General features: G+C 54.6%; 109 protein-coding genes, 1 tRNA gene and 1 pseudogene (1 of these 111 running past the window's edge). 39 read left to right on the top strand and 72 right to left on the bottom strand.

Going from position 1 to position 113,081, the window contains the following annotated elements; translation table 11 throughout:
- From ABLU67_RS19905 to pepA, 3 genes are all read right to left on the bottom strand, one after another.
- Positions 1-133 carry the 5' end (the start) of a valine--tRNA ligase gene (locus ABLU67_RS19905; RefSeq protein WP_049083845.1) on the bottom strand. The gene continues 2,723 nt to the left of window position 1, outside the view, so 133 of the gene's 2,856 nt are visible here — the first part of the coding sequence; the start codon lies at positions 131-133; the stop codon falls past the left edge of the window.
- Positions 133-576 (bottom strand): DNA polymerase III subunit chi, encoded by a 444-nt coding sequence (gene holC, locus ABLU67_RS19900; protein WP_004098129.1) that lies wholly within the window; start codon positions 574-576, stop codon positions 133-135. Before holC ends, ABLU67_RS19905 begins: the two co-directional genes overlap by 1 nt.
- A 122-nt stretch (positions 577-698) precedes the next feature.
- The gene (gene pepA / locus ABLU67_RS19895; protein WP_004098131.1) at positions 699-2,210 is read right to left on the bottom strand and encodes a leucyl aminopeptidase; all 1,512 of its coding nucleotides are present in this window, start codon (positions 2,208-2,210) and stop codon (positions 699-701) included.
- A gap of 393 nt (positions 2,211-2,603) precedes the next feature.
- On the opposite strand from pepA, the gene lptF reads away from it, so the two are divergent.
- Positions 2,604-3,701, top strand: a complete 1,098-nt coding sequence (lptF, locus tag ABLU67_RS19890; protein ID WP_004098132.1) for an LPS export ABC transporter permease LptF — start codon at positions 2,604-2,606, stop codon at positions 3,699-3,701.
- Positions 3,701-4,783 (top strand): LPS export ABC transporter permease LptG, encoded by a 1,083-nt coding sequence (gene lptG, locus ABLU67_RS19885; protein WP_014227676.1) that lies wholly within the window; start codon positions 3,701-3,703, stop codon positions 4,781-4,783. Before lptF ends, lptG begins: the two co-directional genes overlap by 1 nt.
- 41 nt (positions 4,784-4,824) lie before the next feature.
- On the opposite strand, the gene ABLU67_RS19880 is transcribed toward lptG, so the two are convergent.
- Together ABLU67_RS19880 and ABLU67_RS19875 are read right to left on the bottom strand one after the other, a co-directional pair.
- A complete protein-coding gene (locus ABLU67_RS19880) occupies positions 4,825-6,327 on the bottom strand; it encodes a helicase HerA-like C-terminal domain-containing protein (protein ID WP_014227677.1) in 1,503 nt (500 codons plus the stop codon).
- Positions 6,328-6,413: 86 nt separating this feature from the next.
- The gene (locus tag ABLU67_RS19875; RefSeq protein ID WP_032747679.1) at positions 6,414-7,235 is read right to left on the bottom strand and encodes a TIM barrel protein; all 822 of its coding nucleotides are present in this window, start codon (positions 7,233-7,235) and stop codon (positions 6,414-6,416) included.
- 361 nt (positions 7,236-7,596) lie between these two features.
- On the opposite strand from ABLU67_RS19875, the gene ABLU67_RS19870 reads away from it, so the two are divergent.
- Together ABLU67_RS19870 and iolB are read left to right on the top strand one after the other, a co-directional pair.
- On the top strand, positions 7,597-9,102 hold the full coding sequence (locus ABLU67_RS19870; protein WP_128696645.1) for a CoA-acylating methylmalonate-semialdehyde dehydrogenase: 1,506 nt from the start codon (positions 7,597-7,599) through the stop codon (positions 9,100-9,102).
- 18 nt (positions 9,103-9,120) lie between these two features.
- Positions 9,121-9,930 carry a 5-deoxy-glucuronate isomerase gene (iolB, locus tag ABLU67_RS19865; protein ID WP_047724750.1) on the top strand — a complete coding sequence of 270 codons (810 nt, stop codon included), beginning with the start codon at positions 9,121-9,123 and terminating at the stop codon, positions 9,928-9,930.
- 664 nt (positions 9,931-10,594) lie between these two features.
- On the opposite strand, the gene ABLU67_RS19860 is transcribed toward iolB, so the two are convergent.
- Together ABLU67_RS19860 and iolC are read right to left on the bottom strand one after the other, a co-directional pair.
- On the bottom strand, positions 10,595-11,452 hold the full coding sequence (locus ABLU67_RS19860) for a MurR/RpiR family transcriptional regulator (RefSeq protein WP_004098142.1): 858 nt from the start codon (positions 11,450-11,452) through the stop codon (positions 10,595-10,597).
- A gap of 151 nt (positions 11,453-11,603) precedes the next feature.
- Positions 11,604-13,517, bottom strand: a complete 1,914-nt coding sequence (gene iolC, locus ABLU67_RS19855; protein ID WP_014227681.1) for a 5-dehydro-2-deoxygluconokinase — start codon at positions 13,515-13,517, stop codon at positions 11,604-11,606.
- Between the two features lie 525 nt (positions 13,518-14,042).
- Between iolC and iolD the strand changes: the two genes are divergently transcribed.
- The 5 genes from iolD (at position 14,043) to ABLU67_RS19830 (ending at position 20,564) form a co-directional block, all read left to right on the top strand.
- Positions 14,043-15,983, top strand: a complete 1,941-nt coding sequence (iolD, locus tag ABLU67_RS19850) for a 3D-(3,5/4)-trihydroxycyclohexane-1,2-dione acylhydrolase (decyclizing) (protein WP_014227682.1) — start codon at positions 14,043-14,045, stop codon at positions 15,981-15,983.
- A gap of 48 nt (positions 15,984-16,031) precedes the next feature.
- Complete coding sequence (locus tag ABLU67_RS19845) at positions 16,032-17,045, top strand: Gfo/Idh/MocA family oxidoreductase (RefSeq protein WP_004098145.1); 1,014 nt, start codon at positions 16,032-16,034, stop codon at positions 17,043-17,045.
- A gap of 41 nt (positions 17,046-17,086) precedes the next feature.
- Complete coding sequence (locus ABLU67_RS19840) at positions 17,087-17,971, top strand: sugar phosphate isomerase/epimerase (RefSeq protein WP_348852507.1); 885 nt, start codon at positions 17,087-17,089, stop codon at positions 17,969-17,971.
- 25 nt (positions 17,972-17,996) lie between these two features.
- A complete protein-coding gene (iolE, locus tag ABLU67_RS19835) occupies positions 17,997-18,896 on the top strand; it encodes a myo-inosose-2 dehydratase (RefSeq protein ID WP_004098147.1) in 900 nt (299 codons plus the stop codon).
- A gap of 168 nt (positions 18,897-19,064) precedes the next feature.
- Entirely contained in the window at positions 19,065-20,564 is a 1,500-nt protein-coding gene (locus ABLU67_RS19830) for a sugar porter family MFS transporter (protein WP_014837228.1), read from the top strand.
- Between the two features lie 176 nt (positions 20,565-20,740).
- Here ABLU67_RS19830 and ABLU67_RS19825 read toward each other — a convergent pair whose 3' ends face one another.
- From ABLU67_RS19825 to ABLU67_RS19790, 8 genes are all read right to left on the bottom strand, one after another.
- Positions 20,741-22,051, bottom strand: a complete 1,311-nt coding sequence (locus tag ABLU67_RS19825; RefSeq protein WP_049082546.1) for an ABC transporter substrate-binding protein — start codon at positions 22,049-22,051, stop codon at positions 20,741-20,743.
- On the bottom strand, positions 22,044-23,117 hold the full coding sequence (locus tag ABLU67_RS19820) for an ABC transporter ATP-binding protein (RefSeq protein WP_032747687.1): 1,074 nt from the start codon (positions 23,115-23,117) through the stop codon (positions 22,044-22,046). The genes ABLU67_RS19825 and ABLU67_RS19820 overlap by 8 nt, the downstream gene beginning before the upstream one ends.
- Before the next feature lie 5 nt (positions 23,118-23,122).
- Positions 23,123-23,947, bottom strand: coding sequence for a phosphodiesterase (locus ABLU67_RS19815; RefSeq protein WP_004117574.1), 825 nt, complete (start codon positions 23,945-23,947; stop codon positions 23,123-23,125).
- A gap of 10 nt (positions 23,948-23,957) precedes the next feature.
- Complete coding sequence (locus ABLU67_RS19810; protein WP_023320236.1) at positions 23,958-24,845, bottom strand: carbohydrate ABC transporter permease; 888 nt, start codon at positions 24,843-24,845, stop codon at positions 23,958-23,960.
- The gene (locus tag ABLU67_RS19805; protein WP_348852506.1) at positions 24,835-25,707 is read right to left on the bottom strand and encodes a sugar ABC transporter permease; all 873 of its coding nucleotides are present in this window, start codon (positions 25,705-25,707) and stop codon (positions 24,835-24,837) included. Before ABLU67_RS19805 ends, ABLU67_RS19810 begins: the two co-directional genes overlap by 11 nt.
- A gap of 190 nt (positions 25,708-25,897) precedes the next feature.
- Positions 25,898-26,917, bottom strand: coding sequence for an NAD(P)-dependent alcohol dehydrogenase (locus ABLU67_RS19800; RefSeq protein WP_348852505.1), 1,020 nt, complete (start codon positions 26,915-26,917; stop codon positions 25,898-25,900).
- Between the two features lie 129 nt (positions 26,918-27,046).
- Positions 27,047-27,625 carry a class I SAM-dependent methyltransferase gene (locus tag ABLU67_RS19795; RefSeq protein ID WP_148850087.1) on the bottom strand — a complete coding sequence of 193 codons (579 nt, stop codon included), beginning with the start codon at positions 27,623-27,625 and terminating at the stop codon, positions 27,047-27,049.
- Entirely contained in the window at positions 27,625-28,638 is a 1,014-nt protein-coding gene (locus ABLU67_RS19790; RefSeq protein WP_025107471.1) for an HNH endonuclease domain-containing protein, read from the bottom strand. Before ABLU67_RS19790 ends, ABLU67_RS19795 begins: the two co-directional genes overlap by 1 nt.
- Before the next feature lie 307 nt (positions 28,639-28,945).
- On the opposite strand from ABLU67_RS19790, the gene ABLU67_RS19785 reads away from it, so the two are divergent.
- From ABLU67_RS19785 to ABLU67_RS19765, 5 genes and pseudogenes are all read left to right on the top strand, one after another.
- Positions 28,946-29,030, top strand: a tRNA-Leu gene (locus ABLU67_RS19785).
- A gap of 220 nt (positions 29,031-29,250) precedes the next feature.
- Positions 29,251-29,499: pseudogene (locus tag ABLU67_RS19780) on the top strand (Arm DNA-binding domain-containing protein); the annotation flags it as partial.
- A gap of 99 nt (positions 29,500-29,598) precedes the next feature.
- A complete protein-coding gene (locus tag ABLU67_RS19775; RefSeq protein WP_348852510.1) occupies positions 29,599-30,927 on the top strand; it encodes a site-specific integrase in 1,329 nt (442 codons plus the stop codon).
- Positions 30,928-31,463: 536 nt separating this feature from the next.
- Complete coding sequence (locus ABLU67_RS19770; RefSeq protein WP_057058083.1) at positions 31,464-31,964, top strand: hypothetical protein; 501 nt, start codon at positions 31,464-31,466, stop codon at positions 31,962-31,964.
- A complete protein-coding gene (locus ABLU67_RS19765) occupies positions 31,961-32,326 on the top strand; it encodes a hypothetical protein (protein ID WP_057058084.1) in 366 nt (121 codons plus the stop codon). The genes ABLU67_RS19770 and ABLU67_RS19765 overlap by 4 nt, the downstream gene beginning before the upstream one ends.
- Before the next feature lie 268 nt (positions 32,327-32,594).
- Here ABLU67_RS19765 and ABLU67_RS19760 read toward each other — a convergent pair whose 3' ends face one another.
- Positions 32,595-33,671, bottom strand: coding sequence for a Fic family protein (locus ABLU67_RS19760; RefSeq protein WP_348852504.1), 1,077 nt, complete (start codon positions 33,669-33,671; stop codon positions 32,595-32,597).
- Positions 33,672-34,007: 336 nt separating this feature from the next.
- On the opposite strand from ABLU67_RS19760, the gene ABLU67_RS19755 reads away from it, so the two are divergent.
- Positions 34,008-34,274 carry a hypothetical protein gene (locus ABLU67_RS19755; protein WP_032734444.1) on the top strand — a complete coding sequence of 89 codons (267 nt, stop codon included), beginning with the start codon at positions 34,008-34,010 and terminating at the stop codon, positions 34,272-34,274.
- Positions 34,275-34,385: 111 nt separating this feature from the next.
- Positions 34,386-35,039 (top strand): HNH endonuclease, encoded by a 654-nt coding sequence (locus ABLU67_RS19750; protein ID WP_348852503.1) that lies wholly within the window; start codon positions 34,386-34,388, stop codon positions 35,037-35,039.
- A gap of 55 nt (positions 35,040-35,094) precedes the next feature.
- Here the strand turns inward: ABLU67_RS19750 and mobH are convergent, their stop codons facing one another.
- From mobH to ABLU67_RS19730, 4 genes are all read right to left on the bottom strand, one after another.
- On the bottom strand, positions 35,095-36,684 hold the full coding sequence (mobH, locus tag ABLU67_RS19745; RefSeq protein WP_348852502.1) for a MobH family relaxase: 1,590 nt from the start codon (positions 36,682-36,684) through the stop codon (positions 35,095-35,097).
- Between the two features lie 172 nt (positions 36,685-36,856).
- Complete coding sequence (locus ABLU67_RS19740) at positions 36,857-37,228, bottom strand: hypothetical protein (protein WP_348852501.1); 372 nt, start codon at positions 37,226-37,228, stop codon at positions 36,857-36,859.
- Positions 37,229-37,293: 65 nt separating this feature from the next.
- Positions 37,294-38,199, bottom strand: a complete 906-nt coding sequence (locus ABLU67_RS19735) for a zincin-like metallopeptidase domain-containing protein (protein ID WP_348852500.1) — start codon at positions 38,197-38,199, stop codon at positions 37,294-37,296.
- 64 nt (positions 38,200-38,263) lie between these two features.
- Positions 38,264-38,554, bottom strand: a complete 291-nt coding sequence (locus ABLU67_RS19730; protein ID WP_014908067.1) for a hypothetical protein — start codon at positions 38,552-38,554, stop codon at positions 38,264-38,266.
- Positions 38,555-38,887: 333 nt separating this feature from the next.
- On the opposite strand from ABLU67_RS19730, the gene glgS reads away from it, so the two are divergent.
- Entirely contained in the window at positions 38,888-39,088 is a 201-nt protein-coding gene (gene glgS, locus ABLU67_RS19725) for a cell surface composition regulator GlgS (protein WP_020845974.1), read from the top strand.
- 38 nt (positions 39,089-39,126) lie between these two features.
- Here glgS and ABLU67_RS19720 read toward each other — a convergent pair whose 3' ends face one another.
- Positions 39,127-39,999, bottom strand: coding sequence for a phosphorothioated DNA-binding restriction endonuclease (locus ABLU67_RS19720; RefSeq protein WP_348852499.1), 873 nt, complete (start codon positions 39,997-39,999; stop codon positions 39,127-39,129).
- A gap of 211 nt (positions 40,000-40,210) precedes the next feature.
- Here ABLU67_RS19720 and ABLU67_RS19715 point away from each other — a divergent pair, with 211 nt between their 5' ends.
- From ABLU67_RS19715 to ABLU67_RS19695, 5 genes are all read left to right on the top strand, one after another.
- A complete protein-coding gene (locus tag ABLU67_RS19715) occupies positions 40,211-41,131 on the top strand; it encodes an HrgA protein (RefSeq protein ID WP_348852498.1) in 921 nt (306 codons plus the stop codon).
- Positions 41,132-41,218: 87 nt separating this feature from the next.
- Complete coding sequence (locus ABLU67_RS19710; protein ID WP_348852497.1) at positions 41,219-43,759, top strand: N-6 DNA methylase; 2,541 nt, start codon at positions 41,219-41,221, stop codon at positions 43,757-43,759.
- Positions 43,752-45,059 carry a restriction endonuclease subunit S gene (locus ABLU67_RS19705; RefSeq protein WP_200535450.1) on the top strand — a complete coding sequence of 436 codons (1,308 nt, stop codon included), beginning with the start codon at positions 43,752-43,754 and terminating at the stop codon, positions 45,057-45,059. Before ABLU67_RS19710 ends, ABLU67_RS19705 begins: the two co-directional genes overlap by 8 nt.
- The gene (locus ABLU67_RS19700) at positions 45,052-48,318 is read left to right on the top strand and encodes an HsdR family type I site-specific deoxyribonuclease (protein ID WP_348852496.1); all 3,267 of its coding nucleotides are present in this window, start codon (positions 45,052-45,054) and stop codon (positions 48,316-48,318) included. Before ABLU67_RS19705 ends, ABLU67_RS19700 begins: the two co-directional genes overlap by 8 nt.
- Positions 48,315-49,022, top strand: a complete 708-nt coding sequence (locus tag ABLU67_RS19695) for a SprT family zinc-dependent metalloprotease (RefSeq protein ID WP_079775619.1) — start codon at positions 48,315-48,317, stop codon at positions 49,020-49,022. Before ABLU67_RS19700 ends, ABLU67_RS19695 begins: the two co-directional genes overlap by 4 nt.
- Here ABLU67_RS19695 and ABLU67_RS19690 read toward each other — a convergent pair.
- Genes ABLU67_RS19690 through ABLU67_RS19680 form a run of 3 tightly spaced genes read right to left on the bottom strand, consistent with a single transcriptional unit; the run spans position 49,006 to position 52,810 of the window.
- Positions 49,006-50,508, bottom strand: a complete 1,503-nt coding sequence (locus tag ABLU67_RS19690) for a conjugal transfer protein TraG N-terminal domain-containing protein (protein WP_348852495.1) — start codon at positions 50,506-50,508, stop codon at positions 49,006-49,008. The genes ABLU67_RS19695 and ABLU67_RS19690 overlap by 17 nt on opposite strands.
- Positions 50,505-51,866, bottom strand: a complete 1,362-nt coding sequence (locus ABLU67_RS19685) for an integrating conjugative element protein (RefSeq protein ID WP_348852494.1) — start codon at positions 51,864-51,866, stop codon at positions 50,505-50,507. Before ABLU67_RS19685 ends, ABLU67_RS19690 begins: the two co-directional genes overlap by 4 nt.
- 11 nt (positions 51,867-51,877) lie before the next feature.
- Positions 51,878-52,810, bottom strand: a complete 933-nt coding sequence (locus ABLU67_RS19680) for a TIGR03756 family integrating conjugative element protein (protein WP_348852493.1) — start codon at positions 52,808-52,810, stop codon at positions 51,878-51,880.
- Positions 52,811-53,023: 213 nt separating this feature from the next.
- On the opposite strand from ABLU67_RS19680, the gene ABLU67_RS19675 reads away from it, so the two are divergent.
- The 7 genes from ABLU67_RS19675 to ABLU67_RS19645 all read left to right on the top strand — a co-directional run bounded on the left by ABLU67_RS19675 (position 53,024) and on the right by ABLU67_RS19645 (position 60,888).
- On the top strand, positions 53,024-53,614 hold the full coding sequence (locus tag ABLU67_RS19675; protein WP_032718898.1) for a tyrosine-type DNA invertase: 591 nt from the start codon (positions 53,024-53,026) through the stop codon (positions 53,612-53,614).
- 366 nt (positions 53,615-53,980) lie between these two features.
- Positions 53,981-54,493, top strand: a complete 513-nt coding sequence (locus tag ABLU67_RS19670; RefSeq protein ID WP_032734432.1) for a fimbrial protein — start codon at positions 53,981-53,983, stop codon at positions 54,491-54,493.
- A 107-nt stretch (positions 54,494-54,600) separates the two neighbouring features.
- Positions 54,601-55,281 carry a molecular chaperone gene (locus ABLU67_RS19665; protein WP_049094644.1) on the top strand — a complete coding sequence of 227 codons (681 nt, stop codon included), beginning with the start codon at positions 54,601-54,603 and terminating at the stop codon, positions 55,279-55,281.
- A 10-nt stretch (positions 55,282-55,291) separates the two neighbouring features.
- Positions 55,292-57,811, top strand: a complete 2,520-nt coding sequence (locus ABLU67_RS19660) for a fimbria/pilus outer membrane usher protein (RefSeq protein WP_348852492.1) — start codon at positions 55,292-55,294, stop codon at positions 57,809-57,811.
- Positions 57,808-58,812 carry a fimbrial protein gene (locus tag ABLU67_RS19655; RefSeq protein WP_348852491.1) on the top strand — a complete coding sequence of 335 codons (1,005 nt, stop codon included), beginning with the start codon at positions 57,808-57,810 and terminating at the stop codon, positions 58,810-58,812. The genes ABLU67_RS19660 and ABLU67_RS19655 overlap by 4 nt, the downstream gene beginning before the upstream one ends.
- Positions 58,813-58,829: 17 nt before the next feature.
- Positions 58,830-59,789, top strand: coding sequence for a fimbrial protein (locus ABLU67_RS19650; protein WP_348852490.1), 960 nt, complete (start codon positions 58,830-58,832; stop codon positions 59,787-59,789).
- A 58-nt stretch (positions 59,790-59,847) separates the two neighbouring features.
- The gene (locus tag ABLU67_RS19645) at positions 59,848-60,888 is read left to right on the top strand and encodes a hypothetical protein (protein ID WP_348852489.1); all 1,041 of its coding nucleotides are present in this window, start codon (positions 59,848-59,850) and stop codon (positions 60,886-60,888) included.
- Positions 60,889-60,967: 79 nt separating this feature from the next.
- Here the strand turns inward: ABLU67_RS19645 and ABLU67_RS19640 are convergent, their stop codons facing one another.
- The 5 genes from ABLU67_RS19640 to ABLU67_RS19620 form a co-directional block, all read right to left on the bottom strand.
- Positions 60,968-61,984, bottom strand: coding sequence for a Gfo/Idh/MocA family oxidoreductase (locus ABLU67_RS19640; RefSeq protein WP_348852488.1), 1,017 nt, complete (start codon positions 61,982-61,984; stop codon positions 60,968-60,970).
- 10 nt (positions 61,985-61,994) lie between these two features.
- Entirely contained in the window at positions 61,995-62,975 is a 981-nt protein-coding gene (locus ABLU67_RS19635) for a PTS glucitol/sorbitol transporter subunit IIB (RefSeq protein ID WP_348852487.1), read from the bottom strand.
- On the bottom strand, positions 62,972-63,346 hold the full coding sequence (locus ABLU67_RS19630) for a PTS glucitol/sorbitol transporter subunit IIA (RefSeq protein WP_268012880.1): 375 nt from the start codon (positions 63,344-63,346) through the stop codon (positions 62,972-62,974). The genes ABLU67_RS19635 and ABLU67_RS19630 overlap by 4 nt, the downstream gene beginning before the upstream one ends.
- On the bottom strand, positions 63,343-63,864 hold the full coding sequence (locus tag ABLU67_RS19625) for a PTS glucitol/sorbitol transporter subunit IIC (protein ID WP_286595531.1): 522 nt from the start codon (positions 63,862-63,864) through the stop codon (positions 63,343-63,345). Before ABLU67_RS19625 ends, ABLU67_RS19630 begins: the two co-directional genes overlap by 4 nt.
- Before the next feature lie 112 nt (positions 63,865-63,976).
- On the bottom strand, positions 63,977-64,252 hold the full coding sequence (locus ABLU67_RS19620) for a transcriptional regulator (protein WP_348852486.1): 276 nt from the start codon (positions 64,250-64,252) through the stop codon (positions 63,977-63,979).
- Positions 64,253-64,381: 129 nt separating this feature from the next.
- On the opposite strand from ABLU67_RS19620, the gene ABLU67_RS19615 reads away from it, so the two are divergent.
- From ABLU67_RS19615 to ABLU67_RS19605, 3 genes are all read left to right on the top strand, one after another.
- On the top strand, positions 64,382-64,660 hold the full coding sequence (locus ABLU67_RS19615; protein WP_209744040.1) for a helix-turn-helix transcriptional regulator: 279 nt from the start codon (positions 64,382-64,384) through the stop codon (positions 64,658-64,660).
- A gap of 115 nt (positions 64,661-64,775) precedes the next feature.
- Entirely contained in the window at positions 64,776-65,036 is a 261-nt protein-coding gene (locus tag ABLU67_RS19610; RefSeq protein ID WP_142478758.1) for a helix-turn-helix transcriptional regulator, read from the top strand.
- Between the two features lie 40 nt (positions 65,037-65,076).
- A complete protein-coding gene (locus ABLU67_RS19605) occupies positions 65,077-67,497 on the top strand; it encodes an N-6 DNA methylase (protein WP_348852485.1) in 2,421 nt (806 codons plus the stop codon).
- A gap of 43 nt (positions 67,498-67,540) precedes the next feature.
- Here ABLU67_RS19605 and ABLU67_RS19600 read toward each other — a convergent pair whose 3' ends face one another.
- From ABLU67_RS19600 to ABLU67_RS19555, 10 genes are all read right to left on the bottom strand, one after another.
- The gene (locus tag ABLU67_RS19600; protein WP_348852484.1) at positions 67,541-70,192 is read right to left on the bottom strand and encodes a conjugative transfer ATPase; all 2,652 of its coding nucleotides are present in this window, start codon (positions 70,190-70,192) and stop codon (positions 67,541-67,543) included.
- Positions 70,189-70,548: a TIGR03751 family conjugal transfer lipoprotein gene (locus tag ABLU67_RS19595; protein ID WP_348852483.1), complete on the bottom strand. Its 360-nt coding sequence runs from the start codon at positions 70,546-70,548 to the stop codon at positions 70,189-70,191. The genes ABLU67_RS19600 and ABLU67_RS19595 overlap by 4 nt, the downstream gene beginning before the upstream one ends.
- On the bottom strand, positions 70,545-71,840 hold the full coding sequence (locus tag ABLU67_RS19590) for a TIGR03752 family integrating conjugative element protein (protein WP_348852482.1): 1,296 nt from the start codon (positions 71,838-71,840) through the stop codon (positions 70,545-70,547). The genes ABLU67_RS19595 and ABLU67_RS19590 overlap by 4 nt, the downstream gene beginning before the upstream one ends.
- Entirely contained in the window at positions 71,837-72,604 is a 768-nt protein-coding gene (locus ABLU67_RS19585; protein ID WP_348852481.1) for a TIGR03749 family integrating conjugative element protein, read from the bottom strand. Before ABLU67_RS19585 ends, ABLU67_RS19590 begins: the two co-directional genes overlap by 4 nt.
- Complete coding sequence (locus tag ABLU67_RS19580) at positions 72,601-73,260, bottom strand: PFL_4703 family integrating conjugative element protein (RefSeq protein WP_348852480.1); 660 nt, start codon at positions 73,258-73,260, stop codon at positions 72,601-72,603. Before ABLU67_RS19580 ends, ABLU67_RS19585 begins: the two co-directional genes overlap by 4 nt.
- Positions 73,257-73,610, bottom strand: coding sequence for a TIGR03750 family conjugal transfer protein (locus ABLU67_RS19575; RefSeq protein ID WP_348852509.1), 354 nt, complete (start codon positions 73,608-73,610; stop codon positions 73,257-73,259). Before ABLU67_RS19575 ends, ABLU67_RS19580 begins: the two co-directional genes overlap by 4 nt.
- A 1-nt stretch (position 73,611) precedes the next feature.
- Positions 73,612-73,929, bottom strand: coding sequence for a TIGR03745 family integrating conjugative element membrane protein (locus ABLU67_RS19570; protein WP_348852479.1), 318 nt, complete (start codon positions 73,927-73,929; stop codon positions 73,612-73,614).
- Positions 73,930-73,938: 9 nt separating this feature from the next.
- Positions 73,939-74,172, bottom strand: a complete 234-nt coding sequence (locus ABLU67_RS19565) for a TIGR03758 family integrating conjugative element protein (protein WP_032670664.1) — start codon at positions 74,170-74,172, stop codon at positions 73,939-73,941.
- A complete protein-coding gene (locus ABLU67_RS19560; protein WP_117125667.1) occupies positions 74,165-74,473 on the bottom strand; it encodes an RAQPRD family integrative conjugative element protein in 309 nt (102 codons plus the stop codon). Before ABLU67_RS19560 ends, ABLU67_RS19565 begins: the two co-directional genes overlap by 8 nt.
- Before the next feature lie 578 nt (positions 74,474-75,051).
- Entirely contained in the window at positions 75,052-75,426 is a 375-nt protein-coding gene (locus tag ABLU67_RS19555; protein ID WP_228463683.1) for an ASCH domain-containing protein, read from the bottom strand.
- A 73-nt stretch (positions 75,427-75,499) separates the two neighbouring features.
- On the opposite strand from ABLU67_RS19555, the gene ABLU67_RS19550 reads away from it, so the two are divergent.
- A complete protein-coding gene (locus ABLU67_RS19550; RefSeq protein WP_348852478.1) occupies positions 75,500-76,015 on the top strand; it encodes an ATP-binding protein in 516 nt (171 codons plus the stop codon).
- A 33-nt stretch (positions 76,016-76,048) separates the two neighbouring features.
- Here ABLU67_RS19550 and ABLU67_RS19545 read toward each other — a convergent pair whose 3' ends face one another.
- From ABLU67_RS19545 to ABLU67_RS19500, 10 genes are all read right to left on the bottom strand, one after another.
- Positions 76,049-76,420, bottom strand: a complete 372-nt coding sequence (locus ABLU67_RS19545) for an ASCH domain-containing protein (protein WP_045330626.1) — start codon at positions 76,418-76,420, stop codon at positions 76,049-76,051.
- The gene (locus ABLU67_RS19540) at positions 76,398-76,979 is read right to left on the bottom strand and encodes a hypothetical protein (protein WP_181938734.1); all 582 of its coding nucleotides are present in this window, start codon (positions 76,977-76,979) and stop codon (positions 76,398-76,400) included. The genes ABLU67_RS19545 and ABLU67_RS19540 overlap by 23 nt, the downstream gene beginning before the upstream one ends.
- A 2-nt stretch (positions 76,980-76,981) precedes the next feature.
- On the bottom strand, positions 76,982-77,452 hold the full coding sequence (locus ABLU67_RS19535) for a hypothetical protein (RefSeq protein WP_045330624.1): 471 nt from the start codon (positions 77,450-77,452) through the stop codon (positions 76,982-76,984).
- A gap of 236 nt (positions 77,453-77,688) precedes the next feature.
- A complete protein-coding gene (locus tag ABLU67_RS19530) occupies positions 77,689-78,321 on the bottom strand; it encodes a DUF4400 domain-containing protein (protein WP_348852477.1) in 633 nt (210 codons plus the stop codon).
- Positions 78,318-80,336: a type IV conjugative transfer system coupling protein TraD gene (traD, locus tag ABLU67_RS19525; protein ID WP_348852476.1), complete on the bottom strand. Its 2,019-nt coding sequence runs from the start codon at positions 80,334-80,336 to the stop codon at positions 78,318-78,320. Before traD ends, ABLU67_RS19530 begins: the two co-directional genes overlap by 4 nt.
- A complete protein-coding gene (locus ABLU67_RS19520) occupies positions 80,333-80,851 on the bottom strand; it encodes a transglycosylase SLT domain-containing protein (protein WP_064151391.1) in 519 nt (172 codons plus the stop codon). Before ABLU67_RS19520 ends, traD begins: the two co-directional genes overlap by 4 nt.
- Entirely contained in the window at positions 80,830-81,504 is a 675-nt protein-coding gene (locus ABLU67_RS19515) for a TIGR03759 family integrating conjugative element protein (protein ID WP_348852475.1), read from the bottom strand. Before ABLU67_RS19515 ends, ABLU67_RS19520 begins: the two co-directional genes overlap by 22 nt.
- A 3-nt stretch (positions 81,505-81,507) precedes the next feature.
- Positions 81,508-82,167 carry a pilus assembly protein PilL gene (locus tag ABLU67_RS19510; RefSeq protein WP_348852474.1) on the bottom strand — a complete coding sequence of 220 codons (660 nt, stop codon included), beginning with the start codon at positions 82,165-82,167 and terminating at the stop codon, positions 81,508-81,510.
- 111 nt (positions 82,168-82,278) lie between these two features.
- Positions 82,279-82,662 (bottom strand): hypothetical protein, encoded by a 384-nt coding sequence (locus ABLU67_RS19505; protein ID WP_009654405.1) that lies wholly within the window; start codon positions 82,660-82,662, stop codon positions 82,279-82,281.
- A 70-nt stretch (positions 82,663-82,732) separates the two neighbouring features.
- Complete coding sequence (locus ABLU67_RS19500) at positions 82,733-83,176, bottom strand: STY4534 family ICE replication protein (protein ID WP_348852473.1); 444 nt, start codon at positions 83,174-83,176, stop codon at positions 82,733-82,735.
- A gap of 386 nt (positions 83,177-83,562) precedes the next feature.
- On the opposite strand from ABLU67_RS19500, the gene ABLU67_RS19495 reads away from it, so the two are divergent.
- Positions 83,563-84,033: an Hsp20 family protein gene (locus tag ABLU67_RS19495; protein ID WP_023182588.1), complete on the top strand. Its 471-nt coding sequence runs from the start codon at positions 83,563-83,565 to the stop codon at positions 84,031-84,033.
- Between the two features lie 47 nt (positions 84,034-84,080).
- Here the strand turns inward: ABLU67_RS19495 and ABLU67_RS19490 are convergent, their stop codons facing one another.
- From ABLU67_RS19490 to ABLU67_RS19455, 8 genes are all read right to left on the bottom strand, one after another.
- Positions 84,081-85,907: a DNA topoisomerase III gene (locus ABLU67_RS19490; protein ID WP_348852472.1), complete on the bottom strand. Its 1,827-nt coding sequence runs from the start codon at positions 85,905-85,907 to the stop codon at positions 84,081-84,083.
- Between the two features lie 191 nt (positions 85,908-86,098).
- A complete protein-coding gene (locus tag ABLU67_RS19485) occupies positions 86,099-86,524 on the bottom strand; it encodes a DUF3158 family protein (protein ID WP_348852508.1) in 426 nt (141 codons plus the stop codon).
- Positions 86,514-87,125, bottom strand: coding sequence for a PFL_4669 family integrating conjugative element protein (locus tag ABLU67_RS19480; protein WP_348852471.1), 612 nt, complete (start codon positions 87,123-87,125; stop codon positions 86,514-86,516). The genes ABLU67_RS19485 and ABLU67_RS19480 overlap by 11 nt, the downstream gene beginning before the upstream one ends.
- Positions 87,126-87,284: 159 nt before the next feature.
- Entirely contained in the window at positions 87,285-88,157 is an 873-nt protein-coding gene (locus tag ABLU67_RS19475) for an STY4528 family pathogenicity island replication protein (protein WP_348852470.1), read from the bottom strand.
- On the bottom strand, positions 88,147-88,704 hold the full coding sequence (locus ABLU67_RS19470) for a DUF2857 domain-containing protein (protein WP_348852469.1): 558 nt from the start codon (positions 88,702-88,704) through the stop codon (positions 88,147-88,149). Before ABLU67_RS19470 ends, ABLU67_RS19475 begins: the two co-directional genes overlap by 11 nt.
- A complete protein-coding gene (locus ABLU67_RS19465; RefSeq protein ID WP_348852468.1) occupies positions 88,688-89,962 on the bottom strand; it encodes a ParB family protein in 1,275 nt (424 codons plus the stop codon). The genes ABLU67_RS19470 and ABLU67_RS19465 overlap by 17 nt, the downstream gene beginning before the upstream one ends.
- A 16-nt stretch (positions 89,963-89,978) precedes the next feature.
- Positions 89,979-90,173, bottom strand: a complete 195-nt coding sequence (locus ABLU67_RS19460; protein ID WP_001561320.1) for an AlpA family transcriptional regulator — start codon at positions 90,171-90,173, stop codon at positions 89,979-89,981.
- A gap of 138 nt (positions 90,174-90,311) precedes the next feature.
- Entirely contained in the window at positions 90,312-91,202 is an 891-nt protein-coding gene (locus tag ABLU67_RS19455) for a hypothetical protein (protein ID WP_121529947.1), read from the bottom strand.
- Between the two features lie 160 nt (positions 91,203-91,362).
- Between ABLU67_RS19455 and ABLU67_RS19450 the strand changes: the two genes are divergently transcribed.
- The gene (locus ABLU67_RS19450; RefSeq protein ID WP_348852467.1) at positions 91,363-92,142 is read left to right on the top strand and encodes an HNH endonuclease; all 780 of its coding nucleotides are present in this window, start codon (positions 91,363-91,365) and stop codon (positions 92,140-92,142) included.
- A 281-nt stretch (positions 92,143-92,423) separates the two neighbouring features.
- On the opposite strand, the gene ABLU67_RS19445 is transcribed toward ABLU67_RS19450, so the two are convergent.
- From ABLU67_RS19445 to ABLU67_RS19420, 6 genes are all read right to left on the bottom strand, one after another.
- Complete coding sequence (locus ABLU67_RS19445) at positions 92,424-93,152, bottom strand: Fic family protein (RefSeq protein WP_095124260.1); 729 nt, start codon at positions 93,150-93,152, stop codon at positions 92,424-92,426.
- Positions 93,149-93,412, bottom strand: a complete 264-nt coding sequence (locus ABLU67_RS19440; protein ID WP_348852466.1) for a hypothetical protein — start codon at positions 93,410-93,412, stop codon at positions 93,149-93,151. Before ABLU67_RS19440 ends, ABLU67_RS19445 begins: the two co-directional genes overlap by 4 nt.
- 321 nt (positions 93,413-93,733) lie before the next feature.
- Positions 93,734-94,477, bottom strand: a complete 744-nt coding sequence (locus tag ABLU67_RS19435; protein WP_148850071.1) for a hypothetical protein — start codon at positions 94,475-94,477, stop codon at positions 93,734-93,736.
- A gap of 165 nt (positions 94,478-94,642) precedes the next feature.
- The gene (locus tag ABLU67_RS19430; protein ID WP_004098173.1) at positions 94,643-95,077 is read right to left on the bottom strand and encodes a VOC family protein; all 435 of its coding nucleotides are present in this window, start codon (positions 95,075-95,077) and stop codon (positions 94,643-94,645) included.
- A gap of 146 nt (positions 95,078-95,223) precedes the next feature.
- The gene (symE, locus tag ABLU67_RS19425; protein WP_064351971.1) at positions 95,224-95,547 is read right to left on the bottom strand and encodes an endoribonuclease SymE; all 324 of its coding nucleotides are present in this window, start codon (positions 95,545-95,547) and stop codon (positions 95,224-95,226) included.
- A gap of 289 nt (positions 95,548-95,836) precedes the next feature.
- Complete coding sequence (locus ABLU67_RS19420; RefSeq protein WP_049082213.1) at positions 95,837-96,631, bottom strand: DNA/RNA non-specific endonuclease; 795 nt, start codon at positions 96,629-96,631, stop codon at positions 95,837-95,839.
- A gap of 384 nt (positions 96,632-97,015) precedes the next feature.
- Between ABLU67_RS19420 and ABLU67_RS19415 the strand changes: the two genes are divergently transcribed.
- Complete coding sequence (locus tag ABLU67_RS19415; RefSeq protein WP_148851427.1) at positions 97,016-98,047, top strand: DUF1176 domain-containing protein; 1,032 nt, start codon at positions 97,016-97,018, stop codon at positions 98,045-98,047.
- A gap of 210 nt (positions 98,048-98,257) precedes the next feature.
- A complete protein-coding gene (locus ABLU67_RS19410) occupies positions 98,258-99,271 on the top strand; it encodes a LacI family DNA-binding transcriptional regulator (protein ID WP_004117622.1) in 1,014 nt (337 codons plus the stop codon).
- A 136-nt stretch (positions 99,272-99,407) separates the two neighbouring features.
- Here ABLU67_RS19410 and ABLU67_RS19405 read toward each other — a convergent pair whose 3' ends face one another.
- The 6 genes from ABLU67_RS19405 to ABLU67_RS19380 all read right to left on the bottom strand — a co-directional run bounded on the left by ABLU67_RS19405 (position 99,408) and on the right by ABLU67_RS19380 (position 105,983).
- Entirely contained in the window at positions 99,408-99,839 is a 432-nt protein-coding gene (locus tag ABLU67_RS19405) for a heme-binding protein (protein ID WP_148851426.1), read from the bottom strand.
- Complete coding sequence (locus ABLU67_RS19400) at positions 99,826-100,737, bottom strand: dihydrodipicolinate synthase family protein (RefSeq protein ID WP_049078888.1); 912 nt, start codon at positions 100,735-100,737, stop codon at positions 99,826-99,828. The genes ABLU67_RS19405 and ABLU67_RS19400 overlap by 14 nt, the downstream gene beginning before the upstream one ends.
- Positions 100,731-101,558: an SDR family oxidoreductase gene (locus ABLU67_RS19395; protein ID WP_224384954.1), complete on the bottom strand. Its 828-nt coding sequence runs from the start codon at positions 101,556-101,558 to the stop codon at positions 100,731-100,733. The genes ABLU67_RS19400 and ABLU67_RS19395 overlap by 7 nt, the downstream gene beginning before the upstream one ends.
- A 23-nt stretch (positions 101,559-101,581) precedes the next feature.
- The gene (locus ABLU67_RS19390) at positions 101,582-102,685 is read right to left on the bottom strand and encodes a mandelate racemase/muconate lactonizing enzyme family protein (RefSeq protein ID WP_004108723.1); all 1,104 of its coding nucleotides are present in this window, start codon (positions 102,683-102,685) and stop codon (positions 101,582-101,584) included.
- A gap of 52 nt (positions 102,686-102,737) precedes the next feature.
- Entirely contained in the window at positions 102,738-104,189 is a 1,452-nt protein-coding gene (locus ABLU67_RS19385) for an MFS transporter (protein ID WP_014227730.1), read from the bottom strand.
- A 144-nt stretch (positions 104,190-104,333) separates the two neighbouring features.
- Positions 104,334-105,983, bottom strand: a complete 1,650-nt coding sequence (locus ABLU67_RS19380; RefSeq protein WP_232553567.1) for a signal transduction protein — start codon at positions 105,981-105,983, stop codon at positions 104,334-104,336.
- Between the two features lie 565 nt (positions 105,984-106,548).
- On the opposite strand from ABLU67_RS19380, the gene ABLU67_RS19375 reads away from it, so the two are divergent.
- Positions 106,549-107,913, top strand: coding sequence for an MFS transporter (locus tag ABLU67_RS19375; RefSeq protein ID WP_042944202.1), 1,365 nt, complete (start codon positions 106,549-106,551; stop codon positions 107,911-107,913).
- A 41-nt stretch (positions 107,914-107,954) separates the two neighbouring features.
- On the opposite strand, the gene ABLU67_RS19370 is transcribed toward ABLU67_RS19375, so the two are convergent.
- Complete coding sequence (locus ABLU67_RS19370) at positions 107,955-109,298, bottom strand: OprD family outer membrane porin (protein WP_048261908.1); 1,344 nt, start codon at positions 109,296-109,298, stop codon at positions 107,955-107,957.
- An 84-nt stretch (positions 109,299-109,382) separates the two neighbouring features.
- Complete coding sequence (locus ABLU67_RS19365) at positions 109,383-110,162, bottom strand: histidine phosphatase family protein (RefSeq protein WP_038422856.1); 780 nt, start codon at positions 110,160-110,162, stop codon at positions 109,383-109,385.
- A 495-nt stretch (positions 110,163-110,657) separates the two neighbouring features.
- Between ABLU67_RS19365 and surE the strand changes: the two genes are divergently transcribed.
- Complete coding sequence (gene surE / locus ABLU67_RS19360; protein ID WP_064358188.1) at positions 110,658-111,533, top strand: 5'/3'-nucleotidase SurE; 876 nt, start codon at positions 110,658-110,660, stop codon at positions 111,531-111,533.
- Positions 111,534-111,601: 68 nt separating this feature from the next.
- Here surE and ABLU67_RS19355 read toward each other — a convergent pair whose 3' ends face one another.
- A complete protein-coding gene (locus ABLU67_RS19355; RefSeq protein WP_116281059.1) occupies positions 111,602-112,726 on the bottom strand; it encodes a cupin domain-containing protein in 1,125 nt (374 codons plus the stop codon).
- Positions 112,727-113,081 lie beyond the last annotated feature (355 nt).

Raw genomic sequence — 113,081 nt, 5'->3', positions numbered from 1 at the left:
TGACGTTCGGCGGCGGGATCATGATGCAGAAACTTTCCTGGCTTTCGTCGCCATTGGGTTTGAAATAGCCCTGCTTTTCCCAGTGCTCGTAAAGCGGCTGTTCGATATCTTGGGGGTTGTATGTCTTTTCCATTATTTCCAGGTTGCCGTGTTCAGGTTGAAACCAGCCATGCGGTACGCTTTATAGCGTTCGCGCGCCAGTTGTTTCAAAGAATCTTCATAAGGGACGAAGTCTATCACTTCTGTGAAAGCGGTGGCAAAATCTGCAAAGTTTAGCCGCAGGCTAATCAGAATATCCCGCGGGCTGCTGTTGCGCTTTTGCGGCCAGGCAATCTCCACCGGCGCGCCGCCGCGCGGACCTTCTCCCGCCAGATTATGCGGAACGAAACTTTCCGCGGGTCGAGCCCAGAGCGCTTCGTCCAGACGAATGGCCTGCTGCTCATCTTCACAGGCGATGAGTACCCGCTTGCCGCTGCGCCAACGTTCTGCGGCAATGTCACACACCAGTTGTTCAACGGCGCTCAGGCCGTCTTGTTGCGTATCATTGTCCAGAAGATAGAACGTTGCGTTTTTCATATATGGGGCTTCTTGTGGTGACTTTAAATGCTTAAGCCGGGCGGCGCTACGCTGACCCGGCCTATAAACGGCATCTTTTCGTTGGCCCGGCAAGCGTAACGCCGCCGGGCATCAGACGGCAATTACTCTTCGCCGGTAAATCCGGCGCGATTAAGCAGGAACTGCGACAGCATCGCTACCGGACGACCGGTCGCGCCTTTGGCTTTCCCGGAACGCCACGCGGTACCGGCGATATCCAGGTGCGCCCAGTTGTACTTGCGGGTAAAGCGCGCCAGGAAGCAGCCCGCGGTAATCGCCCCGCCGGGACGGCCGCCGATATTGGCCATATCCGCAAAGTTAGACTCCAGCTGCTCCTGGAACTCGTCGCCAAGCGGCAGACGCCATGCGCGATCGCCCGCCAGTTCGGACGCGCCGATCAGCTCGTGGGCCAGCGGGTTGTGGTTCGACATCAGACCGGTGATGTGGTGGCCCAGCGCAATCACGCAGGCGCCGGTCAGCGTGGCCACGTCGATAACGGTTTCCGGCTCGAAGCGCTCAACGTAGGTCAGCACATCGCACAGCACCAGACGCCCTTCGGCATCGGTGTTCAGCACTTCCACCGTTTGCCCGGACATCGTGGTCAACACGTCGCCTGGACGATAGGCGCGGCCGCCCGGCATGTTTTCACATCCGGCCAGCACGCCGACAACGTTCAGCGGTAGCTGAAGTTCGGCAACCATACGCATCACGCCGTACACCGCCGCCGCGCCGCACATGTCGTATTTCATCTCGTCCATGCCTTCGGAAGGCTTGATGGAGATGCCGCCGGAGTCAAAGGTCAGACCTTTACCCACCAGCACGATAGGGCGCGCGTCTTCCGCCGGGTTGCCTTTATATTCAATAACCGACATCAGCGATTCATTTTGCGAACCGTTGCCGACCGCCAGATAGGAGTTCATTCCCAGCTCTTTCATCTGCTGTTCGCCGATAACGCGGGTAATGACGTTCTTACTGTAGGTATCGGCCAGCTGGCGCGCCTGAGAGGCCAGATAGGCGGCGTTACAGATGTTTGGCGGCATATTGCCGAGATCTTTCGCCGCTTTGATGCCGGCAGCAATCGCCAGACCGTGCTGAATGGCGCGTTCGCCGCTGGTCAGCTCGCGACGGGTTGGGACGTTGAAGACCATTTTACGCAGCGGGCGACGCGGCTCGCTTTTGTTGGTTTTCAGCTGGTCAAAACTGTACAGCGTCTCTTTGGCGGTCTCGACCGCCTGACGCACTTTCCAGTAGTTATTGCGGCCTTTGACATGCAGCTCGGTCAGGAAGCAGACGGCTTCCATTGAGCCGGTATCATTCAGCGTATTGATTGTTTTCTGAATGACCTGCTTGTACTGACGTTCATCCAGCTCGCGCTCTTTGCCGCAACCAATAAGCAGAATGCGCTCTGACAGAATGTTCGGCACATGGTGCAGCAATAAAGTCTGGCCAGGCTTGCCTTCCAGCTCGCCGCGACGCAGCAGGGCGCTAATATAACCGTCGCTAATTTTATCAAGCTGTTCGGCGATGGGGGAGAGGCGACGTGGTTCAAAGACGCCGACCACGATACAGGCGCTCCGCTGCTTCTCCGGGCTACCGCTTTTTACACTGAACTCCATGCACTATGCTCCTGAATCTTAAAGACAACAGTGGTGGCTACAGATATACTCGTCGTCTTTCAAGTTGCAGATGCGTTGGCTGCGCCTGCTCACCCCTGTCACTTACCTGATGTAAGCTCCGGGGCTTCACAGTCTTGCCGCCTGCCTGCAACTCGAAATCCATAGAGTATAGAAATTGAAAGCTTTCGTAACTCATGTCCGCTGTTGTGGTGACTTCGTGTTAATCTTAACGTTATTACGGCCTTGGTTCGTCAGAAAAGATCCTGATACGCAGAACCAGCGAGTCATTTAATCTTAGCGATGTTTTCGACGACCAAAGAGAATAAATGACGTTTAAGCCATGAAACAAGCAATTTTCCTGCAATAAAACGGGTTTTTACGGGCGTATTTATAGTGATAATCATAAGATATCTGGTTCGTGAGACGCTGAAAAGCCAGTTGGCGATCCTATTCATCCTGCTGCTCATTTTCTTTTGTCAGAAACTGGTCAGGATCCTCGGCGCCGCTGTTGATGGCGATATCCCGACAAATCTGGTTCTCTCGCTGTTAGGGCTGGGCGTACCTGAAATGGCGCAGCTTATTCTGCCCCTGAGCTTATTCCTCGGGCTGCTGATGACGCTGGGCAAACTGTATACCGAAAGCGAAATTACGGTGATGCACGCCTGCGGCCTGAGTAAAGCCGTGCTGGTGAAAGCCGCCATGATCCTGGCGCTCTTTACGGGCGTCGTCGCGGCGGTCAACGTGATGTGGGCCGGCCCCTGGTCTTCTCGTCACCAGGATGAAGTGCTGGCGGAAGCGAAAGCGAACCCCGGCATGGCGGCGCTGGCTCAGGGCCAGTTCCAGCAGGCCAGCGACGGCAGCGCGGTGTTGTTTATTGAGAACGTCAACGGCAACCGCTTCAGCGACGTTTTCCTTGCTCAGCTGCGGCCGCGAGGCAACGCGCGCCCGTCGGTGGTGGTCGCGGATACCGGCGAGCTCTCGCTGCGTAAAGACGGCTCGCAGGTGGTGACCATGAATCAGGGCACCCGCTTTGAAGGCACCGCGATGCTGCGCGACTTCCGCATTACCGACTTCAAAAACTATCAGGCGATAGTCGGCCATCAGGCGGTGGCCTCCGACCCGAACGATACCGAGCAGATGGATATGCGCACCCTGTGGCATACCGATACCGATCGCGCCCGGGCGGAGCTGCACTGGCGCTTCACGCTGGTGGCAACGGTGTTCATCATGGCCCTGATGGTGGTGCCGCTCAGCGTGGTGAACCCGCGCCAGGGCCGCGTGCTGTCGATGCTGCCGGCGATGCTGCTCTATCTGGTGTTCTTCCTGCTGCAAACGTCGATTAAATCGAGCGGCGGTAAAGGCAAAATGGATCCGATGGTCTGGATGTGGGCGGTAAACCTGCTCTATTTCGCGTTGGCCGTGCTGTTGAACCTGTGGGATACGGTGCCGATGCGCCGCTTCCGTGCCCGTTTTAACAAAGGAGCGGCGTGATGCAGGCGTTTGGGGTACTTGACCGTTATATCGGTAAGACGATTTTCAATACCATCATGATGACCCTGTTCATGCTGGTTTCCCTCTCGGGCATCATCAAGTTTGTCGACCAGCTGAAAAAGGCCGGGCAGGGCAACTATGATGCGCTGGGGGCCGGAATCTACACGATTCTCAGCGTGCCGAAAGATATCCAAATCTTCTTCCCGATGGCGGCGCTGCTCGGCGCGCTGCTGGGGCTGGGGATGCTGGCGCAGCGCAGCGAACTGGTGGTGATGCAGGCTTCCGGCTTTACCCGTCTGCAGGTGGCGCTGTCGGTGATGAAAACCGCGATTCCGCTGGTGCTGCTGACCATGGCGATGGGCGAGTGGGTTGCCCCGCAGGGCGAGCAGATGGCGCGTAACTATCGTGCTCAGCAGATGTACGGCGGTTCGCTGCTTTCCACTCAGCAGGGGCTATGGGCGAAAGACGGCCATAACTTTGTGTATATCGAGCGGGTAAAAGGCAACGATGAGCTGGGCGGGGTGAGCATTTACGCCTTTAACGACCAGCGCCGCTTACAGTCCGTTCGCTATGCCGCTTCGGCAAAGTTCGACACCGAGAATAAGCTCTGGCGACTGTCGCAGGTGGATGAATCCAACCTGACTGACCCGAAACAGGTCACCGGAACGCAGACGGTCAGCGGGACCTGGAAGACCAACCTGACGCCGGACAAGCTCGGCGTGGTGGCGCTGGACCCGGACGCGCTGTCCATCAGCGGCCTGCACAACTATGTTACCTATCTGAAGTCCAGCGGTCAGGATCCGGGCCGCTATCAGCTCAATATGTGGAGCAAAATCTTCCAGCCGCTGTCGGTGGCGGTGATGATGCTGATGGCGCTGTCGTTTATCTTCGGCCCGCTGCGTAGCGTACCGATGGGCGTCAGAGTGGTGACCGGGATCAGCTTCGGCTTTATCTTCTACGTGCTGGACCAGATTTTCGGCCCGCTCACCCTGGTGTACGGCATTCCGCCGATTATCGGCGCGCTGTTGCCGAGCGCCAGCTTCTTCTTGCTGAGCCTCTGGCTGATGATGCGTAAAACCTGACGTCACGCGCCCCCTTCCTGAATTCAGAAAGGGGGCTTTTTTTAGCGTTTCCGCCCGCCAAGTAAGCTTCCCAGCATTCCCCTGACTATCTGGTTGGTGACCTGACGCACCGCGCTCCTGGCCGCCGTTTGCACAATGCCGTCGCGTTTGCCGCCGCGCGGCCCGGTGGTGCCGAACAGAATGTCTTTGAGCCCGCCGAGCAGACCGTCGTCATCGCCGTTTTGCTGGCCTTTTGCGGGCGGTGATTGCTGCTGCTCCGTTGTGCTCTGAACGCCCTGTTGCAGCATTTCAAAGGCCGATTCACGGTCGATCTCTTCTTCATATTTTCCGTACAGCGCCGAGTGGTTAAGCAGCCCGTTACGTTCGTCATCGGTGACCGGCCCCATACGAGAGCAGGGGGCGATAACCATCGCGCGTTCCACTATCGAAGGGCTGCCTTTCTCATCAAGAAAGGAGATCAGCGCCTCGCCGGTGCCCAGCTCCTGGATCGCCTGTTCGGTACTGAACGCGGGATTCGCGCGCATGGTCTGCGCGGCGGTTTTTACCGCTTTTTGGTCTTTCGGCGTGAAGGCGCGTAGGGCGTGCTGCACGCGATTACCCAACTGACCGAGAACCGCATCGGGAATGTCCGCCGGGTTTTGTGAAACAAAATAGACCCCGACGGCTTTAGAACGAATCAGGCGGATGACCTGCTCGATTTTATCCAGCAGCACCTGCGGCGCATCGTTAAACAGCAGATGCGCTTCATCAAAGAAAAAGACCAGCTTTGGCTTCTCCTGGTCACCGGCCTCCGGCAGGCGTTCGTAAAGCTCGGAGAGCATCCACAGCAGGCTGGCGGCGTACAGCTTCGGCATCTGGTAAAGCTTTTCGGCGCTCAGGATATTAATCACCCCTTTACCCTCAGCGTCGACGCGCATCCAGTCCTGGATATCGAGCATAGGTTCGCCGAAAAAGTGCTCCGCGCCCTGCTGCTCCAGGGTTAATAATCCGCGCTGAATCGCCCCAACGGAGGCGCTGCTGATGTTGCCGTACTGGTTCTGAAACGCTTTGGCGTTGTCGCCAATGTATTGGGTTATGGCGCGCAGGTCTTTAAAGTCGAGCAGCAGCAGCCCGCGATCGTCGGCGATACGGAAGATGATATTCAGCACCCCGGACTGAACCTCATTGAGGTTAAGCAGGCGAGCCAGCAGCAGCGGCCCGAGATCGGAAACCGTGGCGCGAACCGGGTGGCCTTTTTCGCCAAAAATATCCCATAACACCACCGGATTGGCGTGCGGCTGCCAGTCCGTTGCGCCGATTTTTTCCAGACGCGCCTGCAGCTTTTCCGAACTTTGGCCCGACTCGGCGATACCGGTGAGGTCGCCTTTCACATCGGCCATAAATACCGGAACGCCGATTTCCGAGAAAGACTCCGCCAGCTTTTGCAGAGTGACGGTTTTACCGGTCCCCGTGGCGCCGGTAATCAAGCCGTGGCGGTTGGCCATAGCGGGCAGTAAATGCAGCTGTTTATCCAGCGTGCGTGCAATCAGCAGAGGTGAGCTCATGAACGATTTCTCCATTTATCCTGCTGCGAGTATAGGCAACCTGATAGCAAAAGGAGGGAAATCACGCGCACCTTCGCTTATTCACGTCAGGCGCAGTGGCGCTGAATTAACGCGATGCTCTGTTCGATTTCGCGGCGGATATCGTCTTCGCTCCAGTTTGCCAATTCCGGCGCGAAGGGTTCGAACGCATACACGCCCTGATAGCCGCGCGCCTCCAGGTTTTTGACCTGCTCGCAGCTTTGCAGCTGGTCTTTTGCGGTCAGCATGATGCGCTCATTGTCGGTAAGGGCTTCGCGCGGGCGGGTATCCTCTACGCCGGAAAGATGGACCAGACCGATTTCGCCGATATCCACCTGGTTAAACTCCTGCTCCGCCTGCGGATAAAGATGATGATGGAAGGTATCTATCAGCAGCTTAAACGGCACCCGCGCGTCGTGGATCAGCGTTTGCGCCTGCGCCGAGGAGCGGAGCGAGCTCTGCGGGAAACCGAGCGGCTCCACCAGCCCCTGAATACCGTAGAAGGCGAATAGCGGCGCCAGGTCACGCAGGGCGTTAAGGGTTTCGCTCGCCGGAACCTCGGTACCATCGTTCAGCGGGCACAGCACCAGCGATTTGGCACCAACGGCTTTGGCTTCTTTCAGCAATGACTCCGTCAGGCTACGAACCTCTGCGGTGCGGCAGTTGAAGGGGTAGACCGCATTGATAGTGAGGATCTCAATATGGTAGCGGTCAGCCAGCTCCCGCACCTGCTGGTGGCTCAGGTCGTCGGTTACTTTTCCGCTGGGGAGGTCGTTACGTAGCTCGACTTTGTTCAACCCCAGGCTGTTCACCAGCCGGAAAAAGGCCTCAATGCTGAGTGACGGGGCGATCTTGCGGTTGATGCAGAAACGTTGCGATGCAATAGCCATTTTGACTCTCCAGAAACGTAGGGATCGGATTCGTTCGAATGCCTCATAGTCAAAACATTTATTCCAAAATTAGCAATGTATGAAATGGTGATTTTTTGAGCCGACTCGCAAAATATTTTTCTGCTGCATTTAAAAGAGCACGGGTTGCAGGTGGCGCTAAATCTCAACTCTTTTTATCGTGCTTTAGTCCGCAAGCCGGCAATTTCTTACACGAAATTGCGACCATCATCACCAAAATAGAATTTCACTAGTCATCAATATTGAAATATTAATTTCATTTTACTACGGTTACAGCACAGCAGATCCAGTAATGGGCCGTACTGCGTTGGCCCCCGATACCCCATACAGATGAGGCGAGAGCATGACTATCACAGGAAACTTTATTGGCGGGAAAACCGTTACCAGCGTCAGCAGCAAAACAATGCCGGTTTTCGACCCCGCGACGGGCAAAGTGGTCCGCGAAGTCACGTTATCGACCGCGCAGGAAGTCTCTGACGCCATTCAGGTGGCGTGTGATGCTTTTGAAAGCTGGTCGCGCACCACGCCGCTGCGCCGCGCCCGCGTGATGTTCAATTTTAAAATGTTACTGGAACAGCACGCTGAAGAGCTGGCGGGGATTATCGTCAGCGAACACGGTAAAGTGTTTTCCGACGCGATGGGGGAGCTGACGCGCGGCATGGAAGTCGTTGAGTTTGCCTGCGGTATTCCGCACCTGATCAAAGGGGAGTTCTCATCGGATGTCGGCACCGGCGTTGATAGCTATTCTCTGATGCAGCCGCTGGGCGTGGTAGCGGGCATTACGCCGTTCAACTTCCCGGCGATGGTACCGATGTGGATGTTCCCGCTGGCGCTGGCCTGCGGCAACAGCTTTGTCCTGAAGCCGCCAGCGCTGGCGCCTACTGCCGCGGTGCGTCTGGCGGAATTGCTGAAAGAAGCGGGTCTGCCGGATGGCGTCTTTAACGTCGTGCACTGCAGCAACGAAGATGCCGAGCAGCTATACCGGGACCCGCGGATCGCGGCGGTAAGCTTTGTCGGATCTTCCGGCGTGGCGGAGCATATTTATAAAACCGCCAGCGCTTATGGCAAGCGGGTACAGGCGTTTGGCGCGGCGAAAAACCACGCGATTGTGATGCCGGATGCCGATCTGGATGCCACCGTGAATGCCATTATGGGCGGCGCGTTCGGCTCGGCGGGCGAGCGCTGCATGGCGCTGCCGGTGGTGGTTGCCGTGGGTGATGAAACGGCGGATAAACTGATTGCGCGCCTGAAGCCGCTGGTGGAATCCCTGAAGGTTGGGCCGGGCTGTATGCGCGGAAAAGAAGAGAACGAAATGGGGCCGGTCGTCTCCGATACCCATCAGAAAAAAGTGCTGGGATATATTGATAAAGGGGTCAGCGAGGGGGCGACGCTGGTGGTTGACGGACGCAAGCCGCAGGTGCCCGGGTTTGAAGAGGGATACTACGTCGGCGGAACGCTGTTCGACAACGTCACGCCGGAGATGACTATCTGGCGCGAAGAGATTTTTGGCCCGGTGCTGGGGATTGTCCGCGTGGCGGATTACCACAGCGCGCTGGAGCTGGTGAACAGCCATGAGTTCGGCAACGGTAGCGCCGTCTTTACCAGCAACGGCCACACCGCGCGTGAATTTGTCCATGATGTCCAGGCCGGAATGGTTGGGGTCAACGTACCGGTACCCGTTCCAATGGCCTTCCATAGCTTTGGCGGCTGGAAACGCTCCGTATTCGGCGCACTGAACGTCCATGGCCCGGACGGCGTGCGCTTCTATACGCGTATGAAAACCGCCACCGTCCGCTGGCCGCAGGGTCAGCAAACCGTATCTGAATTCAGTATGCCGACGTTAGGCTAATCGGCGAAGGAGAGCGCCATGTCTTTACTGGCTAAAGCAAAAAAAGAAGGGCAGATTCAGCACATCACCCCGCAGAGCGCGGGGTGGAAGTACATTGGTTTTGATGTCTGGATGTTAAAGAAAGGGCAAACCGTCACCCTGGAAAGCGGCGATCGCGAACTGTGCCTGGTGCTGGTTGCCGGTCTGGGTTCGGTAAAAACCACGCGGGCGGATTTCCCGAACCTCGGCCAGCGTATGTCGCCGTTTGAGCGGACGCCGCCCTGGTCAGTCTACGTGCCGCCGCAGGATAAAGTCGAAGTGACGGCAGATTCTGACCTCGAGCTGGCCGTATGCAGCGCCCCGGGTAAAGGAACCTTCCCTGCACGGGTTATCTCCCCGCAGGACGTGGGCGTAGAGCATCGCGGTAAGGGACGCAACCAGCGGCTGGTGCACAATATTTTGCCGGATAGCGCGCAGGCGGACTGCCTGCTGGTGGTGGAGGTTTACACCGAGGAAGGGGCGACCAGCTCATGGCCGTCGCACAAGCACGATACGGCGCTGCCGGGACAGGAAACCCAGCTGGAAGAGACCTACTATCACCGTTTCGATCCGCCGCAGGGGTTTGCCTTCCAGCGCGTCTACACCGATGACCGCAGCCTTGATGCCTGCATGGCCCCCTACAACCACGATGTGGTCATGGTGCCGCGCGGCTACCATCCGGTGGCGGCGATTGCCGGATATGACAGCTACTATCTGAACGTGATGGCCGGCCCGGATCGCAAATGGATGTTTACCTGGGAAGAGGATCACGCGTGGATCAATAGCCCAGATTATCCTCGCCACGATTAGCATCGGTTGAGGATAAAAAGGCCGGTTAGCGATGCTAGCCGGCCTTTTTGATCCTGTTACCCGAATAAGATCGTCGTCGCAATTCTGCCATATCCCCGGCTCGCGCTGCGCTTAGCCGGGCTACGGGTTTACCGTCGTCTGCGGACAAGTAGCCCGGATAAGACGTTTACGTCGCCATCCGGGAGTCATGAAAAATTTAAGCCAGCTGCACCCCGGCTCGCGCTGCGCTCAGCCGGGCTACGGGTTTACCGTCATCTGCGGACAAGTAGTCCGGATAAGACGTTTACGTCGCCATCCGGGAATCATGAAAAACTTAAGCCAGCTGCACCCCGGCTCGCGCTGCGCTCAGCCGGGCTACAGGTTTACCGTCGTTTGTGGACAAGTAGTCCGGATAAGACGTTTACGTCGCCATCCGGGAATAATGAAAAGCTTAAGCCAGCTGCACCCCCGGCTCGCGCTGCGCTCAGCCGGGCTACGGGTTTACCGTCGTTTGTGGACAAGTAGCCCGGATAAGACGTTTACGTCGCCATCCGGGAGTCATGAAAAATTTAAGCCAGCTGCACCCCGGCTCGCGCTGCGCTTAGCCGTGCTACGGGTTTACCGTCATCTGCGGACAAGTAGCCCGGATAAGACGTTTACGTCGCATCCGGGAATAATGAAAAGCTTAAGCCAGCTGCTTCGTCTCTGCATCTTTGCTGCTGTTCAGCGCCAGCGAGACCGCCAGCGTCTGGGCCAGGCACAGCGAGGCCACCTGAGAGCGGAAACCATCAACCTGCGCCTCGCGCACCACAAAGCAGACGTCGCTGAAGGCCGCCAGCGGGCTGACCTGGCTATCGGTAATCGCTATCTGTCGTGCTTTACGCTGCGCGCCGAGCTCCACCAGTTCAACCACTTCCCGCGCATACGGAGAGAAGCTCACCGCCACCACGACATCTTTCGGCCCGACCAGGCTCAGCTGCTCGGTAAACATGCCGCCCAGACCGTCAATCAGGAACGCTTTACGGTCCAGATGGCGCAGGGCGTAGGTCAGATAGGAGGCGACGCTAAAGGAGCGGCGCAGGCCAATAACGTAGATATTCTCAGCTTCCGCCAGCAGCGCGACCGCGCGCTGCAGATCGTCGCCGGAGGTCTGCATCGCCAGCTGCTGCAGCGCCTGGGTATTGACCATGGTGAACATATTCAGGATTTCGGTCGGCGTTTCCGGCGGGGTTGCGTCATCCGTGGTGGTCTGGCGGAACAGACGCGCGCGCTCGGTATAGTTAGCCGTCTCTTCCATCAGGTGCTGCTTGAACATCTGCTTCATTTCGTTGAAGCCGCTAAAACCAAAGGCGTTAGCGAAGCGGATCAGCGTGGAAGGGGGGACGTCAGCTTGTTGCGCGATAGAGGCCACGGTGTCGAAAGCCACGCTATTGCTGTTATCGAGAATATAGCGGGCTACCTGTTTCAGGCGTTTGCTTAACGTGTCGTAGCGACGCCTGATTTCATCCTGCAAGATGGTAAGTTGGGTCGGATTATTGGCCATAGATTGCGCTCTGAGAAAATGAAAGGAATATAATTTCCAGTGTATCAAATGAAGCGAATTTTTCATTTACTACGATGAAATACGCGATTCATTTCACGAAGATCCAGAAAAAAGCCCGCATCTTCTGAAGAGGATGCGGGCCTGGGCGGAATCAGCCGCGGGCTTCTCGCCAGTAGCCGATGAGCGTGAGGTAGTTGCGTTTCACTTCGTTAATCAGCGCCTCGTCGCTGAGCTCTCCCTGCATCCAGCGCCGTGAAGGCTGGCCAAAAATGGTGCGTCCTACGGCAAAACCTTTGATCATCGGATGCTTCGCCGCTTCGGCAAAACCGGCGCGCAGACGGTCCGAAGGAGCGTCCAGGCCGAGGATTAAGATCCCGCGGCACCAGCTATCTTCGCGCGCGATCAGTTTGCCAATCCTTTCCCATTCCGCGCTCGACAGCGGCGGCAGCTTCCACCAGTCCGGCTGGATGCCCAGCTGATAGAAGTGCTCCAGCATGTCGTGGTAGTGGCGTTCATCTTTATCCGGGCCGTTTTCCGGCAGGATGATTTCCAGCAGCAGCTCATGCCCGGACTTGTTGCACGCCTGCCAGACCTCCAGCAGCAGCGCATCCTGTTCGGCGCGCAGCTCGGCCGGATCGGCCGGATGATAGAAGACCAGGCATTTCACCACGTGCTCCAGCGGCCAGTCGATCAGCTGGGAACCGATGTTGCCATGTTCCAGACGCAGCGGGCGCGAGCTCGGCATTTCAATCGGTCGACCAATCCACCAGCCCTTGCCGGTGATGGCATTGAGCGAGCGCTGGCCGTAGGTGCCATCGGCGAGGATGCCGCTGCGACCGTCAAGACCGGCTTCGTCTGCGGCGGCTTCCGCGGCCGCCAGCAGCAGCAGCTTCAGCTGCGGAATGCAGGATTCATCACGCCCGGTTTCCAGCGCCAGATCTGCCAGCTGTTTACGGTGGTCAAAGGCGAAAATGCACAGCTCCGGCCACGCCTGGCGGCGGCTGGTGACGCGATGGAGATGGTTGAGACGATCGTCGATATCCGGACGCGGCACCGATTCTGCCCGCGACAGATAGTCGTCAAGCTCGGCTTTGGTCGGCATTGCGGGCGCGCAGCCGTGGCGTGAAACCACCAGCGCGCCGCAGGCGTTAGCGTAGCGGCAGGCCTGCTCCCAACCTTCATCGTTAAGCCAGCCGCGCAGCAGGCCGGACATAAAGGCATCGCCCGCGCCCAGGACGTTAAGCACGTCTACGCGTACGCCCTGCTGCAGCGGCACGCTATCCCAGCTGTCGGGAATAGCGCCTTCCAGCACCACGCAGCCCATCGGACCGCGCTTGCAAACCAGCGTCGCTTTCGTGGCGTTACGCACGTTTTTCAGCGCGGTCAGGGTATCGGTGCTGCCGCCGGCAATATGAAACTCCTCTTCTGTCCCCACCACTAAATCGAACAGATGCAGGACTTCCTGCAGCTGGCTGGTCACCTGGCCGGATTCAATGAAACGCGTTTCACCGTCGCCTAAAGACGTTAACCCCCAAAGCACCGGACGATAGTCGATATCCAGCGCGGTACGCAGGCCGTGGCGGCGGGCGTACTCCAGCGCCTTCAGCACCGCTTCGCGCGTGTTGGCGTGCGAAAGGTGGGTGCCGGTTACCGCCAGCGCCCGGGAAGAGGCGATGTACTCTTCCTTAATATCTTCTGGCGAAAGGGCCATATCGGCGCAGTTATCGCGGTAAAAAATCAGCGGAAACGTCTCCTGATCTTTAATCCCCAGCATCACTAACGCCGTCAGGCGCTGCTTATCGGTGATCAGATATTCGGTATCGACGCCGGCGCGGCTCAGGGTTTCGCGTAGAAAACGACCATTATGCTCATCGCCCACGCGAGCGAGCATTGCCGATTTTAATCCCTGAATGGCGGTGCCGAAGGCGACGTTGCCGGAAGAGCCACCCAGGTATTTAGAAAAACTGGCGACATCTTCCAGCCTCGCGCCAATCTGCTGGGCATAGAGATCGACTGCCACCCGGCCAATACAGATGACGTCGAGTCGCTTTACTGCTGCATTCATAGCTAGGGTTTCCTTTTGCATTTCTGCTGTACGGAAGAGTCGGGATACCGACAGCGTCTCCGAAAACAGCCTGAGGGTTATTGGTTATCTCTAGTTTGAGAAATAAATATTTCATTTGCAAACTAGATCGAAATTAAAAAACCAAAAATGTGAGGGATATACCACTATGCCGCGCTGAGCCTCATTCTGCCTCGGATCCTGGGCTGCGGCTGAAAGTTGAACTAAAGCCCGTTTAGATGCGGTCTTTACCTATGATTTTTAAGGGGATATTAAGAGGTGGGCCGCGTAATTTGCGCGTTATCCCGTATACAGGATGCGAATGAAACGGGTGAAATGCATAGAGAGTTTGATCGCTCTCGCAAAATGAAATATTTCTTCTGTATTTCTATTTAATGAAAAAAATGTTTGCCTATAATCCAGAAGTATTCCAGTGACGTTAACGATTTCCCTGACTCATCGCTGTATCGCTGTGCAGGGCAAAACGCGAACCCACACGCAAATACTGAACAATAAGGATTGGGCAACATGGGCAAACTGAGACTGACAATGGCGCAGGCGCTGGTGAAGTTCCTGGATAACCAGTACCTGGAAGTCGATGGCGAAGAGCATAAGTTCGTCAAAGGCATCTTTGCTATCTTTGGCCACGGCAACGTGCTGGGAATGGGCCAGGCCCTTGAACAAGATAGCGGTGAAATGCGGGTCTATCAGGGGCGTAACGAGCAAGGGATGGCGCATGTCGCCACCGGTTTTGCCAGACAGTCCCTGCGTCGTCAGATTATTGCCTGCACCTCCTCCATTGGCCCCGGCGCGGCGAACATGATTACCGCTGCCGCCACCGCGACCGCCAACCGCATCCCGCTGCTGCTGCTGCCGGGCGATGTGTTTGCGACCCGCCAGCCTGACCCGGTGCTACAGCAAATCGAACAGAGCCACGATCTCAGCATTACCACTAACGACGCGTTTCGCGCGGTGAGTAAATACTGGGATCGCATCACCCGTCCGGAACAGCTGATGAGCGCCTGCATCAACGCCATGCGCGTGTTGACCGACCCGGCGGAAACCGGTGCGGTCACGCTCTGTCTGCCGCAGGATGTCCAGGGTGAAGCCTGGGATTATCCGGAATCCTTCTTTACCCGCCGGGTACACCGCCTTGATCGCCGCCCGGCCAGCGCCGCGCAGCTGGCGGATGCCGTGGCGGCGATTAAAGCCAGCCGTAAGCCGCTGATCGTCTGCGGCGGCGGGGTGAAATACTCCGGCGCCGGCGAGGCGTTGACCCGTTTTGCCGAGCGCTACGGCGTGCCGTTTGCCGAAACCCAGGCGGGTAAAGGCAGCGTTGTCTCTTCGCATCCGTATAACGTGGGCGGCGTCGGCGAAACCGGCTGCCTGGCGGCGAACCTGCTGGCGAAAGAGGCGGATCTGGTCATCGGTCTCGGCACGCGTTTCAGCGATTTCACCACCTCGTCAAAATGGATTTTCCAGCACCCAGGCGTGCGCTTCCTCAATATTAACGTCAGCAACTTCGACGCCTGGAAGCTGGATGGCATCCCGATGCTGGCGGATGCTCGCGAAGCCCTCACTGCCCTGGACGACGCCCTGTCCGGCGAATCCTGGCAGGCTGGCTGGGGCGAGCAGATTGAAAGCGTGCAGAGCCGCCAGCTGAAAGAGACCCAGCGCGTTTACCAGGCGGTCTGGCAGGAAACCGCTTTCGTCCCGGAAATCGACGACCATCTGGATCGGGAATCGGTGTATCGCGAATTTCGCCAGATAACCGACTCCACCCTGACGCAAAGCAGCGTCCTTGGCGTACTCAACGAAACGCTGCCGGCGGATGCGGTGATTGTGGCGGCGGCGGGTAGCCTGCCGGGAGACCTGCAGCGCGTCTGGCGCAACCGGGCCACCAACACCTATCACGTGGAATACGGCTACTCCTGCATGGGGTACGAAGTCAGCGCCGCGCTGGGCGTGAAGTTAGCCCAACCGCAAAGCGAGGTCTATTCGCTGGTCGGCGACGGCTCGTTCATGATGCTGCACTCCGAGCTGGTGACCTCCCTGCAGGAGCGCGCGAAGATCAACATCGTGCTGCTCGACAACATGGCCAACGGCTGCATTAACAACCTGCAAATGGAGCACGGTATGGACAGCTTCGGCACCGAGTTCCGCTTCCGCTGCGCCGAATCGGGCCAGCTGCAGGGCGGCCTGGTGCCGGTAGATTTCGCCACCGTCGCTGCCGGCTACGGCTGCAAAACCTGGCGCGTCACGACGCTAGAAGAACTACGCCACGCGCTGGACGCCGCGCGCCGCGAAACCGTCAGCACCCTGATAGACATTAAAGTGCTGCCGAAAACCATGGTGCACAAATACGGCAGCTGGTGGAACGTCGGCGTCGCGCAGTCTGCGCTCTCCGAGCGGATCCGCAAGGTGGCGCAAATGATCAATGAAAAACGCGCTCAGGCGCGGGATTACTAAAACAGAACACAAACCCTGAACCCTACAAATCTCGGGAGAAAACCAACTATGTCACTCAAATTAGGTGTCATCGGTGCCGGCGCTATCGGTAAAGAGCATATCCGTCGTTGCACTCAGGTACTGCAGGGAGCCACGGTAGTGGCGGTTTCGGATATCAACGAAGAGAACGCCCGCGCCGCGGTTGCGCTGCCGGGCGTGCATGCCGAAGTGTACGCCGACGGTCATGACGTGATTAAGGCCAGCGATGTGGACGCTATTCTGGTGACCTCATGGGATCCCACCCACGAAGAGTACACCCTGGCCGCCATCGCCGCCGGGAAGCCGGTGTTCTGCGAGAAGCCGCTGGCGATGAGCGCGGAAGGCTGCCGCCGCATCGTTGATGCGGAAATGAAAGCCGGTCGCCGCCTGGTGCAGGTTGGATTTATGCGCCCTTACGACGAAGGCTATCTGGCGCTGAAAAAAGTGATCGATGACGGCGATATCGGCGCGCCGCTGATGCTGCGCTGCGCGCACCGCAACCAGTCGGTGGGCGAGGATTACATCACCAACATGGCGATCACCAACACCCTGATTCACGAGCTGGACGTTCTGCGCTGGCTGCTGAATGACGACTATGTTTCCGTGCAGGTGCGCTTCCCACGCTCCACGTCCCACACCCACGCGCGCCTGAAAGACCCGCAGATCGTGTCGTTTGAAACCAAAAAAGGCACGCTGATCGACGTGGAAGTCTTCGTGAACTGCCAGTACGGCTACGACATCCAGTGTGAAGTGGTAGGGGAAACCGGGATTGCCCGCCTGCCTGAGCCGTCGGCTGTGCAGATGCGCAAAGCCGCTAACCTGTCGACCGCTATCCTGACCGACTGGAAGGATCGCTTTATCAAAGCGTATGACGTTGAGCTACAGGCCTTTATCAATGATGTTCAGGCCGGCCAGCTGCACGGCCCATCGGCGTGGGATGGCTACGCGGCGTCCGTTGCTGCCGACGCCTGTATCAAAGCCCAGGAAACCAGCGAGCCGGTTGAGGTGACGCTGCCGGAATGCCCGGCATTCTACAAACGCTAATCCCGCTTTGCTGACGGAACTTCTTTGCACAGGTAACGACGATGAAAATTGCTTTTGACGTTGATGTCATTAAAGACCTCGGGGTAACCCGAATGGTCCACCAGGTGGCGGAGTGGGGCTACAAGTACATTGAGCAATCGCCGCACCCGCAGATCAACCCGTTCTACAAGCACCCGCGCGCCGGCCGGGAAATTATGGCTGAGTACAAGCAGGCGCTGCGCGATACCGGCGTGGAGCTCTCCTCGTTTATCTGCGTCTACCGCTGGTCCGGTCCGGATGAGCTGCGCCGTCAGGCGGCAGTGAAAAACTGGAAACGGCTGATCGAAATCGCGGTTGAAATGGGTGTACAGGTGATCAACACCGAGTTCTCCGGCGATCCTAATCAGCCGGAGATTTGCGATGAGATGTTCTATCGCTCCATGGAAGAGCTGCTGCCGATTTTTGAGCGCGAAGGCATCCGCGTTGAAATTCAGGCACATCCGTGGGACTTCTGCGAAGAGAACAACGAAACCGTCGATATCGTGAAGTCGTTCCGCAGCGATAACGTTAAGTACGTTTACAGCGTCCCGCACACCTTCTTCTATGACAAAGGCGTGGGCGACGTTGAGAAGATGCTGCGCTACGCGGGAAGCGATCTCTCCCATGTGCTGATCGCGGATACCCGCAACCATACAAAACACTGCCGCTATATCGTTAACCCACCGGGCGTAGATGCCGTCGTTCACCAGCACGTGGGCGTCGGAGAAGGGGATGTTGATTTCGACGCGCTGTTCCGCACCCTGCGCGATATGAAATTTGCCGAGCAGACCTTCAAGGTCGGCGGTGAGCCGATTGTGGCCACCTCGCTGTTCGGCTACCCGGAAAAAATGAAATACCAGGCAGTGGAAACCCGTGAACTCATCGAACGTGAATTGCTGCGCCGGTAAGGCGCAGCGGCAGGAGCCCCCTACTATGAACAAAGATAACGTAAAACTGGCTATCGCCCCGATTGGCTGGACTAACGACGATATGCCGGAGCTGGGCAGCGAGAATACTTTCCAGCAAATCGTCAGCGAAATGGCGCTGGCGGGCTTTACCGGCAGCGAAGTCGGCAGCAAATATCCACGCGATCCGGCGGTTCTCAAGCCGATGCTGGATATCCGCGGCATTCAGATTTGCAACGCCTGGTTCAGCACCTTTTTTGCTAACGGCCAGCGGGAAAAGACCATTGATGAATTCGTTAACCACATGAATTTCCTGCATGCTATGGGCGCGAAAGTGATCGGCTGCTCTGAGCAGAGCGGCAGCATCCAGGGGCTGGAAAAGCCCATCCTGGAGAATGCGAAACCGTGCTTTAGCGAAGAAGAGTGGCAGCGGGTGGCGGAAGGCTATAACACCCTCGGTCGTCTGGCGGCGGAAAAGGGCATGCAGGTTTGTCTGCACCACCATATGGGCACCGGTATCCAGACGACGGCAGAGATCGACAAGTTTATGTCGCTGGTGGATGACAAAGTCTTCCTGCTCTACGACACCGGACACGCCTGGTATTCCGAAGGCGGCGAAGAGCCGATGCTGGCGATTCTGAAAAAATATCTGCCGCGCATTAACCACGTGCACCTGAAAGACGTGCGTCCGCCGGTGATCGAGCAGGTGCGTCGCGAAGGGCTCTCCTTCCTGGACGGCGTGAAGAAGGGGACCTTCACCGTGCCGGGCGACGGCGTCATTGATTTCCGTCCGGTGTTCAAGCTGCTGGACGAGCATGGCTATAAAGGCTGGATGGTGGTTGAGGCCGAGCAGGATCCGGCGCTGGCCAACCCATTCGAATACGCCGTAAAAGCGCGCAAATATATCCGCGAGACGGCAGGAATCTAATCGTTGTTTTATTTTCAGGCCATACGTCGTATGGCCTGCTTTTTTTACCCCATCACTCAGCAGTAGCTCAAGACGTAGAACGAAAACAACACGTCGGTGAGGCCTCGGCCTCTGCATTCAGACTAGAGCAAATCTTCCCTCAAACAAGGCGGGTTACTGGAGTCTATTATGTCTAAGGAACAATATCTTACACTCAATAAAGCGTCGGGACCGAATAGCGAGACCCCGACAACGCCCTTTGTAAAAGTTGTCGCCCTGATCGCGACGCTTGGCGGTTTACTTTTTGGCTATGATACCGGGGTGATTTCCGGTGCCTTACTCTTTATGGGCACCGAGCTTCATCTTACTCCCTTTACCACCGGTCTGGTCACCAGCTCGCTGCTATTCGGCGCCGCCTTTGGCGCGCTGCTTTCTGGCAATCTGGCGAATGCAGCGGGCAGAAAGAAAATTATTCTGTGGCTGGCGGTGCTTTTTGCCATCGGCGCGATAGGCACCTCTATGGCGCCGGACGTTAACTGGATGATTTTCTTTCGCCTTATTCTCGGCGTGGCGGTTGGCGGGGCGGCGGCCACCGTACCGGTCTATATTGCCGAGATAGCTCCCGCGAATAAGCGCGGACAGCTGGTTACTTTGCAGGAGCTGATGATCGTATCCGGTCAGCTGCTGGCCTATATTTCTAATGCCACGTTCCATGAAGTCTGGGGCGGGGAAAGCACCTGGCGCTGGATGCTGGCGGTGGCGACGCTACCCGCCGTGCTGCTCTGGTTTGGCATGATGTTTATGCCGGATTCACCGCGCTGGTACGCGATGAAAGGGCGCCTGGCGGAAGCCCGTCGCGTGCTTGAGCGCACCCGGCATAAAGATGATGTTGAGTGGGAGCTGCTGGAGATCACCGAAACGCTGGATGAGCAGCGCAATCTCGGTAAGCCCCGGTTCAGCGAGATTATGACCCCGTGGTTGTTCAAGCTGTTTATGATCGGTATTGGTATAGCGGTTATCCAACAGCTTACCGGTGTAAATACCATTATGTACTATGCCCCCACGGTACTGACCTCGGTTGGTATGACTGATAATGCCGCGCTGTTTGCCACTATTGCCAATGGCGTAGTCTCAGTATTGATGACATTCGTTGGCATCTGGATGCTTGGCAAAATTGGCCGTCGCCCGATGACCATGATTGGTCAGTTCGGCTGCACCGCCTGCCTGGTCTTTATCGGTGCGGTCAGCTATCTGTTGCCGGAGACGGTTAACGGCCAGCCTGATGCGCTGCGCGCCTATATGGTTCTGGCAGGGATGTTACTGTTTCTGAGCTTTCAGCAGGGGGCGCTATCGCCAGTGACCTGGCTACTCATGTCGGAAATATTTCCAACCCGCCTGCGCGGTATTTTTATGGGGGGGGCGGTATTTTCAATGTGGATTGCCAACTTCCTGATCTCCCTGTTCTTCCCGATACTGCTGGCGTGGTTAGGGCTTTCAGGCACCTTCTTTATCTTCGCCGGTATTGGCGTATTTGGCGCGATATTCGTGATTAAATGCGTACCGGAAACCCGCCACCGTAGTCTTGAACAAATCGAGCACTATCTGCGGGATAAGCTGGACACCAGTGAAGAAGGGCAGGCCGCCAGGGCCCGGCGAATAGTGGCTGAATCGCAGGCGGATAAAGTGTAACGCTGATTGCCAACGGTATCTGCAATGCTGGAGCGGTGCTCAGCGGTCTGCACGGACCGGGCTAACGAGCCGTATCGAACGATCCCCTCCCCTTGAAAAGGGGGAGGGGGCACACTGCTTCCGTACGGTATTGCAGAAGATACCTCAGCTATCTGCAGAGATAGTGAGGGAAAGGCCTACTTCACTTCCGCCAGCGCGGTCTTATCGACGTAGGGCTTCATCAGCGCATCGGCCTCCTTCTGTGCCGCCTGCACCGCGGCTTCCGGGGTGACTTTGGCATCGTTCACCACCGCGGCCAGCTGGTTTTCCATCGCTTTACGCACGGCAACGGTCTCCCAGGTGGAGTACCACGGATGGGCATACTTCAGCTGTTCGAGGGCGATCGCCGCGCGCGGATCCTGCTGCAGATACGCCTTCATTTCCGGCGTATCGTAGGCGGCCTTACGCGGGGAGAAGTAGCCGGTAAAGCGGCTCCAGGCGCCGTTGACCTGCGGGCTCACCAGATACGTCAGGAACTGATACGCCGCTTTTTTCTGCGCGTCGTTGATGCCCTTGAAGCTCACCAGGCTGGCGCCGCCGATCGGTACCGCGCGCTGCTCTTTGGCCGGCAGCATCGCTACGCCCAGCTCAAAATCTTTGCTGTTCTCGCGCATAAAGCCCAGCGCGCCGGTGCTCAGCATCGCCATTCCGACTTTGCCGGAGAAGAAGCTAGCGCCGATCTGTTTCGAATTCAGCACGCCGGAAGGCATGACTTTGTCTTTATAGACCAGGTTCTGCCAGAAGCGCAGGGCGCCGATGGTGGTTGGCGTGTTGTAATAGACTTCGCCCGGATAGTCCTCGTTAAAGTATTTCCCGCCGTTGGCGCGCACCAGCGCCGAGAAGATCCAGCCGCCGTAATCATCGTTGGTCGACGGCAGCATGATCCCCCACTGGCCTTTGCTTTCGTCGGTCAGCTTTCTGGCGTCCGCCAGCAGCTCGGCCCAGGTTTGCGGCGGCTGTTTGATCCCGGCCCGATCGAACATCGTTTTGTTGTAGTAGAGGATCGGCGTCGAGTTATGGAACGGGATCGCATAGGTGGTGCCCATCACCTGGGCGTTTTTATGCATTGCGGGCCAGAACGCCTTCACCAGAAAATCCCCCGCTTTTTGATCGCCATACTGGAACAGCTCGTCCATCGGCAGGATCTCACCCTTCAGCGCCAGATCGGTGGTGAAGTTAGCGGACATAATCACCAGCGCGGGCGGCTGCCCGGCCTTCTGCGCCGATTCGGCTTTGATCTTGGTGGTGTCGTAGTTGCCGGTAAAGATCCCGCGCACTTCGACATCCTGCTGCGACTCGTTGAATTGCTTAATGACGCGGGTCATCTCCATGGTCAGCTTGCCGTCCACCGGCGCCGGAAACATGAAGTCGATCTTCTCTTTCGCCAGCGCCGCGCCGCTCAGGGCAAGGCTGAGCCCAACCGCGAGAGCGGTGAGAGGTTTAAACATGGTCTGTCTCCATCAGTAAATTATGCTGTTTCTCAGCATGAAAAAGATGCACATCGGCAGGTGAAAAGCCGAGGATCAGCGAATCGCCTTTCTCCGGCACCGCGCCGCGATGGCGACGACTAAAGCGTAAGGTGCCGATGGGGGTGCTGACGTGGAGCAAATAATCGGCTCCCATCAGTTCTCGTTGCAGCACGGTGGCGGGCAGGCGCAGATGGCTCTCCTCCACGCGGTCGCTGATATGTTCCGGGCGAATGCCTAACCACACCCGGGATTCTTCACGGTAGCGCGGCGGCAGCGGATAGCGCAGCTCACCCAGTAATACCTCACCATCAGCGCAGGGCAGTGAGAGCAGATTCATCGCCGGAGATCCGATAAACCCGGCGACAAACAGGTTGGCCGGGTTGGCGTACAGATACTCCGGTCGCCCGACCTGCTGTACGTGGCCGCCGTTCATCACCACGATGCGGTCGGCCATCGACATCGCTTCCGTCTGGTCATGGGTGACGTAGACGGTGCTGGTTCTGAGCTGCTGGTGGAGATCCATAATGCTGTCGCGCACTTCGCTACGCAGGCGGGCGTCGAGGTTGGAGAGCGGCTCATCCATCAGGAACAGGCGCGGATTGCGCACAATCGCCCGCGCCATCGCCACCCGCTGCCGTTGGCCGCCGGAGAGCTTCGCCGGTTTGCGATCGAGCAGGGTATCCAGCTGCAGCATCTTCGCGACTTTATCCACCCGCGGCTGCCAGCTGGTCTTTTCTTCCTTGCGCACCTTCATGCCGAAGGTGATGTTGTCGCGCACCGACAGGTGCGGAAACAGCGCATAGTTCTGGAAGATCATCGCGAAGTTGCGCTCTCTGGGCGACATTTCGGTGATGTTCTCATCTTGCAGCCAGATCTCCCCCTCGCTGACCGGCTCCAGCCCGGCGAGCAGGCGCAGCAGGGTGCTTTTACCGCAGCCGGACGGGCCCACCAGCACCACGAATTCCCCTTCGCGAATATCCAGCGACAGGGCGCTGAGGGCCGGTTTACCGTCAAACTGTTTACTGATGTTTTGCAGACTAAGCATGGCGTTTAGCAATCTTCCGTTGGGCAGCTGATATTTTCGTCGTACATCCACGGTCCGGCGTAGTGGGTCAGAGGATGCTGATAGCTCACCCACTGCTCGTCGACCTGGCGATGCATCAGACACGACGCCGGAGAGAGGTCGTAATACGGACGGGTATCTTCATGAAAGTAGGGCACCTGGTGGACGGTTCCCGGGATGGTGGAGATGATGGCCTGGCGATACTGAGTCATGGTCAGGCTGTGGTTATGGCCGCAGAAAATGCGCGTCAGCGACGGGAAACGCTCAACCAGCGCCAGCAGACGATGGCCGTTTTCGCAGGCGATAGGGTCCATCTGCGCGTTGCCCAGCGGCAGCGGCGGATGATGCATAAACACCGTCGCCGGTTTATCGCCGCCATCAAACAGCTGAGCCTCCAGCCACTTGATGGTTTCCTCGGTCAGCCAGCCTTTCGACGTACCCGCCCGGCTGGAGTCGATAAACAGCAGGCGAGTGGCAAAATCGTCTACCGCGTAGTGCATGTTTTGCGCGTCGCGGCCGAGCTGCGGGCACAGCGGATGCAGGTATTCCAGAAATAGCGCTTTATCGTCGTGGTTGCCGGGAATGAGATACAGCGGATAGTTCAGGCTGCCGAGGATCTGGCGGGCGACCTCATACTCTTCCGGGCGGCCGCAGTTGACGATATCGCCGCTCACCACCACCGCGTCCGGACGCTCCTGCAGGGCATTCAGCTGGGAGACGACGTCGGCATTGGCGGCGTTGACGTCAATAAAGCCGTACAGCTTCTGGCCGCGGCTGCGGAAATGGGTATCGGAAATTTGCGCTAACAGCATGAAGAGCTCCTTATTTGATCCCGGAGAAGCCGAAGCTTCGCAGGAACTGTTTCTGGAAGAGGATGAACGCCAGCATCAGCGGCAGGCAGACCATCAGCGTGCCGGCGCCGATGATGCCCCACTGACCGCCGGATTCTGCGCCCATGGCGAACGAGACCAGCCCCACGGTCAGCACCTGTTTGTCCGGGTCGTTCAGCATCATCAGCGGCCACAGATACTCGTTCCAGTGGTAGGTAATGCTGACGGTGGCGAAGGCCAGCACCGACGGCCAGGACATCGGCAGCAGCACGCGGAACAGCACCTGCCACCAGCGACAGCCCTCCATCAGCGCCGCCTCTTCCAGCTCTTTGGGGATGGCCAGAAACGCCTGACGCATCAGGAACACGCCGAACGCCGAGGTGAAGTAGGGCATCATTACCCCAGTGAGGGTGTTGAGCAGGCCGAAGGTTTTCAGGGTCAGCATGTTCGGCACCATCATCACCACCGGCATGATCATCAGCTGGACGAGGAACATCAGGAACAGCGTCTTCTTGCCGCGAAACTCGTGGCAGGCGAAGACGTAGCCGGCGGTGGTGATGGTCAACAGCTGCACGAAGAAGGTGCCGAAGGTGAAGATAAGGGTGTTGGCGTAAAGGCTCAGCCAGTCGGCGCTGGCCCAGGCATCGCGGAAGTTATTCAGCGTCAGCGGCATACGGGGCAGCAGCGAGGCCATATCCTCGCCGAAGGTCGTGGCGCTGAACGAGGTCGCCAGCATCCATAAAAACGGACTCATCCACAGCAGCGCCAGGCAGCACATTAATACCGTGAGCGTAAAGGGCTGCGAGCGGCGCAGGCGCAGCCAGAGCGGGCGCGATGCGCTGTGCGATCGCAGCGCCAGCGGCGAGATTTCAGCGCTCATAGTGCGCTCCTTTCTCCAGCAGTTTGAGGTTAATCAGCGAGAAGGCAAACAGCCCGGCCAGCGTCAGGAAGGTGGCGGCGGAAGCTTTACCTAAATCATGGGTGTCCCAGGCGAGGTTCTGGATGTAGTAGAGCAGCACGGTAGTGGCGTTATCCGGCCCGCCGCGGGTCATCACCGCCACGTGGTCGATCTGGGTGATGGAGTAGATCAGCGCCGTGGTTATCACGAAGCTCAGGGTCGGGCGCAGCAGCGGCAGCGTGACCTTAAAGAACACCTGCGTGCGGGTGGCGCCTTCCACGATCGCCGCTTCGCGCGTGGAGGCCGGAATGCTTTGCAGCCCGGCGAGGAAAAACAGCATGTAGTAACCGGCGAACTTCCACACGCCAATCAGCGCCAGCGCCAGCAGCGCGCTGTTGCTGCGCCCCAGCCAGTTGTTGTTCATCGGGCCAAACAGCTTCGCCAGATAGTGGTCGAGCAGGCCAAGGCCGGGCATAAAGATAAACAGCCACAGCGCGGCGGCGCTGACCATCGGGATAATCATCGGGAAGAAGAAGGCGGTGCGCAGCCAGCGGTTGACGCGGTGATTCTCGGTCAGGGCGACCGCCAGCAGCAGGGCGAGCGTCACGCCCGGTACCACCGTCAGCAGGATATAAAGCAGGTTATTCACCAGCGACTGCCAGAAGACGCCGTCGGCGAACAGACGACTGAAGTTCTCCAGCCCGACATACTGGCCGCCGTCGCTGACCATGCGTGTATCAAACAGGCTGTCATAAATCGATCGCCCGAGGGGAAACCAGGTAAACAGTAATAAAAACAGCAGGGAAGGCGACAGTATCAGCCAGGGGAGCCAGGTTTTTATCATGGTGGCGGACGTCTCATTCAGGCGTTTGTAGAAGCCCGGATTGTGAGAAGGATTGACTGCAAACGTATGGCGAGGAGATGACGGTTTAATGACCAGGGATACAAGCGCCGGGCAGACGGGCCGCCCGGCATCACCCCGGTCAGTGGCGTTCAGGCCGCGCGGCTGCGGCCTGAAGCATGACGAGAAACGATCAGAAGTCGGCTTTCAGCACCACACGGTAGCGGGCCTTGCCCTCGCGAACGTGCTTCAGCGCCTCGTTGATCTGCGACATCGGGAACAGCTCGGTGGTCGGCGCGACTTTGCTGCGTCCGGCAAATTTCATCAGCTTGCGCAGCTCGGCCGGGTTGCCGGTGGCCGAACCGGAGATGCTGCGGTCGCCGCCAATCAGGGTAAAAGCGGGGACCGGGAACGGCTTCATTACCGCGCCGACGGTGTGGAAGTTGCCGCCGTACGCCAGCGCTTCAAAGTACGGCTGCCAGTCGAGGTCGACGGCGACGGTGTTGATAATCAGGTCGAACTGGCCAGCCAGCGCCTTTAAGGCTTCGGGATCGCGGCTGTTCACCACGCGATCGGCGCCCATTGCCAGCACTTCCTGCTCTTTCGCCGGATTGGAGCTAAAGGCGGTGACTTCCGCGCCCATCGCGTGCAGCAGCTTGATGGCGATATGGCCGAGGCCGCCAATGCCGATGACGCCGACGCGGCTGTTGGCCGTGACGTGATGCATCAGCAGCGGTTTGAAGACGGTAATGCCGCCGCAGAGCATCGGCCCGGCAGATTCGAGATCGACGTTTTCTGGTAGCGGGATCACCCATTGCCAGTCGGCGCGCAGCTTATCGGCGAAGCCGCCGCGGTTGATGATGGTGGGCACCGAGCCTTCCAGACAGTTCACGTGGTTGCCGCTGATACAGGCGTCGCAGTGGCCGCAGCTGCGCGCCGTCCAGCCAATGCCGACCTTCTGGCCAACCTTCAGCCCTTTATCCTGCGCCGCGCTGCCCAGCGCCGCCACCCGGCCAATCACCTCGTGACCGGCCACCAGCGGATAGCTCGACATGCCCCATTCGTTGTCGATCATCGACAGGTCGGAGTGGCAGATCCCGCAGTACTCCACCTGCACTTCGACATCTTCCGGCTTAAGGTCACCGGCATCGTACTCCCACAGCAACAGATCGGCGCCCGCTTCTTTGGCGGCGTAACTTTTAATAGTGCTCATGACAGTTTCCTTGGGTTTGGCGTAGTTAAGAAGGAAGTGTAGAGCATGGGGCGAGGGGACGCTTGGCAGAAGGAGGGGGGAAGCTTGCGCAAGCCGGCTTCTCCGCGAGAGAGAAGCCATCGCGATAGTTCAGCTTTTGAGCAACAGCGCGTTGAGCCAGATTTCGCTCCGCTCCGGGCGCTTATCCACCGTCTGCCACATGTTGGCGAGACGGATATCCGCCAGCGGTTCGATCAGCGCCGTCAGCTCTGCTTCGTCGAGATCGGTAAACCGCCGCCCCTCTTTTTCTCGCTCGCCTGAACCGTATTTAAATGAGGCGTACCAGACGCCGCCGGGTTTGAGGGCCATAGCCAGTTTGTGCATCACTCCCGGCAGCTCCGCGGCGGGAACGTGCAGCAGCGAAGCGCAGCACCAGATGCCGTCATACCGCGCGCTTTCGCTGATACTTTGAAAGGTCGCCTGACGCACGGCCAGCCCGCTGTGTTGCGCAGCCCGCTCGACCATGGCCGGTGAGGCGTCAAACGCCTCGACCCGGTAGCCCATATCGGCAAAGGCTTTGGCATCGCGTCCGGAGCCGCATCCCGCATCGAGGATCAGCCCGTTCGGTTCAATCGCCCCGATAAAAGGCGCGTACAGAGAGGTCATATCGACAGCGACGGTTGAAGCCACAAAGCTGTCAGCGTTCTGCTGGTAGTAGTTGATTGTCATCAGAATATATCCGTTCCGGCGGCCTGAGGTTCCCATTCATGAAGGAGCGTAATGCGCGCAGTGTTCCAGATTTTGGCGAGGAAGTCATCGCGGCGGGCGGTCGTGTTGCCGGTCTGACGGATTAAGGTTTCACGCAAGGGAAGGTGGCTGGTAATAAAATATTCGTTTCTGTCGCGCAGGCGGCGCAGCAGTTTTGCCGACGGTACCCGCATAAACTTGCCTTTCTCCCCGCGGTTGCAGCTCTTGCAGGCGAGAACCAGGTTCCAGACGCCGTTGATATTCGCCACTTCGCCGCGCGCCGCCCACGGGATAAAGTGGTCAACGTCGGCCAGGTTCTCATCCCCGCTTTCGAGACTGATCGGCGCATAGCAGTAAAAGCAGCGGCCTTTTTGGTAGCCGTTCAGGCTGTCGCGACAGCTGGAGATGGCAACTCGTCGGGTATTCAGGGTGCTGAAGAGCTGCTGTTCGGCGGCATCATATTCCACGGCGATCAGGCTGCTGGCGATGTTCATTGCCCACGCCTGCTCCACCAGACGCCAGCGGGCATCCGTTTCGTGGATCAGGTTCTGGTACTGCTGGCGCTCCGTCAGAGAATAAAAGTCGTCGGTCAGACGGATGCCTTGATGCGTTTTACGCTCGTCGATAAAAAAGCGCCTGGCGATTTCGCCCTGATTCACGTTATGAAATTTATCCAGCACCACGCTAAAGCCGAGCTTAACCGTTGCCGCGATGAGCTGATCCTGGGTTATCTCCTGGCGATTGAAGCGGCTACAGGCGCTGAGAAACTGGCTTTTTGAGGACGTGATCTGTTTGGGGGCCTGCTCAAGATGGCGACACAGATGCTGGCTGAACGGCACCGCCAGCTCCTCGAGGCGTATCAGATCGCTACCGTCGCGGCGGATATCGTACAGCGCATGCGCCAGCGCAAACTTATAGGAGGCGACGTTTTTGCCAAAAAGAATAATGCCGCGCCAGTAGTTCTCCAGCGTCGGTTCGATCTGATAGAAGCGCATTGCGGAAATCCTGTTTTGGGAAGGTACCGGCGTTATTACGCGTGCTAATAACAGGATCTGATAACAAATTGCCGAAAATGTAAACCGAATTGAGCCGTTTGCAGGATTTTGCGAGCAGGCTCGGAGAAAGAGGAAACCGCGAGTGGGAAAGGTGAGAACGAGGGGTTTATATCTGGAACGTATTGAATGTTGGCCGAAATGCGGCTTGCGCTGTTTTTTTCAACACTTAGCGTGGCGATCGCACTCTGCCGCTTGCGCAGCAGCCAGTGACAGGTATAATCCAGAACGTTTTCCGTATCCTTTCCGTGCCGGAGTGGCGAAATCGGTAGACGCAGTTGATTCAAAATCAACCGTAGAAATACGTGCCGGTTCGAGTCCGGCCTTCGGCACCAAGTGATGCAATAATTAGCTACCTAAGGGTGGCTTTTTTTGTGTCCATTTCCGTCCAAATTCGTCCGTATCCGTCTGTAATTCAAAGATAATTTATTTTTCGCCAATAACCATTTTTATTTCGTGGTCTTTCCGTGTTGGTCGTTTTTCATCCATTGACATCCACTCGATTTGGGGGCAAAAAAGGGGGCAAACCCGGTTCGATAGAGGAGTGACCCCCAAATGGCGCTTACAGATCTCGCAATCCGGCATGCCAGGCCGCTTGGCAAGGCATACAGGCTCTCTGACTGTCACGGTCTTTACATTCAGGTGAACCCCAGCGGATCTAAGCTGTGGTATCTGAAGTTTCGCTTTGGAAACAAAGAGAACCGTATGGCATTAGGCCCTTATCCGCTCATTTCTCTCGCTCTGGCAAGGGAGAAGCAAGCGGATATAAGAAGGCTTATTTTAGAAGGTATTAATCCGGCGGAAAAACGCAGAGAGGACAAGCGGGGTGGAGAGCCCCTTTATACGTTCGAGTCCGTGGCGCGCGAATGGGTCTCCAGTAACATAAACTGGTCGGCGGAACATATGAAGCGGGTGCTGCGTTATTTTGAGCTTTACGTCTTTCCCACGAACGGCAGTTGCGACATCACCAAACTGAAGGTTAAAGATCTGCTGGTGCCCATCAAAGAGGTGGAGAAAGCGGGCAAACTGGATGTCGCTTCCCGGCTTCAACAACGCACCGCCTGCGTGATGCGCTATGCTGTCCAGAACGGCATTATCGATCATAACCCTGCATCAGATTTAACTGGCGCGGTCTCCACGCCCAAAGTACGTCACCATCCAGCGCTGGATTTGAATCTTATCCCTGATTTTCTGGAAAGAGTCGACGATTTCAAAGGACGTAAGCTGACTCAACTGGCGGTAAAGCTGGCGCTGTTGCTGTTTATTCGCTCCAGCGAACTGCGCTTTGCCCGCTGGGATGAAATTGACCTGCATAACGCCATGTGGACCATCCCCGCTGAGCGTGAGCCGATCCCCGGCGTTAAGTACTCTGCGCGCGGTGCGAAGATGCGTTCTCCTCACCTGGTCCCTCTATCACATCAGGCCATCGAACTGCTCCACGAGGTGCGACAGCACTGCCGACCGGGAACTGAACTGGTATTCCCCGGCGATCATAACTACCGCAAACCGATGAGCGAAAACACCATCAACAAAGCGCTGCGGGTGATGGGCTACGACACCCAGAAAGACGTCTGCGGCCACGGTTTTCGCACTATGGCCTGTAGCGCGCTGGTGGAGTCGGGCCTGTGGTCAAGCGACGCGGTAGAGCGCCAGATGAGCCATCAGGAGCGCAAGCGCGTGCGGGCGGCGTATATCCACAAGGCGCAGCATCTCGAAGAACGTCGGGAGATGATGCAGTGGTGGGCGGATTATCTGGATGCAAACCGGTTCAGGCACGTTGTGCCGTATGGCTTCAAAAAGTCGCCGGGAGGCGCACTCGACCATATGAGTTTCCAGGAGCGCAATGACCGGCAGCTAGAGGAGCTGAAAGCCAGAATACTGGCTGACTCGGAATGGCTGACGGCGTCTGAATTATCCGCAAAAGCGGGCTTTCGTTCCGCCGATCCTGATGCTGGCCCGAAAGGCTGGAAAGCCGCCGGGAAGATATTCTCGCTGAAGGTCGATGGTGAGGATTTGTACCCGGATTATGTTCTGGATGAGAAAATGAGGCCCCTCAAGGTTGTCAGGCTGATTCTCTCGCTGTTCAAAGAACGTAAGACCCCGTGGGGGCTAGCAATCTGGTTCGGCTCGGCAAATCGCAGGTTGAGAGGAGGGAAGCCGAAAGATTTGCTGATTTCGAAGTCAGAGTTGGTTCTGATGGCGGCGCAGGATGAGGTGGAGTCGGGGGAGTAGGAATGATGGTGGTATTTAGTTATTACTAGATTTGGGCTGTTTTTGCTGGGGGGTTGACAATAGGAACAATTGAATGAGTTCGAATTCTTTGATTTGAAAATCATTAAACGTTGCAAAAGATTTGGCCTAATTGTTTCTGTTGTTGGATTATTTTTACAGATTAATAAAAGTCGAGAATTCATTTTGTTGAAGCAAATCTTTCTTTAAGAATAAATACTTATTAAATAAGAGTGAATAAATATTTAGAATATTCGGTGTATTTATTATTAGGATGCTTGTATGGCCCTCTAAGGATCTCTGGTAATATTATATTTGCCGAGGTTTTTTTATTCTGAGGCAGTATCAAAAAAATATTTAGATAAAATCATTTGAAATATTTCTATTAAATTCTTGGCGCTTTTTTATACATGTGATATTATTTGGTTTTAGTGTCGTTACAATCACCTTTGGATATTGGTTTCTGTACTATTATGAAGAGGGTATTTTAGTTCAAATTGTACAAGGCTTATTGGCGTGGTTAATTTATGGACAATAAAATGGAAATCTTTTCGTGGGCAAATTTCGGAAATGTTCTAACTTGGTTGTCAGTATTTGCATCGATCGTTGGTGGCATATACACAATCTTGGTATATATCAGAGTGGCAGATATAGAAAATAAATATCTCGTTAAAGTTAGACTTCCTGAACTGATTTCAAAGCTTCAGGATCAAAATAAAGATTTACCAAAACTTCTTTCTGAATTTGAACAAGACAATACTAGTAATAAGAAAAAAAGCGCAGTATCCGCTTCTGTTCACTCAACAATAATAATATTGGAAGATGTTAAACGGAAGTTGGAACTTGATAAAAATCAGTTTAAATATTCAAGCCCTCCAATATCAAAATGGTTACTTTCAGTAACAGATGAAAAATTATCTAGAATGCTTAGCTCCAGACATCTCGACATTGAAGGATTATGGGGAATCCAATCAGAGTTAAGCAGTGTAATTATGCACTTAGAACAAATAAATTTAGATTTAGGATGGACGAGATCATGAGTGATAATATTATACAGTTGATCACGCAATTAAATAGATACACCTTGAATGGAAGTATATCTTGGAGGAGGGATGATGCTCCTTATAATATCATTCATGGTTCGGATTCATATATACCTCTATTTTTTAGCGTTAATTTCAATGGAACTAAGTTTGGGATCTATGAAGAGAAGTATAGATATTACACAGATGTCGATGAGTTTTACTGGACGTCTCAAATCGTTCTTTGCATCCTTGATGATAATAATCTTGAGGTATGGAAGTATAAAGAAAGATTTTCTGTCCTTAATGACCTTTTTGATAATGTTAGGTATAAGCAATCAGGGATTGAAGATATTTTAAGCAAGCTCCCAAAAAACTAAGTGTATAAAGCAGCTTTGAAAGGAGCTGCTTTTATATGAATTTCTTATTGGTTCCTAGAATATAAATCTCTATGGATTTTATTCATATATCATCTAATGTTAATATGGTTTTCAATCTAATTGACTTAGCTTTGTATGATAAAATGATTATCAATACAATAAGATATTAATCATGCCTGCTTCAGCTATCACATCGCCATTAATGTCAGGTTTTGCTAAGGTCATCATTAGTTCTGGAAAAATCTGAGCTAACACTAATTAATACACTTTACTGATTCAATTCCTGAACCAACCTGGTGTTGATATACAGCTTTTCTCGACCAACGCTCATTTCTTCCAGCACGCCTATCTCGACTAACTGTTTGAGATACGCTGATGCCGTCTGGCGTTTAGCGATACCTCGTTCAACAAGGTTATCGATCCGGCAATACGGTTGCGCATAGAGCACCTGGATGAGTTCATAGGTATATATTTTTGGTAGCTTCTCACGTACATACTCGGTCGTTTCTGCCATCAATGCCCGAACAACCGCAATCTTGTCAGTCGTCCATCGGGACGTGTTTTCTACGGCCTCCAGCATAAATAATATCCACGATTCCCAGTCTCCTTCATCTGTTACCCTACGCAAGAGCATGTAGTAATCACTACGTCTCTCCAGAATAAAGCGGGACAGGTACAGGATAGGCAGTGAAAGTAATTCATTTTGAATCAGGTAAAGAATATTCAGGATACGACCTGTTCGCCCATTCCCGTCCGGAAAAGGGTGGATGCACTCAAATTGATAGTGTGCAATAGCCATTTTCACCAATGGGTCTAAATCATCATCGCCATGTATGAACTGCTCCCAGTTCGCCAATAAGTTACGGATGGTATCTTCACCCACCGGGGGGGTATATACCACGCTGTTATTCTGATCGCGCAGTACTGTGCCCGGTGTTTTCCTGATATCGGTCTGAATTGCGCGTAATTTGGTGCAGATAGCGATTGCGGTGTTTGTGCAAAGTGGATAGGTCTCAAGATGGGTATAACCATCATAAAGCGCCGTACGATAGCGCAATGCTTCTTTGGTTGCTGGATCTGCTCCGTCTGCACGATCAGCATACTGAAAGAGCTGATCGCTGGTCGTTACGATGTTCTCAATGCGTGAGGAATCTTTCGCTTCCAGCATCGGGAGAATGTTAATCAACAATCCCTGATCGGGGATCAACTCACCCGCCGTTTTCAGCTCTGCAATTGCCGCGCGCGCATTTATACACGCTTTTAGTACATTACGTGTTTCTATCTGCTGCAGATCAGGCGGCAGTTTTGGCAGATCGTTGTAAGGGGCTTCGGGATTCCAGCTCATATGTTTATAAAAACCGATTTCATCGACATATAGACATCATATGTCGATGCTATAAGCATGTCACGGCATCATGTTTAAAAAATCGTGTTTTATCGACATATCGCCGCAACGTGTCGATGGCATAAACATGTTTTGGCAATATGTTTAAAAAAATGCTTTTTATCGACATATCCTCAGACGCTTGGCGCAGACAATCTGGATTTGTCTCGGAAGAGACTTCACTACCTGAGATGTATTAACCTTTAAATGAGGTCTCTCGGCAACCTTGCAACTGCAAAAAATGCCCCTATTTCATGGCTAATTAACCGCTAAATTCTGCCATGGAGGAAACTACCGATGTTACCCCGGACACACCGCCAGCTCGTAAGCGTTGAAGTGATGTGGCCTGCTCAGACGCTACCGCTTCCCCTGCAACAGGTAGTCGAAGCATTGAATCAGGGCGAAACGCCCGATCAGATTATTATCCGCATGAACCAACAGGGGCTGCTGGCGTGGCGCGAATACGCATTCGAGCAGGATACACACGATGTCTTTCAGGTGCGGCTGGACAATCAGCATGAAGCGCGGTTTCTCTGCCGCTACGTTACGCTGCCGCTGCACTGATGTCCGTATCCCGGTAACGCGAAATTGAAGAGTGCTGTTTATCCCCGGATAAATTAATATGCTATAAAATAAAGAGTTAGCATATGTCGTTTCAGGGATGATGAGTTGTAAATGAAGAAGAAACTGCCAGACCAGCTTACCAGGGAATGCATTATTGCGGCTATGCGCGCCTATGATGAAGGTGTACGCCACCAGTTCAGCGAGTCCCGGCTGTATGATGTGATCTTTGAAGGGCGCAGTTATCCACCGAAAGCTATAGTCGGTATTGCTGCTTCAAATATGACAGGCGTTGAGTTTTCCCCTGAAGATTTTAGTGGTGGTATCAAGTCGAAATGCGTCAAGTTGCTTACCGATCAAGGGTTTCAGATCGTTGAGAAAAATTTGGGTAACGAGCAGCCTGCCATCAGTATTTTTCCTGATGAACTGCCGCCGCAGAGCGTATTTAATGAAGGTGCAGCTACGCAGGTAACGGTTAACCGCTATGAACGCGACCGCAAGGCCCGCCAGGCCGCATTAGCCTGGCATGGTTGTCTGTGCAAAGTATGCGACATTGATATGATGAGGGTGTATGGTGAGATAGCAAAAGGTTTTATCCATATACACCACCTGATTCCGCTATCAGACATCAAAGATAATTACTCTCTGGATCCCAAAAAAGATCTTATTCCCGTCTGCCCTAATTGCCACGCCATGTTGCATCGGCGTAATCCGCCTTTTTCGCCTGAAGAATTGAAATCAATTATTGAATATCATGCGGCTCTTTAGGTATTAAAGCCCATTCGCTGTAGCTCGGTGGAAGAGAGTATTTTGATATAAATTGCTATTCGCGCAGCAACTTCAGCCACGGATTATTCGCCGGCACTTTCTCCCCAAACACCAGCCCCGGATCTTCCATCAGAAACCCTTTCAACTGACTACTTTTCTTTTGTGGCGCGCGAACCTCGCAGGTCCAGATAAAACTGTCATCATTACTGCGCAGGGCCAGCCCTGACTCCTGAAACATTCGCTGTGCCAGCTTCCAGCCGTCGCCGGTGTCTCCAGTGGTTTCTGATGCGTATATCTTAAAGATCCCCGGTGAAATCAAGAAAAGATGGTTTTCCACCACATGTATCTTGCCGTTCCGGGTATTCACCGTGCCTGAAGGGCTGGTGTGGTTCTTCAGCCACTGCAGGAAGTTGTTATTGTCACCAAGCCTCGGGTCGTCTGCTATTTCCGGCAGCGGTTGAGTGGGGGCGCTAAGTTCAGGGACGGGTTCAGCTTCGCTTACCGGCGTCACATTACCGGCAAAACAGGCGGGACGTTGTTCGCCTGGCTCCCATATTGCAGACGTTGTTAGGCGCAGCAGCGTCAGCGGTTCAACGGGCGACCAACCCTTATCCGATCGAATAATGCAGCGCCAGATCGCTTTATCCTCATTGGCAACAATAAGCTGATGCGTCAGCAGTTCGTCAAACAGGCGGTTATTGTTTTCCGGCACGCTAGATACGCCATGCTGGAGCAGCCAGGCGCGAACCCGGTCGGCGGTGGTTTTGCTGATAAGCCACAGCGCATCCTCCGTCAGCCAGCCATCGGATCCGCATTCGGGATTATTCAGTCGATAATCGTTCTGCACCAGCGACCGTAGGGCTGTAAGAAGCTGCTGGGGAAAGGAAGAGGGCTTTTGTGCCAGCGCAGTTTTGATATCGCCGCCGAGGTATCGGGCGACAGAGGCTTTATCGGCCTGCTGTACCAGTTCCGCCAGCGCGCCAGCGCGTTCGTAGTGTCCGGTGATCTGATAAATCAGGGACGCAAAAACCGTGGGATATCCGGCCAGCCAGTCCAGTAATGGCGAGGGTATCAACTGATTAATCAGCATTGCGCTAGCCGCCGGATGCAGATGATAGTCGCGACCGTGGCTCTGGTACTGCCAGCGATAAGGCTGTGCCAGATTACCCTGCCACGGATGCCAGCGGGTGCCATCACGTTGATGAATCTCCATATCCACGGCGATTTTTCCCGTATCGTGCAGTAATGCCGCGCAGACCACCGTGACCGTCCATGCGCTGGCCTGCCGGGCCTGTTCTTCCGCACCCGCTTCCGGTGGCAGCAGATAACCTTGGCGCAGCCGGATGGCGTTGCAGGCAACTTCCAGCGAATGATCCAGCAACCCGCCGGGAGTGGAATGGTGATGACTTTGTGAGGCGGGCAGCAGTTGTACCAACGCGGCGAAGCGATGAATCGCCGTGAGGATCCAGCTATCAAACAGGGTATCCGGCAGCGGGGTCAGTTGCCGTAACTGGTGCAAACAGGACTGGCGTAACGGTGTCGCCAGTAACTGTTCTGCGGATTGTGGTGCATACCAGCCCTCCGGCAGCGCAGCGTCTGGCGCAGGTGGCTGGCTCTGGGATGGTCTTTGTAGCCACTTCAGCATATTTCCCCTTTCCGGGCAGGCCCCTTTGCCCTTGTCGCCCTTCCTTTGCAGTTTCTCCCTTTAGGCCTTTTATATTTTATTAGTAAAAACAGTATGCTCTGATGTGCATATCTAGCGCTATATTTCTGATCGACGAGGAAAAGTGACCGACATATTGTCGGCCACTTTAAAACTACCACCAGGCATAAAACATCAACCTGTCTCGTTCAAAATCAAACGTCTCCAGCGTCTCCTTCACCCAGTGGGTGACGGCGCGGACATCTTTCCAGTAGTGTTCTCCATAATCGGTATAACCATAGAAAAAGCCGTCAATCGTGGGATAAACCGCGCCGCAGTTATCCGGCGTCAGGCTCTGCAGGTCACTCAGAAGCGCCTGCATGTGTGCTTTTGTGATTTCTAACAGCACCTGGTTACGCACCAGCCCAACGTGTTTATCCACCCATTTGAGTAATGGGTTCACCTTGCGGAAATAACCCACTCTGGCGTACTGGCTTTCATCGGGCGCGTTTTTTGCCCGTTCGAAAAAGAAAAGATCGAGTCCCATATCTCACTCCAGAAAAAAAGGGGAGCAACTCCCCGACGGGGAAGACTCCCCGTGCGGGTGGGCTGTCAGGCGCTAAGCTGACAGGGTTGTGGTACAGCGTTGAGCAGCCATTCACTGGCGTGGCGCGCCATACCGCTGGCGCGGATCACTGCCCGCTTGTCCTGGCGCAGAATATCCAGCCAGTAGCCGATATAGCTGGCGTGCTGGAGCCTGCCCTGAATGCCGCAATGGGCGCACAGGAAGGCGCTACCCATCTCCGCCACTAATTCTTCAGCGGCGTAGAGCGCTTCGGTGCGTTCCGCTTCGGCAATACCGGGGCGGTTCAGGCGTGAAGCGTGTCCGGTAGCGTGCGTCAGTTCATGCAGCAGCGTGGCGTAGTACGCCTCGCTGCTTTCAAACTGTTGCGGGTGCGGCATCATCACCAGGTCGGTCGCGGGTTTGTAATACGCTTTCGACTGACGGCGATGGCGCAGCGTCACTCCGCTGTTCATTGCAATGGCTTCGGCCATCTCCACAGGCTCTGCGGGCCGGGTAAACGGCTCGGACAGCGACTGCGGCAGGCCGTCGCACTGCGATAGGTTAAACAGCCGAAATTCACGAATGATCCCGAAATGCCGCACCTTCGGCTCGCCGTCTTTATCCAGCAACGGCTGGCCGAGTGCATCGGTCTCTTCCTGTGTGCGCGGCAGATACAACACCGCCAGAGAGGATTTCTCCCCCCGGCGCACCTGCCCGCCGAGCGCGCTGACCTGATGGAACGTCAGCCAGCGGTCGCTGGCGAAGCTCTGCTTGTCGGCGCTGTTCCACAGCAGCGGCACGTTAATGCCGTGATACGGACGACCGGATAACGCATTGATCGGGAACGGCGGCTCGCCATCGCGCCACGGGCGGATCCACGGCACATTGCCGTTTTCCAGCTCAGCAATAATCTGGTCGGTGACTTTCTGGTAGATATCGTTGCTTCTGTCCATTGTGCGATCCTCATGGAAGAAGCCGGAACCACCTCCGTCCGGAAGTGACTCCGGCGGAGAGAGGTTATGCCTGTTCAGCCATCGAGACCTGCACATAGTGGCCGTGATAGTTGAGCGACAGCGGTAATGCGACAGGGACTTTCATATCGCCCTGCGGCGGCTGGCAGTAGATCGTAAAGGTGACTTTCTTGCGGGACGTCCCGGCGGTGCGCAGGGTCAGCAGTACGGCGAGCAACAGATTGCCCAGCCGTTCTTCCACCTGCTGCGGGTCGGCGGGAAACTCCACAGCGGATTGCCAGACATCAGGGGCGATAACCACCGGCATTAACGACGGTTTTTTATCGAAAAGCGACATGGTGTTTCTCCTGTAAATGAGCAGGGAACACCCTTCGCAGGGCGTTTCCCTGCGGGATGGAATGGTACGGGTATCCTGCGCATCTGCGCCGTTCGCGCCTTCCGGATACATGGCGAACTTACTGCATGGCTGGCGGTAGTGTTTTCTGCGCGGGTGATAAAAGGGAGGGGAAAATCATTACCGGGGCTGAAGAGTTTTGTCGTTCCTGAAATGTGAACGCAGGCAGATTGATGCGCACGCATCGCTCAAAAAATGATCTTTTTCAGGCGGATACTGAAATCAGAAAAGCATATGACCTTGAACAGTAAGCACAATGACTGGAGGGATATGCTAATGAACCAACAAGATATAAACGCATTGAAGAATTTTGATTTTCTGGCACGCAGTTTTGCCCGTATGCACGCCCTGGGCCAACCAGTGGATATCGATGCCGTGACCGGCAATATGAGTGATGAACAGCAAGCATGGTTCCGGGAGCGATACGACCACTACCGAAAGCAGGCTGAGCGGGCGAGAGTGATAGAACTGCGGTGATATAACGAACAACGGGCCTAACGGCCCGTTGCGTATTTTCAGGCTTTGAAAATCTGCTTCCGGTGCCAGCCGACATACTGTTCAGCAGGCCACTGCGTTTTGTCATAAGGGAGGAATAACTGCTGGCCGTCCCGATGCCAGAACAGATGGTCTACCACCGGACTACGACTGACGCCGCCGGAGATGCGGATGGTCATACTCTCATCCAGCCCGAACGCCCCCATATCAAACGCGTCATGGTGTAATGTACAGAGCGCCAGTCCATTGTTCACCACGCACGGACCGCCATATGCTTTCCAGTGAATATGCGCCGCTTCAATACCAACCAGCGCGCCATCGAGTCTGAGATCGTAACCACAGAACGCGCACCGTGAGTGGTAAGCGCGAAGAACGATATCCCTGAAACGCGGATCGCGGTTTCTGGAGCGATCGATAAAATCGAATCCCAACTGGTTGGCAAGGATCCGCTGAATACTTTCCGGGAAGCGATCGGTGAGGATCTTCTGGGCCAACTGGTCGATCATCTCAGGGTGGGCCAGCAATTGTTGGTAAGCCGCCTCATCGAAGCCGCCCGCCACCTGGTTATCAATCAGTTCTTTCTTTGTCGGCTGAGTATTGCCCTTGCGCGGTTTGCAACCTTCTGCGTGAGCGATCTCCCAGAAGCCGTCGGTTCGCAGTCGCCAGAAAGGCATATTGGGATAGTCGGTGCGTCGCTTGGGACCAAACTCTTTCAGCTGGCGAGTAAGCGGTTCGTGGATTTCCAGACCGTAGTTAAACAGGCGTGGATGGCCTGCTTTGTACTGCGACAGTACATACAACAGCAGTAGCGGTTTATGCGGCGCGCATACGTCACCCTGATGCCAGACAGAGACGTTGGAGATGGCGGATTGCAGCATTTCTGAAGAGAGCATAAGAATGAACCGGGTAACAGGCTGATGTTATTGCGATCATGCTCGCAAAAGCGGTGAAATTCAATTGCGGTTCGTCACGTTGGTGAGAGAGAAATCGATGCTTTATGTCTGTAACACTGAAAGGTAAACTGAGCTCATCCACAGGAGTTGTAAATCACGCATCGCTTAAAAGCTGATACGTAAAGCCGTGCGTACAAACGCAGGAAGGCATATGACCAGTCGTCCCCAGATGATAATCAACGTGTTACAGGCTAATCCCGGCCAGCAGTTCACTGTCCGCCAACTGGCGCAGAAAATTATCGATCACTACAGCGCAGAACTGGCTGAAAAGCGCAAAAATCCGCGTTTTGCTAGCGACGAAGATTTTTTAAGTCAGATAACCGCAGAGGTAGGCGGTAGCCGGACTGTTAAAGCGAAGGCGATGTGTCCGCAGGTGATGACTCGTGATAAGCCAAGGCCGCGCCTGTTTTACTGGGGGGAATCTGTGGTTGAAAAAACAGATTCCAATGTGGCACCCGAACCAACAGTTGAAACTGTAAGCCTTACCGAGCACTCGTTATATCCGATCCTGATTGATTACCTTTCACAGGAAGAAGGGCTGTTGTGCCGTCGTATTGACGAAAAGCGCTCCAGCAATAACAAAGGGTTGGGTGGCAACCATTGGCTTTATCCCGATATCGTCGCATTGGAGCCTCTGGATAAAGAATGGGATGATGTGGTGCAAAACTGCGTTCGTCATAGTGAAGGACGTTTAACTCGGCTGTGGTCTTTTGAGGTGAAAAAGCAGCTAAACCGTAGCAACGTGCGTGAATGTTTCTTCCAGGCGGTCAGCAACTCCAGTTGGGCGCATTTCGGCTATTTGGTGGCGACTGAAATTAACGAAGATAAGCAACGTAGTGTGGAGCGTGAGTTGCAGATGCTCTGTGCGCTGCATGGTATTGGTGTGATCCTCCTCGATCCACATGACTTCAGTAACAGCCAGACGTTGATCCCGGCGCGGGAACGTACCAGTGTCGACTGGCAGTCAGTAAACCGTCTGGTGGAAGAGAATCGGGATTTTAAAGATTTTATTGAACTGGTGGGCGAGTATCACCAGACAGGAAAGATTCATAATTCGTTGTGGAACAAATAATTCATAGCAGTTAAACAATAAATTTACGAGGCTATGGCTTACAAGCAGGTAAGACTGTAGTTAACGAGGCAGTATTCTGAGAAACACATGAAATTAACCCTTACCCAGCTTGAAACATTGCTGCTCCGCGCTTGTGATGACCTGCGTGGCAGCATGGATGCCAGTGAATACAAAGAATATATTTTCGGCATGTTGTTCCTTAAGCGTGCCAGCGACCTGTTCGATCAGCGTCAGGCTGAACTACGTAAGCAGTTTGAAGATCAAGGGATGTCCAAACTGGACATCGAGCTGGCTCTTGAAGATCCCGACAACTACTCAGGTAAGTATTTCTATGTTCCTCCGCGCGCACGCTGGAACGAAGAGTGGGAAGAGATTGTAGAAGAGAAGGATGGCACTAAAAAAGCGGTCATCCGACCGGCCCTGAAGCATGTGAAAGTTGGGGTTGGCGGCGCGTTGAATAAAGCGCTGGAAGCGATCGAAGAAGCTAATATCGATGTTTTACAGGACGTATTGAAAGGCATTAACTTCAACCGCAAGATTGGCCAGCGTACTCTGGATGACGATACCTTGGCTGATTTTGTACAGAACTTCGAGAAAATTCCGCTTAAAGATGAGGATTTTGAGTTCCCCGATCTGCTTGGGGCAGCATATGAATGGTTGATTAAATTCTTTGCTGACTCTGCGGGTAAAAAGGCTGGAGAGTTTTATACCCCGGCGGAAGTCGTGCGGATCTGTGTTGAGATCTGCGATCCTGAAGAGGGCATGAGCGTTTATGACCCGACCGTTGGCTCGGGCGGCATGCTGATTCAGATGCGTGACTACCTGCGTGAAAAAGGCGGTGATGCGGATGAAATCGCGCTCTACGGCCAAGAAAAGATCGGCACCACTTGGTCTATTTGCAAAATGAACATGCTGCTGCATGGAATTTCGCATGCTGATATTCGTCAGGAAGACACCCTGCGTGAACCACAGCATCTGGATGAAAAGGGTGAATTAAGACGTTTTGACCGTGTGGTGGCTAACCCGCCATTCAGCCAGAACTATATTAAGAAAGATATTAAACACCCCGGACGTTTTGCCATTTGGCTGCCAGAGAAAGGTAAGAAAGCGGACCTGATGTTTGTTCAGCATATGTTGTCTGTGCTGAAACATGATGGGCGTATGGCGACCGTTATGCCTCATGGTGTGTTGTTCCGTAGCGGTGATGAACGCGAAGCGCGTAAATACTTTATCGATCACGGTTATCTGCAGGCCATCATTGGCTTACCTAGCAACCTGTTTTACGGTACGGGGATACCGGCCTGTATTTTAGTGATGAATAAAGAAGGTGCTGCAAAGCGTAAGTCAGTTCTGTTTATCAACGCCGATCGTGAATACAGCGAAGACAAAGCACAGAATCATCTGCGTCCGGAGGATATTGATAAAATTATCAACGCGTATCGCAACGGAAAAACGATCCCGGGCTATGCGCGCGTTGTTCCAACTGATGAGATTATCAAAGAAGATTACAACTGTAATATTCGTCGCTACGTGGACAATGCGCCGCCGCCGGAACCCCACGATGTTCGTGCGCATTTACATGGTGGTATTCCGCTGGCGGAAATCGAAAGTCTTGGCCATTTCTGGCAAAACTATGCCGGGTTACGTGCAGATATTTTTGCACCCCGTGATGCTGAGTATATGAATTTCGGCCCCACTTTGACTGAAGAGCGTGATATTGCTGAGTTTGTTACCCGAAATGCGGGTGTACTACAAGCGAATCAGACGTTCATGACGCAACTTGAGGCGTGGTGGGAGCAGAATCTCCCGATTGTGGAAGCGTTAGCCCCTGACGCTGCCAATCAGCAGGCCCGGCCACGTAATGTTTATGTAATGCGCAGCCAGTTGATGGACAGCATTCATGACGCATTTGCGCAGCAAAACTTGTTAACTTCCTTCCAGGTGCGTGGTGCTTTTGCCAGCTATGTGAATTACTTGAAGGCGGATTTCAAATCTATTGCTGCCAGTGGTTGGGGAGCTGAACTGATCCCCGATGAGGATATTCTTCAAAGTCAGTTCCCTGAGGTACTGGAAGAGCAGGCAAATGCACTGGCCCGTTTAGCCGAGCTGCAGGCGTTATTTGCCGCGGCGGATGATGAGGACTTTGAAGACACCGATGATACTGGTGTGATGACCTCTGAGCAGGTGAAAGAGCTAAAAGCAAAGTTGAAAGATGCTAAAGGCATGGTGAAACTGTGCAAACGCGATCCGGGATTGGGAAGTGCTGAAGAATATCAGGAAAAGGTTTCCCAAATCGAAGCCCAGTTGAAACGCCATAAAGAACTGGAAGATGAAGCCAAAGAACTGAAGAAAGTGATTAAGGCAATAGAGAATAAGCGTGATGAGCTGGTTTTAAGCGCTCGTGAGAAAATATCACAGGATGAGGCTCGTGTGGTTATTCTTGCGCGATTAAAACAGTTATTGTTAACTACTTATAATCGTTATCTACGGGCAGAACAGCGAGCTTGTATTACTGCAATTGAAAATTTGTGGTTTAAATATGCGGTAACTGCTAAAGAAATCGAGGAGAAGAGGGATAAGGCTTCTCAGCAATTGCGTAGAATCTTAGCGGAGCTGGGATATGAGTAAATGGATTCATGGGTTTTTGGATGATGTAACCTCTTACCAAAAGGCAGGAGGTACGCCGAGTGTATCTAATCCAGCTTTTTATGATGGCGATATTCCTTTTGTCCTTATTGAGGATATGACAAATTCTTATCGGTTTTTAACAAAAACAGGGAAGACATTAACATTAGAGGGCTTAAATAATAGTTCTGCGTGGTTGGTACCTAAAGAACATATATTGTATTCAATGTATGCCACTGTAGGAAAACCTGTAATAAACAAAATAGATTGTGCGACCAATCAAGCTATCATAGCTTTAAAAGCAAATGATAAAGTTCATGATAATTATTTGTTCTATTGGCTGGAATATATTAAACCGTCGGTCTGGCGGTATACTACTCAAACCACACAGTCGAACCTCAATGCAGGTATTGTTCGACGCCTACCTATTTCTTACCCCGAGAATAAAAGTATTCAGGAAAGAATATCACAGATATTAACTTTAGTTGATGATGCCATTGAGAAAACTCAATGCTTAATACGAAAATATAAGAAAATAAAAAATGGTATGATGCTTGACTTATTAACGCGGGGCGTTAATGCTTCTGGTGAATTACGGGAGAGTTATAGGAGTGCACCGCATTTATATAAAATGTCATCCCTTGGGTATATTCCAAAAAACTGGTCTGTTGTCAAACTTGAAGAATTGCTGTCACCAATAGCAAACAACTTCAGAAGTGGCCCTTTTGGAAGTGCTTTATTAAAATCAGAGTTGGTTGAAAAGGGGATTCCTTTTTTAGGAATTGATAATATTCATGTTGAGTATTTTGATAATACGTTCAGGCGCTTTGTTTCGGAAAGAAAATTTAATGAATTGCTAAAATATGCTGTTCGACCCAGAGATGTGGTTATAACTATCATGGGAACAGTAGGAAGAGCAGCTGTAATACCTAGTGACATTGAGCGAGCATTATCATCTAAACATTTATGGACAATGACCTTCAATGAATCTCTGATTGTCCCTGAGCTAGTATGCTGGCAATTGAATCATGCTCCATGGGTTAAAGCTTGGTTTAGAAAAGAAACACAAGGAGGAATAATGGATGCGATACAATCAAAAACATTACGTTCGCTAGAACTTCCTCTGCCTGGAAAAGAAGAACAATTACAATTGTATGAAAAATATTCCTTAGTTACAAAAAAATTAAAGACAGAAGAAATTAGCTTGAAAAAACTAATAAAAGAAAAAAATGGTTTAATGCACGATCTCCTCACTGGTAAAGTTCCTGTACATTCAAAAGACACAGAGGCCCCCCATGTCTGAATACACGGAAGTTGAACAGCCCTTTTTGCAGCAATTGCAATCACTGGGCTGGACGATTATTGACCAGGGACAGGACATTCCCTCCGATCCGGCTAAAAGTATGCGTAGCAGCTTCCGACAGTGGCTGCTGCCGCAGATTTTTACTAACTCAGTAGCGCACTTAAATGCCGGATCAGACGGAAAAACATGGTTAACTGACAAACAGTTACAGGATCTGCAAGAGCAGATCCTGCGACAACCCAACCGTACTTTACTGGAAGCTAATGAGGCGATCCAAAAGCTACTGTTTAAAACACAGGTGGATATTAATAATGTCACCGGTGAGTCTGACCCGATAGTAAAATTAATCGATTTCGAACACCCTGGAAATAATCACTTTCTGGCGATAAACCAGTTCCGGATTGATACCCCGGGTTGCGTAAAACAATTTATCATTCCCGATATTGTTTTATTTATCAATGGTATCCCGCTGATTGTTGTGGAGTGTAAAAAGGGTGGTCCAACCTGTTCTAATCCTATGGCGGAGGCATATATTCAGCTCCAGCGTTATATGAATGACCGTAAAGCAACAGCGCTGCAGGGGTTAAAGGAGGGAGAGCCGCGTTTATTCCACAGTAATTTATTTTCGGTCAGAACGACAGGCGTTGAAGCGGATTACGGCACGATTACTTCTGGAGAGGAGCATTTTTATCCCTGGAAGACACAATGGCCACAGGAGGACAATGTTGCCAGCGATATGAATGCGCAACAACAGCTAATCAAAGGCATGTTAAATAAAGCGAATCTGCTATCCATCCTGCGTACATGCTCTGTATTTATGGATACCGATGCTGGCCCGCGCATCAAGGTTGTCTGCCGTTATCAGCAATTTCGCGCCGCTAATAAGATCTTACAGCGTTTACGTGAAGGTAAAACCACAGAAGAAAAAAGTGGTGTAGTCTGGCATACCCAGGGGTCGGGTAAGAGCCTGACGATGGTTTTTGTTGCCCGAATGCTGCGCGTTTCAAACGATCTTAACGATTATAAAATCATACTGATCAACGATCGTCTCGATCTGGAGGAGCAGTTAACAGCGACGGCACAACTGATTGGTGGACGAGTCAATGTTATTGAAAGCAACAATACGCTACGAAAAGAATTAGCCACCAACACTTCCGATATCAATATGGTGATGGCCCATAAGTTTCTGGTCACGCAGGAAAGCCTCCCCGTATCCGTTGCTAAAGCGCTGGGAACCTACCAGGCCATTCCAACGGGCAAAACATTTGGCGTAGTGAATACCTCTTCGCGAATTGTGTTAATGATCGATGAAGCACACCGTACTCAGAGTTCAGACCTGGGGAGTAATATTTTTGAGGCCTTCCCCAATGCGGCCCGCATTGCCTTTACCGGAACGCCACTGATTACAGAACGCCACGGTGAGAAACGTACCGTCAAACGCTTTGGCGAATATATCGATAAGTACAAATTGATGGATGCCGTTGAAGATGGCACCACATTGCAGATCCTTTATGAAGGCAGGACTGCTGATGCCGCGTTGAACGATAAATATGGCTTTGAAACGCAGTTTGAGAATCTCTTTAAAGACAGAACGGAAGAAGAATTAGACGCTATTAAGAAAAAGTATGGCGCCACTGGCGACATTCTGGAAGCAGAGCAACGTATTGCCGCTATCGCGCGCGATATGGTGAAACACTATCTGGAGCATATTTTTCCTAATGGCTTTAAAGCTCAGGTGGTATGTCACTCCAAACTGGCGGCAGTTCGTTACCAGAAGGCGATCCATCAGGCATTAAAAGAGAAAATGGATGAGCTTGAATCTGCAGACGTACCTGACCACGAATTAATTAATCGGATCAAGTTCCCCAAAGCTGCGGTCGTGATATCCAGTGATGGCACCAATGAAGCGGCATTTATTACCGAGACACGTAAACAAGCCCGCGCCTGGAATGCGGTAGAAAATTTCTGTAAGCCATTTGCATTTGATGATCCTGATAAACCTTATACAGGAATCGCCTTCCTGGTTGTCTGTGACATGTTATTAACCGGTTTTGATGCGCCGATAGAGCAGGTTATGTACCTGGATAAAAAAATCCGCGAGCATACGTTACTACAGGCAATTGCCCGTACAAACCGGGTAAAAAAAGGGAAACAACGTGGTTTTGTTGTGGATTATATCGGCCTTACTCACCATCTTACTGAGGCATTAACTCTTTATGCAGCCAGCGACGAGCGCCAGGAGCTGGCCGAAGGATTAAAAAATATTAATTCAGAAGTTCCGGTGCTGCAGGAGCGCTATCAGCGCTTGTTGAGTTTGTTCTCGTACCATCATGTTAATGGCATCCATGATTTCCTTGAGGGACGATTACCCGACATAGCAGCAGAAGCAGCTGTGGTAAATGATGCTGTTCGTTTGCTGAAAGACGAGAAACTGCGGGCGGATTTTGATGTGTACCTGAAAAAATTCCTCAGCAGTCTGGATATCATCCTGCCGCATAGTGCGGGTCAAGTTTATCGTATTCCGGCAAAGCGTCTGGGATATATCCAGCGAGTGACCAAAGAGCGTTATAAAGACGATTTGCTGGATTTGGGAGATGCTGGCCAGAAGGTACGCGATCTGATTAATCAGCACCTCATCAGTCTGGGGATTAACCCTACGGTTCCTCCCGTTGAATTGCTCTCAGATAACTTCATTGAACAGCTAAACCAGCATACCAACGGCAATGATGAGGCGAAAGCCAGCGAAATGGAGCATGCAATTCGTAAGCATTGCACTGTTCACCATGATGAAGATCCAGCTTTTTATAAGAGTCTTTCGGAAAAAGTGGAACAATTGATCGACCTGTATCAGGATCAATGGAAGAAGCTGGCGGAAGAGTTAGAGAAACTGCGTAACGTTGCGATTACCGGGCGCCAGGATGGGGAAGAGGGGATGAGCCGGGAGGCCACTACGTTTTATGAACATATTGCTCATGAAGCGTTCCCGGGCGGAGAGATACCCGTGTCAGTAAAACCCAAAATTAAAGCGCTGATGGAAGCAATTGTTGAACTTCTGCAACAAAGCATCGGCAGCATCGATTACTGGCACAACAGCAGCAAACAAAAGAAAACGCGCAGTGAGATCAAAACGGCTCTGACGCTAACCGGAGTTCCTGAATTAAAACAGGCAAGAGAACGAATTGCGGTAGAAATTATGAAACTGGCAAAAAACCGACATAGTGCGTTACTCCAGAACTCAGCGGAGAGCAAAAAACCATGATGTACAGACGGGTGAAGGACATCGACTATCATCTCGCGCCAGGTACCACCCGGCGTACAACGGATATCGTTATCGAAAGAGACGGTCAGGTCATTGTTCGCCCGCCAGTACACTTTACTCCTGAACAGGCGGATACCGTTGTTTTTCAGAAACGCATGTGGATTTATCGTAACCTGGCTGAGTGGAAAGATCTTAATGCCACTACGGTGGCGCGTGAATGGGTAAACGGCGAGACCTTTCTCTATCTGGGGAGCATGTATCGCTTATCTCTGGTTTCCGATCAACATCTACCGTTACTCCTGAAAGATGGACGCTTCTGCCTTAATCGGCAACTTATTGAAAAAGGCGGCATAGCCGCAGCGAAAGGCGCGTTTGAAGACTTTTATATAACTAAAGGCCAGCAGCGCATCAGAGAACGCACTCTGTTTTTTGCGCCCAAAGTCGGAGTGAAGGCAGAAACAATCCGGGTGAAGGAAATGGGATATCGCTGGGCCAGTTGCGGTCATAGCGGTACGCTGAATTTCCACTGGAAATGTATGATGGCCCCCGCGAAGATCCTGGATTACATCGTGGTCCACGAGCTATGTCATTTTCACCATCGCAACCATACGGACGCTTTCTGGAATGAAGTGGATAAGGTGATGCCTGACTGGAGAGAGCGCAAAGAGTGGCTGCGTAAACATGGCGCTAGCTTAGACCTGTAGTTTTCATCAACAGGTGGGAAGCACGACTCCCACCTCCCTTAACATCCCCCGCGCCCGCAGACACAACCCCGGCCACAACCCCGCCAACCCTCACTCCCGCCCACGTCAGCGCCCCAAGCCAGAACGCAGGCAGCACCACAAACATCGTCCCCATCACCACATTGACGATCAAATCATCAGAAGCGTTCTGCAACCCATACAGGTTGAAGTGCGAAGCACCTTCTGCGTTGTAGATAATTTCCATCAGCCAGCTATCCAGCCAGCGGGCCAGCTCCCACCAGAAGGAGAGGAAAAACAGGGCAAACTGGACAAAGCTCAGCGTGATCACGCTCTTTAGCTCCCAGGCGGAAAATAACAGGATCACCGGTATAAGAACGACCAACGCCATTTCGAGGAATGCCTGCACCATCGGCAACGCCTGGCGCACGCCATCGAAGGCAGGGAACAGCGCGAGGCTGGAAACCGACATTCCGGCGATACTCCCCAACCGGCTTAACGCTTGCGATGCATTCAAGTTATCTCCCGCATTCCCGCCAAACCCGTTGTACACCAGCCCGCCCTGTGACACCTGCATATTGCGCGGGCTCACCAGCGAGCGCAGTACCGCTTCTTCGTACTCCTCTTTCGACTGCCCCAGTTTTTGCAGACGCTGCCAGAGCGTGGTATCGACCTGCTTCAGTAGGCGGTTTTTCAGCCCCGCATCACCATCGGACCACCACTCTTTACACGCGGGATAGCCTCCGCCACCTGTATTGCTCAGGCCATCATCGCGGCTGGCGTCATAAGGCCAGGCGGCACGGGGTGAGCGGGAATGATCATGGTCGTAATAGCCTGGCGTGGAGAGGTAAAAAGACGATCCCACCCAGTCCACTTCCCGGCTTTGCTCCTCACTGATATCGCTACCCAGCCGTTTCAGGCGCGTGCGCGATGGCCCATAGCAGTCGTTAACGAAATCCTGTAATTCCTGTGCCAGCGCTGGATCAACGATCCGGGTGTGCTGCACTTCAAAGCGCAACTGGCGCAGGTCCGGCTTGCAGGGCAAGACGGCGACGGCGGCGCTGGTGATGCCTTTGCCAAGCGCATGAGTGAAGTACCACCACACCGGAACGGAAGCGCTCTGGCCGCTGAGTTCATTAATCAAAGGTGCATAGCCGGAATCGCCGGGCTGTACCACCGACCAGCCGCACTGCTTCGCGCGCTGGCTGTCGTATGTAATGGTATTGATATCTACATTGAGGAACGGCACACCCGCGAAGAAGATCACCAGCAGGGCGCTGTAGAGTGAGTGCTCCACCCAGACGACCAGCAGGCGGGCGACGTTGCCTTCGTCCGCCCCCTGGCCGCGTGCTTTCAGCCACAGGGCAATCAGTTTTGCCAGCAGGGGCAGGGCGAACAGCCCGGTGGCGGTCAGCGTCTGCCACACGCCGTTGTTCACCAGCCAGCCGAGCAGGGTGAGCACATACTCGAAATAGCTGTTGGCGGTCATCGCGGGCTGTCCGGCTGCGGGTTATTCAATTGATGTAAGCGGCGGTCGCTATCGTCCGGCACCTCCACCGCCTGTCCCTGAAGCTGATCGCGCTGCTGTTTGCGTTGTAGGATCTGGCTGGCGGTATTGCGCGTCAGCGCCTGGCGGAAATCGAGTTCCAGCTTAAGCTGGCTCAGCTCTTCATCCAGTTGGGTGGTGGTTTTGCCTAAGCTGTCCTGCGCTTCTTTGACGTTGGCGATATTGGGTTCACGCATACCTGCGAGCAGCGTGCGCCGGGCCAGCAGCGCCTGTTCGGTGACGCGGGCCAGCGCCAGTTCTCCCGCCAGCCGTTCGGTGAGGACGGTGGCGTCCGGATCGTCGCGCAGTGCCTCGACCACGCCGCGGGTCAGTTGCATGGATCCGCCGGAGGCTTTCGCCAAATTGTCGAAGCCGGGTTTCTGACTGCCATTAACCAGATCTGTCAGGAGGGGCAGGATCCTCGCCTTTTCTTCGTCGATCAGCGGATGTAGACCGATCCCTGCCTGTGCGCCGGAGCGTGCGTCCGGATCGTCGGTGGCCTGCGCCACGCTGATGGTCTGCTCGCCCAGCACGCGGGTCATCCATCCGGCGGCCTCTTCAGGGGATGTCCAGGTGCTACAAAGTTCCCCGTCGCATTCGGAGGAGGTAAGAGACGTGGTGCTGGTGGCGGGCTGCTGGTTGAGAATATTCCAGCCTGCGGCGGTGGCGTCATGGACTATCTTAATCGGCGGCTGACCTTTGCCGCCGCGCTTTTCGCCACCTATCCAGCGTTTACCCTTTTCGGCTGCCTCTTTTGCCGCTTTCTGGTCGGTGCGGATGGCGTCATTATCGCTGGCGGCGAGGGACTGGTAATTCTCCGCTTTGGCTCCGGAAAACCAGGCGGAGTCTGCCGCCAAATCGGTCATCTTCTCCGCCATTTTCTGGCAGTTCAGCAGCGACTTATCAAAATCCAGCCGCCCCTGCAGCACGCCGTTGGTCAGCAGATCATAAAGCTGCGGATTGGCGCGCTGGATAATCATCGCGGGTAGGCTGGCAACCGCCCCGGTGGCACTCTGGATAACGTTGCCCATCAGCTGCTGGAAGCCGTCGGTGATCCCGTTTAGCTGGTTGCGCACCGTGGTGTCGATGTCGAAATTGCCGCACATCATATCGGCATTCCAGCCAATGCCCACACTGAGCGGCGAGGGGCTGCGGCGCACGGGTGGCGGCATTACCGCCTCGCCGCCGCCAATCTGGTAGTAAAGCAGGTCGTCAACCGCGCCTCGCGTGCGGAAGCTGTAGTCGTCTGCCGCCACGCAAACCCAGGCGAAAAACAGTAAGACCAGGCAAAGGACTCTCATCGCCGCCTCCGTTAACCCGTACTGCCGAGGAAGGTTTGCCCCCGGCGCGGACAGCATTTGTAAGGCCGCCACAGCGTCCAGGCGTACGCACCATCCTCGGCCAGCTTGTCGGCGTAAGTGTCGGTGGCGCTGCCATCCGGGAACACCGAACAGGCGGCGGATTTTTTCGGCGTGAGCATCTGCCAGCGATGGTTATCGCTGTCGCCTTCGATAACTGGGGAGGGCGGCCAGTACCCGGCGCGGGATGAGGCCGTCAGCGGTGTGTAGATATGCGGTTGTCCGGTACGGGTCACCAGATCGGCCACGCGCTGGGCGATAACGGCGGCGGCTTTATAGTCGTGCGTCTGGCTGATGGCTCCGGCTCGGGGATAGATATTGCCCCACATATCACCGCTCTTGCCCACTTCACGCAGGCCCGGCGTCAGCGCTTCTGGCCATGTCATCTCCGGTACGCCACTGCGCCAGGCCAGCACATCTAGTTGACTCAGGAAATACGGTTCAAAAGGCTGCGATGACGGCGAGCAGATATAACCAAACTGGGTGAAAAACTTTGCCAGTTCATCGCCTGCCGGGAAGCCGATAGCATCGGCATTTTTAAAACGGATCTTGCTGTGCTGGCTTGCAGAACGAGGATTAGTATCGCCGCCGCCTTCGGCAACACCGGGCAACGGTGGGCTGAGTAACGACATCTCCGCCCACGGATTCTGCCCGGTGTTGCTGTAAGCCGACACCACCAGATCCGGGCGGAAATGACTGACCTTCACTGACGTGCGCACCGTACAGCCGAACGGCGTGCAATAGAGCCAGTAGCACAGGCCGACAACCCGGTAGCTCACGCAGTCCGGCGACAGGGCGGAGGTTGCAATTTCCGGCGTGGTAATGGCTCTGAGCGGGAAAGCGGCGCACAGGAAGAGTGGCAACAGAAGAGTAAAACGGTCTGGCATAACGCCTCCGGCAACAGAGTTTTCTTCTGCCGGGTGTAGCGCAATGCTCATACGATCACTGCTGAAAACTGGAGTCAGCCCGTGAAAATTGTTGAGTCTGTCATCAACCTTTGCCGGGCTTTCTGGTGCTATTCTGTGGTTCAGGCCGGGCTACGAAAGTGGTTCCGGCCTGTTTTTTTCTTCATTTTTTATTGTGTTTAAGGAGCAAGACTTATGCCAGTAAAACGAAAACATCTGACCCGCCATGAAGTGGGACAGATACTGCTTGCAGCGGACAGAGGGATCCATTTTGAGCGGGATTACTGCCTGATTCAGATGTGTTTTTTACACGGTCTGCGGGTCAGTGAACTGTGTGGGATGCGCCTGTCGGATATCGATTTGGTAGGGCGTTCGGTCTATGTCCGACGGCTGAAAAACAGTCTCTCAACGCAGCATCCGCTGTTTGATGCCGAATTGCCCGCGTTGATGCGCTGGCTGAAGGTGCGCCGCCGCTGGCGGGAGGCAGACAGCGACTGGCTTTTTCTGTCGCAGAAAGGAGGCCCGTTGTCGCGCCACCAGGTCAGGTTATTGCTCAGACGTTATGGCGAACTGGGCGGCGTCAGCATTTCCGCATATCCCCATATGCTGAGGCACGGATGCGGCTACGCGCTGGCGGACCTGGGACGTGATACGCGTTTGATACAGGATTATCTGGGGCACCGGAACATCCGGCATACGGTGATTTATACAGCGACAAATACGCAGAGATTTATGAATGTCTGGGGGAATATGAGAGAAAACCACACAATTAGTGCCAGAATGTAAAGTAGTATCAGAAAAATTTAGCAAAGTGTCAAAATTTTTCTGAGACCCCTTTTGATAACGGATTATCTCTCTGTTTTTAAATAAAAATAAAACGTAGCAGATATATGATGTTCCTCTGGCCCTTGCTGGCAACGTGCTTTAGAGGTTCACGTTGCCAGTTTTCATTCGCTCACCGCTTTACTGTTTTATGCCATTCCGACCGTTCTTTTCAGCCAGCGCTGACATTTTATTTTTCACTGTCATCTTCCACCAGATTTTCTTCTGAACTCACCACTCTGGCACTAACGGGAAAGTCTCCCGTAGGTTTTTTCACCGCCAGAGTGAAGCAGGGCTGAGCCCTGAACGATTGTTCACAAGGAGAACTGTATGAAACAAATGATGTTAAGCGCGTGTTTTTTGCTGGTGGCGGGTAACGCTTTAGCCGCTGACGGAACCATTCATTTTACCGGAAGCATTACCGATCAAACCTGTACCGTCGATACCGGCTCACAAAATCTACCGGTTGATTTAGGCAACGTCGCGCAGACCGCTCTTAACGGTGCTGCAGGGATGAAGGCGGCACCTACGCGTTTCACGCTCAGCCTGAGTGATTGCCCTGACACCGTAACGGGGGCAAATGTGAAATTTGACGGTACCTCTGATGGCGTAAACCAGAATCTGCTGGCGCTGGATAGCGGCACCGGGATCGCTACCGGCGTGGGTATCGAAATTGCCGACAGAAATGGCACCGCGATCCCGCTGCATACGGCATCGACGGATTACCCGCTGGCAGAAGGCACCAATTCGTTGGACTTTATCGCTCGCTATGTCTCTACCGGCACCGCGGTCACAACCGGCACGGCGAACGGTACCTCGCAGTTCACCATTAACTACAAATAACGCTGTGCCGTCGCGGGGTACATTCCTCCTCCCATCCTACCCGGTGTACCGCCGCATAACAGGGAACGTTTCGCAGGGATGCGTATTTTTCGCCCGGAGATAACAAGATGAACAGGTATGCAGACGTTGCGCTGGCGCTATTGCTGGCCTCCTTTACCGTGCAGGCGCAGGCCGGAATAGTGATTGGCGGCACACGCGTCATTTATGACGGAGATAAAAAAGAGACCTCCGCATCCATTCGTAATCCCGAGAAATCCAGTGTTTATCTGGTACAAAGCTGGGTGGACAGCGGTGAGCAAAATGCGAAAGCGCCGTTTATCGTTACCCCGCCTCTGTTTCGTATTAACCCGGGTGAAGAGAATATCCTGCGCATTGTGCGTACCGGGGGAAATCTGCCGCAGGACCGGGAGTCGGTCTTCTGGCTCAATGTAAAATCCATCCCCGCGACTGATGACAGTAAACCCCGCACCAATGTGCTGCAGGTGGTGGTGAAGTCGCGCCTGAAGCTGTTCTACCGTCCCGCCGGGCTGGAAGGTCGGCCCGAGACCGCTTATCACCAGCTCTCCGTCGCCCGCAGCGGCAACCGCCTTACCATCAGTAACCCTACCTCTTATTACGTCACGCTATTTACCCTCAAGGTGGACGGGCAGGAGATTAAAGACGCGGACATGGTGCCGCCGAAAGGCAGCGTGAGTTTCACGCTACCCTCGGCATCTGTCTCCAGTGTGAGCTGGCAGGCCATCAGTGACTACGGCGGTGTCAGCCAGACTGAAAGCCGCAGGCTGTGAGGGACAAGAGATGAAAAATCTGATGGCATTTCTTCTGGCGCTGCTGCTGGTGATGGTCCTGCTGCTGGGGTATCTCCGCCACGCGGAGGCCCGCGAGACCTTTAATATTCATGCGCTGGAAATCGACAATCCCGGCCAGCCGGTGGCGGATTTATCCACCTTTGCCGAAGCCGACGGCCAGTTGCCTGGCACCTACCGGGTCACGGTTTATGTGAATGGTGAACGGCAGGGACAGGCGCAGGATATTGCCTTTATCTCCGGGCCGGACAAAAAGCTCAGCGCGCAGGTCACGCCCGCGATGCTGAAAGCCTGGGGCGTCAAAACGGACGTCTTTCCCGCGCTGGCGGCGCTGCCTCCTGAGAAGCCGCTGGAAAATATTGGCCACTATATCCCGATGGCCACCACCGATCTGCGTTTCAGTCAGTTGCAGCTGAATGTGAGTATCCCGCAGGCGGCAATGGATGCCAGCGCCAGAGGCGCGGTGGATCCGTCTGAATGGGACGAAGGGGTGCCTGCCGCGCTACTGAACTATAACCTCAGCGGCAGCAATACCTGGCGTAACGGAGAAAACGGTTCTGATGACAACTACTACGCTAACCTGCAAGGCGGCCTGAACCTCGGTGCGTGGCGGCTGCGCAACTATTCCACCTGGAATTATGATGACGAAAACGGCAGCCACTGGGATTCGGTGAACACTTATCTCCAGCGGGATATCCAGCGCCTGAAAGGGCAGCTCACGCTCGGCGACAGCTACACGCCATCGGATATTTTTGACAGCGTGCAGTTTCGCGGCGCGCAGCTCGCCTCTGACGACAACATGCTACCGGACAGCCTGCGCGGATTTGCTCCGGTGATCCGCGGTATTGCGCAGTCGAACGCCCAGGTGACCATTAAGCAGAATGGCTACATCATCTATCAGAGCTATGTCGCGCCGGGGGCGTTTACCATCACCGACCTGTACCCGACCTCGGGCAGCGGTGACCTGGAAGTGACCATCAAAGAAGCCGACGGCAGCGAACGTACCTTCATTCAGCCTTTTTCTGCGGTACCGATTATGCAGCGTGAAGGGCATCTGAAATATGCCCTCACCGCCGGGAAGTACCGGAGCGGCAATGAAGACAGCGACGAACCGCAGTTCGGCCAGGTGACCGCGATTTACGGCCTGCCGCATGCCATCACCGTTTATGGCGGTACGCTGTACTCGGAGGATTACCAGTCCGGCGCGGCGGGGCTGGGTTTTGGTCTTGGTGAGCTGGGTTCGCTTTCGGCTGATATTACCGCCGCGCATACCACTCTCAATAACGATGAAACCCACGACGGCCAGTCGTATCGGGTTCAGTACTCGAAGGATTTTCAGACCACCGATACCAGCTTCACGCTCGCGGCCTACCGCTATTCCACGGAGGGTTTCTACACCTTCCAGGAGGCGAACGATCTGCGTTCGGACAGCGATGATGGCTGGCGGATGACATACAACAAACGCCAGCGGCTTCAGCTGGATCTCAGCCAGAGCGTAGGCAGCTACGGATCGATTTTTGTCTCCGGCTATCAGCAGGATTACTGGAAAGAGGACGGTTATGAACGCACCCTGAGCACCGGCTGGAACGGGAATATTAACGGGATCAGCTACAGCATCACCTACAGCTACAGCGATTACCCGGAAAGCACCCAGCCTGCCGATCAGCAACTGGCTTTTAACATCCAGGTGCCGCTCAGCAAATTCCTCTCCGGCGAGGCGGCAAATAACGCCTGGGCCAGCTACAGCGTCAATACCGCTAAACATGGTGATACCCGCCAGCAGGCCGGGCTCAACGGCACCCTGCTTGCTGACAACAACTTAAGCTACAGCCTCCAGCAGAGCTACACCAACCATGGCGTCGGTGGTTCCGGCAATATCAATGCCGATTACAAGGGCGGGCAGGGGGAAATCACCGGCGGCTACAACTATGACGACGATACGCAGCAGATCAACTATGGCCTGAAGGGCGGCGTGGTGGTTCATCCGCACGGGCTCACGCTTTCCCAGCCACTTGGCGAGTCGCTGGCGGTGGTCAGCGCCCCAGGCGCGGATGAGGCGAAGGTGCAGAACAACACCGGCGTTTACACCGACGGACGCGGCTATGCGGTGGTGCCGTATGTTAACCCGTACAAGAAAAACCGTATTGCGCTGGATACCAGCACGCTGGGCGATGAGGTGGATATCGACACCGCCGTGCAGACCGTGACGCCAACGCAGGGTGCAGTGGTGATGGCGGAGTTCAACACGCGCGTCGGACGACGGGTGCTGATGACGCTGCTGTATCGCGGGCTGCCGGTACCGTTCGGCGCGCAGGCGAAGCTGAAAGAGGGGGGCAGCGGCATTGTCGGCGACGACGGCCAGGTGTACCTCACGGGCGTGCCGGATGAAGGTGAGATCGCGGTGAGCTGGAACGGGGCGCAGCAGTGCGTGGTGCATTACCGGCTGCCGGAACAGGAAAACCAGCCACCGGTATTGGCGGCGAGTCAGGAATGCCTTGAGGTCGGAAAATGAACATGTGGCGATGGATGATTATTCTGGTCGGGCTGACGGTTAGCCAGGCTTCATGGGCGCTGTGTTCCGCATCGGGGAGCTTCTCAATAAGCCCCGGTAGCATAGTGGTTCAGCGGGACGCGGTAGTTGGGCAGCCTATCAGTGACTGGCTGATGTCTAACCAGGGCGTGGCCTACCAGAACTGTAATTACGACAGCACAACGCAATATCTTATTGTGGCGGGTATTAAAAATACGGGTTCAAAGGCCAGCGTCACCTGGAATGGTGAGGCGGTGTTTAACACCAATGTAGCGGGGGTAGGATTCGTTTTTGAAGGCCGCACGTCATTCGACAGCAACCCTTTACCCGATAACTGGACCGGTATTGCCAGCGGCCAGTCACAGGTCTCCACCACCCAGACCAGCCACAGTTCGGGGTACCACCCTTCGATTAACGATCAGGCGCGGATCCGGCTGATCAAAACCGGCAATATTACGCCGGGTACCCTGAGCGGTAACCTTGGCCGTTTTATTGCCGGGACACGGGAAAATGCGCAGTGGTCAACGGAGATCCCTATCGCTTTTTCCGGGGGACAAATCACCACCGTCGCCTGTACGGTGAATACCCCTGATGTAGACGTGAATCTGGACCAACACAAAAAATCGGAATTTACCGGAGCTGGTTCGGCGACTGAATGGAAAGCCTTCAATATCGAACTGGATTGTGACAAAAGTTCCCGAATCAACGTCCGGATCGATGCCACACAGGATCCGTCGAATATCGCTGGTGTGATGAAGCTGGATAGCGCGGCTGGCGATCTGGCGGCAACGGGGATCGGCGTCCAGCTGTACTTTGCGCCGGATAACAGCGCGGTGCAGTTCGGGCAAACGAAATTCTATTACACCTCGCCGAATGGCGGTTTTGAAACGGTGCAGCTTAAGGCTCGTTACTACCAGACGACCTCCGCGATTACGGCTGGTGAGGCTAACGCCACGGCGACCTTCACGCTGACTTACCAGTAATCGCCCGGGGCCATCATATGAAAAAAATCATCTTTTTATTATTCCTGATAGTGGCTGTTTCACCGTCGGCACAGGCCAGCTGTTCCTTTTACAGCGGCGTGTCCGGAGAAGTGCCCGGCTATCTGAACTTCGGCAATGTGGTTGCCCAGCGCGATACGCCGATTGGTAGCGTTCTGGCAACAACGGTCACCGGGGCTTATAACAATGGCAATGCCATCGCCGGATGTACCCGGGAAGCCTGGACTGCCCGCTGGGAGCTAACGCAATGGGGGACGCTGAGCGGATATGGTGACGGCGTTTACAATACCAATCTCGCGGGCGTCGGTTTACGCCTGACCACTGCTCAATCGGGCAAAGTTCTGCCGTATGAAGCCAGCTATCCCTACAATGCCGGGGGCTCATGGGCCTCCATTCCTGGCGATGGTATCAAGGGTGAACTGATAAAAACCGGAGATATCACCAGCGGTACTCTGACCGACGGGATGCTGGCGCGCGCCTCGGTCGTCAACCAGTTTTACTTTGCTAACATCACGCTGAATGGAACGAACACCGTCACCTCTGCCGCCTGCTCGGTAACCTCGGTGGATGAACCGGTCCAGCTTGGCGATCACAACAGGCAGGAGTTCAGCGGCGTGGGCTACACCACGGAGTGGAAGGCGTTTAATATCGTGTTGGACTGCAATAAAAGCGCGCATATTTATGTGCAGATTGATGCCACGAAAGATGCGTCAAATGCGCCAGGCGTGATGGCCATTGATTCCGAAAGCGGCAGTACCGCGGCGACGGGCGTTGGGGTTCAGCTTTACTTCGCGCCGGACAACAGCGCGGCGCAGTTCGGGCAGGTAAAGGATTATTATACTTCGCCAAATGGCGGGATGGAGACCGTTCAGCTCAAGGCGCGTTATTACCAGACGGCTTCAGCGGTGACGGCAGGGCCCGCCAATGCCACGGCGACGTTTACGCTGACGTATAAATAGCTACCTGAACAATTTTAAAGGTTTTAGACTAACTCTTTGTTTATTAGGGAAGATGATAATGTCCCAATATTGGTGGAAAGATCTTTTTGATCGCAATAATAACTGGCAGGGTCTGGAGTTGACACTCAAGAGCAGCCAGAGGACCGACGTGGCAATGGAAATGCTGAGTGGTCGTTATGGGCGGATGGCGCTGCAGGTCTCCGGGGAGACATTATTCTGGGCATCAATTTTGAAAGATCATTCCGGTGTCTGGTTGGTGTTTAATGCCGATCATTCCGCTTGCCAGACATTATTACCGGCTGTCACATCTGAAGATATTGAAGGCATTAAAAGCAAAGGCGAACGGGCCTGGACAGGTGAATGGTGTCGCTATTTTTCCCAGCAATTAATGAATGCGCCAGTGCCTCTTCTGTCTCCTTGCCGATGGCTGATAAGGCCGATGGAGGCCAAATATTCATTACCGAAATTATCCGGACAGCGTGTTCCTGCAAATAGCTGGCGTTTTGAGTCTCCAGAAAGCAGCGAGGATATCGGCTGTAGCTGGGCGCTCTACGGCGAAGATTTTCCTGATTTGGTTAATCCTGACAAAGTCAGATTAGTGGATTGGTGGTGGGGTGGTAGCCTGCTACTCGGACGTTATCCGATACAACCTGATGCCGGAAGGTTGAAATGGTGGCGTAAAAAATGCCGTGAGGGTGCGCTGCCTCCAGTACTTGTCTGGTATATAGCAGGGCTGGGATCATTTGTTATTCTTGATGGCCATTATCGTTTACAGGCATCGATTGCAGAAGAAATTCCACCTTCATTTCTGGTGCTCAGCGAATTGCAGGAACGGGATTTTGCTACCGATCAAGACCATCGGGCCCGTATTGTCCGGGCTTTAGAACAGCAGCTCAAAAATCCTCAGTGCAAAATCGATGGTGTAAATCAGACGCTGATTAATCTTTATGATACACGCTATCTTTATGCCTCAACCCATAGCCGCGCGACGCTTGGCGAAGGAACGCGTTGGGCGCAGGAGTTAGAAAGTTATCTGCAACGGCATCAGTTGGAAGGCTATCGGGACAGGATACTGAATGGTGTTAACGATGAATGTTGAATTAAGGATAACAAATGGCGGCATTCTTTAGGGAATACAGAGTAAACGGGCTTGCGGATACCAGCATCCCTGCTGGCGACTATTTTAATGACACTGGTTTTTGACTCTCGAGACTCTTGTGTACCGCCTCGCAAATCCGGCTGACCGCCAGCCCGTCCTCTGCGGTGACCGAGTACGGCGCTTTATGCCTGACCGCCCGCACAAAGTCATTGATGGGGTCGATCCCGAAACCGCTGGCGACACCGTTGCGGTAGTTGATGAAATAGCTGTTGGGTGTGAGTGTCTTATCCGGGGTGGTGATTTCCAGCCCCCGATGCTGTGAAGAGCTTCGGATCCAGGTCGTCCCGCAGAGGATCTCAATGCGTCCGTCATTATCCTTTGGGAACCCCTCCGGCAATACCCACGAATTCTCGACCACCCATGAACTGCCGTCGGCCATTGTCAGCAGGCTCTGTACACTGTCATAAGTGTCTATCCCCCATATGTCCAGCAGTTGTTTTTGTCCTACCGCGTACACCGATGCAACCTCCTGACCGGATAGGTAGCGCACCAGGTCAAAGCAGTGGGAACCGAGAAACCACACCGGGGAGCTTGCGCCCGCCCAGTTCAGCCACTGCGTCGGGACCGTTATCACGTCGTCCATGCTGATATGGCCGCGCAAAATGCATCCGGTCTCCGGATTTTCCAGTTCGGCTTTAATGCGCATTACTGCCGGGTCCCAGCGTTTGTGGAAATCGACGCCGACCAGCAGGTCCCGCTGCTGCGCCATCTCCACGATAAGCTCGCACTCGCGTACTGAGGTGGCGAGCGGTTTCTCCGCCAGCACATGTTTGCCGTGGCGCAGGGCGGCGAGGATGGATTCGGTGTGGTACGGATCCGGTGTCGCCACCGAGACCACATCGACGGCTTCCTCCTGCAGCAGGACATCCAGCCGGGTATAGCCGATTACGCCGTAGGCCATGGCAAGGTCGTCACAGCGCTCTGTGTCGGTGTCGCAGATGGCGACCAGCACCGTGTCCGGGTTATGGCGATACGCGTTCATATGGTGTTTGCCGTAGATACCCGCGCCGACCACGGCGGCTCTGATTTTGTTCATGATGATGTCCTCAGAATAAGCCCAGGGAAAACAGCCAGCCGACTATTACCGCCAGCGGCCCGGTTAACTGACGTGAGAGCAGAAAGGCAGGGACGCCCTTCGCAATGGTCTCCGGCTTCGCCTCCTGCATCGAAAGGCCGACCGGCACGAAGTCGCAGCCGACCTGTACGTTGATGGCGAACAGCGCGGGCAGGGCGAAGGCCGGAGATATCGCCCCTGCGCCAATCTGTGTGCCTATCATCACGCCAATCACCTGCGAGATGGCCGCGCCCGGTCCGAGCACCGGGGAGAGGAACGGAATGCCACAGATGAGCGACAGCAGCACCAGCCCCCACAGCGAGTTCGCCAGCGGCGTCAGGGCGTGGGCAATCAGGCTGCCGAGTGCGGTCTCCTGCACCAGGGCTATCAGCAGCGAGACAAAGGCCATAAACGGGATAACGTTGCGCAGAGACACGTCCACCGCCTCACGGCTGGCGGCGAACAGCAGGGCGATAACGTGGCCGACGGCGGTGCCGGTCTGCTCGACCATGCGCACCAGTTTCTCCGCGCCACGCGCGGGTGGCGGAGTGGTGACAATCCGTGGCGCAGGCTCCTGAGTCGTTTCAGGTTTAATGTCCGGGGCTTCGGCGGTATCCACCAGAACCAGCTGCTCCATCGTCACGCCGGAGACGTAGTTATCCTCGGTAATAAAGTGCGCCAGCGGTCCGGCCCGCCAGGTGGGGAGCACGTTGATGGTCGGGATACCCTTCTGCGGATACAGGCCACAGCGCAGGGACCCGGCGCAGTTAATCACCACGCACAGCAGTTCCTCATCCGGGGGAATACTGGCAAAGCCATTGATGATTTCTGATTCGGTCAGTGCGCCGATTTCGATGGCGACGGGATGGATTTCGCGCCCGGTGAGCGACAGCACTTTTTTGCCACTGGCGACAGGCAGCCACAGCCCTTTACCGTATCCGCCGGGACCGGGTGGAATAAGCACCGTGTTCATGGGCGTCCCTCCTCAATCACCAGATTGCCGTGGAGGTCACGGAGGTTCGGCACCGGGCCGGAGAGGTGAACCGCCCCGACGTGGCAGGGATTCAGGTCACCATTGAACACCAGCGTCAGGTGGCCGAGTTCAAACAGCGCCTGCTGTGCACCTTTGCCAACACTGGTCACCAGATAATCATGGCCCGCCAGCAGCAGGCGGTCGCCGGGGAGTATCATCAGGCTCTCTTCCCGGAACGACGGCTCCAGCGACAGGGAGTAATCGAGACAGTCCTTCGGCCCGTTGCTGTCGAAGGTGATGAGCATTTTGTCGGTGAGGCCGTCGGCGACAAACAGGCCGATGGCGACGATACGCGCGCAGTAGGTCATCATGGTTCGTTCCCCCGTTTACTGAGCCGCAGGAACAGGTACTCGGTGATAATCCCGCGGATTAAACCAATCAGCATGGCAGCGGCGATATAGCGCAGCGCCAGTGAGGTAACGGGCAGGCCGAGCGCCTTAACCCCGGCGGCCACGCCGAGCCAGACGAACAGCTCCGACGGCACCACGTGGGGAAACAGGCTGGTGAGCGGATGAGCGGTGGTGCCGAGCGCATCCTCGTAACCGGGCTTGCTCTTCTCGGGTAAGAGCTTGCCTAAAGTGAGCGCGCCGGGGCTGCTCATAAAGAACCAGCCGAGCACCGGCAGCACGCCGTAGGTGAGGATGCGCGAGCGGCCGAGCAGGGCGGCGACTTTCTCCATCCGCACGGTGCCGACCAGCTTCATCAGGAAGTTGATGGCCAGCAGCAGGCAGATGAGCATCGGGATTAGCCCGGTCATCATGTCGAGGAAGATTTTGCCTGCGGCCTGGAACAGGTGAATAAAGCCTTCAGCCAGGGAGACCAGAAACATGGCGGCCTCCTGCGAGTGGTGCGATGGTGCATGGTTGTGGTTTGGTGTGCATAAACAACTCTCCTGTCAGGTATCGTTGGTTAATGCGTCCTGCCACTCACTGCGCGGGTCGTTATGTCCCGGAGTTGTCGGTTGTTGTCATGGGTTGAAGCGGTTTTCGGGGTTCGCGTTTGTTACTGGCATTGAGGTAACGGCCGGGCCAGATTTCAGACGGATGAACGTCGAGCGCGATGGCAATCAGCCACTCGCCTTTCGGCCACGGGCGCGTCAGGGTATTCGACAGCGTTGACGAGGCCAGCCCCGCTTCCCGCGACAGTTTCGCCAGACTGGTACCGCGCTTGTGTAAGGCGGCAACGATGTCGGCGGGGTGCCAGTCTTTTTTAGCCATTCCGTTTACCTCTCTCAGGTCTAAAACCAGTTAAGACAGTACGTTATCCGTACTTTAGGAAGTCTAAAGATAACTCATCTTAAGGAATGCTAAAGATGCTGTCAATATAACCACTAACAGGACAGGGTTATGGTTCCGAAACGTCTGAGGATTGCGAGAGAGTTAGCCGATATGTCGCAAGAAGAATTGGCTATTGCAGCAGGGCTTTCTGAAGAAACGGGCTATTCGAGAATGTCCCATTACGAAAATGGCAGGCATAAACCTAAATTCGAGCTGGTTTGTCGATTTGCTGAAGTTCTTAATGTGCCTGAAGGCTACTTCTATACACAGGATGACAGCTTTGCTGATGCGATGCTGAAGCTTTACGACGGGAAACGGGTCCAGTGGAAAAAGAGGTGCTTAAGTTAATTGGTCTTGTTAACGCTCTCTTTGATGTTATGGTTATCTATCTTTATGAAGTCTAAAGATAAACGTTCTTGAGCAATGCTAAAGATTACCGTGAAATCCTTACAGGACACACGGTATGATCCCCAAGAGACTAAAAGAAGCTCGTTTGCGAGCAAAGCTGACCCAGGAAAAGCTTGGTGTACTCGCTGGTATAGAAGAAGCTACTGCTTACTCACGCTTGTCACACTATGAGAATGGTACGCATAAGCCGACATTTGAGCTGGTGTGCGAGTTTGCTCGAGTGCTGGATGTGCCAGAGTGTTATTTTTATACTGTGGATGATAGGTTTGCTGAAGAAATATTAAAACTTTATTTTGAATATAATAAAGAAAATTAAGCTGTCTTTTTATATGGTTAACGAGAGAGAAGGCCGTTTTATGGATTTGGATGGGAGTGTTGAAAAGAAGATTAATGTTATTTTGAACTCAGCAAAATCACTAAGGGGATATTGTGATTTCAATGTGATATCTGATCTTATTATTGTGCTGATTCTTTTTAAATATCTTTCTGAATCCTTTGGGTGTTATGATGATTTAATTAAGTATATAAACGCCACTTCCGATTTTGACCTGAAAATAGATTCGGAGAATATAAATGATATTGATTCTGAAAGTAATCGCTGGGATGCTATATTGTCACCGCAATATTTTACTTTTTCCTTACTTTCTTATGAAGTATCCTTTTTAGAAAGGAAAATTCCGATTTTTGAAGGATTATCCGAGCTTATACATATAAATCGTCATGGAATTTCTGAAAAAGTCATTCATCAATTGATATGGAGTATCAACGATCTCGAATGGAGTTTAAAAGATAACCACCAAAATATGTTCGCTCTTTTTTTTGAAGCTTTATTAGATAATATCGCTGATTATTCAGGCGTTAGAGGTGTCGTTCCTTATACACCTTCGAGTATTTCGAAGTTACTCATTAGCTTGTTAAAACCTACCGAAAACATGTCCGTATATGATCCTGTATCAGGCAGTGGTGGTATGTTGGTTCAGACTTTGAATTATTTTTATGAGCGCTATAATAAAAAACCATCATTTCAATTGTTTGGTCAGGAGATAAATATCAGGACAGCTGTAATAAGTCGAATTAATTTGTTCATGCATGGGATTAGCCAATTTACAATACAACATGGCAATAGTTTATTAGAACCCAAATACATTGTCGGAAATGCAGGGCCATTTTGGAGTCAAGCTGACAAACAACTTAGAAAGTTTGATGTTGTATTAGGTAACCCACCATTCTCTTTGAGAAATTGGGGCAGGGAGGATATATGTTATGATCATTTTCGACGATTCGCTTATGGTATTCCACCACAAAATAATGGAGATTATGCATTTTTATCACACATGATTGCTAGTGCAAATGAGGATGGTCGAGTTGGGGTTTTATTATCTCAATCAGCCCTTGTTCGAGGCAATGCAGAAAGGGAAATAAGAGAAGAATTAATTAAACAAGACTTAATTGATGCTGCAATAGCTTTACCTCCAGGTTTGCTCTATGATACTGGAATTCCTGTTTGTATCCTCATTGTGAATAAGAAAAAACCAAAGTCTCATAAAGGTAGTGTTTTGTTTATCGATGCTTCAAATAACTTTGAATCATCGCGTAAAATGAATAGCCTAAGAGATTCTGATGCTGAGAAAATTGTACATGCCTATGAGATTTTTTCAACTAAAGGTACGTTCTGTAAATTAATTGATAATGCCACACTCGTAAAAAATAATTCTAATTTAAATGTTCGTAGCTATGTAGATGACTCAGAAGTATCAAAAAAAATTAAAGATTTGCTGCGTCATCATTCTGATTTCAAAAAATATTCATTTTCTGACTCTGATTTAATATTATCAATCACAATACCAAAGAGAATAGATAATGATGATGTTAACGTGATTTACATCCATAGGAGCTCTAAAGTTCAGCGCTTGCAATATAAACTTACGTCTGATATAAAAAATCCAAGAACTTATTTTAGAGTGGAGATAAATCCTGAGCTATTGATAAAAGAATATGCAGGTCTTTATTTTCAATCAGAATTAGGACGATTGACGTTGTCCCATTTACCTATGGGTACTAGCTTGCCTATTTTATCTATGGATTATGTGAAAAACTTGGAAATGCCTGTTCCCCCAATTAAAATACAGGAAGAGGTAGTTAGAGTTGCCAAGAAATTAGAAATAGCTAAAGAAAGTATTAGTTCTTTTTTCTCTCAGCTAACCACTGAACCCAAGCAATATAAGTTTATTGAGAATATTACAGATGAAATGGTTTACTCATTATCTAGTTTAAGCGACGAAATACATTTGAAACATATCATTAGTATGGGTGAAACAAGATATGTGGAATTTAAACAATCCTTCTTTGCTAACGTTGATAAAATTATTGGCAATGAAAGAAATATTGAAAAAAACTCGAGTGTTCAGCATGAAGTCATAAAAGATATTGCATCCTTTATGAATACCGATGGTGGTACTTTACTTATAGGGGTAAATGATAAAGGTAAAGTAATTGGTATTGAACGTGAAATGGCAAGGTTTAAATTTAAGAAGATAGATAATTATTTCCAAGAGTTAGGCGCTCAACTTGGAAGTCGTCTTTTTCAAGATTATCACCATTACTGCAAGTTAACAGGCGTTAAAGTTGATGGGGTCATTGTCGCGAAAATAGATTGTCGACCTTCATCATTTCCTGTTTTTCTGGATAATGAGAAATTCCATGTGAGAACGGATACTTCGTCTCCATGTTTAACAGGTATTGAAATGATAAGATATATTCAGAGTAGATTTAAATGACTACTTTAAGACATATTGAGAGATGTTAGTGCCAATATTTATTTCATTTGGGGGCAGCGGTGCCAGCCCGTGATATTAAGATCGCCGCCTCCACCTCACTACACCCCGTCTCCTTCATAATTCGCATTCTTTCCGCCTTCTCATGCTTCTCGGTCATTGCCAGTGCCAGATACAGCGCTGGCGGCACCACCCGAAACAGCGCCTCAACCCGAGGCGACAACACCACGCCCTCGGTATACTGCCCCGGCGACGTCACTGCCGAGCGCAGCAGTTGCTGCTGTTCTTCCGTCAGCGCCTTAAACCGACACACTTGTTCAATCTCCTCCGGCGGCATTACCAGCAGCTCCCACCACTCGATCATATTCAGCAGTTTCTTCGCCTCGTCAGGAAAATCCGCCAGGTTCTGGGTCGCCAGCCACAGCCAGATGCCGAGCTTGCGCCACATCTTCGAACCCTTGGTCAGAAAGCGCGCCAGCAGCGGGTTAACGGTAATGATATGCGCCTCATCGGTGATGTTGACGATAGGGCGGGCCAGATGCTGGTCGCGCTCACCAAGGTTGTTGATATGGTTAATCAGCGAGATATAGCTGATGGCAAGCTGGGCTTCGTAACCCTCACGGGCAAAGGTGGCGAGATCCACCAGAGTGATATCCGCCTCCGGCCACATCTGACCTTCGCGGTTAAACAGTTCGCCTTCAAACCCCGCGCAGAACAGGTTGATGGATTCCGCCATTTCATATGCCCGCTGGCGGCGGACTTCCGGCAGGCTGCTGTCGCGGGAAAGAGTGAATAGTGCGTCACGGATATCTTGCGTCAGCGTCTGGCGTTTTTCCTCGTAGCAGGTATGCGCGGCAGCGATAATCGCCTGGCGGATCATCGCCCTGTCTGGCCGGGTGAGGCGCGCATCCTCCTTTGCTTCGCCGCCGGTGATCATCAGCCGGGCGGTGATCTCCATTTCGCCGAGCACGTCTCGCTGGTCGTCGCCCTCGCTCTCTTCGTCCTCCGGCGGTTCGGCGTCGGTAACCGCCTGTTCCACCAGTCGCCAGGCATCGGCGAACAGGGGCAGGGTAACGCCGGAGCCGGGACGCAGGCTGATTTTGTTCACCGTCAGGCCGTGGGCGGCGGCGTAGTCGGCCATCAGGCCAAATGAGTTTCCGGCCTCAATGATAAACAGGCGCGGGCGATGGAGCGCCATCAGTTGCGCGATTTTGGCGTTGAGGGTGGCGGATTTGCCCGCTCCGGTTGGCCCAAGAAGTAAAAGGTGGCCGTTCTGGGCACGATCCAGCTTATTCAGCGGATCGAAGCATAGCGGCGCGCCGCCACGGTTGAAGTAGCAAATCCCCGGATGCCCGGTGCCGGTTTCCCGTCCGTACACCGGCAGCAGCCCGGCGATATGCTGCACAAAGTTGAGCCGGGTATACAGCCCGTGCGGATCGCGCAGGGGATCGAAACACATTGGCAGCCAGCGTAACCAGTGGCTGAGCGGGGCGACTTCATGCTGTTCCTGCACTGGCACCAGTCCGGCATTCAGCAACAGGCTGTGCAACTGGCGCTGCTGGCGAAACAGGGTATCGGTGTCGGGCGCATGCAGGTAAAACGCCAGCGTACTGCGGTAAAGCTTATGCCCGTCCTTCAGGTAGCTGCGCACATCGCGGCAGTCGCGGCGGGTGTATTCCGAATCGGTATTGTCGCCAATCGCCCGGTCGGAAAGGTGGCTGATGTGCTGCTCCAGTTTGTCCTGCGGATACACCACCACCGTCAGGTTCATGATAGTGCCTGCTGGTAACAGGTCGAACAGGGCGTTGATACCGTCACCGCGCGTGGTTTCTCCGGTCAACAGGCCGGGTGGCGGCGCTTTGCGCAGGCGGTCGACCACCACCACTTTATGTGGGCGGTTATCCAGCCACCAGACACCGTTCTCCGCATCTGAGCGCGGCTCGCTTGTCAGCAGTCGTTCGGCGAAATCGGTGATGACGGGCTGGGATTCAGCTTCCGGTAAATCCAGTTGTCGCCAGAAGGCTTTTTTATCTTCCACTGGAGGCGCAGGGTTAAACCAGCGCACCAGCCAGCGGTGAATGGCTTGTTCATTCTGGCGGACCGCGCTGATGCCTGCCGCCTTCAGCCCAGCGGTGAGCCGTTCACAGATATGGCTCAGCGTCTCTTCCGGTGACGGTTCATCCGGCGAAAGGCCGGGCAGCCAGCGGTAGATTACCATCCGCGTGCGCTGCCACGTCGCCCGCCAGCGGGTACGGGTGACGGTGTTATCGAGAAACAGCCCTTCATCGCGGGTGAGGGCGGTCATATGGTTTATCATCTGCGCAAGCCATTCTCGGGTAAAGGCGGAGTCGCGGATTTCCGGTGCGGCGTAAGAGGCAAGTGATGCCAGCCACGCTTCACTGTCGTCCTCGTCCTGACAGAAAAACTGTACTACCCATGGCGCACGTTCGTGCTCATCAAAGGCATCCTGCAATGCGTCAGTGACGGTATCGCGGACCTGCTCCAGAAACGCCATCGAGCGGCCTTCGGTGCCAACAGGCGTCAGTTCAAACACCGCACCCACCGAACGGCCATCCTCCAGCAGCAGCGTCTGCGACTCCGGAAAAAACTCCACCCACGGCAGCCAGTCGACAAAGGACGGGCCTTTGCGGTAGCTGGCGTCCAGAGCCTGTTGCGGGAGACCGTGGCGTTCCGTCATGGTGGAGTCAGGCGCTCGCCCGGCAGCGCATACTGCGGGCGGGTGTAGAAGGGGAAGACGGTGCTGTAGCCGGGTACCGGTGTATTGCCGTTAAGGTGCGGGAAAACGTACAACACAAGATCCGGATTGGGCAGGCGCGGGAACTGGCTGCGGATGGTGTCCGCTTCGGGTTGTGTCACCGGACCATCTGGCGGGCGGCGCAACCGGGCGCGGGCATCCAGCAGGGCGGCACTGCCGCCGCTTTGCTGCTGCCACAGTGAGAGCATGCTGGCATCAGGATCGACCGGCATCAGCTCTTCCTGCGAGGTGCTGCATCCGGCCAACAAAAACAGCAACATCAATATAGCGCGTATCATTCCAGTCCCCCCGGCGTGCTGACCTGCTGGTATTTCACGTGGCGGCCTTCCGGCTCGTAGTCGATGGTCAGCGGTTCGGTGAGATGTACCGCCACCTTGTGGCCTGGCGGCACATACACAGCGTCGAACATCTGGCCGTAGTGCTGTTTCATCCAGTCGGCGGTTTCTTTCAGCCCGCCGCCAATAGCCTGGCCGAGCACGTACTGGCCGTTGTTGCCCGTCACCGCGCTGGTGATGCTCCCGTCCTCCACCACGGTGGTGCTTTCACCATTGGCGAAGGCCTGCGCCGCCGCGCCGGAACCCGCCAGCAGGAACTGCGAGGTCAGGTACTCCTTCGCGTTGCTTTTGCGCTCGCCGGGAATACACGGCAGTCCCTGGTTATCCGAAAGCCAGCCGATCTCCTGCTGTTTGTTGCCGGATTTGCCGCCATGCGGGACGGTGCGGATGGTGCCGTCGTGGAACACAAAGGTCATGGAGGTGATTTGCCCGCGCACGCAGGAGAGTGTCCAGTCGCCGGAAGCGATGCCGGAGACCACCGCGCCCGCCACGTCCGGCAGTTCGATGCCGTTGGCGGTGAGGTTGTCCTCGCCAATCAGCAATTTGAACGGATAGGGATCGCTGACGGTGCCGTTAAGCGGCACGCGGCCAATCAGTGCCGTCATGGCGACCGATCCGGTCAGCGTGGCGTTCTGCGGCAGGGTGTAGATCTTCACATCAGGTTTTGGCGGCGGTTTGTCCGCCGCTTTCAGAGGGACGCGCAGCAGCTTTTCATCCATGGGCGGGGGCGCATCCAGCGGCTCCAGCCAGCGGATATCCGGCTGTACATCGGCAGGAAATTCACCGGACGTCAGCCCCAGACCGGGCGGGATATCGTCCGGACGTTTCGCCATCAGGCGATCGAGCTTATCCAGCAGCCCCCGCTGGCTTTTCAGCAGTTCGTCGCGCATCTGGTCCTGTTGCCTGCGCATATCCCCGCGTAACTCCGATACCAGCGTCGCCTGCTGGGCTTTCAGCCGCTTCTCGCGCGCCTGCTGGCTTTCGTTATCGTTCTGAATCGTCTGAAGCTCCCGGCGGTACTGCTTCATCTGGCCTACCAGCGTGGCGACGGTATCGGCAGGCGTGTCGCCGTCGATACCCAGATCGCGCAGTTCCTGCGGCGTTAATGCTGCCACGATGCGGGAGGGGGATTTCTCAGCGGTGTTTTTGCTGGCCGGGCGCAGCAGCAGCCATACCGTCACCAGCACAATCACAGACAGCAGGATTTTCAGCAGAATGCTCTGGCGCGGCATCATGGTTTCGGCTCCGGCAGCAGAGCGCGGGAAACCGGGCCTTCCGTCACCAGGTACACCACGGTGGTATCTTCTGCCAGACCACGCGGGCCGAGCCAGTCATGCTGGAATGCGGAGGCGGTGAACTGCCCCTGAAGCTCGCGCGGATCGAGCGTGATGCGCTTCCCGCTGCGGTTTTGCAGGCGGATGGCGGTGACGGTGGTGGCATTAACCTGCCATGACGCCAGCGGGATGGCGGTAACCGGCTGCTGAGGCAGTAAGGTGGTGATGCGTTTCGCCAGCCGGACGGGGGCGGGCGTCACGCCTGGCAGGGCTTCGACGGTGCGCAGCGGCGCATACAGGTTCTGCGCGGCATAGCGTACCAGCAGAACGGGCAGAGGTTCTGTTGATGCTGTCACCGGGACGGGCGTTTTGGCTGTGGCAGGCGTCTGTGGCGCATAGCTAATTTGCACGGGTTCAAGTGACGAATTGCTTTGGGTTGCCTGAATATCCAACAGGATCAGCTCGCCGCTGCCGGTATCTCGTAGTTGAATGCGGGTGGGCGGGAACGCCGTATTTGCCAGCAGGAAGACCTTCCCGCCCGCGCTTTGCAGGCGCACTTTACCTTCCAGCGTGGCGGGATAACCGATGCGCACCGATTTACCCACATCGACAATCCGCTCCTGCCCGATATGCAGCGTGACGGGCAGGGGGATGTTTTCCCACTGCACCACTTCCGTGGCGAAGACCGGGAAACTGAACAATAAAGCAAAGAGGACTGGCTTCATGGTTTCTCCTCCGCCACCAGACGCTGCGGCGCGGCGTCGGTACAGTCGATTGCCAGCCCCCACGGGTTTTTCTCCGCATCAATGGCGTAGCGCACCACCTGCAACGGGTAGCGCACCAGCGCCTTTTTCACCGGTTCGTTCTGGTAATACTCCTCAACCGCCACGTCCAGCGTCACCCGCCAGGCGTCACGGCTTAAGGTCTCGACGCGCGGAAAGGGGCGTTTATCGCCGTCGTGTACAAGGCTGCTGTAACCGTGGCCGGGAAGTTCATACACGCCGCGCGTGCGTTCGCGCAGTTCACCACCGTTGCGCCGTACCTGGAAATCGTGCTCCAGCCGGGTGTAACAGGCGGGCGTCAGGTAGGCGCGCAGCGAACGGAGGTTGCGGGAATAGTCTTCCTCACCGTTATCCGGCCAGCGATTAAACTGCTGGAAGATATAAAAAGTGAAGGCGTAGATGCTGGCGGGCGGCACTTCCCACCACGGGCGGGTACTGCCGCTGCGCAGGTCCGGCGGGAACCAGAGGGTGAGCTTCTGCGGGGCGCTGTACCAACCGTAGCTGACGCCCGCCAGACACAGACATAGCAGAATAATCACCGCCCGCAGTGTCAGAATATGGTTATCGCGCTCGGCCAGCGCATGGCGAAAACGGCTCATCGCGGACTCCTGCGCACCACCCATACGGTACTGTGCTGGACCAGTTGTGCGCCCCGGAGGTGATGGCGCTCCAGCCAGGCGAGGATCGCCTGCGGCAGCCAACTGTCGGGCTTACCGCGTTTGGCTCGCGCCAGAATGCGCCCACCGCCCTGAATCAGCAACGCCGCGCCTGCCAGCGCCGAGCCGGGGATCAACGGCCAGTAACCGCTGAGCAGGGCCAGCAGAATGCCGGATATGCAACCACCACCAAGACCGCTTGCCAGTGCCAGAAACAGTTCGCGGGTGGTCAGGCCGCGCCAGACCACGGGCTCGCGGTTGAGGCGGTCGGGGAGAAAAGGGATGGTCGCCATATTACAGGACATCCGAAGCCTGGTTGAGCAGCCAGATGATGACCACCAGAAGAATGCTGCCGATGCCCGCCATCGAGCCCAGATCTTTCCACTGCTTGCGCCCGCTCTGGATCTCCGAGTAGGTGGCAATGCAGTTGTTCGCCACCACCAGAAAACCGACGGCGCAGATGGCCAGCGCCAGCAACACCACAATATCAAAACCGTAGTTTTGTAGCGTCTCCATAATGCCCTGACCTTGGCCGCGTGATGGATCCTCCATCGTCGGCAGATCGGCAAGTGCATCAAACGTAGTAAGTAACAGCAGCAACAGCCAGCGCATGGTTCCTCCTCAGCTTAGTACCAGCCAGAAACTGACCAGCACCAGTAACAGTGAACGGGCCGCCACCGCGCCAAAACTCTGCCAGCTCAGGCGCTGGCGGCAGACGCCCTGCCAGGCGACCAGAAGCGTCCAGGCGCACCACAGCAGTAGGACGCTGGTAAACAGGCCGAGTACCAGCAGGCTGACGGTTTCCGGTTTGCTCAGGCTAGCGGCCTGGAAGGCGGCGAGTTGCGAGTCAGTCATCGGGGTTCTCCCGCTGGTAGCTGGCGCTCAGGGGTTGGACGGCGCGTGGCTGCGCTCTTGCCGGGCTAAGGTAGCGGCGGATGCCCTGTTCAACGGCAGAGATGTCCTGCTGCGCCTGTAAGTAGTCGAAGAAGTAGCGCGACTGCGGGTCGGTGCTGGAGCTGGTTTGGGCTCGCGCCAGCGAGGTTTTTACGCCGTCGAGTTGCTTCAGCGCGAGGGCGAGCTGGGTGGATTCCGGGGAGGCGAATGCCTGCGACCAAATGAGCAATGTCGGTAACAGAAATAATGGACTATGGCGCATGGCATCATTCTCCCAAAATATATTCAGGAGAGAGTAGTGTATGTGTTAGAGAAAGATCAGCGATGAACTGTTTGTACCAAGTAAAATTTCCCCATTGTTCAAAGCTAATATTTGAAGTATGGGAAATATGCACTGTTATTTGCGCTAGCTCGAATTTTTTTTTGGTCGTATTCTGCTTTTGTGGTGATTATGTCTTTGGTATGGTAGATAAAATATAGCGGTCCATCTATGCGATACGCGCTCGGTTCTTTTAATCACTTGGGACATTAATGTATCTTCTTTTACGATACTATAACATGTCCAGTTCGATCTCTCGGTCATCACACTGTCGCGTTTATAACAAATATCTGTTGCGTATATTAAATCTTTCTGGGGCTCATTTCACCCATGTCCTGGATGGTTGGTTGGCTAAGAACTTCAATGGTCGCTTTTATCACCATATAGGAAAACTGATTTATATCAGTTCCGATTTTAAGCCCTTTGATCAGTTCCAGTACAAAATGTCTAGTCTCTTTTTATCTATAACTTATCTGTTTCTGTAATTGCAATAACATACAACCAACTGCACAAATACAGTTTCAGATATCAATTTCATAAATACCTTTTTTGGCTTCACAGGGCGCTTTATTCTTTATTTCTCGAACATTTGAAAGCAACCAGATATAGTAACCAGGTTTCCACTTTCGGCCTATTCTAACAGTTTCAGCTTGGGCTAAATAATCTTCGTAGGTCCATTCTTTAACATCAAGGATATCAACGATTGCTCGAGCGTAGGCATACGGCTCTACTTCTCCATCGTTAAGATAACGACTGTTTTCGATAAGTACGAGATTCCTCATAGGAATATCTGGAGGCATCCAAGATCGAATTTCGACATCCTTTGAACCATTAAGGATATTCTCGACAGCAGGATAAACGATTGAAAGTGCTTTATATTTCATAACGATACGCATCTAAATGATTGCCTTATGAATAAAAGATATGATACTACTAGAATCATCAAGTTGCCATAAAAAGGATGAATTAATGATAATTTTTATTGCAGGTGCCCATGCTGTGGGTAAAAGTACCTTATGCAATGCATATATTGCAGATAATGACTGTATTCATAGAAGTGCAAGCCAGTTAATATCTGAGGGGAAAATTCAGAATTGGGGGATGGACAAAAAAACGGAGTCGCCCATCGATAATCAAATTGTCCTGTTACAGCAATTAGAAAAAATTAGAACTTTGGGCGCTGACTTGCTACTTGATGGTCATTTTGTTCTAATTAACAGTAAAGGTGAATATATCGAGTTATCAGAGGATGTGTTTGCAGAAATGAAACTTGATGGAGTGGTTTTGATAGAATGTGAGGACTCAAAGATCGAAGAGCGATTTAAGTTAAGGGGGGCGGAACTTAATTATTCTCCTGAAAAACTACGCTCTTTTGAAAACATGAATGCTCAAAAAATTTGCTCATCATTAAAAATACCTTTATCGATTTTAAAGGAGCCTAGTATTGGTGAATTTAAGGCCGTGATTGAAACGTTCAAAAAATAGAAATAAAGCAGGTGCTAAGCACCTGCTCTTAATCTAAATGTATCTAAATGATTGTGGAGGTACTGCGCCAGGAAGCAATTCTGAAAGATGTAACGGTTTTTCGTAACGCTTTGGATCTTTAACTGCTATAGCAAATGCCTTATTTTTTTCAGCGAAATACTCATCAAAGAAACAGCGTGTTATGCCAGCATATTTTTTAGTGACTTTCCACAAATCTGAAGGTTCAGACGATAAAATTTCTGCAATATCAAATTCACCGATTACCTTTCCAACTGGCATTGTCGCGTAAATGACAACAGTCTTAACATCTTTATTTTTAAAGATGGTTTTTCTGAATTCGAACCGCTTCTCTCCTTCAAGAATAGATTCAGCAAACTCAGGTTTAATTGACAATAAGACTTTCATTTACTCCTCCAGCTTGAAGTATTGCTCTTAAATGAGCATCACTTAAACGCATAAAACCCCAATAATCTTCATCCGTATAACCGGTGATAGCCATCAAATCTCTTCGAATGATACGTCTTTTTAGCGGAAAATTATAGGAGAATTTAATAATGTGAGGATAATTTTTCCTGGCATAAAGATTTGCTAGCTCATCATCGGTGAAAACACTGAGTGGACCACAATAGTTTTTGAAATCTTGTAGTGATGGAAATTCACGGATATTACGGTACTCTTCCACAACACACACTGATGTCGCGACAGAACGAAATGCCGCAGGTCCTTGATTATCTGTAGTTCTGTAAATTAATATATTGTCACCGGCACGAAGCCCATCGATACCTCTCATTGAAGTCAAATATACCTTATGTATACTATTTGAATGAGAAACATCCTTAATTAAGGAGTTATCTTCATTATTTAATATTGACTCAGGGAAAAGCCGTGTATGCCATATTGGATAGATGCTCAATAAGAAATTTCGATTATTCATTCGGATTAATGGATAATTGATAAATGACATAGCTAGTCTCTCCATACAAAGTCTTTAAAGTAAACACCCTCTTGCCCGTTGGCCGTTTGAGCATTTTTCCTTGCACATAATCTGAAGCCGTAACGAGTTAAAAGACTAATTAATCCTTGGTGCTTATCAAATATCGTTACATAAATCTCATCCACGTCATGCGTCAAAGCAAAATCAAATATTTTACGTACAAAACGTTCACCAAGCTTTGTTCCGTGGGCAACAATTTTAAATGTACCACATTTAACTCTATTACGAAGTGGGTAGGACGGGGTTGTATCGTTGATCGCCTCATTTTCAAGTTTCAGATATAAAAAACCATCTATCATATTTTGATCATTATAAGAGACATAAGCCTCTGCAGTTCCTTTGCTCTCGAACCATCCTTCAAAACCGGGATAATCTTGCTTCAAGGAATCGAAAAACGGGTCCTGAAGGTTAACTTCCTGAAATCTTTCATATTTAAGTGTCATGCAGTTCATCCCTTCGCTGTGTGGAACATTAAAAGTACGACAAAGATGTGGGGATGTAAACGATGATACAAGCCTGTTAGCTATGTATTCTTTGGTACAAAGCGGTTTGGCAGGTTAGTTCAGAATCAAGTTAATTTATATGATGGTTTTACTTATGATGAAAAGAGCACTTTTTATGTAAATAATTAATTCGTGTAGTTGCTGTTCAATAATTGGGGTTAATAAAATCGAGTTGTTTAAAACCAGCGTTTGAAGCTGTTCACTGCCATCCATACCGTTATCCCAAACCATAAGGCGGTAGGTAATAAAATCAGCATTGCGGGCAGAAACAGCGGCTGTGCCAGATAAAAGACCCACAGCGTGGTGGTGACGGAACTGCCGGACCTGATGACGTAACGGTGGAGAAAAACGGATTCCAGCCCGGAGCCAAAGCGCCTTATATCTCGCCGCACCAGACCTTCTGTTAACCCGATTAAAACACACAGGCAGAGCAGAGGAAGTATGGCGACGAGCCATACCAGGCGCTGCATAAAACTCACCAGCGTATAGGCCAGGGTGGTGAACGGTTTCTGCAGGAACCTGTTAGCCAAAAGCCCGTGAGTTGTCCCGTTCTCCAGCAACATCACCATTTCATTCCTCAGCGTATGCGGCTGCAACGCAATAACCAGTTCAGCCTGCTCCTGCTTCATCACCATAAAAACATGTCTGCTCCCTTCCTGAGGCCACCAGAAATACAGCCCCGCCAGTTCCAGCATTACCCGCAGCACCAGCGCACCAATAACCAGCCCGATGAGCCGCCCGGTCAGCGACAGCAGCCAGCCGACCGGCCCCTGTGCCGGGCGTGACGGAGGAGGTCGTTGCTCACTCATTCCGGCAGCCCCTGCTGGCGTGCTTGCATCCAGTTCGCCAGTTGCGTGACGGACTCCGGTAGTGGGCTGTGCTTATCCGCTACGGGCAGCGGCAGACGGATTTTCCACAGCTGCCCGCCTTCGAGCAGGGCAAAAGCATGGCCTTTGGGAAGCTGGATCAGCGCGGCGGTATCGAGCAGTGGCATATTACTGGTGGTTACCTGCTCGCGAGTATTGCTGGTAAAGCTGTTGATGCCGCCAGGCGTGTCGGTGACGCCGGAGCTAACCTGGCGGCTGCGCACTTCCACCTGCGGCAGCTGCTTTGTCAGCAGTTCGGCGGTGGCGGTTTCGCGCACCCGCAGCATAATCAGGTTGTTGAAGTTACCCACCACCTGGCCTGCCTTGGGCGCGCTGCCGATGCGGGCCTGAATATCACTCAGCGTCTGGGTGTAGGCGGTGACCTGAATGCCCGCGCCGCCGCCTTTGTTGACCAGTGGAGTAAATTCGTCGCCCATCAGTTCGTTAAACTCATCGCAGTGCAGGCTGATGGGCGGAGGTTTTTCACTGCTGGTGGGTAATCCTTCGTTGAGGCCAAATTTGTAGAGATGCCCGGCGACGCTCACCAGATCGGCAAACATCGAGTTACCGACAGCGGCAGCGACCACTGCATCTGAGAGCGCGTCCAGCCCGACATACACCACCGCTTTCTGGCGGATCGCCTGCTGCCAGTCAAGGATCGGACGCGTGTCGTCCAGATCGTGGTAGTCCGGGGCGAGCAGGGCGGCGAGCGTACCGGTGGTCAGCTTTTCCAGCAGCGGCAGCAGCGAAGCGACAATCTTGTCGAAGTAGGTTTTGTCATAGCGCACCGCCGAGAGCAGACCGTCGAGGATCGGATCGTAGAATTTCTCCGCGTTGAGGTACTGTTCCAGCGCCACTACGTGAGGATCGCGTCCCAGCATATGGCGCGGCGTGTTTTTGTCGTTAACGCGCTCCGCCAGTTGCGCCACCACTTCCCACGCCCGAGCGTTGTGGCGCGGCAGCACGATGCGGGCATAGTCGATAAACAGGGCGTCGATATTGACCACGTGGCGGGAAATTAACTGATAGTCGGGGCGCTGTCCGAGCGCCACCAGGGCGCGGGCGATGATGTTGACAAAGCGCCAGGCGAACTCGCGGAAGGCTGCCGAGTTACCTTCGCCGGAAAGCTGTCCGGTGAGGCGCGATGCCACTTCCGAGATGCGGCCAAAGCGCCCGATGGCGTTATAGCGGGCGGAGATCTCCGGATATGCCAGATGGAACAGGATAAAGCGGTCGCCGCGTCCGGCGCGCTGCGCCTCTGTCCACAGACGCTTCAGCAGGTCGGCATCGCCCTTCGGATCGAAAACGATTACCACCTCACCGCGGCGGATGTCCTGAGTGGCAAGCAGTTCCGCCAGCCGGGTTTTGCCGACGCGGGTGGTGCCAAGCACCAGCGTGTGGCCGGGGCGTTCGCTGAGCGGTAGGGTGACGTCGTACTCTTTCAGTTCTACTCCATGCAGCCACGGATTGCCGCCGACGGGCGGCAGCGGGCGCACCGGGTTCAGCCAGCGATCGGCGCTGAGCAGGCGGGCAAGGCCGGGCAGAGTATGTTCGCTGCGTTTTTCGATGTGTCTTGCCAGACGGTAACACCATCCCGGGCGCAGCCAGCGTGCGGCTTCCGGTTGCAGGCAATCGTACAGACGCTGGGTGTGGATGGGCTGCCAGCGGAAGCCTTTACCGAGAAACAGCCTCTGGCGGCTAACCGGGACTTTCCGGCTAGTGAGCGCGTAACGCGGCAGGCGCAGGAGGTTACGGTGGTAGCGCACGATGTGCCAGCCCTGCCAACCACGTCGCAGGGCCAGCAGCAACAGGGCGCATGCAAGCAGGTGGGCCTGCCACGGTGTCAGCATCAGCAGCGGGGCCTGCGTCAGGCATATTAATGCACCACAGCCAGCGGTGACGGTGCTGTAAAACTCCACGGGCGGGCGAAGCAGCGCTTCCAGCGCGTAACGGCTCATGGCGGAGCGGCCTGTTGCAGGTGGCGGCTGACCAGCTTGCGGTAGCGTGCAGCGGGCGCGCCGCCTGCAGGGCGGTGATAGCGGGCTGCGGCATTGAGCCAGCTTCCGGGGCGTTCATCGTAGCGCTTACGCAGCAGTTGCGCGGTGAGCGACAGGTTCTGCAGGGGATGCAGGGCGTCGCAGGGAGAGTCAAAATACGCCCGGTGCCAGCCGATATTGATCTGCCCGAGCCCCACGTCAATGCGCTTCGGGCTGGTACGGCGGATGGCGGCCAGCAGCGCCTGACAGGCCTGCTCCCGGCTGGCGTAGCGGTAGCCGGTACCTTTGATATTGAGCGTCCACGGCCATGGGAGATGCCTGCCGCTCAGGTTCGCCCCGCTTTCGGTTTGTGTGACGGCCCACAGCAGTTCCGGCGGCACGCGGTAATTTTTTGCGGCGCGCAAGTACGCTTCCGGCAGCGGCTGTGCCAGCGCCAGGCAGGGCAGCAGCAGGATCAGGGCAGGACCTCGCGCCATTGTTCCCCCTTACGTTCCAGCGCCACCGGGATTTTGCTTTGGCTCAGCATCAGCCATCGGCCCGCATCATGGTTAAGCGTGATGCTGTGTTCACTCACCAGCTTTGTGTCGATGCCGTGCGCCATCGCCCAGCGGCGCACCCGGTTATCATCACCTTCGCTGTTGACCAGCCAGATATCCAGCGGACGCTGTTGCGCCAGTAGGGTACGCAGCAGACTGTCGCAGGGCGGACAGTCATCCTGGACGAACAACGAAACGCGGGAAGTGTTGGCAGAGGTGGTTTTCAGCGGTGTCAGGCCCGGATAGAGGCGTTGCCAGGCCGCGTCATAGGCGCGCTGAAAGGCGAGTTCTTTCTCCAGCCGTTGGTACTCCTGGCTGACCAGCAGTTCGGCGAAGTGCTGGCGTTCGTGGTCAGTGTCGGCTTCGACGCCCAGCGTGGTCAGTGGATCGAGCCCCGGCGACCAGACGCCGCGTGCCTGCTGTTTCAGCGTGAGGTAGCGCTGCCACTCCTCCGGCGTGATACCCCAGACGGTGGCCTGCTGTTGCGTGGTCAGCGGTCTGAGAGCAGAGCCCGCGTTCTGGCTGGTTTGCACCTGAAGCGGTTGCGCTAGCACGCTGGCGGTGAACAGTAACAGGAGAATCAGGCGTTTCATCGCTTACTCCGGTACTTTCAGCGTCAGCTGATGCTTGCCGTGGCGGAATACCGACCGACGCTCATCAAACCGTTCCAGCTGCCAGCCTTGCCACTGTTCCTCCCTGCGCAGCCACACCACCTGATGGAGGTAAACAGCCTCCGGCGGCACGATCACCACCAGGCGGATATCTCCGCGCTGTAAGGTCCCGGCGAGAAAAAACGGGGCCGTTAACGGCCCCAAAGGGCGGATGGACACGGGATGACGGTAAGCCACCGTTGGCGGGAGAGAATGGTCGCTGGTGAAACAGATTTCACGGCGGTTTTCGTCGGTGGTCATCCGCCACGCCGGGCCCGCCAGCAGTTGCAGGGCGCTCTTCAGGCGCAGCGGGCCGGTGTTGTACTGGCTCAGCGGTAATGGGAGCCCATAAAGCTGCGCCCGGTGCGCATCGGCGAGACACAAAGACCAGCCGCTGTCGCGCAGCAGGTATTGCAACGCTTCCCCTACCGTCGGGTGAAAACCGGGCGGCACGGACAGGGCGGTAAGCTGTTCGAGTGGCGGCTGTTGCGGTGATGTGCTGACCAGCAGATAGCGGTCGTAGCGGACGACTTCTGGCGTGGCTGGGGAGGCGGTGGCCACGCCGATGAAAATGAACAGGAGCAGGGTTATTAATAGTCGTTTCATCGCATCCTCCACAGTGCTTTGACAGGAGCGTGCCGGATGAGAGGGTTGGGGAATACCGACAACTGTTTGCGGCGTCAAAAAATAGCGCCCGGTTAAGGGCGCGAAATCGATTCAGTAAGGGAATCTTTCACCCATCAGCCCCAGCGTGGCGGCGATGGGGATGCCTTGCTCAGAAAAATGAACGCGTAACGTTAGCCTGACGGTTTGCTGCTGCGTGCTGCCGTTGGTTTTCTGCGACAGCACCGAGCGGTAATCGATACGAATGGTGCGCTGCGGCGGTTGGTGGGCGATAAAGGCCACTATCACCGCCATTTCAACACCTTTCAGCAAGTCCCTGATGGCGTTGTCATTCCGGTCTTCAAGACAGTGCTTGTGGGCCGAAAGGGTAATGGCCAGATCCAGCGGTAAGCCAGCGTCCAGCGCCTTGTCATCAAGGTTAATCAGTTTGCCCTGGTTAAGGGCTTCTTCGCGTGAATTCAATGCGGTATTCATCATGCGTCTCTCCGGTAAAAGGCCAGGGAAACGCCCCGGCGGGGAATTTCCCCGGCAGGGTGAATGCTGTGCGTCAGAACTGCGCTACAGGCTCTGCTGGCGGTGCGGCTGGCGCTGGCTGGGATTCAGCTTCGCGCTCTGCCCGGTAAACCTCTTCACCGTCAATTTTGATGAGCCCGATGTGCAGCAGATGGGCTTTCAGGCTGACACCGGTTTCGCCTTTACGGTCGCCTTTGCTGTAGACAAAGGTGTCGGCATACAGATCGCCGAGGCGGAACTGGATCAGCACCTTGCGTTTCTGCTCGCAGGCGTCGATACAGCGGCGCACCAGTTTCTGCGCTTCCTTGCCGCTGACGCGGCAGTCGAACCAGGTGTGCTCCGCGTTGCTGGCTTCGCCCCGTAGTGCGGCAATGTCGCAACACAGGAACGGTTCGCCTTTTTTCGGGGTCACTTCCCGGATCCGGTTGAGGTAGCCCAGACCGCTGGTGTACAGGTTGAAGTAGTAGGTATCGTTCATGGTGGTATCTCCGTGTTGAAAGGTGCGGAGGCCCCATGCGCGGGGATGCCCCGCTTCGGGTTTGGCTCATGGGCTGCAAGGCCTCTGAGTTACTGGCAGTACGGGCATTCCGCGCTGTGCGCCTCCGCTTTTCAGGAATGCATGGCGGACTTTGTGATAACGGCATTACAGCAACAGCTTTCGGGGTGAGAGGACAGCGAGATTTGTTACCGGTGGCTGAATAATTTCCGTGACAGGCCGGGAGGAGGATATGTGATTTTCATCACAAAATTTCGCTTCGGTGAGTTGAAAAGTAGCCCAGTAACCTTACATAGAAAGCGGGTAAGGAACACCTGCCCATAAGACATGAACTTTTTGAATATTCTTTTTTACTGTTCAGGAGGTACATGATGACTCTCAGAACTTTTCCTGTATTACACGATCTCTCCGATTCTCTGTTTGCGGACCGTTTTAACCGCATCGATCGCCTCTTTAGCCAGCTAACCGGCAGTACGCCGTTGCCCTCCACGCCTTCTTACAATATCCGGCGGCTGGGCGATAACCGCTATGAACTGACGCTCAGCGTGCCGGGCTGGAAAGAGAGCGAACTGGAAATTGAAACCGTCGGCGGTCAGCTGAACATTAGCGGTAAACGTGAAGAGGAGAAAACCGAAAACGGCGAAGAAGGATGGATCCATCGGGGTATCAGCCGCAGCGACTTCCGGGCCAGCTATAGTCTGCCGGAGCATGTGAAAGTGACCGGCGCTTCGCTGGAAAACGGCTTACTGGCAATTGAATTACACCAGGATATCCCGGAAGAAGAGAAACCGCAGCGCATCGCCATCAACAACAACCCGGCGATTGAACATAAGCCGTAATCGTTGACTGACGTTGTTTTCACGCCCGGCAAACGCTGGGCGTTTTGCTAACCTGATGAGGCACTTTTCTGACCTCTGACTATTTGAGCCGTGAGCGCTGTAACGGCCTCTTGCTGCTGCACCAGGAACGCCTCCAGCCCCATTTTCCCCGTCGCGATGTCATCCAGCATCTGCTCCCATAGCGCAGTAGTGCCCGGATCTTTCAGCGTTTCCGGCAGGGCGTTAATCAGTGTGCTGGCGGTATCCGTTGCCAGCAGAAAGCGACGCTGCTTAATCAGATAACCGCGCTTAAGGAGCGTCTGGATAATCCCGGCACGGGTGGCTTCAGTGCCAATACCGGCGTTCTCTTTCAGCCGCTGCTTCAGGTGCTCATCGCTGACAAAGCGGGCGGCGTTTTTCATCGCTGCAATCAGCGTTCCTTCGGTGTAGTGCTCCGGTGGCTGGGTCTGGCGGGCGCGAACGTCCACCTGTTCCACCTCGCAGGTTTGTCCCTGTTGCAGAGCGGGAAGTGCCTGCGTTTCTTCCGGCGATTGGGTTGCCATCTCGCGTAAAAACAGTTGTCGCCAGCCGCTGACAATCACCACTGAGCCACGGGCAACCAGCGTTTCCCCGGCGCAGTTCAGGCGCAACTCTGTTTTATCCACCTCATGGTCCGGTAGAAACTGCGCCAGAAAATGGCTGCGTACCAGGCCGTAGACCTTGCGCTCGCTGTCATTCATCTGCGTCAGATCTACCGTTTTACGGGTCGGGATAATACCGTGGTGGGCGGTGATTTTACTGTCGTCCCACAGCCGGGAGCGTTGCTGTAGATTTAGCTGCGTGGCGAGGGGCTGAAGTGAGGTGTCGCTGGCAACGAGCGCGGCCAGCACCTGCGGCGCTTCAGCGTGCATGGAGAGCGGCAGCCAGCCACAGTCGGTGCGCGGGTAGGTGGTGGCCTTATGGGTTTCATACAGGCGCTGGGCGATATCCAGTACCTCCTGTGCGCCCATGCCCCACTGTTTTGAGCAGGCCTGCTGCAGGGCGCTGAGGGTGAAGGCCAGTGGTGGCGGCGTTTTCTCCCGCCGGGTTGTCACGTCCATTACCAGCGCGGTTCCGGTTTGTTGCAGGCGCGCAGTGGCCTCGCGGGCGGCGGATTCACGGATACAGCGGCCTTCGTCGTCGCAGTACGCTTTATCCGGTTGCCACTGCGCCAGAAACGAAGCTCCCTCTGCATGCAGTCGGGCGTCCACCCGCCACCAGGGGCGGGGCGTGAAACGGGTGATCTCCCGGTCGCGTTCCACCACCAGACGCAGGGTCGGTGTCTGCACCCGACCCACGGAGAGCACGCCTTTGTGCCGCCGGTTCATCAGCGTGCAGGCGCGGGTCATGTTGATGCCGACCAGCCAGTCGGCGCGGGCGCGCGCCAGTCCAGCCTGGTACAGCGGAAACGTACTGTCACCGGGTCGCATCGCAGCAAGCGCCTTGTGGATACTGGCGTCATCCAGCGCCGACAGCCACAGCCGCTGGACCGGACCGCGCCAGCGGCATTGTTCCAGAATTTCGCGGGCGATGGTTTCGCCTTCGCGGTCGGCGTCGGTGGCAATCACCACTGCATCCGCCTGTTTCAGCAGCTTTTCGATGATACGGAACTGCTTGCGCACCTCCGGGCGGATCACCAGCCGCCATGCCGGGGGAATAAACGGCAGATGCTCTGCCCGCCAGTGTTTCAGCGCCGGATCGTAATCCTCCGGCGCGGCCATGCTCAGCAGATGGCCGAAGCACCAGGTGATGGTCACGGTGGCGTTATGCAGGTAGCCGTCGCTGCGGTTACGAGCGTCAAGAACACGGGCGATATCGCGCGCCTGAGAGGGTTTTTCGCACAGGTAAAGTTGCATGGGCTGTCTCCGGTGAAAGGGAGTTCAGCTTGGTGTGCCGGAGGGGTAAGGCGACAGGGGAAACTGGAGGGAGAAGGTAAAAATTGCACCTTAAAACGCGCATTAAGCGGATAGTGCATGTTTTAAGGTGCATGAGGTGAGTTTAAAATTTTCGCTAAAGTGACACTCAGGATTTAACTTTGCGCAAAATTTTAAACCTGCGTGGTTAACGGCTGTATCCGCCGCAGCATAAACATCACCACCGAAAGCTGCGTATTCAGCACCTGCCGCCGCCATTCGAGCGCCATCAGCGCGTCGCGCAGTTCATCGCTTACGTCAGGCTGTTGAATGGCCTCCTGCAACGCCACGCCTCCCGAACGGTTGTTGTCCAGATTACGCCAGCGCAGATAGCTGACGCCGGAGCGCGCCGGGTTGCTGCACAGGATCAGCGGTACGTTACGCCCCGGCAATTCATACACCGCCTGTTTCAGCATCGGCTGGCGTAGTTGCAACTGTATGCGCAGCGTCTGTAATTCCCGCACCAGCGCTCGCAGCTCTCCCTTACCCTTAAAGGCCTTTAAAAGGCCCTTTAGCGAGCTTTTGCGGGCGGCGCTTTCTTCGTCGTCGTCATTGTTCATCACGCAGGATCTCCGCAAGCATCTTTTTGGGCAAATTCCCGAGCTTATGCGCCATCGACTGCGCCAGCGGACTGTTCGCCCTCACGTCGGCGCGGGTCACGCCAGTGGTGCGAAAGCGGTTCACGAAGCTGAACACCTGGAGCATTAGCCGTGGGATGGTGGCAATGAAATCGCGCTTCTCCGCCTGGGTGATAAGGCCGAGGTGCCAGGCAAGCAGGGTGCGGCGGACCAGCAGATCGTAATCAATCAACTGTTGCAGCAGGCGCGAACCGGGTGGCGAGAACAGCGCCAGCGGCAGGATGAATTCGGTCGGGGACGGGTTACTGACCTGCGTGGTGTGGATAGCGCCCGGCAGGCTGGCGAAGGCTTGGTCCAGCCGACGATTTTTTTGCTTCAGCAGGTGCGCGATCAGATTCAGGCGGATGCGCAGTTGCTTCAGCCAGTGGGCGGCCCACGGATCGTCAGCCTCTTCGGCGCGCAGCAGACGCCTGAGTAACGCCAGACAGAGCAGCATGCCAGTGGGATGCGCCTGCCACAGCCGGGCGGCGACGCGGGTGTGCAGGGTGATGCGGATATCACTGATCAGGGTTGTGCCAGGCATCGGAAATTCTCCACGAGTTCAGATGCCTGCAGTGTCGGTCCGCGCAATGAGTCAGGCGACGGGAAACCCATCTGGTCCGCAGAAAGTTAATATCGCCGATGAATGAGGTTTGATTGATAGCTGGTACACAGGCTTTATGCGGCGCGCATAAAATCGGGGCTATCTGCGCCTGCGCCGAAGCTGATTGAACTCGCCCCGCCTGGCCTTCTCCAGTGTTGCCAGCAGATAAGCGAGGGGGCGGTGGATATCGTGGGCGGCGATCCGCCACAGACAGTCGTCCAGCACCTGTTGGCAGAGGGAGAGATCCAGATTGCGCATCGCGCGTTCGGCGGCGCGGCGCTCGCTGGCGCTGAAGGGATTATCCACAGGCCAGTGCAGCAGTTGCGTACGCTTTTGATGTTTATTGTTTAAATCTGTACCAGTATGTACGCAATGCGGCTCCGGCTGCCCGCCAGCCCCCGCCACATCACTGAGTCTTAATTGAAGACTAGGGCATTTTTTATTGAGTCCTCGATTAAGACCAGGGGCGGTCTTCAATGGAGACTCAGTGCAGGTTCGTCCACTATCCACAGGTTGTTGCAGGGTGAGCAGCAGTCCGATGGCGATGTTGCGGATACGCCGGTTGCGGTGGCGGGAACAGGCCGTAAGCAGCGCCAGATATTCGCTGTCCATCCGGCAGGCATCGGCATGAGTCAGTGGCGCATCATGCAGGGCGTAGAGGTTGCCGGTGATCCTGCCGCTTTGCTCGTCGCGCAGTCGCTGGCACAGGCTCAGCCAGCGGGTGATCCGCAACATCATCAGCGCATTGCTGACGGTACTGCGCGAGGCCTTCTCGTCTTCAGGCTGGTCAGAAAGCCAGCCCTGCAGGTCGTTGTAGGAGGGAAAGACGCCGCTGCCGTCGTCGCGGGCGTGCAGGCGCAGCAGTTGCCACGTGAACTTGTCGCGCGGGGAGAGGTTGCGCGCCAGCAGCAGGCGCTTCGGCACGCTCTGCTGTGGGTTGCCAAGAAACAGCAGCCTGTCGTCACTCTTCATACAGCAGCTTCTCCTGAGTCCACTGGCGCAGCAGGTTCCAGATAACCGTCAGCGACAGGTCGTGTTCGCGGGCCATCGCCATCATGGCGGTCAGCGCTTCGGGTGAGTCGAGCTTTTTCACGCCGGTTTTCTGCCACTCGTTCCACACTAGCGTCTCCACCTGCTCATCCGGAGCATTGTTGCGCCCTTGTCGGACAAACAGGCCAATCAGCCGTCGCCGGGCGCAGACCTCCGGCGTGGAAAGGCCAAAGTAGTGGTTGATGAACTCGATGGACGCGCCCAGCGACAGGGCTTCCTCCAGACGCTGCTGGAACAGCCGCTCCTGCTCCATCCTCGCCAGCATCCGGCCCAGCATCTCGTGGTCAATGTGGGTGGTGATGAATTGCACCGCGCTGTTGCTGAGAAACAGGATGTCATCGGCGGTGAGCCGCGTCAGCTCGCACAGCTCCTGCGGGCTGAAGCCGAGCGATTCGCAGTAGCGGATCTGTCCCTCCTTCAGCGCCTGGACGATATGAGTGAGCACCGCCTGGTTAACTGAGGGCGTCATGGCGAACCTCCCGCAGCCGCCGCTGGCGGCACAGGTTGATAAGCTGCATCAGTTGCTGGATCTGAGCGTTGTCGTAGTCCGGCGACAACAGCAATTCGAGGGCGGGCATCGGCGTTCTGGTGTCGCCATTCAGGGCTGCCAGCACCTGATAGCAGCGCTGCGCCGCCGGATGGGGAAATTCGTCGCAGGGTGCGAGGGTGAAACCCGCCGGAGCGCTGTCGTCCGGCTGGATACAGGCGTCCAGTCCCCAGCAGGCACACAGCGACCGTGCCGTATGCACCAGCGGTGAGGGCCTTGGCTTGGCGGGTTCAGTCGGTAGCTCAGGCTCTGGTAGTGGTGCTTTTTCCACTTCCGATGGTGGCGGCCAGAGGACCTTTTCGACCGGGGGCCCCAGCAGAGCCTGCCGCTTGCTCTGTCCATCGGTCAGTTCCGCCAGCAACGTATTCCAGCTCATGCCGCTGCGACAGCTCATCTCGCCGAGCAGTTCGTCCTGCACCAGTTGCGGTACCACGCCTTCCGGCTCGCCATTGAAGGTGGCAAGGGCGGTGCTGAACAGGTCGGCAAATTCCGGCTGGCGTTCCATCGGCATCAGCTTTACCCAGACCTGTTCCGCCGCGCTGCGTAGTGACAGCAGGCGATCGATAACCTTTCGGGTAAGGCCGCCGTATAGCGCGTTAGGGATGCAGGGCAGCAGGCAGTCGACGGTCTGTAGCATCCGGCTGATTTGTGACTGGCTGACGGGATAGCCGTCGCGGGTGAGTTGCTCCGCCAGCGCCAGTTGCGTCGGGCATTCAATACCTGCCTCGAGGTAAAGATCGCGCAGGTGCAGGATCCCTTCCGCGCGTTCGATAAACATCAATCCGTTATGCAGGTCGCTTTCCGCCAGATGGCCGATCAGGCACTGGACTTCGCCTTGCTGCGGTGACAGCGTTTCCGGCCATGGTCTGAATGGCCAGCAGACGCGGTGGTAACGTTCATCCTGCGTCTCCTGCCACAGTTCATTGAGGATCGCGAGGCGCGTATTCCCGCCGCTGGCGAGCATATATTTTTCATCACCGGGGCGACGGGTCAACACCGGCGGGTTATCCAGCCCGCGGGCAAGAATTGACGCTTTCAGCACGTCATAGCCGGGGTTGCGGGTGACGCGGGGATTGAGGGAGAACGGCTGGATTTGCTCCAGACCGACCTGGACCATCTCCTGTTCTCCGGTAGTGCTGGCACCGTGAAGCCAGCGGTTGAGCAGGTGTGAAGCGCACATAATCTTCCTCCGGCATTCAGACATCGCGGGTAAGCCGGATGCGCTGGTGGATCCAGGCATCCACCTCGCTTTCCAGCCAGGCGACGTGGCGGCTGTTGAGTCGAATGGACGGTGGAAACTGTTGCAGCTGTATTTGTCGATAAATCCACGATTTACCGAAGCCGATTTTGTCTTCCACCTGGCGTAAGCGTAAAAATCTGTCGCTATTCATAACCATTCCTCCTGTGTCCAGAGTCGTTCACATCAGCACGATGGGCGTGGTTATCAAAGCAGCAGCGTCCCTGCCAGGCAGTAAAAATCCTTATCTGGGTTAGTGAGAGTTGTTAGTTGAAAGGGTTAGTTGATCGCGTTACGGCGGTGCGCCGCGCTGGAGTGCGGTTTTCAACGTTTCGGGGCTCAGCGGCAGGTGCATACCTTCCTCGCGCGCCCAGCATTCGAAAATGTTCAGCAGTTTGTAGGGATGCTCCAGCATTTCATCGTCTAATTGCGGGTTGTGCTTGCATGCCAGCCACAGTAAACGGGAAAGCGCGGAGGTGATCCGCTCCTTTGATTCCGGCTGATGACGGGTCAGGAAGTCCTCGAGATGGGGGCGGCGAATAACAAATAATGCGTCAGGAGGCAATGTGTCCTGCAAGTAGCAGACTGGCAGATTGAGCCGGGATTTAAGGTCATTGCGACCGTTGCCATACAGCTGGCCAATCAGCAGATGTAGCTCTTCCTGAAGGTTGTTTTGCGTGGCGAGCAGTTCCAGTAGAAGCTCCCGCAACGATTTGCGGCAACAGAGTTGGTAGTAGCTGTCGTTTTCATCGCAGACCACGATGCCAATCTGGTTGCAGCAATGGGTATCATTGGGGCAAGGGCGATTCAACGTTTTCGCCAGTTGCTGATGGAGCAGCAGGCGCTCAAGGCCGATTAACGGCAAATTCCACAGATGGCTGGTGGTCAGTTGTAGAGTCGGGTCGCGTCTGCATGGCGGCGAGTTGGCCATCACTTTGCGGTTGCCGGGTTTGTTGCATTGCGAAGGTGGAAAGGGTGGCTTGCTGAATCGGCAGGCAAAGTGGCAAGGAGGATTGAGTGGTCTCAGAAGTACGGGCGAGGGGAAGTAGACCGAGAGAGGCAGATCGCCGTGCAGGGCATGGCGGATCAGATCGGCAGGCAGCAATGTGATGTTGTGCTGCCGGATGACTTCTGCGGCCTCATCTAGCGTCAGCCACTCCTGGCGGATTTTGTGTGGGGGCATGGGGCGTTCCTTTTTGTGTTGTGGGTTGCGTGTAGTGCTTGTTGATGGTGAAAACCGGTGTGAGATGTTTTTGCTAAAACAACTAACCTGATCAGTTTAGTTAACGATCTTTTCAGACATAATCTGGTGATGAATTACGCTGGAAAAACAGGATGTAACATTGAATAGTTCGGAAGACGATTTGCTTGAAGTAGCATGGTATTTGTCGAAGTACGGTAAATCTCAACCACCTGTGGGACTGGGTGTTCTGAAATGGAAAGAGGCTTATGATTTGTTTTATCCCCGTTTCGGGGCGGGCAAAACCGCCAGCGAGTTTCGCAATAGTCTGAAAAATAGTCGTGACCGTTTTGATTCCTGGCTTAGTGATGTGCGTGTCGGCTGGCTTGACGAGCAGGGCGCTCCTGCTGCGCTTTCTCATTCAGCGCAGCGTGTGCATCAGCGATTGAGTCGGCTTTCAGACAGTGCGATTGAGCAGCGCGTTCTTTCGTTAATATCTTCTAATGGAGAGGAACAGGCACAACGTGATTGCCTTGCTATCCAGCAGGATAAAAGTATTGAAGATACTATACGCGAGCAGTTGATTGCGGCACGACTGGGGCAGGGTACCTTTCGGAAAAATTGTCTCATGCTCTATCCGGCATGCCCTGTTACGGGAACGACGTTTGCGCCGTTACTCCGTGCCAGCCATATAAAACCGTGGGCTGCCTGCGAGAATGGGAATGAACGTCTTGATCCTTATAATGGAATTATACTGGCCGCACATATTGATATTTTATTCGATCAGGGGTGGATTTCGTTTGAAAACGATGGACGTTTATTAATTAGTGCTGAACTGGATATTAGCGTTAAAGAGCAGTATTTGTTGCCAGAGAAAATAAAGGCGTTTTCTGTTGAATCGTATTGTTATCTGGAGTGGCATCGGGATAATTGTTTAAGGTAGTAGGTTGTTTTTTTACTGCCAGGGCTATTGAGTCCGATAGGACTCATGTTTTTTGAGAGTGTTGAAGAAATGTCTGCGCAGACATTTCTTCTTGTGAAGCTCGTTATCTATTGAGATAAAACCATTGCCTTACGATTGACAACCTGCGTTCAGGGATTTCTTCATGGTGAATTGATCTATTATGTGGGTTATATGAATGTTGTGACTGGTTGAAATAGTGCTAATATTACAGCGATAATGCATCAAAAGTGACAGAATATTGGCACTTTATAGCAGTTGACTCATTCTGAACGGTAAGTCATATAAATCTTTTGTACTTCGGGGTCATCCAGGCTTTCATAAGAGATGTTCTCTTTATCTAAACCATCTAGCCCCTTAATCCCGCCAATAATAGCTGGCCAGGCATCCCGGTTTGTAATGTTCACTACGAATGGTTCCAGGTAACGATCAAGGTGCTTTTTAGATGGTTCTCCGATTTCGTCGCTGAGTGCCTTCAAATAGTCATTCTTGCTTGTCTGTGACCAGTCAATGGCAAAACCGGCTCGAAAGGCGAGTTCCATAAACACAAGCAAAATAGTACGCCCATTACCATCGAGGAAAGGATGTGCAAAGGCTAATAACCCCATGACTTCTCCAGGCCTTTCCCGGAAACGTTGCTTGTTATTGGCCAAATAAAGGGCGTATTCGACAGCCATACGGATGGAGTCAGGTCGCTCGAAGACCGTGTGACGGGGGTTATCCTGAGAACCTTTGAAAACGGCAAGATGGGGAACGAGTTCGTTACGGTCTTTTCCTGCCCAGGGATAAAAATCGGAGAAAAGGATCTCATGGACTTTAAGTACAGCCTGGTAATCTATAATTTCTGTTTGAGCTAAGTAGTTGAATGCGATTTCAATACTTGCTTCAAAAGCAAGATGTTCTGCCCGTTTGACCTCTTCAGGCTCCTTGAGCTGAAGGGCATTTTGAAGATAGCCTGCAGTATCGAAATCGCCAAATGGATCAAAACTCATGCAGTGGCTTTTTTATGACAGTGCTTTTGTTCGCGGAAGTAACGTCCCTGAAGCTGTAAAATTTCAGCTTTACTGAGTACACCTTTCTTTTTAAGGTTTACCAGTAATTGCTCAACGTTATCCAGCTCGACAGAGTCATCGGCAAGTGCGGTAATGGTCACAGCAACGCGGCTCATGCCATCACGGTTAGCTGTAACATTGTTATCTTTTGCCAGCTGTTGAACATAACTAGCGACACTAACGATAGTTTTATGGGTCATGTGGCCATCCTCAGTTCTTGGTTAAATTTTAGCATACCGAGGTTGTGGTGTCTTCAGAACAGCAATAAACACATCATGTGTGATGTGGAGAGCTGATGAGGCAATTTAGGGTTAGGATAGGAATTGTCGATGAGTGATAATCACGCAACGTTGTGATCTTCCACCCAGTATTCAATTTTATGTCCCATTTTGGGGGCAAATCCTCAAAATAAAATCTAACAACCCATTAATTTTCAATGAATTAAACGAAAAGGCGAGTCCGGCCTTCGCACCAAATCCCCCAATCAGTCCACTAAAATACTTTTTTGTATCTGCATTTCATCATTTGAAAACCTCCTGTTGAGGCGTTTGTTCTTCTGGCTCCGATGCGGCTAGCACAGCACGCTCCCCACTTTCCACCCGCGCTTCCTCCTCACACCACCTTTCAAACAGCTTGGCGAATCTGACGCTTTGCCAGGTTTCTCCAACCTGGCTCAAGATAAAGCCAGTGACCACAATAGCGGAAATAAAGTAAAACAGTGAAAATGCGATAGCTGAATTTACGCCCCCGCTGGCCAGTAACGATTGTATTGTTGTCCACCAGGCGCAGGCAAAAATGACAATTGAAATTAGCCAGAAAACCCCGCTAACGATGTGAAATTTTTTAATTTTTTCAGCATCGACAGAAAAATGGTTTTCTTCACAACGATAAAAGGATGGGTTTTTAAGGAAACTCATTAATCGTACATCATATGAGCCGATATTTTTATCAGCGATAAACGCGATCAGCTGATGGGCGTGCCAGACAGGAAGAGTTATCCCGATCTGCTCATACAAAAATTTCATTTGTACTGTCTGATGCGTCCTCGAGAGTTTAGTGTCGGGTATTTCAGCGTTCGCTATCTCAGCGATTTTATTCAGCACCTCTATTTTGGTTTCAATAGGTACCTTTTCGAAGCGGATTTTTCGCTTTGCTGGCGGGCTGGACATCACTTTTCCCGCCCAGTCGATGATCTTTTTAGCCACATATAAAATCGCGGGTAGCAAAACCAGCTTTGCAATATCTATCTCGTTAATGGCTCCCATCGTTATTCCTTTATAAAATGAATACGCAATGAATTTACAACACTGAATTTATTTTATGTAGCCCTCATTATTATGAGGGCTTCGATATGGCGAATTCCTGGGCTGGCTCCTGGTCTGACTTAATGCCAACCGCCCAATACGGCCCCTGCCCGGAGGCCGTTATACTTAAAGACTGAAGCCAATTTCCACCGATGCCGCACTGCGTTCCCCCTCGCCATGGTAAACCGCTTCGATGTTGTTACCATCGGGATCGAGTACAAAGGCCGCGTAGTACCCCGGGTGATAAGTTCGCTCACCGGGTGCGCCGTTATCACTGCCGCCGTGTGCCAGCGCCGCCTGGTAAAAAGCATCCACCGTCTCACGATCCCTGGCCTGGAAAGCCAGGTGATGCCGTCCTGTTGGCTTCCCGGCGGAACCGGGGCTATTAATCGATGAAACAACAAGCTCATCAGCCCAAAAATAATCGTCGTAGGTATTCACGACAGGGATCTCAAGGACCGCCAGCACGGCTGTATAAAACGCTTTGCTGGCCTCGAAATCATTTACCACAAGCTGGATATGGTCGATAAGCCTGCCGCGATGTAATCGGTAAGTCTCCATGATGGTTTCCTCATTCAGTCGTATTAACAGGTATTTATCCGTTATCTAAAAGGAAGGTTGTAGGGATTTGATGGATGAGTACAGGTCCGGAGTGGCGATATAGAGCATGGCATTAAAATCCTGTCTGTCACCGCAATTCTGATCCCTCAACCCCGTCCCCCAATCACCCCGATAAACTCTCTGACCTGCTTCTGCTTCCTGGCCGACAGCTTCTCTACCCTGCGCATCGCGGCTTCCAGTTCCGGTTCCGGCTCAACCGCCGTCAGCACAATACAGCCCTCCATCACCCGCACTTCCACCCGGGTGCCGGTCGAAAACCCTGCCGCCGCCAGCCACTGGCCCTTCATGATCAGCGCCGGAACAAGACGACGATCTGGCAAACGTCTCACATAACTCACCGTCAACTGACGCTTATTTTTCGGCGACACTTCTGGATCAAACGAATCTACAATACAATCAGCATTAGTCATGGTTGCTATTCTCGCGAAATAGTAATTGTGATCAGCGGTGCGGGTGTGTTGGCGCACATTCGCACCGCGCTAAATAACACCTGTAAACCTAACCAGTAATAAAAATAAAGTCCAGACTTTAATCGGACATAATAAACGTCTTTAACCGTGAATTAAGAATTAACAGAATGCATGATGCTATTAATTAGCGCCTGTGGAAAATGCCTTTCCTGATATTGCTGAAATAACCGCAAAGCAGATTCAAAAAATAAAAACCAGATAATGCACGCAACAGGATACCCATGCCTAATTACGGGCACCCCATCTCTTTTGCCAGCGTCCCCTTCCGGGACTTCAGGCGGCGGGCGATACTTGCCGGCAGGGTGGACCAGAACGAGAGCGCCGGATGAGTCCGCCGCTCAATCTCCTCCACCGTCACTTGATAATCACAAAAACTGGCGCTTTTTGGCGTCGCCTGATCCAGCAAAAACGCCGCGTATTCGCCTTTATCCGGACTGGAGCCGATAAAAATAATCTTCCAGTAGCCGCTGGGGATCTCCACCTCGGGCGCGGCGGGCAGGGTAGCGATATGCCGTTCGAACAGCGGCCCGGTAACGGACCACACCGCCGCCACGTCGCGGCGCTCGGCGAGGGCGCGCTCCTTATCCTCCAGCCGCGCCCACGCCCCCTGATTCAGGTCGGAGGCCTGCGGGGTGATATTGGAAAGATAGTTTAACGCCTGCCAGTCTGCACTGGCGCCCAGCCCGGCGAGCGGCGCCTGATGCCCGCGATCGACCGCCAATGCTGCGCTGGCCCCTTTATATGCCGCGGGTGCAAGGGTATCCGCAGCGGGTAAATCCGGATCGCGCTTCCAGCTGCGCGAACGCCCGCTGGCCAGGCTGGCTTTGGTGATTTTATACGCCACCCAATTAGCGAATTTGCGCTGGCTGTTGTTATTGAGCGTATAGGCTTCGCGAACCAGCGTCTGCGCGCTTCCGCCGGTCGGGCAGCCCACTTCACAATGATCCACGCCGGATGATGCGGCAGCGCACGCGACGGCAAAAAATAGCGACGGCAGAATGCTGAATACTCGGGATAGCTTCATATTATTGATGACGTCAAAGAAAAGATGAACCGATGCATAAAAGAACCCCCTGAATAGCCAGAGCGGAATTCAGCTATGAATCGCAAAGATGAAGTGAGAGCGTAAAAAGAGTTAGCCGGTCGCAGCCGCGCGGAATATCACAAGATGATTTAACATCACGGCGGATGTTATTTTGTGAACCCAGAAATGATGTTGAATGAGGTGACCAGACTCTCAAACCCGCTATTTTCAGCCGGGCTGAACGGGCGGGAATATGCCCGACGACGCGTAAAGCGGTGCGGCATCCATGTCGTTGTCTGAAAAAATGTCGCGACAGGGGAAAACGCTTCTCTCTGCGAGGAGGATTACTCAGACTACGCGGATGACCGATTAAGGAGAGAAGGTATGAAAAAGGAACTCTGGAGAGGCGTGCTGGCACTGGCCGTACTTAGTCTCCCCGCGCTGGCGAAAACAGGCGTTTCATTCAGTCACAAAGACTGGGAAGTGGTGTGTGATAACACGCTGACCTGCCGGGCGGCGGGATACAGCGCTGAAGAAGGAAGCGGAGGTTCGGTGCTGCTGACCCGCCAGGCCGGAGCGGGCACCGCCGTCTCGGGAGAGCTGATGCTGGCGGAGGTGACCGACAGCGACGTTCTGCCGGGCAAACTGACGCTGTGGATCAACGGCCAGCCGGCAGGCGATGTGAAGCCAGCAAAAGAGAGCTGGCCGCTGTCGGAGAAACAGGCCCGGGCGATCGTTAACGCCATCAAAGGCAGCGGGAAGGTTGAATTTACAGGCGGGGAGGCGCCGTTTGAGCTTTCCGGCGAAGGTGCTTACGCGGTACTGCTGAAAATGGACGATGTTCAGGGGCGAATCGGCACGCCGGACGCGTTGACCAAAAAAGGCGACAGGCCGGAAAGCAGCGTCCGGGCGGCGATTCCCGCCCCGGTCATTCACCGGGTCATGCCGGAGAAGGCGCAGGAGAGAGCGTTAACCGCGCCTGAGCTGGCGGTGCTCAAGCCGAAGCTTCTGGCCACGCTAAATAACGATGATTGGTGCGATCGCCTCCAGCCTGAGGAGGGGGAGGAGGCTGAAACCATCAGCCTGACGCCGCTGGATAACGCGCATTCCCTGATTTCGGCCTTGTGCTGGCGGGCGGCCTATAACGAGGGATACGGCTATTGGGTTGTGGATAGCAAACTTGAGGGTAATCCAACGCTTATTACGGTTTCCGGTTCTGAATATGGCGACGGCGAGATTTTTATGAGCCAGAAAGGGCGAGGGCTCGGCGATTGCTGGGGGACGGCGAGCTGGCTCTGGGATGGCACAACGTTCCGCAAAAGCCGTGAAGCGACCACCGGGATGTGCCGCTATCTTCGCCTCGGCGGGACATGGGATCTCCCCACCTGGGTGACCGAGGTTAAACCGGCAAAATGAAATAGCGCGGCCAGAATCTCTCCCGGCACACACGGCGACAGAGAGGACAGGGAAGGATCTTAACGATCGTCCGCGTCGCGGGATCGCGATCGACAGCGCCAGTGGCGTCAGAAAACTGATGCCTTGTTCAAAATAACAGCGCGGCTAATGTATTGCTAACTCGAATTAGTTTATGATTAAGCCGTTCTGTTCGTTATGGAAAATGAGTTTATGGCCAAAACCGTTGAGCAAGTCGCCAGGGCGCTGGAAATCTCGATTACCACCGTGCGCCTGGTGCTGGGTGGCAAAGCTGAGCAGTATCGCATCAGCGCCAAAACGCAGCAGCGTATTAATGATTACATCGCCGAGAACGGGCTGGTCGTTAACCATATCGCCCGCAGCCTGAAGCTCAATAAAACCGAGACCTTAGGGCTGGTGATCCCGCGTTTATCCAACCTGTTTTTCTCCACCCTGGCGGAAAAGCTCGAAGCCTGCTGCCGTCAGGCGGGGTATCAGCTAATGATTGCCTGCACCTACAGCGACAGCGAGCATGAAAACAGTCTGGTTGAAGGGCTGCTGGCGCGCAACGTTGACGGGCTCTTCGTGGTGCCCTCTACCCGGGAAACGCAGCTGCATCACCAGAAGGTAGCGCGCAAGCGGCCGCTGGTGCTGCTTGACCGCGATTTTGGCGAGAGCGACGTGTCGCTGGTGGTGAGCGATAACTACAACGGCAGCAAAAAGCTGGTGCAGGCGATGACCCAGGCGGTGGACGTCTCGCCGATTTTTTTTATCGCCGGGGATACCCAGCAGCCGTCGATCCAGCGTCGTCTGCAGGGCTACCTGAGCGAGCTGCCCGCCGGCAAGGAGTGGATATTGTCCGCCAGCCATAACCGTCAGGAAGAGGGCAAACAGCTGATGCTCGATTTTCTCCGTCAGCACCGCGAGCCGCCGAAGGCGTTTATCGCCTCCTCTCTGCCCATTCTGGAAGGGACGCTGAGCGCGCTGCGGGAAACCTACGGCTTTATTCCGTCGGATATTCCCATCGGCACCTTCGATGAACATCAGATGCTGGGATTTCTGCCGAACGCGGTGTGGTCGATGCGCCAGGATGAGGACGCCTGGGCGCAGCACGCGTTTCATTTGATGCAGCAGAAGCTGCAGGGGGAAAATGCCGATGTGAAGATCACCGTGCCGATGACCCTGATTCACCGCCCGCTGTCGGTGGAGAAGCAGCGGAGCCAGTAAATGACACGGCTTGTGTGAACACGTCAATCCCCGGCTGCGCTATGCTGGCCGGGGCTACAGATACCGCATCCTGCGCGCGCTGGTAGCCCGGATAAGGCGCGGGCGCCGCAATCCGGGAACCCTTAACGATCCCTCATCAAGTCAATCGCTGAACAAACTGCGCCGCCAGCCCGGCGTCCAGCGCCGGCGGCAGGCCGCTGATCCCGACGCCGCCAATGGCCAGCCCGTCGACGATCACCGGCTCGCCGCCCGGCATCGCCAGCAGCTGCGGGTCGTTAAATACCGCCAGCTGCAGGGCGCCGGCGCTGACCTCTTGCGCCAGCGTTGCCGTCGGACGGCGAAAGCGCAGGGCGCTCCAGGCCTTGCGCTGTGCCAGCTGGCGCGGTAGCGGTGGGCAGCGAGCGTGCGCGCCAAAGGCGATGAGCTCGCCCTCCGGCCCGACAACCGCCACCGCCAGCCCCCGGGTTCGCGCATCGCTTTCCGTCTCCTGTAAAAACCGCGCGACCTGCTGGCACACGACGCTATCGTTCAGACGGATCTGGGGACAGAGCGCGTCATTGTCCGGCATCGGCGATATACCCCCTTAAGCGCAGATAGAGGTCATCCAGCTCGCCTTTCTGCGCCGCCGTCAGCGCCACAAACGGCTCGCGGGTGGGGCCGGTATCGACGCTCTCTTTCGCGGCAAGATACTTCGCCGACTGGAACACGCCGCGCGCGACCAGCTGCTCCACCACCTCGTTGATCTGCTGCTGCAGGCGCTGCGCCCGGGCGATGTCGCCCTGCTGAAAAGCGCTGCGCAGGGCGAGAAACAGCTCCGGCTGCAGGTTAACCGTGGTGCCAACCGTGGCCGTCGCGCCCGCCGCCAGGCTGGAAAGGAAGATCTCATCGAAACCGTTAAAAAAGACTTTCTCCGGGTAGCGGGCGATCATCCGTTCCAGCGAATAGAGGTTATGCGAAGTATGCTTCACCCCCAGAACCTGCTCATCGCCGAGCAGCGCGTCGGCGCTCTGGGCATCCAGCTCGACGCCGGTAAACTGCGGAATATTATACAAAATCACCGGAATCGAAATGGCGTCCAGCACTCGACGGTAGTAGGCGATAATCTCCTCGCGGCTATATTTGTAGTAGTAGGGCGGCACCAGCGACACCGCGCTGGCGCCGTCCTGCTCGGCGTGCTTCGCCAGCTCGACGGCATCCCGGGTGCGCGGCGTCCCCACGTGGGCGATCACCGGCACGCGACCGCCCGCCGACTGCACCAGCGTTGCCAGCACCTGCCGGCGCTCATCGAAACGCAGCAACGGCCCCTCCCCGGAGGAGCCGCAGCAGTAAAAGCCCTCAACCCCGCGCGCCAGCTGGGCGCGGGCGAGAGCGTCCAGCGCCGCGTAGTTCACCGACTCATCGGCGTGCATCGGCGTCACCACGGCGGAGATAATGCCGCGAAAAACCTGCCATTTATCGCTTACCATGCGGTCCAGCCTCCATCCACCACCACGTTGGAACCGGTCATATAGACCGAGGCGTCGGAGAGCAAAAACACCACCGTGCCGTTGTACTCGTGGGCTTTCGCCATCCGCCCGATGGGGATACGGTTGGTGTAGTTTTTCTGGAAGCGCGGGTCCTGATCGCTGCGCTCGACGCCGGAGAGGGTCAGAGTATTGACGCGAATGCCGTCGCGCCCCCAGTAGGTGGCGCAGTAGCGGGTAAAGTTATACAGCCCGGACTTTGCCGCCGAATAGGCCACCGGTTTGACGAACGGAATGCCGGTGTCCTCTTTTTTGTAGCTATAGATATCCTGCACAGGGGAGACCACGCCGTAGATCGAACCGACGTTGATGATCGAGCCGCCTTTGCCGGCCTGTTTCATGCGCTTGCCGACCTGCTGGGTCATCAGGAAGGTGCCGACCAGGTTCACTTCCACCACCTCGCGGAACACCTCTTCCGGAAACTCTTCAAACGGGCCGGAGACTTCCGGCGGCGCGCTGGGCTGGGTGTCGACGCCCGCGTTGTTGACCAGGCCATCCGGGACGCCCCACTTCGCTTCAATGTTATCCAGCACCCGGTTAATGCTGGCTTTATCGGTAATATTCACTTCCGCGCACAGCAGGCGGTCGGAGTCCTTAATCGCCCCCAGCACGCGGTCGACGCGCGCGGCATCGACGCGGGTGGCCAGCGCCGCCACCTTCGCGCCGCGGTCGTGTAACGTCTTCACGTACTGCGCCCCCAGCTGTCCCAGGCCGCCGGTCACGATGATGACCTTGTCTTTAACCGAGAATAACGTGTCTTCCATTGTTCTTTCCCCTCACTGCGTGGTTAGATTTTGTGGGTTGCGAGGTAATCACGATCGAGAATAATGCCGTGGCCCGGCCGTTCGCTCGGCACGTAGTAGCCGTCCACCTCTTCGCCCGCTTCGGCGATGATGCGCAGATCTTTCCAGCGCCCGCCGTCGGTCATCTCGGCGTATGAGATATTCGGCACCGTTGCCAGCAGGCTGGCGCTGAGCTCCATGACAAAATGCGGCGTCATTGGCAGGTTGTGCGCGCGGGCGACGGCGGCGATATCCAGATAGCCGGTGATCCCGCCGACGCGGCCGAGATCCGCCTGGATGTAATCCGCGCTGCCGCTCTCGATGTACTGCGTAAACTGGTTTAAGTTATAGACGTTTTCTCCCAGCGCGATAGGCGTGGCGCTGCGTTCGCGCAGCCGCAGGTGGCCGGCGATATCGTCGGAGGGCAGCGGCTCCTCAATCCACAGCAGGTTGAGCGGTTCGAACAGCTTGAACGCGCGCAGCGCCTGCGGGAAGTTCCAGCCCTGGTTGGCGTCCACCGCCAGCGGGAAGCCCGGCACTGCTTCCTGAATCTTACGCAGCCGCTCCACGTCCTCCTCCAGCGTCGGTTTGCCCACTTTCACTTTCGCCGCCAGGTAGCCGGTGCTTTTCCAGCGTTTGACCTGGTCAATCACTTCCTCAATGGACAGATGCAGGTTGATGCCGCTGCCGTACAGCGGAACGCGATCGCGTACGCGGCCAAGAATGTCGATAATCGGCGCATTGAGGGTTTTACCTAACAGATCCCAGTAGGCAATATCCAGCGCCGCCAGGGCATGGGTGGTGACGCCCGCGCCGCCGACGTCGTGTACGTGTTTATACGAGCGATGCCACAGGCCGCGCGGGGAGAGCGGCTGGCCAATAACGTCCGGGATAATCTCGGCAATCAGCGCGGAGATGGTTTTCCCGCACCAGCCGGAAGTGTGGCTAAAGCCGGTGCCGACGTGGCCGTTAGAACCGTAGACGTCAACAATCGCCACTTCGATATCGGTGACGTGGTGAATCTGATCCCCCCACGGGCCTTCCGGCAGCGGAACGCGGGCGGTCATCAGTTCGATATTTTCAATCACGGGCATTTTTGTGCTGTTCATCTGATTCCTTCCTTTATGGGTTCAGCGGGGGCCGCCCCTGCGGCCCGGGCGGTTAATGTTTGGAGGCCGGGGATTCATGCCCCTCCAGGGCGATTGCCGGGCTGGCGTCATGTTCTCGATCGTTCTCGTCGCCCACCGCATGGCCGAAGACTTCCGGCAGCAGGAAGATGGAGGCGAGGAAGGCGCAGAACGGCGCGATAGCGATAATCATCGAGGCGACCGGTACGCCGACCGCTTCAAACAGGGCCGGGAAGACCAGGGTGGTAACGAAGGCGGTGACCTTGACGATGGTGTAGCCGATGCCGGAGGCCACGCCGCGATAGCGCGGTTTTGCCACCAGCGAGATCACCGTCATGCCGCTTTCGGAATCCCAGTAGTGGCCCCACAGCATTAGCGCCGCGCCGAAGATGATAAATGCGAAGCTGCTGCTGTAGACGCCCCACGCCGATATCGAAATACCGATGGTGACCAGCAGGAAGCCGTATTTGCTCAGTCCCTTATGCCCGAGCTTCGGCAACAGCAGCGGGCCGACAAATGCCGAGAGCGCGGCGATACAGTTCACCGCCAGCAGGGCGAGGTTATTCTGGATCTGCCCGGAAATCCCGATGGTGACGAGGATCAGCGGCAGGAAGAAGGAGAAGGCGTAGTTTTCAAACGACTGCACGGCGCAGGAGAACCAGCCGAACAGGGTGGTGCGGCGGGTAAACGGACGGCGGAACAGATCGTGCAGCGTCTCTTTGAGCGTTGGGTCGGCGATAGTGACGTTTTCATTGGGCAGAATGTCGTCCAGCAGACGGCCATCCTGTTCGCCGTAATATTCACGGGAGGCTTTTTTCGCTTCGATAAAGCGGCCGCGTTCGACGAACCACGCTGGCGTCTCCGGCAGCTCCCGACGCATAAACAGCAGCAGGCAGGCCGGGATCGCCGGGACCGCCAGCACGATGCGCCAGATCATATCCGGGTGAACATCAAGCGCCACCAGCGTGGTGACCAGCAGAATGGCGGCGATAATCCCCAGCGCGAACATAAACTGCCAGCGGTTAGCCATCACTTCGCGCTTGCCCTTCGGCATCACCTCCATGATGTAGGTAAAGCCGTTAGCCACGTCCGCGCCCACCGGGATCCCGGCGAGGCAGCGAATTATCGCCAGCCAGTACATATTGGGCGCCAGGCCCTGAAGAACGGCGAAGATCGCGAACAGGATCATCGACCAGAGGAAAATTTTACGCCGTCCGAGCTTATCGGTCAGCCAGCCGCCGAGCAGCGCGCCGACCACCGCGCCGAGCTGGGTGCCGGCGGCGGTAAAACCGAGCAGCCAGCTGCTGGGCTCATAAATATCTTTCAGGGCGAATAAAATAAACGCCATGGAATAAATATCCCATGACTCAATTAATAATGCGGTGATCATCAGCCATCCCGCTTTGGTGCAGCCGGGGGCCTCCTGCAGATCGAGCCGTTTCTTTGCCTTCTGGATAATAAATTCAATATGTTGCTGCTGATACATATAATCCTCTCTTATCCGGGCAGGCGGAGAGCCCGCCCGGACAGATGCGCGTTGATCCGCTCTTTATGGGCGATAAAGAGACGAATGAAGCGGATGTTTGCCAGGATCGCTAACAACGTAAAAATTACATAAGCGAATCAGTTGTTATTTCATTAATAAATGCGCATCGCCTGCGATAAAGACTTTCATATTTTGCGTCAGCGCCTGGGCAATAAAGGCGTTCAGCACTTCGGATAATACCTCCTCCTCTACGTAAGCCAGACTGAGATGGTTGCTCTGGTGTCCCGCCATTAAATCGTCGCGCGAAACCCCGTCGAGAACGGCGTTGAGTAATGGCCACTCGTAGTTGGTCGCCCGGCGGCGGCGTTCGAATTCGTCATGCGGTAGTTCGACGGCGGTGCCGGTGCCGATATGCAGGATCACCTGGGTGCCTTCGTAGTGCGCTCGCGCCCAGATAAAGCGTCCGGCTTTGCCCTGACCGGCAATGGTCGAGCCGCCATAGGGGAAGAACATCGCCGGCTGGCGATAGCCGGTGGCCCCGGCGATCCCGCCTTTCAGATGGGCGAACGGCACAGCGCCGGAGATCTCCAGATCCCAGTAGAACGTGCCGTTGTATTCGCTACCCCAGCGGATATCGTGAAGGGTGGTTTCGCTCGCCATGCCCAGCGCGCCGAGCAGCTTCGCCAGCATCACCTGCGGGATGGCGCTGCCCATATCCACCTCGTTGATGCAGGGGATCGGCGCGTCCGGACAGACGATCTCGCCATTCTCATCCGGGATCGGGAAACGTTCCGCGTTACCGATGGCGCCTTCGGCAAAATCCGAGGCGGCGCAGCTGTCTTTGAGCCCCTGCTGATACTGCACGCCCACCGCCGTCAGGCCGAAGCGCTTCACGAAGCGCGCCATGGCGATCATCATCGCGCACTGTTCCAGCACCTGCTCCCGGGTCAGATCCTTCGCCCCGTCGGCGCCGAACCGGAAGCGCATGCCGCGGGTCTCATACCAGTCGAGACAGGCTTCGCGCAGGTCGGTCGGCACCTTGTTCATTTCAACCAGCAGCGCCGATTGCGACAGCGACTCCACCGGCATCCCTACGTCGATCATCGCTTTTTGCGGGAACACGCCGTTGATCATCCCCATACAGAAGGTATCGAACAGCCCGACAATGGCCTTGTGTTTGAGGATCGACTGCCCAACCTTCACGCCAATCTGCCCGGCTTTGCTGGCCAGCAGCGGCGCGCTGGGCGCGACAGGATGCAGATAGCCGAGCTTATGGCTGAGATGGCCGTCGCGCAGCCAGGTGTCCAGGCCACGAATAAACGCCTCGTCGGCGAAGGTTTCCGACCAAAGCCGCGAGTAGTTGCGCTCCAGGCTGGTGAGGCAGCCTGCCATACAGAGCATGCCGACGAGGCCCGGCCAGGTACCGTCAAAATTGGCGAGCAGCAAAATAGGGCCGCGATGATGTACCAGCGAAGGAGCAAGGTGATGGGAGTATTGCCAGGCGGTCAGCAGGACAATAATCGGCGCATCCGGATCGATCCCGGCGAACAGCTCGCTACCCTCTTTCTGGCTGCTGATAAACCCGTGGCCGCGCTGCTCGTTGACCGGATGGGCGCGGCGCAGGCGATAGCCTAATGTTTCCAGCGCCGTTTCCAGACGCTGTTCAAACAGCTTCTGCGTGGGCCAGCAGGTGACGTTAGCCGGTTCGCGGAGATCCGCATTGGTCACCATCAACACTTCGCCTGGCTGCGGGGTAATAAGCCCGGCTTCCGCGGGTAACGTTAAATTCAGCATGTGAATTTCTCCTGTAGGGGATAGGTCGCTTGGTTATCGTTGAGCGTGCTGCGCCGGGGTAAGCGCGGCATCAATCGTTCTGTTGCTGGCTAATTTCTTTGGCTAACTCGAATTAGCAAATTAGGATAAAAAAAAGACAGGAACAAACTCTTTACCGGGGATTTGTGATGGCTATCAATGTGAAATTATTAACTTATTAATATTTAACTATTTATTTTAAACGGTGGGTCGAGGTGACAGGGAACGCTTGCTGAGGCGGCATAAAGGCGGGCAGCAAAGCGGACGGGAAGCGCAGCGGGGACGGTAAATCAGCGTTTGATTTTTAATTAATTGAATTTAATAAATTATTTACGTTATGCCGTAAACGATTTGTCTCGCGGCGCTGGCGCGGGTGTTAAAATTTAACCGATCCTGGTCACACTCTTTTAGCATTTACGTTGTGAATCTCCGTATCTTGTTATAATTAGCTAATTCGAGTTAGCTTGCGGGCGATTTTTCCTCGCGACCGCGGTTAGCCAGGCGCTGCCCGACTTAACAATAATGATTCAGGACAGAGGATTTAATGATGACTATGCTTACCTCGCCCGCCATGACCCCTGCAAAAAATGAACAAATATCGCAACAAACCCATGAAAGAAGAAAGCTGCTCACCGTGCTGGGCTCCGGTCTTTCCGGCACAACGATTGAGTTCTATGACTTTTTTATCTACGGCACCGCCGCCGCGCTGGTGTTTCCGTCGCTGTTTTTTCCTAACCTCTCGCCGCTGATGGCGCTGCTGGTGTCCTTCCTGACGCTGTCGATTACCTTCGTCAGCCGGCCCATCGGGGCCATCGTATTTGGCCACTATGGCGATAAGATCGGCCGCAAAAAATCGCTGGTTCTGTCGCTGATGATTATGGGTATTTCGACTTTTTTCATAGGCTTAATCCCCAGCTACGACACCATAGGCAACGCCGCGCCGCTGATACTTATCTTTTTGCGCCTCTGCCAGGGCTTTGCCATCGGCGGCGAATGGGGTGGGGCGACGACTCTGATCACCGAGTATGCGCCGCGCCATCGCCGGGGCTTTTTCGGCACTTTTGTTCAGTTGGGCAACGTGCTTGGCCTGTTTATCGCTACCGGCGTTTTTGCGCTGGTGGTGATGCTGCCGGAGGATGACCTGATGTCCTGGGGCTGGCGCGTGCCTTTCCTGTTAAGCATCGCGCTGCTGTTTGTCGGGATGTTTATCCGCTCAAGGATCGAAGAGACGCCGGTGTTCCAGGAGAATCAGAAACAGCAGCAGAACGCGCCGAAAGCGGCGGAGCAGAAGTTTCCCATTCTCACCGTACTCAAGCATCACCGTAAAGCGGTGTTCCTGGCGATGGGCATGCGCATGGGGGAGATTGTTCTGGGCTGGCTGACGGTGGCGTTCTTTATGTCCTATGTGACAAGGGAACTCAACTTTACTCGCGAAACGGCGCTGAACGGGCTGCTGCTGGCCAGCTTTGTCGGCATTTTTACCTTTCCGTTCTTCGGCTGGCTTTCAGATAAAATTGGCCGCCGACCGGTCTATCTGGCCGGCGCCGCTATCACGCTGATCTTTGCCTTCCCGCTATTCTGGATGATCGACTCCGGCTCGGTGAAGATGTTTATGTTCGCCACCACCTTCTGCTATTCCGTGGGGCTGGGGATGATGTTCAGCGTTCAGCCGGCCTTCTTTTCGGAGCTTTTTGACACCAGCGTGCGCTATACCGGCGTCTCGCTCGGCTTCCAGCTGGCGAACATCGTCGGCGGCCTAACGCCGATGATTGGTACCTTGCTACTGGTGTGGTCCGGCGGCGCATCGTGGCCCATCTCGCTGTTTCTCGCCTGCATGGCGCTGATTACCATCCTGTGCGTCTGCGTGACGCGGGAAAGCTATAACGATGAGCTTAATGAGGTGAAGAAGTAGCCGGGGAGGGTTGCCCCGCCATGACCGGCGGGGCGGGCGTATCAGAACAGATTAAATTTATATTCGATAATCACTTCCGAAGAGAGCGAGTTGGCCCGGCTGTAATGGCCGTCGGTAAGCACCGGCGTTTTGCCATTCATCTTATAGGACCAGCCCGGTCCGAACATCGCCCAGACGGTGAGATTTTTCAGTCTTGGGTGCGTCGGCACCCAGCGGCTGAAGGCGTTAATTTCCCCGGTACGGACGTGGTTGCCGCGGTAGTTAAACTGGGCGATGTTGCCGGCAAGACCGATCGCCAGCTCCGGCGTCAGGTTATAGTCCGACATATTAGAGAGAACCAGCTCACCGTCGCGCATATAGTCGTTGCCGGCATAGGCCATTGAGATAAAGGTCCCGCGCGAGTTTTTACTCATATGGCGCGGGTAGAAGCCCACTTCATTGGCCTTGTTCGCATCGGTATAGCCCAGACCCCACTTGGTGCTCCAGTTGTCCGCCTGCCACTTCACATCCATGGCGATGTGCCAGGCGTCGTCGTCAAAGTCACGCTTATTCGCTGGCATCGCTTTATACTCGTCCAGCGCGTGAGTGGCGTAGACCTGAGTACCGATGTTCAGCGCTTTTATCGGTTTAATATTGGTAAACAGAATATGGCGGCGCAGATAGTTATCGCTTTCACCATAGCCGTACTGCATGTTCAGGTGCTCGCTTTGCCACAGAATATCGCCGCTGGCGATATGGTTAATGTACTGTCCGCTGTTGGTCTGGAAGCGTTTCTTATCCGGCGAGTTACGATCCATCGCGCTTTCGATGTACGCGCCGCGCAGCGTGAAGGGGCCGTAGTTCACCGCGCCGGTCCAGCCCAAATAGGTGGTCGGGGAAAGGCGGGTGGAGTTGGAGATGACGCCAAAGTTTTTCATCGTCTGCCAGCCCCAGCGGGCGTTCAGATGAGTGTCCGCCAGGCGATACTGTAGCTTGATGTTGCGTTGACCAAATTTGGAAAAGCCTTCAGCGTTGCTCTTTTTATTCCCGCTGCCGTTGTTATACAGCACGCCGCGGGAGTTAAAGTAATCGCTGGCGCCGAGCTTTACCGCTCCGTAGTAAGTGGCATCAAAGCCAATAATATCGGCAAAATAGCCGGACTGATAATCGACGGCGACGCCCTGACCCCAGGCGTTATGGACTTTCTTTGGCTCGGTCTCTTCTTCCTTAAGATATTTCCAGTAGTTTTTAAACGATAAATTCATATGGGACTGGCTGAATAACGGATCGTCGAGCACGGTATCGATATAATCCCGCTCCTTCTGGCTGTTAGTGGTCGAAGCTGACCAGGCGCTGGCGGGAATAGCCAGCAGCATAATGGCGACTGTTGTCTTATTGATTTTCATAATAAACCCCAGAGTAGGGACGCAGCGATCCAGGCGAGGTGTTTTCGCCTGAAGTCTGCCGTAATAAATAATTAAGCGTGGGTATTATTTTTTATCGAGAGCCTGTTTTCCGGCTTCAACATATTTCATGGTGCCAATTTCTGGAACGGTATATTTGCCGTCTTTATAAACAATTTTAACCACCGCGGCATTGGCAAGCGGCTTGTTTTTCGCGTTATCGTCGGTTAAATCGGAAATCATAATCTGCATGGCGGTACCGGATGAAATTGCCAGCACGTTTTTATCGCCCCGGGCCTGCGCGTTTTCAACGATAGTATGCAGCGCTGCCTGGGTACGGGTTTTTACCTGCTGATAGTTTTCCGCCATACCCTTTGGGTCGGCCGCTGCCAGCGCGTTCTGGTTGGTATCGACGGCCAGGGTGCCCGCTTTCATTTGGCTGAACAGCGCAGCGCCGTCTTTAAGCCCCAGCTGTCTGGCGCCGGCGTCGGCCATATCTTTGTTATAGCCGCCTTCGAAACCGCCGAAGAAGGCTTCCCGCAGGCCGCTGAGCTCAGTAAGTTTGTAATCACTTACTCCGGCTTGCTTAAGGATCACCTGCATGGTTTCACGCTGACGTCCGGCATCGCTGGAATAGAAGCTATCAAAAGGAATACCTTTAAGCCCCTCGCCGAGATAACGAGCGACGCGAATGCCGTCTTCGGTAAGCGGTGAGTCCGCCCAACCCTGCACGCGGTCAAACGTATTCAGCAGCGTTTTGCCATGGCGGGCGAAATAGATATTCACGCCGTCATCGTTTTTAACTTCCGCCGCAGAACAGGTTGCCGCGCCTGCCGCCATCATTAATGCTATTAGCCACTTCTTCATATAACGCTCCACCTGAATGGTCTTTTTATAAGCAAAAAAAAACCTACGTCAGATATTCGACGCGAAGCATAAATAAGATTATGTTCGCTCGAACGTCTATAACGTAGGTTTCGCCTGTTCTAAACAGTAACAATCCAACAAGGACGACGTTAGCACTAATTATGAGAAAAGACACCCTCTATTTATTATAAATGTCAGTAAATGTGATCGTCTTCATGGAGGTAATTTTGTCGATTGAGTTGTATCTTAAGTTTAATTTTCAGATTAATTGGCAGTTTTCGGCTTAAATAATTTTAGAGGATTGATCTCCGTCACAGAATAATGATGTCCGGGCTGGACTCTTTTACGCTCTGGCGTTATTTTCGCAGCACTCTGGGATTGTTACTGACCACAGGCAAAACCTAAGACCCCTGTCCGCCAATTTGGCTTGCGGCAGGAGTCTTAGGTTTTTTTTTGCGCCTAAGAAATACCTCTGCTACCCAACAAGGAGTGATGATGAGAACGAAAATCCTGACTGCCGCCATTCTGGCGTTATCTGCCACTGGCGTACAGGCTGCTGAAAAACCGCTGAAAATACTGCTGGTTAACGATGATGGCTGCCAGTCTGTGGGAACCACTTCGCTGCAGGAAAAACTGGCGGCCAAAGGGTATGACGTCTGGATGGTGGCGCCGGCAACGAATCAGAGCGGTATCGGGTCGGCAATTACTTTTAAGACGGGTAAAGTTTTTGATGTCAAAAAAGCCGCTGACAAACGCTACTGCTTCCCGGGAACTCCTGCCGATGCGCTGGATTTTGGCCTGTGGGGCGTGCTGAAAGACGCGCCGCCGGATCTGGTGATTTCGGGCGTCAACGATGGTCCCAATACCGGTATGGCGCAGGTTAACTCCGGCACCGTGAGCGCCGCGGCCCGCGCCGTACGCTACGGTTTCCCGGCGATTGCCGCCAGCATTGGCTACCGCTTCACGGAAGAAGAGATGAAGAACAAATGGCCGAGCACGCATAAGTACTGGCCTGATTCGGTGGATTATGTCGTCTCGCTGGTGGATAAACTTAACGCCGCGCATAAACCGGGAAGCCCGATTATGCCGCAGGGGGCCGGGTTAAGCATTAACTATCCGCCGCTGCCGTCGGCTGAAATTAAGGGCGTTCATTATATTGAGAATGAACAATTCCCTGTGCCGCAGATTGGTTATGAACTTCTGGCGGACGGTACCGCCAAACAGACGATGAATCCGGAGGCGATGAAACCGGCGGAAGGGGATAATGACTCGGGCTGGCTCAACAAAGGATATATTACTTACACCCTGTTTGATGGTTCATGGAACGCGCCGCACTACCAGGCGCAGTTTGAGGCGCTGCTCGGTAAATGATGCTGTAGCGATAGTAAAGAAGAAGGCGCGGGCTCCGCGCCTTCTTTATATGAACCGATGATGAAGCGCTATTCGTCGAAGAACCAGTAGCCCTGGTTAATCAGGCGGGTCAGATCGGTGATAAAAGCCGGATTGCGCAGCGCGGCCTCGCCTAGCTCCTCTTTACCCAGCAGGGTATAGCGGCACAGCGCGTCCAGAGCCGCGGGATCGGTTGGCTCCAGCTGTTCGCTATTCACAAAGAAGCTGTCGCCGATGTGCAGTACACGCAGGCCGCTCAGGCGAGTCAGCATTTCACCGCCCGCCAGCGCGTCGACAATCTCCTCTTCTTCAAAAGGCGGTTCAGCGGGCGCAATATCCAGCTCGTGGCGCGGCGTGGTGGCAAAACGCCCAAACCAGCGGCGGAAATCTTCCGGCTGGCTAATCATCTCGATCATCATGCCGCGCAGGCGTTCCAGTTCATACTCTTCTACCCGTCCCGGATGTTCGCGGCAGGTCAAATCCGGATCGCTGTAGTGCTCGCCGCCGAGATCGTTTTCCAGCGCGTAATCGGCAAAGCTGCTGATCAAATCGCGGCCGTTTGGCCCACGGAAGCCGACGGAGTAGTTCAGCGCCGTTTCGTGAGTGATTCCGTCGTGCGGGAATCCGGGCGGAATGTACAGAATATCGCCAGGTTCCAGATCCTCATCAATAATCGGCGGGAACGGGTCAACGTGCAGCAGCGCCGGATGCGGGCAGAACTGACGCATCGGTAGCTTATCGCCCACGCGCCAGCGGCGGCTGCCCATGCCCTGAATAATAAAGACGTCGTACTGGTCGATATGCGGGCCTACGCCGCCGCCCGGTACGGAAAAGGAGATCATCAGATCGTCTAAACGCCAGTCCGGCAGCACGCGGAAGGGGCGCACCAGTTCAGCGGCGGGCATATGCCAGTGGTTTACCGCCTGAGCCAGGAGCGACCAGCCGGTTTCGCCCAGGCCATCAAAATGTTCAAACGGCCCGTTGCTGGCCTGCCATTGACCGTTCTTGAGGCTCACCAGTCGACTATCGACTTCCGGTTCCATGGCCAGCCCGGCCAGCTCATCCGGCGTAATCGGATCGACGAAATTCGCGAAAGCCTTCTTTAATACGACCGGCTGCTTTTGCCAGTACTTTTCTAAAAACTCGGGCCAGTTAATGTTGAGTTGATAAGCCATAGGTTCATACCAATAAGAAGAAACGGCCCTGATTATAGAAATATGCACCCTCAAGCCGCTTTGTCATGGGTCAAGGCTGGTGCTTAATTCATCATCTGAAGTCACGACGCGGTAAGAGAGGGGGAAACGTAAAGCGGATAACGTTGATTTTCGCAAAATGTCGCTTTTGCCTGAATTCGCTGCAGCCCGCGTGGCGTCTGGTTTCCCCCCATTTTTTCTGGCGTGGATGGGGCTTGGGAAGTTTAAATTATGAGCGTTTGATAAGTTTTTTGTATTTTAAGGGTTGCTATATCCCGGCAGCTCCCTATAATGCGCTCCCACTGACACGGCAGATGTGAATCACTTCACAAACAAC

The sequence above is a fragment of the Klebsiella sp. GN_Kp190 genome (genome assembly GCF_040061795.1).
GTDB classification, from domain to species: Bacteria; Pseudomonadota; Gammaproteobacteria; order Enterobacterales; family Enterobacteriaceae; genus Klebsiella; species Klebsiella michiganensis.
Note: the sequence above shows the minus strand (reverse complement) of the source record. Positions and strands in the feature narration are given on the sequence as shown.

What these genes read in the sequence shown, in the direction of transcription:
- holC (WP_004098129.1), bottom strand. Translation starts at nt 576, where the DNA reads ATGAAAAACGCAACGTTCTATCTTCTGGACAATGATACGCAACAAGAC.
- pepA (WP_004098131.1), bottom strand. Translation starts at nt 2,210, where the DNA reads ATGGAGTTCAGTGTAAAAAGCGGTAGCCCGGAGAAGCAGCGGAGCGCC.
- lptG (WP_014227676.1), top strand. Translation starts at nt 3,701, where the DNA reads ATGCAGGCGTTTGGGGTACTTGACCGTTATATCGGTAAGACGATTTTC.
- ABLU67_RS19880 (WP_014227677.1), bottom strand. Translation starts at nt 6,327, where the DNA reads ATGAGCTCACCTCTGCTGATTGCACGCACGCTGGATAAACAGCTGCAT.
- ABLU67_RS19875 (WP_032747679.1), bottom strand. Translation starts at nt 7,235, where the DNA reads ATGGCTATTGCATCGCAACGTTTCTGCATCAACCGCAAGATCGCCCCG.
- ABLU67_RS19870 (WP_128696645.1), top strand. Translation starts at nt 7,597, where the DNA reads ATGACTATCACAGGAAACTTTATTGGCGGGAAAACCGTTACCAGCGTC.
- iolB (WP_047724750.1), top strand. Translation starts at nt 9,121, where the DNA reads ATGTCTTTACTGGCTAAAGCAAAAAAAGAAGGGCAGATTCAGCACATC.
- ABLU67_RS19860 (WP_004098142.1), bottom strand. Translation starts at nt 11,452, where the DNA reads ATGGCCAATAATCCGACCCAACTTACCATCTTGCAGGATGAAATCAGG.
- iolC (WP_014227681.1), bottom strand. Translation starts at nt 13,517, where the DNA reads ATGAATGCAGCAGTAAAGCGACTCGACGTCATCTGTATTGGCCGGGTG.
- iolD (WP_014227682.1), top strand. Translation starts at nt 14,043, where the DNA reads ATGGGCAAACTGAGACTGACAATGGCGCAGGCGCTGGTGAAGTTCCTG.
- ABLU67_RS19845 (WP_004098145.1), top strand. Translation starts at nt 16,032, where the DNA reads ATGTCACTCAAATTAGGTGTCATCGGTGCCGGCGCTATCGGTAAAGAG.
- ABLU67_RS19840 (WP_348852507.1), top strand. Translation starts at nt 17,087, where the DNA reads ATGAAAATTGCTTTTGACGTTGATGTCATTAAAGACCTCGGGGTAACC.
- iolE (WP_004098147.1), top strand. Translation starts at nt 17,997, where the DNA reads ATGAACAAAGATAACGTAAAACTGGCTATCGCCCCGATTGGCTGGACT.
- ABLU67_RS19830 (WP_014837228.1), top strand. Translation starts at nt 19,065, where the DNA reads ATGTCTAAGGAACAATATCTTACACTCAATAAAGCGTCGGGACCGAAT.
- ABLU67_RS19825 (WP_049082546.1), bottom strand. Translation starts at nt 22,051, where the DNA reads ATGTTTAAACCTCTCACCGCTCTCGCGGTTGGGCTCAGCCTTGCCCTG.
- ABLU67_RS19820 (WP_032747687.1), bottom strand. Translation starts at nt 23,117, where the DNA reads ATGCTTAGTCTGCAAAACATCAGTAAACAGTTTGACGGTAAACCGGCC.
- ABLU67_RS19815 (WP_004117574.1), bottom strand. Translation starts at nt 23,947, where the DNA reads ATGCTGTTAGCGCAAATTTCCGATACCCATTTCCGCAGCCGCGGCCAG.
- ABLU67_RS19810 (WP_023320236.1), bottom strand. Translation starts at nt 24,845, where the DNA reads ATGAGCGCTGAAATCTCGCCGCTGGCGCTGCGATCGCACAGCGCATCG.
- ABLU67_RS19805 (WP_348852506.1), bottom strand. Translation starts at nt 25,707, where the DNA reads ATGATAAAAACCTGGCTCCCCTGGCTGATACTGTCGCCTTCCCTGCTG.
- ABLU67_RS19800 (WP_348852505.1), bottom strand. Translation starts at nt 26,917, where the DNA reads ATGAGCACTATTAAAAGTTACGCCGCCAAAGAAGCGGGCGCCGATCTG.
- ABLU67_RS19795 (WP_148850087.1), bottom strand. Translation starts at nt 27,625, where the DNA reads ATGACAATCAACTACTACCAGCAGAACGCTGACAGCTTTGTGGCTTCA.
- ABLU67_RS19790 (WP_025107471.1), bottom strand. Translation starts at nt 28,638, where the DNA reads ATGCGCTTCTATCAGATCGAACCGACGCTGGAGAACTACTGGCGCGGC.
- ABLU67_RS19775 (WP_348852510.1), top strand. Translation starts at nt 29,599, where the DNA reads ATGAAGCGGGTGCTGCGTTATTTTGAGCTTTACGTCTTTCCCACGAAC.
- ABLU67_RS19770 (WP_057058083.1), top strand. Translation starts at nt 31,464, where the DNA reads ATGGAAATCTTTTCGTGGGCAAATTTCGGAAATGTTCTAACTTGGTTG.
- ABLU67_RS19765 (WP_057058084.1), top strand. Translation starts at nt 31,961, where the DNA reads ATGAGTGATAATATTATACAGTTGATCACGCAATTAAATAGATACACC.
- ABLU67_RS19760 (WP_348852504.1), bottom strand. Translation starts at nt 33,671, where the DNA reads ATGAGCTGGAATCCCGAAGCCCCTTACAACGATCTGCCAAAACTGCCG.
- ABLU67_RS19755 (WP_032734444.1), top strand. Translation starts at nt 34,008, where the DNA reads ATGTTACCCCGGACACACCGCCAGCTCGTAAGCGTTGAAGTGATGTGG.
- ABLU67_RS19750 (WP_348852503.1), top strand. Translation starts at nt 34,386, where the DNA reads ATGAAGAAGAAACTGCCAGACCAGCTTACCAGGGAATGCATTATTGCG.
- mobH (WP_348852502.1), bottom strand. Translation starts at nt 36,684, where the DNA reads ATGCTGAAGTGGCTACAAAGACCATCCCAGAGCCAGCCACCTGCGCCA.
- ABLU67_RS19740 (WP_348852501.1), bottom strand. Translation starts at nt 37,228, where the DNA reads ATGGGACTCGATCTTTTCTTTTTCGAACGGGCAAAAAACGCGCCCGAT.
- ABLU67_RS19735 (WP_348852500.1), bottom strand. Translation starts at nt 38,199, where the DNA reads ATGGACAGAAGCAACGATATCTACCAGAAAGTCACCGACCAGATTATT.
- ABLU67_RS19730 (WP_014908067.1), bottom strand. Translation starts at nt 38,554, where the DNA reads ATGTCGCTTTTCGATAAAAAACCGTCGTTAATGCCGGTGGTTATCGCC.
- glgS (WP_020845974.1), top strand. Translation starts at nt 38,888, where the DNA reads ATGAACCAACAAGATATAAACGCATTGAAGAATTTTGATTTTCTGGCA.
- ABLU67_RS19720 (WP_348852499.1), bottom strand. Translation starts at nt 39,999, where the DNA reads ATGCTCTCTTCAGAAATGCTGCAATCCGCCATCTCCAACGTCTCTGTC.
- ABLU67_RS19715 (WP_348852498.1), top strand. Translation starts at nt 40,211, where the DNA reads ATGACCAGTCGTCCCCAGATGATAATCAACGTGTTACAGGCTAATCCC.
- ABLU67_RS19710 (WP_348852497.1), top strand. Translation starts at nt 41,219, where the DNA reads ATGAAATTAACCCTTACCCAGCTTGAAACATTGCTGCTCCGCGCTTGT.
- ABLU67_RS19705 (WP_200535450.1), top strand. Translation starts at nt 43,752, where the DNA reads ATGAGTAAATGGATTCATGGGTTTTTGGATGATGTAACCTCTTACCAA.
- ABLU67_RS19700 (WP_348852496.1), top strand. Translation starts at nt 45,052, where the DNA reads ATGTCTGAATACACGGAAGTTGAACAGCCCTTTTTGCAGCAATTGCAA.
- ABLU67_RS19695 (WP_079775619.1), top strand. Translation starts at nt 48,315, where the DNA reads ATGATGTACAGACGGGTGAAGGACATCGACTATCATCTCGCGCCAGGT.
- ABLU67_RS19690 (WP_348852495.1), bottom strand. Translation starts at nt 50,508, where the DNA reads ATGACCGCCAACAGCTATTTCGAGTATGTGCTCACCCTGCTCGGCTGG.
- ABLU67_RS19685 (WP_348852494.1), bottom strand. Translation starts at nt 51,866, where the DNA reads ATGAGAGTCCTTTGCCTGGTCTTACTGTTTTTCGCCTGGGTTTGCGTG.
- ABLU67_RS19680 (WP_348852493.1), bottom strand. Translation starts at nt 52,810, where the DNA reads ATGCCAGACCGTTTTACTCTTCTGTTGCCACTCTTCCTGTGCGCCGCT.
- ABLU67_RS19675 (WP_032718898.1), top strand. Translation starts at nt 53,024, where the DNA reads ATGCCAGTAAAACGAAAACATCTGACCCGCCATGAAGTGGGACAGATA.
- ABLU67_RS19670 (WP_032734432.1), top strand. Translation starts at nt 53,981, where the DNA reads ATGAAACAAATGATGTTAAGCGCGTGTTTTTTGCTGGTGGCGGGTAAC.
- ABLU67_RS19665 (WP_049094644.1), top strand. Translation starts at nt 54,601, where the DNA reads ATGAACAGGTATGCAGACGTTGCGCTGGCGCTATTGCTGGCCTCCTTT.
- ABLU67_RS19660 (WP_348852492.1), top strand. Translation starts at nt 55,292, where the DNA reads ATGAAAAATCTGATGGCATTTCTTCTGGCGCTGCTGCTGGTGATGGTC.
- ABLU67_RS19655 (WP_348852491.1), top strand. Translation starts at nt 57,808, where the DNA reads ATGAACATGTGGCGATGGATGATTATTCTGGTCGGGCTGACGGTTAGC.
- ABLU67_RS19650 (WP_348852490.1), top strand. Translation starts at nt 58,830, where the DNA reads ATGAAAAAAATCATCTTTTTATTATTCCTGATAGTGGCTGTTTCACCG.
- ABLU67_RS19645 (WP_348852489.1), top strand. Translation starts at nt 59,848, where the DNA reads ATGTCCCAATATTGGTGGAAAGATCTTTTTGATCGCAATAATAACTGG.
- ABLU67_RS19640 (WP_348852488.1), bottom strand. Translation starts at nt 61,984, where the DNA reads ATGAACAAAATCAGAGCCGCCGTGGTCGGCGCGGGTATCTACGGCAAA.
- ABLU67_RS19635 (WP_348852487.1), bottom strand. Translation starts at nt 62,975, where the DNA reads ATGAACACGGTGCTTATTCCACCCGGTCCCGGCGGATACGGTAAAGGG.
- ABLU67_RS19630 (WP_268012880.1), bottom strand. Translation starts at nt 63,346, where the DNA reads ATGATGACCTACTGCGCGCGTATCGTCGCCATCGGCCTGTTTGTCGCC.
- ABLU67_RS19625 (WP_286595531.1), bottom strand. Translation starts at nt 63,864, where the DNA reads ATGTTTCTGGTCTCCCTGGCTGAAGGCTTTATTCACCTGTTCCAGGCC.
- ABLU67_RS19620 (WP_348852486.1), bottom strand. Translation starts at nt 64,252, where the DNA reads ATGGCTAAAAAAGACTGGCACCCCGCCGACATCGTTGCCGCCTTACAC.
- ABLU67_RS19615 (WP_209744040.1), top strand. Translation starts at nt 64,382, where the DNA reads ATGGTTCCGAAACGTCTGAGGATTGCGAGAGAGTTAGCCGATATGTCG.
- ABLU67_RS19610 (WP_142478758.1), top strand. Translation starts at nt 64,776, where the DNA reads ATGATCCCCAAGAGACTAAAAGAAGCTCGTTTGCGAGCAAAGCTGACC.
- ABLU67_RS19605 (WP_348852485.1), top strand. Translation starts at nt 65,077, where the DNA reads ATGGATTTGGATGGGAGTGTTGAAAAGAAGATTAATGTTATTTTGAAC.
- ABLU67_RS19600 (WP_348852484.1), bottom strand. Translation starts at nt 70,192, where the DNA reads ATGACGGAACGCCACGGTCTCCCGCAACAGGCTCTGGACGCCAGCTAC.
- ABLU67_RS19595 (WP_348852483.1), bottom strand. Translation starts at nt 70,548, where the DNA reads ATGATACGCGCTATATTGATGTTGCTGTTTTTGTTGGCCGGATGCAGC.
- ABLU67_RS19590 (WP_348852482.1), bottom strand. Translation starts at nt 71,840, where the DNA reads ATGATGCCGCGCCAGAGCATTCTGCTGAAAATCCTGCTGTCTGTGATT.
- ABLU67_RS19585 (WP_348852481.1), bottom strand. Translation starts at nt 72,604, where the DNA reads ATGAAGCCAGTCCTCTTTGCTTTATTGTTCAGTTTCCCGGTCTTCGCC.
- ABLU67_RS19580 (WP_348852480.1), bottom strand. Translation starts at nt 73,260, where the DNA reads ATGAGCCGTTTTCGCCATGCGCTGGCCGAGCGCGATAACCATATTCTG.
- ABLU67_RS19575 (WP_348852509.1), bottom strand. Translation starts at nt 73,610, where the DNA reads ATGGCGACCATCCCTTTTCTCCCCGACCGCCTCAACCGCGAGCCCGTG.
- ABLU67_RS19570 (WP_348852479.1), bottom strand. Translation starts at nt 73,929, where the DNA reads ATGCGCTGGCTGTTGCTGCTGTTACTTACTACGTTTGATGCACTTGCC.
- ABLU67_RS19565 (WP_032670664.1), bottom strand. Translation starts at nt 74,172, where the DNA reads ATGACTGACTCGCAACTCGCCGCCTTCCAGGCCGCTAGCCTGAGCAAA.
- ABLU67_RS19560 (WP_117125667.1), bottom strand. Translation starts at nt 74,473, where the DNA reads ATGCGCCATAGTCCATTATTTCTGTTACCGACATTGCTCATTTGGTCG.
- ABLU67_RS19555 (WP_228463683.1), bottom strand. Translation starts at nt 75,426, where the DNA reads ATGCGTATCGTTATGAAATATAAAGCACTTTCAATCGTTTATCCTGCT.
- ABLU67_RS19550 (WP_348852478.1), top strand. Translation starts at nt 75,500, where the DNA reads ATGATAATTTTTATTGCAGGTGCCCATGCTGTGGGTAAAAGTACCTTA.
- ABLU67_RS19545 (WP_045330626.1), bottom strand. Translation starts at nt 76,420, where the DNA reads ATGAAAGTCTTATTGTCAATTAAACCTGAGTTTGCTGAATCTATTCTT.
- ABLU67_RS19540 (WP_181938734.1), bottom strand. Translation starts at nt 76,979, where the DNA reads ATGTCATTTATCAATTATCCATTAATCCGAATGAATAATCGAAATTTC.
- ABLU67_RS19535 (WP_045330624.1), bottom strand. Translation starts at nt 77,452, where the DNA reads ATGACACTTAAATATGAAAGATTTCAGGAAGTTAACCTTCAGGACCCG.
- ABLU67_RS19530 (WP_348852477.1), bottom strand. Translation starts at nt 78,321, where the DNA reads ATGAGTGAGCAACGACCTCCTCCGTCACGCCCGGCACAGGGGCCGGTC.
- traD (WP_348852476.1), bottom strand. Translation starts at nt 80,336, where the DNA reads ATGAGCCGTTACGCGCTGGAAGCGCTGCTTCGCCCGCCCGTGGAGTTT.
- ABLU67_RS19520 (WP_064151391.1), bottom strand. Translation starts at nt 80,851, where the DNA reads ATGGCGCGAGGTCCTGCCCTGATCCTGCTGCTGCCCTGCCTGGCGCTG.
- ABLU67_RS19515 (WP_348852475.1), bottom strand. Translation starts at nt 81,504, where the DNA reads ATGAAACGCCTGATTCTCCTGTTACTGTTCACCGCCAGCGTGCTAGCG.
- ABLU67_RS19510 (WP_348852474.1), bottom strand. Translation starts at nt 82,167, where the DNA reads ATGAAACGACTATTAATAACCCTGCTCCTGTTCATTTTCATCGGCGTG.
- ABLU67_RS19505 (WP_009654405.1), bottom strand. Translation starts at nt 82,662, where the DNA reads ATGATGAATACCGCATTGAATTCACGCGAAGAAGCCCTTAACCAGGGC.
- ABLU67_RS19500 (WP_348852473.1), bottom strand. Translation starts at nt 83,176, where the DNA reads ATGAACGATACCTACTACTTCAACCTGTACACCAGCGGTCTGGGCTAC.
- ABLU67_RS19495 (WP_023182588.1), top strand. Translation starts at nt 83,563, where the DNA reads ATGATGACTCTCAGAACTTTTCCTGTATTACACGATCTCTCCGATTCT.
- ABLU67_RS19490 (WP_348852472.1), bottom strand. Translation starts at nt 85,907, where the DNA reads ATGCAACTTTACCTGTGCGAAAAACCCTCTCAGGCGCGCGATATCGCC.
- ABLU67_RS19485 (WP_348852508.1), bottom strand. Translation starts at nt 86,524, where the DNA reads ATGAACAATGACGACGACGAAGAAAGCGCCGCCCGCAAAAGCTCGCTA.
- ABLU67_RS19480 (WP_348852471.1), bottom strand. Translation starts at nt 87,125, where the DNA reads ATGCCTGGCACAACCCTGATCAGTGATATCCGCATCACCCTGCACACC.
- ABLU67_RS19475 (WP_348852470.1), bottom strand. Translation starts at nt 88,157, where the DNA reads ATGAAGAGTGACGACAGGCTGCTGTTTCTTGGCAACCCACAGCAGAGC.
- ABLU67_RS19470 (WP_348852469.1), bottom strand. Translation starts at nt 88,704, where the DNA reads ATGACGCCCTCAGTTAACCAGGCGGTGCTCACTCATATCGTCCAGGCG.
- ABLU67_RS19465 (WP_348852468.1), bottom strand. Translation starts at nt 89,962, where the DNA reads ATGTGCGCTTCACACCTGCTCAACCGCTGGCTTCACGGTGCCAGCACT.
- ABLU67_RS19460 (WP_001561320.1), bottom strand. Translation starts at nt 90,173, where the DNA reads ATGAATAGCGACAGATTTTTACGCTTACGCCAGGTGGAAGACAAAATC.
- ABLU67_RS19455 (WP_121529947.1), bottom strand. Translation starts at nt 91,202, where the DNA reads ATGCCCCCACACAAAATCCGCCAGGAGTGGCTGACGCTAGATGAGGCC.
- ABLU67_RS19445 (WP_095124260.1), bottom strand. Translation starts at nt 93,152, where the DNA reads ATGAGTTTTGATCCATTTGGCGATTTCGATACTGCAGGCTATCTTCAA.
- ABLU67_RS19440 (WP_348852466.1), bottom strand. Translation starts at nt 93,412, where the DNA reads ATGACCCATAAAACTATCGTTAGTGTCGCTAGTTATGTTCAACAGCTG.
- ABLU67_RS19435 (WP_148850071.1), bottom strand. Translation starts at nt 94,477, where the DNA reads ATGGGAGCCATTAACGAGATAGATATTGCAAAGCTGGTTTTGCTACCC.
- ABLU67_RS19430 (WP_004098173.1), bottom strand. Translation starts at nt 95,077, where the DNA reads ATGGAGACTTACCGATTACATCGCGGCAGGCTTATCGACCATATCCAG.
- symE (WP_064351971.1), bottom strand. Translation starts at nt 95,547, where the DNA reads ATGACTAATGCTGATTGTATTGTAGATTCGTTTGATCCAGAAGTGTCG.
- ABLU67_RS19420 (WP_049082213.1), bottom strand. Translation starts at nt 96,631, where the DNA reads ATGAAGCTATCCCGAGTATTCAGCATTCTGCCGTCGCTATTTTTTGCC.
- ABLU67_RS19415 (WP_148851427.1), top strand. Translation starts at nt 97,016, where the DNA reads ATGAAAAAGGAACTCTGGAGAGGCGTGCTGGCACTGGCCGTACTTAGT.
- ABLU67_RS19410 (WP_004117622.1), top strand. Translation starts at nt 98,258, where the DNA reads ATGGCCAAAACCGTTGAGCAAGTCGCCAGGGCGCTGGAAATCTCGATT.
- ABLU67_RS19405 (WP_148851426.1), bottom strand. Translation starts at nt 99,839, where the DNA reads ATGCCGGACAATGACGCGCTCTGTCCCCAGATCCGTCTGAACGATAGC.
- ABLU67_RS19400 (WP_049078888.1), bottom strand. Translation starts at nt 100,737, where the DNA reads ATGGTAAGCGATAAATGGCAGGTTTTTCGCGGCATTATCTCCGCCGTG.
- ABLU67_RS19395 (WP_224384954.1), bottom strand. Translation starts at nt 101,558, where the DNA reads ATGGAAGACACGTTATTCTCGGTTAAAGACAAGGTCATCATCGTGACC.
- ABLU67_RS19390 (WP_004108723.1), bottom strand. Translation starts at nt 102,685, where the DNA reads ATGAACAGCACAAAAATGCCCGTGATTGAAAATATCGAACTGATGACC.
- ABLU67_RS19385 (WP_014227730.1), bottom strand. Translation starts at nt 104,189, where the DNA reads ATGTATCAGCAGCAACATATTGAATTTATTATCCAGAAGGCAAAGAAA.
- ABLU67_RS19380 (WP_232553567.1), bottom strand. Translation starts at nt 105,983, where the DNA reads ATGCTGAATTTAACGTTACCCGCGGAAGCCGGGCTTATTACCCCGCAG.
- ABLU67_RS19375 (WP_042944202.1), top strand. Translation starts at nt 106,549, where the DNA reads ATGACTATGCTTACCTCGCCCGCCATGACCCCTGCAAAAAATGAACAA.
- ABLU67_RS19370 (WP_048261908.1), bottom strand. Translation starts at nt 109,298, where the DNA reads ATGAAAATCAATAAGACAACAGTCGCCATTATGCTGCTGGCTATTCCC.
- ABLU67_RS19365 (WP_038422856.1), bottom strand. Translation starts at nt 110,162, where the DNA reads ATGAAGAAGTGGCTAATAGCATTAATGATGGCGGCAGGCGCGGCAACC.
- surE (WP_064358188.1), top strand. Translation starts at nt 110,658, where the DNA reads ATGAGAACGAAAATCCTGACTGCCGCCATTCTGGCGTTATCTGCCACT.
- ABLU67_RS19355 (WP_116281059.1), bottom strand. Translation starts at nt 112,726, where the DNA reads ATGGCTTATCAACTCAACATTAACTGGCCCGAGTTTTTAGAAAAGTAC.